The following is a 115,343-nucleotide window of genomic DNA, read 5'->3' on the forward strand; positions in this document are numbered from 1 at the left end:
AGTTATTGTAACATTTCTCTCGTGTACGAAAGAAGGCATTCATGTAAAATCAAAAAGAGACCGAACCGTTCGGTCTCTAAAATCGAACAAAGGGTTGTGTGGCAGGATGAACCGTATCAAACCGTATTCGATTGTCATTTTCGTCGCATGTATGGCGATCACGTATGCACTCGTGCAAAACTTTATCATCGATCCAGAAGCGCAAGGCTTTCTCAGTCACAAATCTGATTACAACAAAGAGCGAATGAACACATCAATCTGGCTTACGGTCATGTATGTCCATTTGTTTTTCGCCTTGATTGCCCTCGTCTGTGGAGTGGCTAATTTTTCGGACAAGCTGCTCGCACAGAACCGCAAGCTACATAAAGTAACAGGCTATGTCTATCTTTTTAGTGTGTTGGTTGTCGTAGTTACATCCGGATATATGGCCCCTTATGTAACGGGCGGAAAAGTGGCAAGTTGGCCCTTCCATTTATTGAACATCATCTGGCCTGCTATCACCATTACGGCGCTTGTCAAAATCAAAAAGCGTCAAGTCATGAAGCATAAGGAATGGATGGTCAGGAGCTTCGTCTTCTTGTTCACTAACATGCTGATTCATCTGGTGAAGCTGATTGTAGAGAAGGTGGTAGGTTTGCCGTATGAGCTCAGCTACACAATCGCTGTATATGTCGCCATGATTGGACTTGTCGTGACCGCAGAGATGATCATTCGTACGAAACTGCGTGCACCCAAAAAAGGATGAGAGAGACGCAGCGCTTCCTTGTTTCAGGGGATGCAGGAGATTGGGTTCAACTGCGTAGGCTTGTTATATTTAATTTGATTTACGAATTGTTTTCAATTATTATATCTAGAATAATAGATGAACGGATCAACGATGTTGATGAAGAGCAAGTACGTATCAGATAATGAGGTTCAGAGAGTCGGTGGTGCTGTGAACCGATCCTCACCTGATACCGAATGGGCTTCTGAATCGCTCCGCTGAACAATGAGTAGGCGCTGCCGGGATTCTCTCCCCGTTACCAAGAGAGGAGTATCGTAATGATGTTCGACATCTTACCGTACTTTAGAGTGAATCGCTTTTTGCGATTAAAAAAGGTGGTACCACGATAACCTCGTCCTTTATTGGGCGGGGTTTTTTGTATTACTTGAAAGGAGTGATGTCCATGGATGATGGTTGGTGGATCTCAAGATTACATGACAGAAACAAAAGTATGAGGAGGATCCTACGTGAAAGAACGTATTTTAACAGGCGATCGGATTACAGGAAAACTTCACCTTGGACATTACGTTGGTAGCTTGAAAAATCGAGTGGAGTTGCAAACCCAATACGAAACTTACTTAATACTAGCAGACGTTCAAGCCCTAACTACTCATTTTGAAAAACCAGAGTTGATTAAACAAAATTTGCGTAATGTGGCATTGGATTATTTGTCAGCAGGTATTCATCCTGATCATGCAACAATATTTATTCAGTCCATGATCCCAGAGATTGCGGAGTTAACCACTTATTTTTCTATGTTTGTTACGGTCAATTCTTTACGTCACAATCCTACAATAAAAGCGGAAGCCACGGAACGCGGGTTTCAAGATATGTATTACGGATTTCTCGGATACCCCGTAAGTCAGGCGGCTGATATTACCTTTTGCAAAGCGACGCTGATTCCCGTAGGAGAAGACCAGGTTCCTCATATCGAACAAACAAGGAAAATTGTCCGTCGATTTAACCAACTTTATAAACCTGTGTTATTGGAACCCAAGCCACTCGTTGGTGATGTCCCACGACTTGTCGGATTAGACGGAAATAATAAAATGAGCAAAAGTCTTGGCAACGCCATTGATTTGGACTCCACCCAAGAAGAGGTTAGTGAGAAGATAAAGAAAGCGACGACTGATCCTGCGCGAATCCATAAAACGGATGTCGGCCATCCTGAAATTTGTCCAGTCTATGCTTATCATCAAGCATTTCGGAAAGAGGGCTCCGATGAGATTTATGAAAGTTGTAAAAAGGGGCAAATAGGATGTATGGAATGCAAACGAAAAATTTCTCAAAGTATTAACGATTTGCTTGAACCCATGAGGGAACGGAGAAGAGTGTATCAAAACGATCCCAAAAAGGTCGATGAAATTCTTATGTCGGGTACTGAAAAAGCCCGCCTTGTAGCAAAAGAAACAATGCAAGAGATACGTGAAGCAATGAGTATGAACTATTTCTAATCGATTGTTTTCTTTATACAGGGAATATCCTGGATTAATAAAAAAGCCGATATTCTCTACTACTGTAATGAATATCGGCTTTTTTCCATCCCATTCACCTCCAGGAGGACCAGCATTTTTGATGGTTTCTGCGCAGGTGTCTTAAAGGGCATCCTTCGTTTTCGCCTTACTGCTGCAAAGCTTTGCTCTGCATCAAAAAGTCGATAAACGTACGCATAATCCCGTGAACAGGTGTATCCTTGAGGTAAATCAGCTCGAAGTTCCGGTTGATTTGCGGCAGATTCAGGACGTCTACTTCCTGCAACTCGCCTTCGCACAAGTCTTTGGAGATGGCAAAGCGAGGCAAAAAGGCGATGCCCAGCCGTTGTTTCACCATACGCTTCACGACCTCGATGTTGTCAGCCTCCATGACGACATTGTTTTGTAGCTGAAAATGGCTGAACGCATTGTTGATCAGCTTCCAGTCGAGCGAACCCCGATTGAACAAGATCAGTCGTTCACGTGCGACTTCTTCAATGGAAACCTGATGGCGGAATCCAAACGGATGATCCGGATAAATCGCTAAGACCATGTCATCCGGCATCAGTTGAATCCGGTTAATCTGTGGATGGGTAACGGCACGAGCAATTCCGAATGACACCTCGTGGTTCAGAACCATATCGAGCACCTGATGGGAATGCCCGGTAAGGATCGTCAGTTTGATTTTAGGGTACAACTGCTGGAATTGCTGGACGAGGTCAGGCAAAATGTAAAAGGCGGAGACAAAAACGGTGGAGATGGTCAATTCTCCCTCTACATCGCCTTGCGATCGCTGAATCGCTTGCTGTCCCTCTTGCAGCATATGCATGATGTTTTTCGCATAAGGAAGGAACAGATCGCCTTCTTTTGTAAGAGAAATCGTATGACCCGTACGCTGAAACAGCTTACAACCCATAGTCGTCTCGAGTGCTTTGATCCGCATGCTGACCGTGGGCTGTGACAGATAGAGTAAATCAGCCGTTTTGCTGAAGCTCCCGGTCAGGGCGACAAAGATGAATGCTTCCATTTGCTCCATGTTCATGAGTAGTGGCTCCGTTGTGTGAATTTTTAAACTTTCCGCAAAAAGGCGGTCGCGCCTCCTCGAATAAGCCTCGATAATGTTTTCTTAAGTGACTTATAGCAATAATTTATTGGATTCGCTCTCCAAAATACATTACCTTAACATTAACAGAATAGGTAGTGTTCTCAAAGGAAATTAGCACAAGGGATGGATACAGATGACCAAGATGCCGATTATCGATTTGCACTGTGATGCACTGCTGAAAATTTGGGAGAAAAATGGGGCTCTGTCCTTTGCGGATGCGGACGAGCTGGATGTCAACAGGAAACGGCTACACGATGGCGGGGTAAAGCTACAGTGCTATGCCATCTGGACATCACCTGAATTGTCCACGGAGCAACGTTTTCAAAAAGCTTTGGATCAAATTCATTACTTTTATTCAGAGGTGCTCGGGAAACATCCAGAAATGAAACAAATCCGTGATTGGAGCGATCTCGACCATTTGCAAGAGGGAGAGATCGGAGCGTTGCTGACGTTGGAAGGTGTTGAGCCAATCGGCAACGATTTGAAGAAGCTGCACATTTTGTATCAGTTAGGGGTTCGCTCTGTGGGCCTCACCTGGAACTTCGCGAATCTCGCTGCGGATGGTGCGCTGGAACCGAGGAATGCCGGACTGACGACTTTTGGTAAAGAAATCATTCAGTTCCACAATGAGCATAAAATGTTGACGGACGTCTCGCATCTAGGGGAGGGTAGCTTCTGGGATACGATTGAGCTCGCTACATACCCGATCGCGAGTCATTCGAATGCACGGACGATCTGCGACCATCCACGCAATCTGAGGGATGAACAGGCAAAAGCGTTATTTACCAAAGGCGCGAATGTACACGTCGTCTACTGCACTCAGTTTATCAATGAAACGACACCAACCACGATAGATGATCTGATCAAGCATATCGATCATTTTTGTTCACTCGGTGGCGTGCGTCATATCGGGCTCGGCTCAGACTTCGACGGCATTACCGCAAAGGTCGTGGACTTGGAGCATGCGGGTCAGAGCCAAAACCTGATCAACGAGCTGCTCAAGCATTATAAGGAAGAAGAGGTGCGCGGGTTTGCCTATGAGAACTTTCTGCGCAATCGTCCCGTGTAAGCGATCGGCATAGCCTTACGAAAGGAGTGAAATGCATGACGAAAAAAATTCGGCAGCTCGGTGCGACAATCGGGAGGCTGCCGGTCGGTGAGAAAAATGACATTACGGATGTAGCCGGAGTCCGAGTGGGACATGTGACGATCCAGCATGAGCTGGACAACGAGGACTATGCCTGCACCGGTGTAACAGCCATTTTGCCACATAGCGGTAGCTTGTTTCGCGAAAAGGTAACAGCAGCCAGCTATGTGATCAATGGCTTCGGCAAAACGACGGGACTCGTGCAAGTAAATGAGCTAGGGGTATTGGAATCGCCGATCATGCTCACGAATACGTTTTCCGTTCCCGCAGTTACACAAGGGACTCTGCAATACATGCTGGATACGAACGAAGAGATCGGGGACACGACCGGAACGATCAACATTGTGGTGGGCGAATGCAACGATGGTCATCTCAATTCTATTCGCCGCTGTGTCGTGCGTCCGGAAGATGCTAGAGAAGCGATTCTGAACGCAACGGATCAGGCCGTAGAAGAAGGCGCTGTCGGGGCAGGGACGGGAATGATTGCCTTTGGCTATAAAGGTGGTATCGGCTCGTCTTCTCGTATCGTGGTGGCTGAGGAGCAGGTCTATACATTGGGGGCTTTGGTACTCAGCAACTTTGGCAACAAGAATGATTTCTTGGGAGCGAATCTGTTCACAAGCTGCAAAAGTAATGAAAACGCAGTAGAGAAGTCCGAGGATGGCTCCATCATCATCGTACTGGCGACAGATGCGCCGCTCAGTGATCGACAACTGCTTCGGGTAGCAAAGCGCGCAGGAATCGGTTTGGGACGCACGGGGAGCCATTTTGGGCACGGAAGCGGCGACATCGTTATCGCTTTTTCCACAGCGCAAAAAATTCCACATCAGACAACAGCCATTACGGAAACGCGCGTGCAACTACGTGAGGATCACCCGATCATGAACGAACTGTTTGCTGCTGCGGCAGAAGCGACAGAGGAAGCCATCTACCATTCTCTTGCGCAAGCAGTCACGACTATGGGAAGAAAAGGACGCATCGTTCATGCGTATCCGAGTCAGGACATAGGAGAGTAGTAACATAACCCTACAACTGGTGACATACCTTGAGTGTAAAGAGGTGCATGGTGTGAAACAGGAGGTAGGGTTATGTATATTGAAGTCGAAAAGGGTGTCACGGTTTTTGTTGAAGACCTCAATCCTGGCCCGAATAGCAAAACGATTTTTTTCGTTCACGGCTGGCCGCTCAACCATAACATGTTTTCCTACCAATTCAACGTACTTCCCCAGCACGGGTTCCGCTGTGTTGCCATGGACATCCGCGGCAACGGCCAATCAGACAAACCGTGGAGCGGCTATACGTATGATCGCTTAGCAGATGACATCTATGTCGTTTTGGAAGCATTACAGATAAGAGATGCCGTCTTGCTAGGTTTTTCAGTGGGTGGAGCCATTTCGATTCGGTATATGTCTCGTTATGAGGGGCGTCATATTTCGAAATTAGCGTTAGTGGATGCGGTTTCTCCTTCCTTTGTGAAAATGCCGGGTTCTCCATACGGCGTCTCGAAGGAGCAAGCAGAGGGGCTGATTAGTCAAATGTACGCCAATATGCCTGAGTTATTAAACACGGTTTCTTTGCAGTTTTTCAATCGAAATTTAGGGACTGCTACACTCCAGTGGTTTGTCAAAATGGGGCTGGACTCGGCTTCTTATGCGCTCATCAAAATCATGCAAGCAGCATCGAGAGAGAATGTAATCAATGACTTGAGTCAAATCCGTGTGCCAACCGGAATCTTTCATGGGATTCACGATCAATTGATTCCATTCAAAAGCGCCGAGCTCACCCAGCAGCAAATCAAAGGGTCGAAGCTGTTTCCGTTTGATAACAGTGGACACGGCTTGCCGATTTGTCAGGCGGATGATTTTAATAAGAAGCTGATGGAGTTTATTCAATCATAATTCGTAAGGGAACTGACAGCCGATATTTCTGCCTAATGTGCAGGATATCGGCTATTTCTTTTAGAACTTACCAAAATATAGTTTTCAATAGCACATGAAAAATCAACGATTAAGGATGGGGAAATTGAAGAAAAAACTATCGATCTCTATACTACTTATAGCAATATTGGTGGGAGGTTTTTATTTCCTTGTAAAAGGTAATCCGCCATTGGATATTGGTACTCTTGCTTCAAGCAAAGATCGTAAATCTGTTGTTGTGGGAATTGGCAATAAAGGCTTTGGTGAAGTGAAAATAATAGATGTTTCGGTTAATAACAATGAAAAACCATCAAAAACAAAAGTTCAGGTTAGTAATGCTTTACAAGGATTCATCATAACTGACGATTATGATAATAAGGAATCAATACCCTATGGATTTCAGAAGATAGAGGATACATCGATGAAAGCTGGCACATCTGAGGGTACTGCTACGAAAAACGATGAAATTTATGGACTTAGTGTTATTCATCATGAAGCGATAAACAGAGTCAATATAAAGTACAGCTATCTGGGAATTACATTTGATGAAATGGTGTTCTTTCAAGCGGAGGTAAATCGATGAGCCAAATGAAAGTTGTACCTGTCGAAGTTCCCTGGATGATCAGCCCCTCACATGATTTCGTCGGTTTTACTGGTTATGAGGAGCGGGAAGTAAGCGTGGAAGTGATGTGTGGATATAATCAAAAGCGCTACGATAAAGTCTTGTCTAGGCTGCAAGAGCAGTATGGGGAGGACATCCCGGACGACGAATACAATAAAGCGGGGAACGCTATCATTAAAATTACTTTCCAGCCGATTTGTCTTTTTACGATGTACGGTAAAATGGAGGGCTACGAGCGATATGATTTCAGCATGCTCGATCAGTACTATAATGGGAGACTGTCTTTTCGTAACGAATGGGACAAAACCGATGTTTGCCCAAACCCAGGATTTTACGAAGTAGTTGAGTCAAAAGTAAAAGAAGCATTTGGCTTTACGTCCCCTAAAGTAAAGCATTGGGTATTATGCGCGCATGACTCATGTATCGATGTGTTGGCCTATTCATTTGAATGGGAAGAGGTTGAATGGGGGAAGGCCAAATAACGGCCTCTCCCAGCTAGAAATACCGAGAAAAAATCAAAAGGCATTGCCCGTTCTTGCAAACAAGAGGGCGATGTCTTTGTTTTTTGTCCTGAATTGAACAATTTGTTCAATGCGAGCCAGACAATTTGTTCAAATCGTTCAAAGGCAATCGAACAATGTACACGTAGAAGAAGTACGGATAGAGTCCAGATTTCGTTTATTTTCAGACGAAAATATGTTTGGCATGAAAATTGCTAATAAAATAATCCTCGGAGAAGAGAAACGATTACGTTACTCTCGACGCACGACACTCGATTGGATTTTTCTTCATTTCCTACAGCAAGGTGTTATATTCATGTGTTTTTACGAAATCATAAATGAATCTGGTAGGTTAATCTTCGAAAAATGATCGAGTGGTGCGAAGAAATCACCGGAGGGATATTTTATGCAAATGAAAGCTGCTGTTACTCACTCAAAAGGTGAAGAATTTCGTATTCAAACAATTCAACTCGATGAACCTAAGAATGGAGAAGTTCTGATTCGCGTCGTAGCTTCTGGAATTTGCCACACAGATATGATTGCGCGTGATCAAGAATATCCAGTTCCACTCCCAGCCGTTTTGGGCCATGAAGGTGCGGGTGTAGTTGAAAAGGTAGGCGAGGGTGTTACTTATGTAGAGCCTGGCGATCATGTGGTGCTCGGTTTTGCCCATTGCGGAAAATGCCACTATTGCTTGAGCGGACGTCCGTATGTATGTGAAAGATTTTTCGAGCTGAACTTCCTTGGCAATATGGAAGATGGGACAAAAAGACATCACTGCGAAGAGAAAGGGTTGTCCAACTTTTTCGGTCAGTCCTCTTTTGGAACGTACACGATTGTAAACGAGCGCAATCTGGTGAAAGTAGACAAAGATGTAGATTTGGCTCTTTTGGGACCGCTTGGCTGCGGAATTCAAACAGGTAGTGGCACGGTCATAAACAGGCTGAAGCCAGAGGCAGGATCAAGCATTGCCGTGTTTGGTGCAGGAGCGGTGGGGCTTAGCGCGATCATGGCTGCGAATGCAATTGGCTGCGGTACGATCATTGCGGTCGATGTGCATGATAACCGTCTTGAACTGGCAAAAGAACTGGGTGCGACCCATGTCATTCATGCGCGAAATGTTGATCCGGTAGAAGAGATCAAGAAGATTACCAATGGCGGCGTAAACTATGCAGCAGAAACTGCTGGTAGACCAGGCGTATTGCGTCAAGCTGTCGATGCACTCACGTTCTGCGGAGTCGTAGCGCAAATCGGGGCACCACCACTCGGAACCGATGAGAAAATCGATACGAACGACTTGCTCTTGCTCAACAAAACCATTACTGGCGTAGTAGAAGGGGCTTGCGTACCGCGCATTTTCATTCCGCAGTTGATCAATTTGTACAAGCAAGGGAAATTCCCGATGGACAAGCTGGTAAAATTCTATCGTTTCGATGAAATCAATCAAGCGGTGGCCGATTCTCATAGCGGTAAAACAATCAAAGCAATCATCAAGATGGACTAGCTAGGAGGACACTTCATATGAGCAACATTTTCAATGAGTACACAAAACAATACATTAATGGCGAATGGCGAGAAGGCAAGAGCCAGAATAGCTATACCAACCGCAACCCATACGATCAATCCGAGCTGGTGAGCATCAAGCTGGCTACGGTTGAAGATGTAGAGCAGGCGTACGAATCTGCAAAAGCAGCACAAAAAGAGTGGGCAAAAACGAATGCGTACGTTCGCTCTGGCATCATTCACAAAATCGCAGAAGCGGTAGAAAAAAATCGTGAGCTGCTCGTGAATATTTTAGTCTCCGAGACAGGCAGCACATTTGCAAAAGCAAACGCGGAAGTTGATTTTGTGGTCGGCGATATTAAGGAATACGCGTCTTTGCCATTACGGATGAAAGGTGAAATCCTGCCTTCTTTCATTCCGGGCAAAGAAAACCGCGTCTACCATCTGCCTGTTGGGGTAGTAGGGGTAATCAGCCCGTTTAACTTCCCGCTGTACTTGTCTATCCGCGCTATCATCCCTGCTTTGGCTACTGGTAACGGCGTTGTGGTCAAGCCGGATCTGCAAACGTACATCTCCGGTGGATTAGTCATCGCGAAGCTGCTCGAAGAAGTGGGATTGCCAAAAGGCTTGTTTAACGTAGTCGTTGCAGATATTGCGGAAATCGGCGATGCCATGATTGAAAATCCGATTCCAAAAGTCATTTCCTTCACAGGCTCTTCCGCTGCTGGTCGTCGAATCGGCGAAATCTGCGGCAGAAACCTGAAAAAAGCTTCTCTGGAACTAGGCGGAAACAACGTGATGATCGTCCTGGAGGATGCAGATGTCGAGCAAGCGGCAAGTGCGGCTGTCTTCGGGAAGTTCCTCCACCAAGGACAAGTTTGTATGGCGTTGAACCGCATTATCGTCCATCGCAAAATCTATGATCAATTTATTGACGCTTTCGCGAAAAAAGCTTCCGTCATCCAAGCGGGCAATCCAGCAGACCCGAATACCTTTGTCGGTCCGCTTATTAACGAAAGACAAGTAGATAAAATTCAAGGCTTGGTCGATCAAGCAATCGCGGAAGGTGCGCGTGTTATCAAACGCGGTGAAGTGAAAGGCACACTGATGGAGCCAGTGATTCTGGCAGATGTCACAAATGATATGGCGACAGCTAAGAATGAAGTATTCGGTCCCGTTGCCAATATTTTGCCGGTGGATAGCGAAGAGGAAGCAATCCGCATCGCAAACGAAACTGATTTTGGCTTGAGCGGATCATTGTTTACACGCGATTTGGAGCATGGCGTAGAAGTCGCTCTGCAAATCGAAACAGGTATGATGCATATCAACGATCAAAGCATCAACACCGAGCCGAACGTACCATTTGGCGGAGAAAAATCATCCGGCTTGGGACGCCATGGTAGCGATTGGTCTCTGCATGAATTTACGTCTCCACGCTGGGTATCCGTTCAGAAGGAAGCTCGTCCGTTTCCGTTTTAATCACGAAATGTCAAATCCCCTCGGTTCAAAAGGCCGGAGGGATTTGTTGTTTTTTGTTTGAGTTGCTGTAGTGGGGGAAGAAGCGCATTTCCAGTCTACGCTTCGGCCTACGCCCCGCTGTGGGTTGGACTGTCCGCTTCGGAATAAATGGCGGGAGCGCTTCAAACGTAGAAGTTTTCGATGAAGTATTCCATAAGTGAAGCTGAAAACCCCCGCCATTTATTCCTACGCTGGGACGGGCTCCAGAGGCGCTTTGACTGGAAATGCGCTTCTTCTACGCAGCTTTTGTCAAAGTCTTTGTTCGTTTATTCATGAGGGGATGCAATGATCTCGCAAGCTTTGCATCGAAGTATCTTCGTAAGCTTAACCTAAGCAGTAATCTTTTAAGCGAGTACAACCACCGAAGGTAGGGATGACCCCGTAGCAGGTAGCCCAAGAACTTGAGCGTTTTCTTCTTTTTTCTCCCCACCACTATAGCCCGACATAGAGTTATAATAAAAGAAGGAGAGATAACTAGATGGGAGGGTAGGCTATGTACAAAAATCGGATAAAGGCCAGAGATTCGTTTCTCTCAGCCGGACAGGTAAAAGCTGATGTTCCCGTCAGTATTTCTGAATCGTGGAGCAGGAGCCTGTCCTATAAAATCGATCCGAATTTGCGAAAAACGCCTGAAGTACTCAACCAAATGGATGTCCACATGCTACAGGAATCCAGCTTGTTATACCATGCATATCAATCGATTATTCCAAAGATCCAATCTTTCATCCATACAAAATATTCCATGATACTAGCGGATCACAAAGCGAGATTACTCCATGTCAATGCCGACCACCAATTGAGGGAGTTGTTAACCAGCTTCAATGCGGTTCCAGGCGGAGTGTGGAGCGAGGAGCTATGCGGAACGACTGCGTTCGGCACCACCCTCGTGGCGGGACAGCCAGTCGTCATCCACGATGCACAACACTTTTGTGAGAGCTGGCAAAACATTTCCTGCGCGGGTGTGCCGATTTTTCATCCGATCACGAAACAGGTGATTGGCGTATTGGATTTGACGAGCTTTGCACAAGATTTTCCTGCCCATGCCTTAGTCTTAACGCAAACGGTCGCGAAAAGCATGGAGATGGAGATTTTCAATCAGCTTCAAATTCATCGACTGTATCTCGAAAATACGTTTTTAGAAAAAGAGTTGTCCATTTCCAATGATTTACTGGTGGCCATTGATTTGGAAGGGCAGATCGTACGGAGCAATGATCCGGCTACAAGCGACCAGCAAGAGTGGTACAACAGATTCGACTGGCAGCACTTCTTCCAATCCTGTCAGGAGCAATCGGACCTTTCCTTGTTATCCACTATCGTTCCGGTTGAGCGGCCTTTGCCTTTTTCGCCTGATCCTGCTGCGGGCAGACTTCAGCTCGTGTTTTACAAAAATCGGTTGATCGGTGCGCTTATTCAAATGCGTCGTCAACCTGCGCGTTCTGCGAAAATCGTTGGAATTGCCGATCGTCCATCCCAAAATCGTGGACTGCCGAGTAAGGGAACTGCGAAAGAAATGGTGGGGGAATCACCTCAGTGGCTTGGGTTGCTGCAAAAGTTGGACAAGGTCGCTGGGCGTGATATGTCTGTGCTCTTGATCGGGGAAAGCGGAACGGGAAAAGAAGTGCTATCCCAGTACATTCACGAACATAGCTTGCGAAGACATAAGCCTTTTGTGGCGGTAAACTGTGCAGCCTTTGCCCATGATCTGGTTGCGAGCGAGTTGTTTGGCTATGCACCGGGGACGTTTACGGGCGGCTTGAAGGAAGGAAAAGTGGGGCTGTTTGAAGCTGCGGACGGGGGCACCTTGTTCCTGGATGAAATCGCGGAGCTCCCATTACCCATTCAGGCCATGCTCCTGCGGGTATTGCAGGAGAAGCAGGTGACCCGCATCGGAGAATACAAAGCTCGTCCTTTGGACATTCGGATCGTCGCTGCCAGCAATAAGGATCTGAAAAAAATGGCAGACGCCGGAGAATTCCGTTTGGATCTCTACTTCCGGTTGAATTCGATAGAACTAAAAGTCCCGCCACTGCGCGAGCGAACAGAAGACATCGTCCCAATGGCCGAACGCTTTTTGGGCGCGCATAGGCACGGTTCGTTTGCATACCGCTTGATGCCCGACACAATAGACGCACTACGACTGTACGATTGGCCGGGAAATGTCCGAGAGCTGAAAAATGCGATCGAGCATGCTGTCGTCTTTGCGGAGGATGACCGAATCTTCCCATGGCATATACCGGATATGATCCAGGAGTCAACAGGGACAACGGATGACAGCAAACGGCTTTTGCAGCCCACGCTGCTAGATGATGAACGTACGCAAATCGTGGAAGCATTGAACGACAGCCGCTACAACTACACAAAGGCAGCGAAGCTACTGGGGATTTCCCGGGGCACGCTGTACAATAAAATGAGAAAATATGAGATTACGTAGAAAAGGAGTGTTCCGAAGGCATGTTGAAAGGCTTTTGGAACACTCTTTTTGCTAACTAGAATCTAATAGCCGAAGGCAGGGGAATAGGAATGGACCACGCGAGCGTTTCAGCTTTGGAAGCATTTGTGCAGCAGTTCATGGAGAAGGAAAAGGTGCCGGGGCTCTCTATTGGCATCTCCCGGGATGGTGAGACCATCTATCAAAAAGGCTTTGGTGTGACCGATCTGGGGACGAATCAGCCAGTAACACCCGAGACTATTTTCGGCATTGCTTCGGTTACCAAATCGTTTACGGCTGCAGCCATCATGCAGCTTGTGGCAGAAGGCAAGCTGTCTGTTGACGACTCAATTCGCAGCTATTTGCCTGATTTGCAAGTAAAGGGGGATATACATACTGACAAAATCACGATTCACCATTTGCTCTCCCACACTTCAGGTGTTCCACCGCTGCTGCGGCGTGAAGAACTGACGAGACTGCCCGAGCATATTGCCTATTTGAGCGAAGTCCAATTTGACCCCCTTGGTGTGCCAGGTGAGTATATCAGTTACAGTAACGACATGTTTCTCCTGCTGGGAGCCATTATCGAGCGTGTCACTGGGAAGCGCTACCGTACCTATGTAACAGAACGCCTGCTAGCGCCGCTCGAAATGAATCGCTCGACGTATAACCTGGAAGAAGTCGCTCGCTTTTCCGATGTCTCCGTCCCTTATGTCAAAGGGGAGGAGCAGCAACTAAAAAAAGTGCCGTGGCCCACGCTCGGCAACTATGAAGTGGGGGGAGGCATCCGCTCCTGCGTCGTTGACTTGCTAAAATACGGTCAGCTCTATATTAATGCCGGGCGTTATAAAGAGAAGCAGGTCGCAGATGGAGCCTCGCTTAGAGCCATGTGGCAGCCGGTTCATCGACTGACAAAAGACGCCTGGTATGGCTATGCGCTCAAAACAACCCCCAATTATGCAGAAATAACGCTAGTTGAGCATGGGGGCGGTCAGCCTGGGGTATCGTCGAACTTCGGGTTTGTACCGGAAAAAGGGCTGGTCGTCACCGTTCTTTCCAACCTGGAAAACGTGCCAATTCGCAACGTCTGGCTGGCTGCTGTGAATGCTGCCCTTGGTTTGCCGCTTGTACACAAAGAAGACGAAGCTCCGCTCTATACGCCAACGAGAGAAGAGCTAGAGAAGCTCGTCGGGACGTACACGTCAGGGGAAGGCGGAAGATTGCGACTCTTCCTTCGAGATGATGCTCCTGTTGCAGAGGTAGCTGGTGTTGAGTACGAATTACGGGCCAGCAGCCACGATACGCTGATCGATGTACAAAACGGACAACCTCTGCGCTTCTTTTTCAAAAAGCAGCAGCAAGCATGGGCGGTCCTCATGGGGCTGAGGATGCTTTGTAGGAGTGAAGACAAGTTCTAGACTGACTCCATAAATGAAACAGCGGCGACCCAAGGCATGATCATAAAGTCTTGGACTCGCCGCTGTTATGACTAATTATGACTAATAATGATACATCGAGATGAAAAAGGACAGAAAGCAAAGAACGAGCGCCGGTAATGCTTTCGGAAAAGGATCTCTAGCAATCACAAGTAGGATGAAAGCAGCTACCAACATGGTCACGCCTAAAAGCAATCCTGATAGGAATGCAGCGATCGAAAACCATATTCCAATAATCAAGCCAATGGAACTGATGATCTCAATAAAGCCCGTTAAGAAGTTAAAGATGGGAGGGAGTCCAAAGCGGTCAAATTCATTCGCCATTTTACCGGAAATAATTTTTGTACCTGTAAACATAAAGAAGATCGCAACGATGACTTGCAAAACGATTAGGGTCATGACAGCTTCCTCACTTTCGTTATTCAGTATCAATCAAATGTATGCTATAGCATGTATTTGCTAGAAAAAGTATCTGCATCTCCATTTATTCATCTTTTACTACTTGATAGAGCTTGTCGAGCAATGCATGTAATTCCGCAATCTCTACATCGGTAAGGTTTTGCGTTACATGGCTATGCGCTTCGGTAACGACGGGTAGTAGCTTTGATTTGAGCTCCATCCCTTTGTCACTCAGCAACAAGTTATGAGAGCGTTTATCCGCGTCATTTAACGTGCGAATGACGATTCCCTTTTTTTCAAGCGAGTAGATCATTCTGACGACGGTGGTTTGATCGCGGTCAATCGCATCCGAAAGATCCTTTTGTGTGATCGCTCTTTCTCCATCCATGACACTAAGAATGCCCCATTGCTCTGGCGTGATCTCAAATTGTTTTAACCTCTTCTTAAAATAGTTCGTCATTTTCATATCTGTTCGGTGAAGAAGAAATCCGGTCAGATTGAATAATTCCATTGAAAATCCAACCCCCTTCATTTACATGCTGTAGCATATAAGATGCTAACGTATTTATTCCAGTTAGTCAAATAAATAGTATCGAGAAAGCCTCACTGAAAAAAGAGTAAAGAAAACGAAAAAACTGGTAAAGATATTAAAACTTATAATTCAGAATATTTAATATAATACGAACTGTCTTACAAAAAGATCATGAGGGGGTTCGTGTATGGGATTTCGTTCCTGGATTTCTGTGGCGCTCCAATTAACGATGGCGACAGCATTGCTTGTAGGCTGTAGTCAGCCAGCGGCCACTCCTGACTCAGCATCGCCGTCAGGTGCGAATGGCGTCACGCTAAAAATGGTAGAGAGCATTACTAGCCCACAACGAACTGCGCTTTTAAAAGAAATGCTAGCCCAGTTTGAAGCGAAGAATCCGGGGATCAAAGTCGATCTGATTTCACCGCCATTTGAAGGAGCGGATCAGAAGATCACACAGATGCTGATGGCAAAAGAAGAGCTGGACGTGCTAGAGGTTCGCGAATTCAATGCCAAGCAGTTTTCGATGAACGGCTTTATTGAAAATTTGAAGCCCTACACAGAGAAATGGAAAAATTACGATCAGCTAACTGACGTCGCCAAACGTCGAGCCACTTGGGTGGACAAAGCTCCTTATTACATTCCGAATGGACTGTACCAGCGCGTCTTGTATTATCGGACGGACTGGTTTAAGGAAGCAGGGATCGAGGTGCCGAAAACGTGGGATGAGCTCTTGGTAGCAGCCAAAAAGCTGACGGACCCAACCAAAAACCGCTACGGGTACAGCTTCCGGGGAGGTGCGACCGGGTGGGATTACGCACTGATCACCATGTGGGCCTACAACGGGACAGAGGTCGACGCTGACTCCGCCTTTTTCATGAAGGATGGACGCACACTCTTTTCCACGCCGCAATCACTGGAAGCGATGCAGTATTACAAACAGCTTTACAAAGAAGGTTCTCCAAAAGATTCTGTGAGCTGGGGCTTTCAGGAGATGGTACAGGGCTTTGTAGCCGGTTCGACTGCCATGCTGATTCAAGACCCTGACGTCATCGATGGAGCCAAGGAGAAGATGCAGGAAGGGACGTGGGCGACCGCTCCGATTCCGATTGGCCCTTCAGGTGTCGCCCAACAAGTAGTCGGTGGGCCGGGCTGGGGGATGACTTCGTACTCGAAGCACAAGGAAGAGGCGTGGAAGCTGATTGAATTCCTGTCTGATCCTGAACAGAGCACTCATTTTGCGAAAAAGACTTCCACGATTCCTGTCGTGAAAAGCGCGGCAGAAGATGAATTTTACAAGACAGGTTACTTCCAGCCGTTTATTGAGATGAGCCAGCAGCCGACGAAGTTCCTCGATGTTTCACGTCCTGTGGACTACAAAGGCTGGGGAGCTTGGCAAAGCACGGCGGATAAAGATATTCAGAGCTTTTTGCTCGATCAGCTCACCGCAGAGGACCTGTTGAAAAAATGGGATCAATACTGGACGAAAGAAAAAGCCGAGCGAAAGTAGACGTGGGGGGATGGTAGCTTGGACACACAAAAACCCATCGTCATGACGACGAAGCAGGTTGTGCCGGAAGGGAAGAAATCGTTCCGAATCTCCAAAGAAGGTCGCTTTATCTTTTTGTGCCTTTTGCCCGCCATCTTGTTTGTTTCGGTCTTTACGTATTATCCACTCGTGCGTGGAATCATCATGTCTTTTCAGAACTACACGCTCTTTGACTTGATGAATATTCAGTTCATTGGGCTGGACAACTTTGTGAACGTACTGACAAGCCCAGACTTCCCTCGTGTTGCCATGAACAGCTTTTACTGGGTGTTTTTCTCGCTTGTTTTTCAATTGCTGTTTGGATTCATGCTGGCCCTCTTGATGCGTAAAAAATTTCGCGGGAGAGGAATTTACCAGGCATTTGTCTTTTTCCCGTGGGCGATGTCGGGCTTTTTGATTGGGCTGATTTGGCGGTGGATGTTCAATGCCCAATTTGGCGTCATTAACGATTTGCTTCTGAAAACAGGTCTGATCGATGCGCCGATCTCCTTTTTGGCGGATGGCACTTGGGCGATGGCTGCGGTCATTATCGCGAATATTTGGTATGGCGTCGCGTTTTTTGCCATTATGATTCTGGCTGCCCTGCAATCGATCCCAGAGGAGCTGTACGAAGCGGCGGCGATGGATGGAGCGGGGCGGATTCAGCAGTTTTGGAGGGTAACACTGCCGTATATCATGCCAACGATGCTGGTGACGATCCTGTTGCGGGTCATTTGGATTCTCAACTTCCCGGATATTATTTACGCGATGACGAATGGAGCTCCTGCAGGCTCCACGCATATATTCGCTACCTACATGATCGATAAAGTCATCTTTGGACAAGACTACGGGCAAGCCTCGGCTGTGGGTGTCATCATCGTGCTGATTTTGATGTTATTCACGATCTTTTACGTGAAAGCGACCAAAGTAGAGAAGGGAGGGGACTTCTGATGCACCGTGAACATCTAGGGTGGAGGACTGCCAGAGCGATTGTATTGACCTTGTTTCTTGCGTTCGCGATTTTCCCGCTGTATTGGATTATCATTACGTCGCTCAAAGGTCAAAAGGAAATCTTTTCGCTCCCGATTCAATATTGGCCGGAACAGGTGACACTGATCAACTACTTGGAGATCTTTCAGATTTCTCACTTTCAGGTGTACATCTGGAACAGCTTTCTCGTTTCCTTGGTCGCTTCGGCTATGGTCGTGTTCATCGCGGTGCTCGGCGGTTACGTGTTGGCCCGCTTTTCGTTTAAAGGAAAGCGGCAGGTGATGTTCGGGTTTCTCGTCACCCAAATGATCCCGATGTTCATTGGCATGGCGCCGTTGTACATGATGATGTCCAAGATGCACATCTTAAACAGCCTGTTTTCGTTGATGCTCATCTACACGGTCATGCTAATACCGTTTTGTACGATCATCATGTCCGGCTTTTTTCAACGGATACCCAACGCATTGGAGGAAGCGGCGATGATGGACGGCTGTTCGCGGCTGAGCGCCCTGTTTCGCGTCATCGTGCCGATCATGCTCCCCGGAATTGCGGCCACGTTTATTTTCGCCTTCGTTCAATGCTGGAACGAGCTGATTATGGCCGTTCTGTTCATTGATGAAGAGTCAGTCAAAACGATTCCGGTCGCGATGAATGCCTTCATCAAAAAGTACGATATCGAGTGGGGAGCGATGTCGGCAGCTACGGTGTTGTCAGTCATCCCGACGATGCTGTTGTTTGCCTTTTGCCAAAAGTATTTGGTGGAAGGGCTCACACAGGGTGCTGTAAAGGGCTAGATGTAATCCCGCATGCCAGCCTGGTACGCTGTCTCATCGTCGTTTTCCAGACCAAACAGCGCTTCTTCCAAGGCAAATGTACTGCGGTAAAATCTCATCCTTGTCATCACCTGCTCAAGCTGGGGGTACACCGGAGTGAAATGCTGCAAAAAAGGTTCGCCGTAGCTCGCACAGAGTCCAGCGAGGTCGTATGCCGGATCGCCCACACCGGAACCGCCAAAGTCGATGATGCCTGTGATGCGTTGTTTTGCCGGGGAGTACAAGATATTCCCTGTGCCAAAATCTCCATGAGTCAAGCAAGGCTGAAAATCAAAATGGGCAGGGTCTGCCAGGTATGCTTCAAACCGCTCTGCCACATCCTTTTTCGCTTGCTCACGCATCGCTGGGAACAATTGCGAAACAATCTGTTCATACAGCTCAGTCAACTGCTTGACCATGTCAAAATCGCCAGGGATAAGCTCCGGGAGCAAGGAGGAGACGGGAAGCTGGTGCAGTTCATGAAGAAATTGTGCAAGCTGGGCAGCGATAGTCGGTACCGAGTTTTGACGAGAGGCTGCTTGAAAAGCTTCCAGGGTAAAAGGCTCACCTTCGAGTAGCGGATATCCGACAAACACCCGCCCAGGTAGTTCCTCGGCAAAGGACAAATAGAGCGGAGCCGGAATCGGCAGGGAGAGATATGGTTTTACCGTGCGTAAAATGTTCGTTTCGATCTTCAGTTGCTCGATTCCGGCCGTATATTTCGGAAAGCGAAACACGTATGCGTCATTAACGATGAGCACATCATTGTTTTGACCCATTTCGTTCAAGTAGGCGGAAGTAATGGTCAATTCCGGATATGTTGCTTGAATGTGTTGGATATACGCTTGCGTTGTCATCATGATTCTCCTTCCAATACCCGCATTTTGCAAAAAGAGCACTCTCCCCTAAGGAAAGTGCTCTTTCGTATTTACGATGCTGCCAGTTCAAATCTGACGAGCGTTTCTTTGGTGTCCGCGAGCTTTTCTAGTTCAACAATTCGCCAGTTATGGGAGATTGTCCTGCGCATCCACGCCAAGGCATCGTCTGGCAAGCGAACGTGGTGCAACGCTGTTTCCTCAACTTGATAATCGCGCTCCGCTTGGATGTTGTAGCGTTTGTTCAGCAAAAACTTGATCCCGTTAAAAGTGGTGAACTTGATCTGATAGCCTTCGCGAATCGCAGCTTCCAGCGTAGAGGGATCATTTTTGGACAGTTCAAAGAGATGGGTGTAATCGTACTTACCGCCCTCCACGTCCGAAAAAGGCGCAGGGTCACCTGTTCTCAGCTTGTGGATGATTTCTTCATCGACGAATCCATGGGAACGGGCTGCCTCTAACAGCATCGTTTCCCATTGGGATAGTTTTACGGTAGACATGGACTGTCCCTCCTCTTATCACTATATAAACAGATATCGCCAGCCCTACTTCTAGTATAAAGCAATGAAATTGTACTTCTCAACTACAATTCCGACTGTTTTAGTATGAAAAGTGCGGCGAACTGCTTTACTCAGGATGAAAGCGAGGAAAGCTTCTTCTTTTCACGCGGCTCCTTGGAAGTTGTGGTCAAGGTCACACCCGCGATGATGAGAATCGCTCCGAAAAACTGTACGGCTGTTACAGGCTTTGCCAGCAATAATAATCCAAAAAGCATGGCAATAAACGGTTCCAGATTCGCAAACATCGCGGCTTTGGCGGCACCTACCTTCTGAAGTTGACTGTTCCAGATTAGGGTCACAATGCCGTGCATGACGACAGCAGTGACAAACAAGAGAAGCCAGGATGAGAGGCTGGTGCTTACCGTGGCCGTAGGGATGCTGATCAGGACAAAAGGCAGCATCGATCCGAAGCCGATCAGATTGGATACGAGTGTCGTCACGAGTGGAGGGAGTCGATGTCCCAACAACCTGACGAGTATGATCGAGGTAGCGAACGTCAGCATCGTCAATACAATCCAGAGGATACCGACATCAAAATGCAGCTCTGCCCCTGTATAAATGACGAATAAAACACCTGATGTACCGATCACCGAACCGATTGCCATGCGACCAGTCAGCGATTCTTTCAAGAACAAGGCAGCCAAGAGAGCCGTTGTAATCGGCGTCAGCGCCAGGATGAGGGCAGAGGTGGTCGGATCAGCAGTAACGAGCCCTTTGTAAAAGGACCACTGGTTGATGAATACGCCGACCACTCCCAGTACCGCGAGCAAGAGCCAGTCCGTACGAGAGAGCTTTGGCATTTTCAGACGCCCTCTGGACCAGATGAGCAGAAACAACACGATAAACAAGAGACGCATAGCCGACAAAAAGAGCGGAGAAAACTCGGCGACAAGCATTTTCCCGAAGACGAAATTGCTGCCCCAAGCGGTTACGCAAAAAATGAGCAGCAAGTAGGAGCGTAGCATAGGATTCGTTCCTTCCTGTGGGTCAGCGAGTGTGATCCGGCGTTCGGATGTACCGTTTCCATAGCCAGGTCATGCACAAGTAGGCCGTTAAGACCAGAGCTGTACATAAGGAGGCAATCCAGATTGCCATCATCGGATCGACGTACATCCGGCTGCTATAGCCTGCGACGAATCCCATTACTGCGCTGATCAATATGAAAGTAGGTGCCTTCCCCTTCGTCAACACGATGACGACGATAGGCAAAAACAGCGAGGCATACATAATGCCAAAGAAGAACAGCAAATCCAGCAAGGTCGGCTGGAAGTAGATCGTCAAACCATACGAAAGCGCACCGATGGCAATGGCAAGGATGTAGCCCAAACGGATTTTTTGCCGTTCAGAAGCGTCTGGGCGGAAGAGCTGGTAGACGTTGTTGACCATCAGACTGATCATGGAATGAAGACCTGCACCAAAAGCGGACATGATCGCACCAAAGGCACAGAGGACAAATAATACAAGCAATATCATCGTGTCAATCTTGCGTACGAGATCAAACAACAGCGAGTAAATATCATCAAAGCCGCCCGTAAAAAGGACGATGATGATCAGCGAGGAAAACGCCAGTGGTACGGTTGCAAAAATGAGTCCGGACACCAGAAAGGTAGGGACGATCTTTTTCTCTTCCATCATATAGAGCCGCTGCCACGATGCCTGATCGACAAAGACTTGACCAAACCCAATCAACAGCCCGGTAATGATAAAAAATAGACCCTCGTTGTTGTTGAGCACCAGAAGGTAAGGATGGTAAAGGCGCAGTCCGTTATAGACGTGCTCGACCCCTTTTCCGACGAAAAAGTAGACGGGAATCAGGATGATGGCTGCAAACGTAATGACTATTTGCACGATGGCAAAACGATGGATCGAGCGGATACCTCCGATGCCTGCAAACAGCACACAAAATCCAAAAAAGCAAAGCAAGCCGAGCGGGATCGGTAAACCAAACAAGATGTTCAACAATACGCCCCCAGCCATTCCCTGGACGAACATCGCTTCAATCGTGGTAATCAAAAGGATGATGATCATCAGCCAGTAACCAAACGGATGCAGCTTGTCTCGCATGTAATCCCCGATGGTCATCCCTTCTGATAACTCACGGCGGACCTTACGCCCAAGCAGGCCAAACATACTGAGGGCAAATGCTCCCATCAAAGCGAAGCCGATCCCGCCAAATATCCCGTATTTGACGAGTGCTTCCGGTGAACCGAAGATCGTGTTTCCGGTCACCCAGCGGGCGAGGATCGAGACGACTCCAAGCCCAATGCCGATCTTTGCTGCACCTACCACGTATTCGCGAAACGATAAGTAGGTCAAGATGCATTCCCCTTGTCCCGGTATTCTTTCGGGGTTTTCCCCACTACCTTGCGAAAAATGGTGCTGAAATAGTGTTGGCTGTTGAAGCCAGTCCGCTCGGCAACCGTCGATATGCTCCAATCAGGATGAGCGATCAGGAACTTCTTCGACATTTGAATGCGGTACTGCATTAAATACTCAGAGAATGAGACGCCTACTTCTTCATGAAAACGGCGGCTCAAATATGTCGGATTGATATGGACCTCTGCGGCAAGATCAGCCAAATTCAGCTTTTCCGCGAATTTTTGATGAATGATGTTCATCGCGTCGGAAATAATTCGTGTGTAAGCAGAGAGGGCAGGGCTCTTCTGATATTTTTTCAGAATGTCGACCAGCTCGCTCTCAATGACGGGCTTCGTGATGTAATCCACGACACCGAGACGGATCGATTGCTTGGCATAATGAAAATCTTGATAAGCCGTTACAATGATGAGCTCGATATCTTTGTGCTGGGCTCTCAGCTCTTCGCCAAGCACCAGCCCGGATTTCCCCGGAAGATTAATGTCCAGAAAGGCGAGATGAAGAGGAACCTTCTGGCTGATCGCCATGGCTTGACTGCCATCTGCGGCCTTGTAGAATTTCCACAAGGGGAACATGGGCTGAATCAAATACTCGAGTTGGTCCAGCTCCAACGGTTCGTCATCCACGAGTAGTACGTTCATCTTCTCACCTCAGATCGATTTGTTCATACGTACAGGGCCACCTGACAGACACAAGAGTTCCTCCCTCAGCTATCGGAGCTAGCTCCAGATGTGCATGATCACCAAAACAAAGGTGGAGCCGCCTGCGGATGTTGTCCAACCCGTGACCGCTCTTCTCATGTGGCTGTTCAGTTTCGATCTCACTTTCATTTTCATTCTGGATTGCTGTGAGTCCGGAAGAACCGTTGTCGATGACCGTAAGCAGGACATCGTCATCTTTTCGGCTTATGCGGATGTCTAAGGTAGCTTCGCCCATTTTTCGTTCCAATCCATGCTTAAATGCGTTTTCCACGAGCGTTTGCAAGACGAATGGCGGAATGGATGCTTGCAAGAGATCATCTGCACAATCCAGTTGAATCCGGAGCCGATCGCCGAAACGCAGCTTTTGAATCTCCAAATATTGCTCCGTGTACGTAATCTCCCGCGCCAATGAAATCAACGGCTCCGTGGATTTGTATTTGAATTTGAGAAACTGGGAGAGGACTTCGAGCGCTCTCACCAGTTCCTTCGTTCGGTTCAATCGCGCCAGACTCAGAATGACATTTAGCGTATTAAACAAGAAGTGAGGCTGAATTTGTTGATTCAACTGATTGTAGAGCGCTTGCTGAAGCTCTTTTTCCAGCTCGATCTTCAGATTTTTGTTCTCTAAGAGATCAATCCGTTTCTCGAAAATGAACAGAAACAATAAAGCAATAGCTCCTATGATAGGAGCCAAAATAAACAGCAGAATGAGTAATGTGAAACCTTCGAAGCTTATCATGAGATCCCTTCTGTATGGATAGATTTTGCAGTTACCATCATATCATGCTGCTTCGTGATCTCTTGCGTTTTTAGAAAATTTTAATCTCTCTATGATTAGACTTGGGCAAGGTGGCAGGCGACTTGATGTGTATCGTGCAGACTTGTCAGTCCTGGTACTTCTGTTTTGCAGCGATCAATCGCATACGGGCAACGCGTATGGAAGCGGCAGCCCTGCGGAGGATTGATGGGTGAAGGTACATCTCCGCGCAGAATGATTCGCTCCTGCTTTTTGTTTACGTCCGGCACCGGGATCGCAGACAAGAGTGCCTGCGTGTAAGGGTGCTGCGGGTTGTCGAACAGCGACTTCTTATCCGCGATCTCTACCACTTTCCCGAGGTACATCACCATGACGCGATCGGAGATGTGACGAACGACGCCGAGGTCATGGGAGATGAACAAATACGTCAGCTTGAACTGCTTTTGCAACGATTTCAGGAGATTCAGCACTTGAGCCTGAATGGATACGTCGAGTGCCGATACGGCTTCGTCACAAATGATCAGCTTCGGCTGCATCGCGAGGGCACGGGCAATCCCGATTCGTTGGCGTTGTCCGCCGCTGAACTCATGCGGGAAACGGTCAATTTGATCCGGACGCAAGCCTACATAGCCGAGCAGCTCGATAATGCGCTCGCGGCGTTGATGCGCAGGTACGATATTTTGGATGGCCAAGGCTTCACCGAGAATAGCGGATACAGATTGGCGCGGGTTGAGTGAAGCAAATGGGTCCTGGAAAATGACCTGCAAATGCTTGCGCATGTCGCGCATTTGCTTCTTGGACATCGCCAGCAAATCTTGTCCCTCGAATAGTACCGTTCCGCTCGTCGGTTCATCCAGACGGAGGATGGCACGACCGGTAGTGGATTTTCCACATCCGGATTCGCCTACAATACTCAGTGTTTCTCCTTCATGGATCGTGAAGCTGATGTCATCCACAGCTTTTACATGGTTGACGGTACGGCCTAAAATGCCGCCTTTGATCGGGAAGTGCTGCTTGAGATTTTTTACTTCGAGCAGTGGTTTTTTCGTTGGATTCGCTTGTGTCGTCATCATGGTCATACCCCCACTTCCGTAGCAGTCTTGGTGTCGCCGTCCCACTCAGACGTATACATCCAGCAGCGTACTTTGCTTCCGTCTGCATACTCCAGGAGCTCAGGAAGCTTCGTATTGCACAGCTCTGTTGCATGCGGGCAACGTGGAGCGAATCGGCATCCAACTGGCATGTTGAACGGACTTGGAACGTTTCCTTTAATCGCTTGCAGCTCTTCCACGTCCTCATCCAGACGCGGGAGGGAGTTCATTAGGCCTACTGTATAGGGATGGCGTGGATTCGCGAACAGGTTTTGTGCAGTTGTGTACTCGACGACTTTTCCTGCGTACATGACCGCAACGCGATCACATGTTTCCGCAACGACGCCAAGATCGTGGGTAATCATGATAATGCTCATGCCCATTTCGACTTGCAGCTTTTTCATCAGCTCGAGAATCTGAGCCTGAATGGTAACGTCCAAAGCTGTCGTCGGTTCATCCGCGATCAAAATTTCCGGGCGGCAGGCGAGAGCCATCGCGATCATAACACGCTGGCGCATACCACCAGACAATTCATGAGGCTCTTGGGTCGCGCGTTTTTCCGGGGAAGGAATACCGACCAGACGCAGCATGTCTACTGCTTTGTCCCACGCTTCCTTACGTCCCATGTTTTGGTGCAGGCGCAATACCTCTGCAATTTGCTCCCCAACCGAATAAACCGGATTTAGCGAGGTCATTGGCTCTTGGAAAATCATCGAAATCTCGTTGCCGCGGATTGCGCGCATGTCTGCTTCTGATTTTTTCGTCAGATCTTGCCCTTTGAAAAGGATTTCTCCTCCTACAATTTTTCCCGGAGGACTGGCAATCAAACGCAGGATCGAGAGGGAAGTGATACTTTTTCCACAGCCCGATTCTCCTACCAGCCCTAGTGTCTCTCCTCTATTTAGAGAGAAATCAACGCCGTCCACTGCTTTACTGACGCCATCTTCTGTGAAAAAATGCGTTTGCAGATTGCGAACGTCCAGGATGATATCTTGTTGTTCCGGCATGGTGATCCCTCCTTAGTTCAGATCAATTCGTTTATTGAAGTAGCGATACAATACATCGACGAGCAGGTTCACGAACACGAAGATAATGGAAGCAATCAGTACACCGCCTTGTACGACAGGCAAATCACGCATGCGGATCGCATCGACGATCAGACGTCCCAAGCCGTTGATGGCAAATACAGATTCTACGAGTACCGTACCACCCAAAAGGAAACCGAACTGCAAGCCAACGACCGTAATAATCGGGATCAACGCGTTTTTCAAAGCATGCTTGTAAATGATGACTGTTTCACGCAAGCCTTTTGCTTTCGCTGTGCGGATGTAGTCTTGACGCACGACGTCGAGCATACTGGAGCGAGTCATACGAGCAACGATGGCAGCCCCGGCGGTACCGAGTGTGATCGCTGGCAAAATCATGTGCTTCCAGGTGCCCCAGCCAGCAACAGGGAAGAGCTGCAGCTTGACAGAGAACGTGTAGATCAAGCTCAAGCCGAGCCAAAAGCTTGGCAAGGATACACCGAGCAAGGCAATAACCATGATCGTAATATCAGCAGCAGAGTATTGCTTGGTAGCAGAGATGATCCCCGCGATCATCCCGAGGACAACCGTTACAAAAATACTGGCAACGGCGAGCTCGATGGTAGCAGGCAGGCGCGCCATGATCTCATCCCACACGGGAAGATTGGAGCGAAGTGATGTACCTAGATCGCCTTGGAACACGTTGGCGACATATTGTGCGTATTGAACCATGATCGGCTGATCCAAGCCGAGCTGTGTACGCATTTTTGCAATTGTTTCTTCAGAAGCGCCTTCACCAGCAAGCAATACCGCCGGGTCGCCAGGAACCATTTGCATGATCAAAAAAACGACCAGAATGACACCGAGCAGGACGGGAATCATTTGCAGCAGGCGACGGATAATGTAAACAAACATGTAGCATTCCCTCCTATTGTTTCATTCGTGGATCGAGAGCGTCCCTGAGGCCGTCCCCAAAGATGTTGAAGCCGAGAACAAGAGTGGCAATAGCGAAACCAGGGAACATGGCCAGATGCGGAGCGGTAAACAAGAAGTCGCGTCCGTTACTGAGCATGGCGCCCCACTCCGGCAGAGGAGGCTGTGCTCCCAGTCCGAGGAACGAAAGGCCAGCAGCGGATAAAATCGCGGTAGCTAGGCGCATCGTTGCCTGTACGATAATAGGAGACAAAATGTTTGGAAAAATGTGTTTAAAGATAATCGTGAAGTCATTGGCACCGAGTGAGCGGATCGCATCGATGTACTCCAGTTTTTTCACGGTCAAAGTAGAGCCGCGGACGATCCGGGCAAATACAGGAATCGAGAAGATACCAACGGCGATCATAACGTTAAAGAGACTTGGCCCTAAGGCACTGACGATGGCCAGAGAAAGCAGGATTCCCGGGAAGGCGAGCAGGACATCGATGATACGGGAGATAACTGTATCTACCCAGCCTCCGTAGTAACCGGATAATAAGCCGAGAATAATTCCGAAAAATGCACCAATAAAGACGGCGACAAATCCGACGGACATCGAGAGCTGTGTTCCGTATAAAAGACGGCTCATTACATCCCGACCTTTGTCATCGGTACCCATCCAGTGTTCAGCAGATGGTGGTTTTAACTTGTTAACCAAGTCAATCTCATAGGGATCGTAGGGAGCGATGAATGGTGCCAACAGGGCAATCGCGATGTAAAAAATCACGATACAGCCGCCTACCATGGCGAGTTTGTTTTTTCGTAGTTTCCTGTAAAAAGTCCGCCATCTGCTAGGGCGTGCAGCCGCTGCTTTCGGCGGAAGAGCTTGATTGGTTGGCGCGATCTCAACCTTCATGGTGTAACCCCTCCTTTGCTTACGTCAAAGTTATCAGAAAAATGTACGAAGTAAAGGCAATTTGAACAAGTCGTAAAAATAGTGAAAATAGACGTAAAGATTGTGCAAATCAAGTCTTCCGGCTTCCTAGATAATGGGGGAGAAAGGAATGGAGAGAGACAAAGAGAGGGTGGATAATGGATGGGCGTTACCTATTGGTTGACCAATGTTCGTTTGGAGACGGGCTACCGTCGGGAAAACGGTGTCGTCACGGGGACAGAGGCATCCTTGTTTCACATTTTGGTAAAAGACGGAAAATTCGCGCGTATTGTACCAGCGACAGAGAAGCTTACAGATGGTATTTTGCAAAAGGATGCAAAAGGCTTATTGGCACTCCCATCTCTCGTAGAGAAGCATGTTCATTTGGACAAGACGCTTCAGGGAGAACCATGGCGGGCTGTCATCCCTGTGTCCAATATCATTGAACGCTGCGAAATTGAAAAGCGCACACTGCCGGGATTGCCGACAACTACACAAGAGCGTGCGGAGAATCTGTTGGAGATCCTCTTGTCCTATGGCTCGACACACGTGCGCACACATGTGGATATTTACCCGGAAGTGGGAATCTCCAATTTGGAATCAGTAAAAGCAGCATTAGCAACCTACGCGGATCGAGTCACCCACGAGATCGTGGCGTTTCCGCAGCATGGCTTATTGCGTACAGATGCAAAAGCACTCTTGCGTGAAGCATTGCGCCAAGGTGCGACTCATGTCGGGGGCGTAGACCCAGCTAATGTGGATGGCGATATAGAAGAATCCTTGCACCAAATGATGGAGCTGGCTGTAGAAGCAAACGCAGGTGTCGACTTGCATTTGCATGACCCAGGGCATTTGGGAACCTACACGATGAAGCGACTGGCAGCCATGACCGTAGACGCTGGCTGGCAAGGCCGCGTAGCAATCAGTCATGCGTTTGCGCTCGGAGACATCCCTGTGCAGGAAGCAGAAGAGATGGCGACGATCCTGCGGGAAGCAGGCATTACGATCATCACCAGCGTGCCATTTAGCCGCGTCATTCCACCCGTACAGCTATTGAACCAAAATGGTGTAGACGTTGCGGTCGGCTGCGACAACATTTTTGACACGTGGCAGCCATACGGGAATGGTGATGTGTTGGAGCGCCTTTGGCGACTGGCTGAACGCAATCGTTGGCTGGACGAGTTGTCCCTGTCTCAATCGCTGCGTTTTATCACAGGTGGCAAAACGACGCTGGATGCCAACGGAACTCAGTTGTGGCCTGCACAAGGCGAAGACGCTAGCCTGATCCTGGTGGATGCGACCTGCTCGGCAGAAGCGATCGCGCGCCGTGCAGATCGACACGCTGTATTCTTCAAAGGCAATCTCGCTTCTGGTCAAGTGGAAGAAGTGAACGTTTAAGAGGGGTGAAAAGCCGGTGAAATCTTCTCCTTATTGGATCGTCAACGCTCGATTGGAAAGCGGGTATGAGTGGGAAGAAGGCGTGATCAGTGGAACGCGGACAGAGCTGTGCGATTTGCTCATTGAGAATGGAAAAATCACACGCATTGTCCCTTCCAGTGAAATTTTGGAGGATGGACTGCCAAAAAAGGACGCGAAGGGCTTACTGATCTTGCCGTCTATGGCCGAGAAGCACATTCATCTGGAAAAAACGTATTTCGGCGGCCCATGGAAGGCAACAACTCCCGTAAAAAGCTTGTTCGAACGCCACGCTGAGGACAGAGGGCTGTTGCCGATGTATCTCAAGCAGGCTCAGACAGGGGCAGAAAATATTCTCTCGCTGCTGGTGGAAACAGGGGTTACGCATGTAAGAACGCATTGTCATGTGGACCCGCAGGTTGGTCTTGGGTTTTTGGAAGGAATGAAGAGCGCATTTGAGACGTATGCAGATCGTGTCTCCCACGAAATCGTTGCTTTCCCGCATTATGGCATGCTGCGTACTCAAGCGCGAGACATGGTACGTGAGGCGCTGCGTCAAGGCGCCACTCATGTGGGCGGCGTCGATCCAGGTGGAGTAGACGGCGATATCGAGCGTTCCCTGCAAACGATGCTAGAGCTGGCAGTCGAAGCGGATGCCGACATTGACATGCATTTGCATGATCCGGGGCATCTCGGCGTGTTTACGATGAAGCGCCTCGCTGCTCTGACGGAAGAAGCAGGCTGGCAAGGACGTGTCACGATTAGTCACGCGATGGGATTAGGCGATGTTTCGCAGGAGGAAGCCAGAGAGCTGGCGCAACGCCTCGCCTCTCTTGGTATCTCTATTGCATCGACCGTGCCGATTAATCGCCCGACCATTCCGATTCCGTTGCTGCATCAAGAAGGTGTAGCGGTCATGCTTGGCAACGATAGCTTGACAGACAACTGGACACCCTTTGGCAGCGGAGACTTGTTGGAAAAAGCAGGACGACTGGCTGAACGCTTCCGCTTGACGGATGAAAGATCGTTAGGCGTAGCACTCGGGTTTGTAACAGAAGGGCGAATCACTCTCGATGAAAGCGGGAATCGCCTGTGGCCATTGGCTGGAGATGAGGCGAGCCTGATGGCGGTCGAAGCGACATGTTCAGCAGAAGCTGTTGCGAGACGTGCCAAGCGCAAGGTCGTTCTTTTCCAAGGCAACCGGGTAGCGGGTGAGTGGTAGAACTACTTTTAAATAGAAAGGATGTCATGGATAGATGTCTACAGCCTATTGGATTACCAACGTCCGCTTGGAGAGCGGATACCGCAAAGAAAATGACAAGGTGGTTGCTACAGATACTGAAGTGGCGCATCTATTAATAGAAGACGGACGAATTGCACAGATCGTGAGTGGAGCTGCTCCACAAACCGAGCTGCCAACGAAGGATGCCAGTGGTCTGTTGGCACTGCCGTCATTTAGGGATATGCACATCCACATCGATAAAACGTACTATGGCGGTCCTTGGAAAGCCGTGACACCAGTGAAAAACATCTTGGGTCGACTGGAAGAAGAGAGCCAGCTCATGCCGAAGCTGTTGCCAACCGCACAGGAGCGCGCAGAAAAAATGCTGGAATTGCTGCTGTCCGCAGGCTCCACCCATATTCGCTCCCATTGCAATATCGATCCGTACATCGGACTTAAAAACCTGGAAGCGACCATGGCAGCTCTGGAAACCTTTAGCGGCAGATTGCAGTGCGAGGTTGTAGCCTTCCCGCAGCAAGGTCTCCTGCGAAGCAACCAAGTGGAGAATATCCGCCAAGCCTTGAAGATGGGCGCGACCTATGTTGGTGGTGTAGACCCGGCGACAGTGGATCAAAACATCGAGAAATCGCTCGCAACTATTTTTGAGCTGGCAGTCGAAGCGAATGCACCAATCGACGTTCACTTGCATGACCCGGATCATCTCGGAGTGTTTACATTCAAGCGTCTGGCTAAAATGACCGAAGAAGCAGGGTGGCAAGGTCGCGTTACCATCAGCCATGCGAACTCCCTTGCTGACATCAGCCTGGAAGAAGCAGGTGACGTAGCTGAAATGCTCGCTGGCTTGGGCATTTCGATCACTTCCACTGTACCAGTGAATAGAGGAACAATCCCAATCCCATTGCTGCATGAAAAAGGTGTCTCTGTCTCGCTAGGAGACGACAGTATTACCGATCACTGGTCGCCATTTGGACAAGGTGACAGCTTGGAAAAAGCAGGCCGCTTGGCAGAGCGCTTCCGCATGCAGGACGAGCGTTCCTTGTCCCAAGCACTGGGCTTCATTACAGGTGGGAAGACGCCGTTGGATAAAGAGGGCAACCGCCTATGGCCGAATGTTGGCGACGAAGCGGATATCGTATTCGTTCATGCATCCTCGGCAGCAGAAGCAGTTGCACGTCGTGCGAAGCGCCAAGCTGTGATGTTCCGTGGGAATGTCGTTTCTGGGGCTTTGTAAAATCGAAATGGAAATAAGAAAAAGGCAGAACCACAGGGTTTTGCCTTTTTTCTTTTTGTAATTTATTTTCGTTTATAATAATTTATCTCAATTTATTACAATTTTATTAAACAATAGTTTCCAATTAAGTTACTATTGATAAATATTGTATTTTTCAGATATTTATTCGGGGGTGTCATTTTGTCGTTCATTGCAGAGACAAAAAACGTAGAACGCACGTTTGGTAGAGGGGCAACTGCCGTCAGAGCGCTTGCGGGCGTAAAAATGCGCGTAGAATCAGGAAGATTGCTCGTACTAAAAGGTAGATCAGGATCAGGAAAAACGACTCTATTAAACCTTTTGGGTGGTCTCGATCGTCCGACGGTAGGAAGCGTGTACTTTCAGGGACGAGAAATCGGCCAGCTATCAGATCATGAGCGAACGAGGATCAGGCGAAAGAACATGGCCTTTATCTTCCAGTCGTTTGGCCTGCTTCCGCTGATGTCAGCCGCGGAAAACGTCGAGTTTGGACTTCGCCTGTCAGGGGTGCCTGCTGCCGAATGGAGGGAGCGTGTTCGCGAATCGCTCGATATCGTTGGACTGTCCAAACGGGCGCATCATCGGCCGTTTGAGATGTCCGGTGGAGAACAGCAACGCTGTGCGATTGCCAGAGCTGTTGCGAACAGACCGACACTACTATTGGCGGATGAGCCGACAGCTGAGCTGGATAGTAAAACGGGTCTGCAAATTAGCCGTTTGTTTCGCCAACTGGTCGATGAAGGTGCGATGAGCATTGTCATGACGACACATGATCCTGGTGTAATGGAGGTGGCGGACGATGTCTATGAATTGGAGGACGGTCGTATCAAGGAATAGCAAAATAAAATGGGCGTACTTGAGCTTTTTCGTTTTGTTGACGGGCTGTTCCCTATTCCCTAAGGAAGAGGAGGTTCTGGCTCCGCCATTAGTGGAGCCATCGCCTATCAAATACGAGGTGGCAGAGGTTTTACAAGGGACGATCGTAAAAAGTGTGAAAGGAAACGCCTCCTTCACGACCGTGAAAACGGCGGAGCTCTCTTTCCCGGAGACGAAGGGACTGCGGCTAAAGTCGTTCTCGGTCCAAGGCGGCGATCAGGTGAAAAAAGGACAGGTACTTGCTGAATTGGATGCGGCTGAAATGGAGAGGGCGATCGAGTCGGCCCAGTATGAAGTGGAGAAGGCAAAGCTGGAGCTGCTTGAAGCCCAGCAGGATAATCACTACGAAGTCGAATCCGCCAAGCTGGACGTTTTGAAGGCAGAAATGAACGCTAAGGTAAACGAGACCAAGCTAGCCAAGATCGAATTGGAAAAGGTTAAGCTAGACTTGGCGAAATTGCAGGATCCCAAGAAGCGGCAGTACGCGGTGGAGCGTGCCAGGCTGAACGTGAAGCAAAAAGAGATGGACTTGAAGAACCTGCAACAGCGTTGGAACGAGACCAAGCTGATCGCGCCCTTTGACGGCATCGTGCTGTTTACAAGCAACGAGCAGGTGGGAGATGAGGTGGAAGCACATCAAAAGCTCGTAACGATAGGCGATCCGAATGAGCTGTTCGTTATGTATATTGCTCACGAGAAAGAGGCGCTGCAAGATGTTAAGGAAGGGATGAAAGTGATTCTCTCGGGCAAAGACGGCGAAAAAGGTGAGGGGACAGTTGTTCAGACGCCCCTACATGTCCCTTCCAATTTACCAGAGGATTTGACGAAGCTGTATCAGAGAAGTCTACTCATTGCACCGAAAATCCCTCCAAAGGGCTTGGAGATCGGGACAGGAGTCAGTATTGAAGTGATTGTGGACAAGCAGGATCAGACGCTTATTATCCCGAGAAAAGCACTTCATGATTTATCGGGCAGGAAGTACGTTCGGGTGCTCGACGGGAATAGCAAGAAGGAAGTGGACGTGGAAACCGGTATCATGACACAGACGGAGGTTGAGATTCGCAAAGGTCTTTCGGCAGGCCAACTGGTTATTTTGGAATAGGGGGACAATGTCGTGGCGATGCTGCAAATGATCTTGCGGAAAATGATGAATAACCGATGGCTGGTCGGTAGTCTGTTGATCGGGCTGATCGTCGCTGTCGGATTGGTATCGAGTATACCCGCATTCACGTCAGGGGTACTCCAACGCATGTTGACCAAGGATATGGAGGAATACCAGAAGAATGTGAAGCGCTTCCCCGGCGGCTTGCTGATCACGGTCAATCAAAACAAGCTGGGAAAGAATGGGGCGGTTCTTGTAGACGAGATGACCGCTCATTTGCAAAACGAAGTAATCGCTCAACTGGATGTCCCGGTGTATGCAGAAGTGACAGTATTGCGGACCATTCCGTTTGCTGCCATTCAGGAAAACATACAGCCGAAGAGCCCGATCAGTTCCGACAGTTCGCGGATTTATTCGCTGAGCGGACTGGAGACGCATATGACGCTTGTCGACGGTCGCTTGCCTGCTGCAACCCCCGTTGATGGCGTGTACGAAGCGCTGGTAACGGAAAAAGCGTTAAAGGACCGCCGGATGGTGCTAGGCAGCTTGTATGAGCTGACCACGAACCAGGTAGAAGGACTCAAGGTGCGTATCAAGCCGGTTGGTGTTTTCAAGGAAAAAGAGGGGAACGATCCTTATTGGTTCGCTTCCACCAGTGAATACTCCAGTGGCTTCGTATTGGATGAACGGCTTTTTCGGAGTGTGTTTTTGGAAGAGAAAAATCTGGTCATTTCAACCCAGATGTATACGGCCCTTCACTATCAATCATTTCGGATCAGCGATACAGAGAAGCTGAATTCATTGGTGGCCGGAATCGAAGGGAAGCTGCAACAGCATGGATTGAAAAAAGCGGAGATCAACGTTCAGTTTCCGGCGGCTGGTCTCGTGGGCAAATACAATGAGCAAGAGAAGCAATTCAAAACCATTCTCTGGTCACTCTACATCCCCATTTTCATTATGCTGGGCCTTTATCTCGTGATGGTTTCGGGATTAATTGTGGAAAGGCAACGAACGGAAATCGCGGTGCTGGGCAGCAGGGGAGCCAGCAGAATGCAGATTTTTTCCATTTATTTCATGGAGATCTCCATTCTCGGGTTATGCGCCTTCTTGATCGGTCCATTTGTGGGGATACAGCTTAGCAAGATACTCGGCATCTCGAATGGATTTCTCGAATTCGTCGATCGCAAAGGTTTGGATGTTACCATTAGCTGCGAAGTTTTCGTGTATGCGGCGTGGATGGTGCTTGCCTGTATCACTCTCGTTTTGATTTCTGTGTTTCTGGCAACCAGGCAAAATATCGTCACACACAAGCAAAACATGGCGAGAATGAGTGGACCTGCCATTTGGCATCGGCTGTTTTTCGACGTATTGCTGCTTGCGGTTTCGTGGTATGGATGGTATTCCTATCAAAACGCCGCTGAAACCGCTGCAAAAACGAGCGAAGGGGCTTCGGCCATCTCGATCGATTTCCTTCTCTTTTTTGTGCCCGTTCTGTTTTCGCTCGGTTTTGGCCTGCTGCTTCTCCGTTTGTATCCGTGGCTCCTACGTCTGATGTCTTGGGCAGGACGCTCCTTCTTCCCGCTTTCTCTGCATACGACGCTGGTTCAGGTAGGGAGAGCTCCACGACAGTATCATTTTCTTATGCTGTTTGTGACGATTACGGTCGCAGTAGGAATGTTCAGTGCAAGCATGGCACGGACGATCAATCAAAATGCAGAGGAGAGAATCCGTTACCTTATCGGCGCGGATATTCGTTTGAAGGCAGAGTGGCAGAGCGATAAACCAGAAGTAACGGTCTATCGGGGAGAAAAGAATGCGGAAGAAGGTGAGGGTGCAGAAGTGGAACAAGCGCCAGCAGCTCCTCCCGTTCAGTATGTAGAGCCGGATTTCGAAGTGTACAGTCGACTGCCTGAGGTTGAGCATGCAACAAAAGTCTTTGTGAACGGTCTGGCGGAGGCTTCTTTTCAGGGCGATCCTGTGAAGGACATCACCTTGATGGGGATCGACCCCAAGGAGTTTGCAAAGACCGCTTGGATGAAGTCAGACTTGCTGCCGCATCACTTCCACGATTATTTGAATCTGATAGCAAAAGAACCACGTGCCTTATTGCTGTCTCGCAGCCTCGCTGACAAGCTGCACGTGGTGGAGGGACAAACTATCCTGATCGGTTGGGGGGATTCTCGCAGGGTAGAAATGATTGTGTATGCCATCGTGGATTACTGGCCGGGATGGAATCCTACGCCTGCAAAAAGCACATACGGCAGCAGAATGGAAGAACAGTATTTGGTAGTCGCTAATCTCCCGTTCGTACAAGACAAGATTCGCCTGGAGCCGTATGAGGTTTGGATCAAAATGAAAGAGGGATCGTCTTCTGAATCGCTTTACAAGGGTTTGTCTCAAGAGGGAGTCAAGCTCGCCATGCTGAATAACGCCAAACAGCAAGTCATCCAGATGAAAAACAACGCATTTTATTTGGGGCTGAACGGATCGCTGACGCTCGGATTCCTGCTTTCCATGCTGGTCACCTTTATTGGCTACGTGATGTACTGGGTGCTTACACTGGGAGCCAGAAAATTGCAATACGGCGTGTTCCGTGCGATGGGAATGCCATTCAGACAGCTTCTTGCCATACTCGCGTGGGAGCAGCTCTTGACGTTTGGCGTCGCTTTTGCGATTGGAATGACAGCGGGCAAGCTGGCAAATAGCCTGTTTTTACCTGCACTCAGTCTCTATTTGCATGCCGATAAGCAAGTTCCTCCCTTTACCGTCATTTCGATGCCGCAAGACGAACAAATCATTTATACGTTCATGGCAGTGACACTTGTTATCGGAATCGGGATCGTCGGTATCCTGCTGTCACGGATGCAGATCCATCAAGCCGTAAAGCTAGGGGAGGACTAAGCAGATGATCGTATGCGAAAATTTGGTGAAAATCTACAAGGCAAATGATCTGGAAGTGGTGGCGCTGCAAGGGCTTGATTTGCGTGTAGAGGCTGGAGAGCTGATGGGGATCATCGGGAATAGTGGCAGCGGCAAATCAACACTTCTGAACATGCTGGGAGGGCTGGACCGTCCCTCGGCAGGAAAACTTTCTGTCGCGGGAGCTGATTTATTTCGATTGACAACTTCCGAGCTGGTTTTGTATCGTTTGCAGACTGTAGGCTTTGTCTGGCAGAACAACGCCCGCAATCTGATCCCTTATCTATCTGCGCTGCAAAATGTGGAGATGCCAATGCTTTTGCGGGGTAAGCGAAAAAGGGAGCGGGCCCACGAGTTGTTGGAACTGGTGGGGCTGGGCCACCGAAAAAAGAACAAGCTGAGCGAACTTTCCGGCGGGGAGCAACAACGGGTAGCCATCGCGATCGCGTTGGCGAACGAGCCCAAACTACTTTTGGCAGATGAGCCTACTGGCAGTGTAGATACTCGAACGGCAGCTATCATTCTCGATTTGTTTCAAGAGCTGAACCGTTCGTTCGGGCTAACGGTGGTCATCGTGACTCATGACTTGGAGCTGGCGCGTAAAGTGGATCGCGTCGTAGCAATCAGGGATGGGAAAACGTCCAGCGAGTTGTTGCGGCGAAAAGGAACGGAAGAAAACACTTCCGAGACTCGAGATGAGGAAGCTAACGAGGACACTCATGAGGAATTAGCGGTGCTTGATCAAGTAGGGAGGCTGCAGATCCCAATGGAGTACCTCCAGGCGATCCAGGCAGACGGCAAGCTGCGAATCGAGCTGGAAGAAGATCGAATTATTCTGAAGGCGCCTGTAGCCTCCACAAAAACAGACACGTGAATGTGACGTGTCTGTTTTTTGTGTTCATTTGCCTGCACCTAAAATGCATGGCACCAGCATAAAGGATCATCTCCCCCACAATGAGGGCAACAACCTCCTGTATAGCGAAGGCGAATTTGATCGGAATGTAGCACACCATAGTCGGTAATCGGTTCGACGCCCGGGATTGGTTCGTCTGGAATCTCGCGCACTTTCATGTCCGACCACTTTCCGCTCCAGGAACATATACGGCACGTTAATCTCTCTGCTGTAGGGTGCAATGCATTCTCGATGACGATCATACATTCTTGACTGTTGGTATTACAAGTTGGACAATCGTGAAATTTCATGATTCATCACCTCTCAAGTTTGCAAACATCCCCAAAATAATCGAGAACAACGTCACGGAATTCTTGGGCAGCTCGCGAAATGTACCGACTCTTGTGCCATAATAAAGCGATTTCCCGTACCAATTCGTGATTTTCGACTGGAAGATACCTGACTTGTTCGCGAGAATCTCTTGCTGTGCTTGGTATGAAGGCTATGCCAATTTCTGCTTCCACCAGATGAATCAGCCTTGCAGGTTCATCTCCCTCATACACATAGGTAGGTGTAAATCCAACCGACTTGCATATAGCGTCTACGAAATCGCGTGTACCGTATCCTCTCTTTACACCGACAAACGATTCATCCTTCAGCTCTGTCAAAGATACCATGCTCCGGTCTGCCAGTCGATGTCCCCTTGGAACCGCTACGAGAATAGGGTCAATGAAGACGATTTGACATTCAATGTCATCGTCTTGTAAAGGAGGGGAGGACAAGCAAAAATCGACCTCTCCTCTATGAAGAAGCGTAATCATTTCCTTTGTGGAGAGCATTTGTACATGGAATTGGATATCGGGCCGCTTTTTCCGAAACGCTCGAAGGATATTGGGCAGCGTGCTTGCAGTAGTCACCGCTAATTCAAGCGTGCCATGCTCCGGGTTGGACAAATCGCGAAGCTCCAGCTTCCCTTGTTCCAATTCAAACAAAGCTCTTTCCACCCGGCTGAGGAATTTGCTTCCGAACTCATTCAGTCGTAGCTTTCTCCCTGTACGATCAAAGAGAGGTACTCCCAGATCCTCCTCCAATCGTTGGATCGTTTTGCTTAGGGACGATTGGGTTACATGCAGACTTCGTGCAGCTTCGGTCATATGCTCCATACGAGCAACGGTAAGAAAGTATTGCAGTTGAAGAAGTTCCATTTCGCTCCTCCATTCATTCCTTTCAATCCATGAAATCATAACATGAAATGCGTTGGAGTAAATGTTTGGTTTCCAGTACGATATCATCAATACGCTTTAAGGAGGGCTGAAAATGGGGGCTCACAACAGGTGGTTGATGATTTCCGTTGGACTAGGGATATTGTTGAACCCATTAAATTCTTCGATGATTTCTGTTGCGATTGCAAGGCTGCAAAATGTGTACCGTCTTGACTTCACGGTTGTTTCGTGGATGATTTTCTCGTTCTACATTGCGAGTGCGATCGCTCAACCTGTCATGGGAAAGGCAAGTGATTTGTTCGGCCGCAAGAAGATATTTCTTACCGGACTTGTGGTATCTTTCGTAGCTTCCTTATTGGCTCCATTATCACCAAGCTTTGGGTGGCTCATTGTATTCCGAATTGTGCAATCGATCGGAACAAGCATGATGGTTGCGGTTGGAATGGCCATTGTACGAATTCATATTACGGAGAAACAAGCAACGGCGCTTTCCGTACTGTCCATATTCCTATCCGGAGCAGCAGCCATTGGACCTTTTATTGGCGGGGTATTGATTCATTATTGGGATTGGTCTGCGATCTTTCTCATCAATATTCCGTTCGTGGTGGCGAGCTTGCTGTTAGCCTGGAGGATGATTCCAAAGGATGAATCGACAGCATCTGTTGCACATAACATGTCCTTTCGAAAATGGTTGGAGTTGATTGATGCAACAGGGATCGTGCTCTTCGCAGTGGGACTGGTTGCACTGCTCGTGGGATTGCTTTCAGCAAAATCATCGGGACATGTCACATGGTGGCATATCATGGTTGGAGGGATCGGCCTTGTTACACTGGGGGGGTTCGTACGACATGAGTTAAAAACGACTTCTCCGTTTATTCCTCTACGGACATTCGCCAAATATCCTGCAATGACGTGGGTCAATATCGAATTCATGCTCGTTAATGTCCTTTTTTATTCGCTTTTTTTCGGGCTTCCGTCCTACTTGCAAATGGCTCGTCATCTCAGCGAGTTCCATACAGGAATTCTCATGCTCAGCTTAGGTTTATGCTCACTCGTTGTGTCTCCACTAGCAGGACGATGGATTGATCGATCAGGCCCTCGACCGGCATTGTTCGTATCCGCCATGCTGATGACATTTGGGTCATTGTGGCTCGTGACGTTAAAGCAAGATTCACCTGTGATCAGTGTGTGTGTAGCGTTAGTTGCATTCGGTATTAGCAACGGGTTAAACAATGTCGGAATGCAAGCAGCCTTGTTCAAAAGTTCTCCAAAAGAAATCATCGGAGTAGCATCCGGATTATTTAATACATCCAGATACCTGGGAACCATTCTCTCTTCATTATTGATCAACATTGTAATGGGAGATACGTTTAGCGCCGGGGGGTTGCAAGTGCTTGGCATGATCCTCACGACAATCGCATTGTCTTTGGTATTCATGAGTTGGCGACGGGAATCAAGGCAAGTGGAGGAGTCATAGGTGCATCCATCCCTATTCAAAATCGCAGGCGTGGTTCATAACAAATTGTTTAAATTTTTCAGTGGCAGGGGATAAATATCTCCCTTCTACCCAAGCAATTCCAATTGTCCGTTGGCACCTCGGGCTTTTGACAGGGATTTGTGTAATCTTACTCTGGTCCGTTCCCTTTAAATTGGGCAAAAGGGAGATTCCCAGTCCAGCAGCGACCAGGCCTGCAACGGTATCTGCTTCCTCACCTTCAAATGTAATGGGAGGTGTAATTCCTGCTTCTTGAAACAACTGCTCGACAGTGATACGCAGGGAGTAGCCTTCTTTTAAATGGATAAAGGATTCATTTGCAATCTCTTCCAACGTAATCGAGGTACGATTTGCATATTTATGGTCTTTCGGGACAATCACAAAAAGCTCTTCATTCCAAAGTGGCTTCCATACAAAGGGAGATTTCATATCCATGGGAGCAAGTAGACAAAGGTCAAATTCTCCTTCTTGCAACTGATTCATAAGCATATGGGAGGGACCTTGTCCGAGTCGAAAATGAACGTTTGGGTAGTGGGAGCGAAAAGAAGCCAGTAAATCAGGGATACGACTGGTACTTAACGTATGCAGAAACCCCAGAGACACTTCTCCCTTATCTGGATCAAGTAAATCCATGATCTCTTGTTTTCCTTCATGAAATTCCTTCATCATAGTTTCGACTCGCTTTAAAAAGAGATGACCATATTTATTGAGCCGAATCGAACGTCCCTGACGGTCAAACAGGGGTACGCCTATTTCATCCTCAAATCGGGCAATCGAACGACTTAGGGCAGACTGGGAAATCGAGAGAGCTTCGGCAGCATGTGTCACGTGTTGGATTCTTGCCAGAGTTTGAAAATATTCGAACTGTTGCCATTCCATTCGAAAGCACCACTTTCCGTCCGGATTTTTCATTACATAAATGCATGGAAAACATGATTATAATGAATTATACATCATAGATAAATGGTGATACCATAAAACCATAATCATCCTGAAATGATATGGTGATCACATGATACAACAAGGCACGCCACTCTTCCGCAAAACCAGCTTTGCTTTCTTTGCCGCTGGTTTCAATACGTTTGCTATTCTTTACTGCGTACAGCCATTGATGCCGGAATTTTCAAGAGAATTTGCGGTTAGTCCAACGACAGCAAGCTTTTCCCTCTCTATTACAACCATGGTTCTTGCCGCCAGTATGCTCATTTTTGGTTCGCTGTCTGAAGTATGGGGACGCAAGCCGATCATGATCGTTTCCATGCTCGCTTCATCTGTGTTTTGTATTCTCACAGCATTCAGTTCGAATTTTCATGTTCTCCTGGTATTGCGAACGATTGAAGGAATTTCATTGGCGGGTTTACCCTCCATAGCAATGGCCTATCTTGGAGAAGAAATCGAATCCAAAAGTTTGGGAGCTGCTATGGGTCTCTATATATGTGGCAATTCCATTGGGGCTGTGTTTGGCAGAGTTTTCTCAGGAATGATAAGTGACTACTTCGGCTGGCAGATCGCAATAGGGGGGATAGGTCTCATCAGCTTGGCTGCCACACTGATTTTTTGGAACACCTTACCACCCTCACAAAATTTCAAGGCACGCCCATTCGTAATGAGTAAGTTAGGTTTGTCTTTAATGGACCATCTAAAGGCTCCAAGTCTCATTTGTTTATTTGTCATCGGCTTTATCCTTTTAGGAAGTAATGTAGCGTTGTTCAATTACATCGCTTATGTATTGATTGAAAAGCCATATTCACTCAGCCAAACATTGATAAGTTGGACATTTTTAATTATGATCATCGGAATGTTCAGCTCTGTCTGGACAGGAAAGTTAATCGATCGTCATGGTAAGCAAAAGCTGTTATTCATTAGCTTATTCCTTGCGTTGATCGGCGTCTGCTTGACGTGGGAAGCGAATCTCATTCTAAAAATTGGAGGACTTGGATTTTTTACTTTTGGATTTTTTGGAGCGCATGCGGTTGCGAGCAGCTGGGTAGGACAGCTTGCTTTACAGAACAAAGCACAGGCCTCTTCTTTGTATTTATTTTTCTACTATACGGGTTCTAGTGTAGGAGGGACACTCGGCGGATTGTTTTGGTCCGCATACGGATGGGGAGGCGTCATCAGCATGAATGTCGGCTTCCTTCTAATTGGCTTTATACTTTGGGCGTGCGTCTCAAAAATGGTTCAGAATGCGAAGAAAATGACGAAAATAGCCTAGACTTGTGTCCCAAAATAAAGAAACGGAAAAACTCAGTATCGTTTGGTGATACGAAGTCTTTCCGTTTTTTTATAGGTCAAACGATAAGCCGAATGCCAGCGCCAAAAAGACGGCGAAAGCACCACCTGCAAGCGAGCCTGCGACATTGACGGCATCGTTGTTCCAACCAGCGCGACCGCGGATTCGCACGGCTGGTATGCCGCAGTGACGAGCCTGCTCGATTTCACGACCGCAAACGCTGCAACGGTACATTTGCTGCCATGTCGCACCGATCCATGAATCAACCAGTGACCCTACCATGCCCGCCAGTCCTGCTATGCCAATCCAGGCTGCCAGTCTGAGGGCAGGTATGAGCCCATCCGGCGCGGGTTGACCGGGTACCGCCAGCAGCAGCCACGCTGCACCGCCGATAAATAGTCCCCCAGCCAGCGAAGCACCCATGCCCAGGCCAGAAATGCCGCCAGAAGTGCCGGGCGGTACACGCTGACCCGTCTTAATCGATCTCGGGGGCTTCCGGCTCAAGCCGCCGATTTCTGTCGCCCATGTATCGGCTGTGACCGCCGCCATCACGCCAAGGAACGCGTACCACCAAAGCGGATGCGGCCACGCCCAATTTGCTACACATATCAGGAGCCCGAGTCCGCCGTTTGCGAGCACCTGCCCGGCATCGCGTCTCCCCGTTTTCTCATAACCGCTCTCGGCCTCTTGCTTTTTATGCTTTTTCCACTTGGACAGTAAGGTGGACGAGACAAAAAAAGCGATGAGGGAGCCGAACCAGATAGGGCTTCCGAGTGCATACATCACAGTGCCCAGCATCACCGCCGCCAAAAAGCCGGAACCGGACAGCGACCGTTTTACATAAGCCGCTCCCGCAATCCCAGCGCTGCAGGCCAGACCGATTAACCACTCCACAGTCTCCCGCCCCCTTTGCTTTGAACTATTATACCTCAACGCGGCGGGCAAGATGAGCGGTTTCCTATTTTCGCGCAAGTCGTTTACCACAAAAACAAGTGGATTTCGCAAGCGATGAAGGAGTATATTACGAGAACGTTAAAACATGCAAAAAGTTGGGCATAGATAGACGTGTTGTACGAACGGGTATCATAATAAAGAAAGGATGATCTGTGATGAAGACTTCTCTCAAAGAGAATGCGGTCTCGTTTTTGCAACTGGTAGCGTCGGGAAATGTGCGAGAAGCATACCAAAGATACACTAGTCCGAATTTCCGCCACCATAATCCCTTTTTCCGTGGGGATGCTCATTCTCTCATGCTCGCAATGGAAGAGAACGCCGCAAAGAATCCTCATAAGATTCTCGAAGTGAAACGTGCCATCGAAGAGGGAGATATCGTTGCCGTTCATTCTCATGTGAAGCAAAACCAAGAGGATCTTGGGGGAGCTGTGGTCCATATCTTCCGTTTTCATAACGACCAAATCGTCGAATTGTGGGATGTAGGCCAGCCCATACCGGATGATTCTCCCAATGAGAATGGAATGTTCTAACGTCAGGATATGGTTGTTGAGCGAACGGGAATCGAGTGTTTTATAAACACAAGCAAAGGCAGCCAGTGCATTTGGCTGCCGTTTGTTTAACCAAAGATGGTCATTTCCTTATGATTGATAGCTAGCACTTCCATCTTCACCATTCCACCAAGATGATGTGGCACGAAATCAGACAATTCTTTTAGCGCCAGATGGAATTCATCGCTTCTTGTTTCATCTACCAATTCCATACAGAGGAATGCATTTTTCGTATTTTCTGTTAGCATCGTCCTCTGAGCTTCACGCCAATTCCAGCATCTGCATATGGCACCGACATCATCCTTATAAACAATTTCGCCTTCATAGGGCGAAGCATTTTCATCCTGTCCCAATGGGAGAAACGGTTCGTTGCCATTTGCCTGCGTCAGGCGAATATCGCCTACAAAAGTATCGATATCTTCTCCACCACACGGAAGTCCATAACGCAAGGAAATGGAATTATAGATGTCAACGAGCGGGTTTATTGTTCCGATCGGATTGCCATTTTTCACTCTTTTTAATAAAGCTTCAATGGAACACCTTGCCCCTTTCTTAGTCTTGAATTTCTGAAAAGCTTCTCGCCAAACAGAAATGACAGGATTACTGCTGAATTCCTCTAGACGTAAGAATTTATGCGCTTCTTTCTCTGCCTCTTGCAGAAGCTTCTCGTATTTTTCAACGTCCCTAATTGAATTATCAATTCCCTCGCAAATCACGATGCCTATTTTTGCATGCGGAAATAACGACCAAAAATCATCTTCAATGATAAATCTAGTCATAACCTATCTCTCCGTTTCATTTCACTTATTATGTTTTGGAGGGGCTCGCAAAGGCGGAGAAAATTCCTAGAGCAATATAGAAATAACCAGTTATCCGATTCACTACCTTTGAACTCCCCGTACTACCGACAATCCGCTTTCTCATGCTTGCTGCGAGAATGGCATACAGACCATCGCTAACAAAAGCTAGGATCATAAATATCGTTCCTAAAAGCAAAAATTGAACCGTGACTGACCCAGCAGTAGGTGTTATGAATTGCGGAAAGAAGGCTAAAAAGAAGAGGGCTGTCTTAGGATTCATTACCTCGACAAGCGCTGATTCGTAAAAAATCTTTCGTAATTTTTTGCGAGGGGCTTTTGGAATTTCGGAAGCCGTTTTATCCGCTTTAGAAAATAAGGTCTTACACCCCAAATAGATCAGATAAGCAGCACCCAAGTATTTCACGATATGAAAGGCTGTTGCTGATGTCATAAGAATCGCAGAAACTCCGATTGCTCCAGCTAAAACGTGAACAGAACCACCAAGAGACACACCAAGAACAGATACCAGACCCGCTTTCTTCCCTTGATCGATACTTCTAGCCATAATATAGAACACAGCTGGTCCAGGTATGATTAACAATGTAGAAGCGGCAATGACAAATAGCCAAATAGTTGAAAACTCCATAAGAAGCAACTCCTTGTGGTATCTATAGGCTGATCACTTAAATAACTCTTTCCGTTGCTCACGCATCCACTGAGCAACCTGAATTTCCTCTTGATCATTAGATTTTTCAAGCTCTGTCACAATCGATTGATAATCGGTGTTGTTGCGATTTTGGCTCATTTTGGCTGCCCCTTGAATCGAGGTAATTTCAATCTCAAAACCAACGATTCCTGTCATTTCTCTCTCAAGCAATTCAGGATCAAATGTATCCCAGAGTCGACCATTTTCGCGGTGAGATTCATAGTGGGTAAGCATCGTATCCAAAGCCGACTTGAGTTCATCCTTCGTGAGGATACGTGCTGACCCATACGCATGTACAGCGAGATAGTCCCATGTGGGAACCTGTTCACTCTCATACCAGCTTGACGAAATGTAAGCGTGCGGTCCTTGAAAAATCAGCAAAACATCTCTATTAGTATCCAACGTTTTCTTCTGCATGTTACCGTATGCGATGTGCCCAGTCGCATAGATTTTCCCTTCCTCTTCACGAATTTCCAACGGGATATGCGTAGCCAACGGGCGATGTTCATCAACTGTAATCAATAGGGCAAACGGGTTAGACTTCATCATTTGAACTGCCTCATCATGTTCCATCCGATATTGCTTAGGAATGTACATAAAAACCACCCTTTCAACTTGTACTTGAAACAAGAGTATGATACAAACTGACATAAAAAAAGATACAATAATAAACAAATATACATGTCAGAAGGAGTGCAAATGAAAAATACCATTTTTACTTTCAAGGATAATTCTCCTAAATACAAACAAATCTACGAGAAATTTAAATCATTTATAGAACAAGGCGACATAAAGGCGGATGAGCCATTGCCCTCCATACGTCAACTTGCCGATTCCTTACATGTCAGCCGTAATACAACATTAATGGCGTATGAACAACTTGTTGCTGAAGGGTATATTCGTGGAGAAGGCCGAAAAGGTTATTTTGTAAATGAGTTAGAGCCCGTTTTATTTCAAGAGGCTCGCAGCTCTGCTACTCACAAGCAAAACGAGCCAGTACCATCTGTTCGCATTGATTTTCGCGCAGACGTCGTCGATCAAGCGCATTTCCCTTTAAAAACGTGGAGGAGGATATCGAATCAAGTATTAACGGAAAAGGACAGCTTTCGGTACGGGGAGCCTTTTGGTGAATGGAGCCTACGTGAGCAAATCGCAGCCTATTTACTCCAGTCTCGTGGGGTGAGAACTGAACCAGATGCCATCATTATCGGAAGTAGTACCCAACAAATGCTTGTCTATCTCGGTCTTGTCCTGAAACATGATTTTTCTAGCATCATTGTAGAGGACCCTGGTTATGATGGTGCCAGGAAAGCTTTTCAATTAAATCGTTTTACACTGGAAACGTTACCCGTTTATGAGACAGGTGCGGATTTTTCACACTTGGAACATATGAAATCACGATTGATATATGTGGCGCCGTCCCATCACAGTCCATATGGGGTAAGTATGCCCATTCAACAAAGGCATGCACTCATCCATTGGGCCAAAAACAGGCAAGGATATATTATCGAAGACGATTATGATAGTGAATATCGCTATACCCAACAACCATTTCCGGCTCTCGCTTCCATCGATGCAACGAGAGTGATTTATCTCGGAAATTTCTCGAAATGCTTTCTGCCAGGAATTCGTTTAAGTTATATGGTGTTGCCACAGCCGCTTATCAACTGTTATAAAAATCAATTCGCCCATTTCGAGAGCACGACTTCACTCCTTAGCCAATTCGCCATGGCGAAATTTATGGAGGAAGGGGAATGGAATCGCCATATTAAACGCATGCGTCTGGTTTATAAAAGAAAAATGCAGCACTTCGCTAGTGAATTAAGGAAGCATTTCAAACAACATATTTCTATCATTGGCGAGCAGTCTGGTTTGTACGTATTAGTCAAAGTACACGTGGAGCGTTCAGAAGAATGGCTCATTCAACAAGCTTCCCTTCAGGGAGTAAAAGTCTATCCGACTTCACTCTATTTCATTAAAAACAAAACCGATCACCCAATCGTCAAACTTGGTTTCAGTAATTTATCAACTGATGAAATCCAACTTGGTGTAAAGCTCTTAAAAAAGGCTTGGTTATAAAAAAGCTTTTAAGCGGGGATAAACACCCAAGCTGGTAAGAGAAAAAAGAAGAAATAAGCGAAAGTCTTTGGGATACCAACCGAAGCGCAATGGAAAAAAAGAAACCTGCCTTTAGCGTCCACCTCTGAAATACTTCGCAGAGGCGCGACTTTGGACGCGGGTTTATTTTTTTTCATGGAGCTGGGCAGGGATGACCCCTTAGGAGGTAGCCCAAGAACTTGAGCGTTTTCTTCTTTTTTCTCCCCACCACCAAAGGCTCGATTTAGACCAAAAAAATAAAGGCTTCACTGAAAAATCAGCGAAGCCTTCGTATCCACATGACTACTTTGTTTCTTCCATTTTCTCCAAAGCACCATGCACAATTTTCCCTTTAAACATGACAGCAGCCCGACGAGATTTTCTCGCAATCGCTTCCGCAGAGCAGGAGCTTTCTGCAAACACGATGCTTGCCTCGTCGCCAACCTTTGGCCATGCGCGGTTGCCATCTTTATCGAGCGTTGTTTTTCCTCCGGTGATGAAGTACAAGGATTGCACCAATGATTTCTCATCGACCCAACGGTAGCGCTCGACCAGACGGTTTAGCTTATCCAGCATATCGCCTGTGCCATATGGCGACCACGAATCGTAGAAACCATCGTAACCAAGCGCGACATGTACGCCTTTGGCATGAAGCATCGGAACAGGTGGCATCGCCCGATTAATCGGGACTGTCGTCATGATCATCGTTCCCAGTTGGGACAATCGGTCTGCCATGTCCGAGCTTTCCTCCATCGACACATCTCCGAGCGCAAAGGCATGACTGATCGCCATACGGTTCTGCCAGCCAGCTTCCTCGGTCAGATCGAGCAGTCTTTTGATCGTATAGAAGCCGAGTGTCCCCGGATCATGCAGGTGAATATCGACATCCGCATCTGCTTCTACCGCAATGTCCATCATTTCACGCAAGGAGCCTTCCAATTCATTATCAATCCCAGCCGGGTCCAAGCCCCCAACCAGTGTAGCGCCTTCCTTCATCGCTTGTCTCATCAAGGAGCTTGCTTGTGTGCGCAGGAGCCCCTGCTGCGGGAAAGCAACGATTTCATACGTCAGGCGATCGCTGTACTCTTCCAGGGCTGTACGCACACCCTCCAGGTTTTTCAGGCCGATGTAAGGATCGATGTTGACGTGTGTACGCACATGTGTGGCACCGCCTTTGATATGGAGCTGGAGCATTGCTTGTGCACGTTCTTTGGTCGTCCCTGTCATCAGCGGCATTTCTTTTGCTTCGAACTCCAAGCGATCGATCAGTTTTTTCGGAGGAAGGCAGGATTTCCAGGTTGCGCCCGCATACGTTTTGTCCAGATGATTATGCTTTTCAACAAAAGAGGGGAGGGCCAATAAACCTTTTGCATCTTCTTGCGGTAAAGTGGTGTCGAGTGGTTCGTTCGCCGAAACGATCTCTGCGATTTTGCCGTCTTCGATTTTCAAATGACAGATTTCTGAGATTGTGTGAAAGACGCCGTCTTCCCCCGTTTCAAATCCTTTATCGAGACGTACGTTGGTTAACCAAAAAGCTTGCATCACTAGAAATCAGCCCTTTCTCTATCTTGCAAGTAGTGGATGAGAGTCCAGTCTAGCTGTCTCTATTAATTGTAGTGAATATTTCGAACAAGGTTGTTCATCTTTTTTACTAGTTTTTGCATGATCTTTACGTATTGCTTGGAATCTTGCCTGTTTTCGAAAAGGAGTAAAGATTGTGCAAATACACGTAAAGGTTTTGAAACAAATTTTACAGAATATTTCCTATAATGACAAAGGATACAATGGAGTGGAGAGGCCGGAACGAGAAGAAGAGTAGGGAGGGTCATCATGAAAAAGAAAATAACCGCAAAATATGTCATCGGTTTTGACGGCGAAGATCATGTGATTATCAAAGATGGGGAAGTCGTTTACGAGAATGACACCATTGTGTATGTGGGGCACCATTTTGATGGCGAGGTAGATGAAGTGATCGATGCTGGCAATGCAGTAGTCAGCCCAGGCTTCATTGACCTGAATGCGTTGGGTGACATTGATCACGACATCGTACATCTGGAGCAAGCTTCTGCGAGAAACAAAAATATGCTCTGGTCGGAAGACTACTACCGCAAAGGCTACCATGAGGTAATGACACCTGAGGAAGAGGCGTTCAAATCCCTTTTCGCCTACAGCCAACTGATTCTAAATGGGGTAACGACAGCCATGCCGATTACATCCGTCTTCTACAAGCGCTGGGCGGAAACGTATGAGGAGCTGGCAGCAGCAGCCGATCATGCAGGACGCTTGGGATTGCGTATGTACATGGGGCCGAGCTATCAGTCCGGTATGCGCGTCGTGAAGGCAAACGGAGAAATCGAGGTACTGTGGAACGAAGCAGAAGGACAAGCAGGTTTGGAGCGGGCTGTCCAATTTGTCAAAGATTTCGATGGGGCTCACAACGGACTCATCCGTGGAATGCTGGCGCCAGAGCGAATCGAGTCACAGTCTGTAGAGAACCTGATCAACACAAAGCGCTACAGTGAGGAGCTCGGATGTCCCATCCGTCTGCATGCCGCACAAGGTCTCTATGAATATACGGAAATCCATCGTCGTCACAACAAATCACCGATTCAGTTCCTGAATGAGATTGGCTTCCTCGGAAAGAAAACGGCAATTCCGCACGCACATTTCATTCCAGGCTTTAGTAAAGCAAAATTCGGAGAGGGAGACGATTTGGCGATCCTCCAAGAGACAGGTACGACCGTGATTCACTGCCCGCTCGTAGTTGGTCGCCACGGTGAGGCACTCGAATCGTTTGCCCGTTACAAACGCCGGGGCGTCAATATCGCGATTGGAACCGATACGTTCCCGCCTGACTTCATCCAAAACATTCGCACAGCCAGCATGCTGTCCCGTTTGGTGGAAGGCGATGTCGCGGATTCCAGCTACGCGGATATTTACCGCGCAGCAACATTGGGCGGCGCACGTTTCCTTGGCAGAGATGATCTGGGACGATTGGCGCCGGGGGCAAAAGCAGATATCATTGCCATCGATCTGGACGGTTTCCACATGGGTGCGGTTGATGATCCAATCCGTACAATCATTACGTGTGGCTCAGGTCGTGATGTGAAGCTCTCAATCATAGCTGGACGCACCGTAATGAAAGACCGCCTCCTGCCAGGAGTTGATCTGGAAGAGATCAAAGCAAAGGGACAGCGTTACTTTGACAAGATGCGTCTGGGCTACGTAGAGCGCGACTATCAACAACTGGGCGAAAAAGAGCTGTTCAAGCCTTCTTTCCCAATCGTGAGCAAACCATAGATTGAACAAAAAGAAGAAGCACAATCTGCTAGAAGCGGCGGATTGTGCTTTTTTACTTACCGGATGAACCCGCCTTCGGAATGCATAATCTGTCCAGTGATCCACTCCGCTTCGTCACTTGCTAGAAAAGCGACAAGACGTGCTGCATCCTCGGGCTGTCCGATCCGTCCCAAAGGAAATCGCTGCAACATGTTTTGTCTGATCTCTTCGTTTATCCAGCCTGAATCGGTGGGCCCAGGATTTACAGCATTGACGGTAATCCCTCGTGTAGCCACTTCGGCAGCCAGTGTCGTCGTAAGAGCATCTACGGCTCCTTTTGTTGCGGCATACGCGATCTCGCCGACCATCGGGCCTTTGGACTGACCAGATGTCATGTTGATGATTCGGCCTCCGCGCTGTTGAGTGAAGCGACGTGCAAATTCCACACTGAGCATGGTGGTTGCCCGCACATTGATGGCATAATGTGCGTCCAAACTGGCCATATCCAGTGCTTCATAGCCGTCATTTGTCGAGTAGCAAGCGTTGTTGACGAGGATGCTTGGTTCGCCCAGTTGTGCTGTAGCTGCGTCGAGCACCTCCTTGTAGGCATCAGGCTGTGACAGGTCGATCTCGATCCCGGCACATCTGACTCCGTAGCGTCTGATCTCTTCCTGCAAGATTGCGGGTTCATCCTTTTGCATCCCATACGCCATGGAGTGGTCATAGGCGGTCCAATACGTATGGAAAATATCGGCACCGTGTGAGGCCAGCATTTGACAGATAGCAGCCCCAATCCCTTGAAGGCGGCTGGCACCTGTTACAATGGCAATCTTTCCGTGCAAACGAAGGTGCGTGGTCACACATATCCCTCCTCATTCTGTCCCTATACATTCTTTTCGGGATACCTATTCCTTTCATCCTGCATACGAAGTAAAAAATCAGTCACGAAAATTTTACGAAGTTTTCGCTAAATAACCATAAATTGTAGAGGGAGGAGAAACTTACGCTGGAAATCATGCAAAATTGTTGCTATTTTGTATATATAGGAAGTTGTTCAAATCGTGGATTTAATACTAAGGGAGATGTAGAAGATGGAGTGTCAGTTAACAATTACCCGGACAGAACAGAAAAAAGAGAAACCAGCATCTGACAAGCTGGGGTTCGGTGTTCATTTTACCGATCATATGTTCACCATGGATTATACAGAAGGTAAAGGATGGCATGATCCACAAATCGTTCCTTACTCTCCGCTGACATTGGACCCGGCAGCAATGGTGTTCCATTACGGGCAAGCTGTATTTGAGGGCTTGAAAGCTTATCGCAATCAAGAGGGCAAGGTTCGCTTGTTCCGTCCTGATCAAAATTTCAAGCGTATGAACCGTTCATTGGAGCGTATGAGCATGCCGTTGATCGACGAGGAATTCATGGTCGAGGCATTGAAACAGCTGGTGGCCGTAGATAAAGAATGGATTCCAACAGAAAGCGGACAGTCTCTCTACATTCGTCCCTTCGTAATCGCGACAGAGCCATGCTTTGGTGTCCGCGCTTCGCATACGTACAAATTGGTGATTGTGCTCTCCCCAGTTGGAGCGTACTATGCGGGTGGCATGAAGCCCGTAAAAATTTACGTAGAAAACAACTATGTGCGTGCGGTAAGAGGCGGAACAGGAAACGCTAAAGTGGCAGGTAACTACGCAGGCAGTCTGAAAGCACAAGTGGAAGCAAAAGAAAAAGGCTATGAGCAAGTGCTGTGGCTCGATGGCGTTGAGAATAAATATATTGAAGAAGTAGGCAGCATGAACGTGTTCTTCAAGGTAAAAGGGGAAGTGTGGACCCCAGCATTGAACGGTAGCATCCTGGAGGGGATCACGAGAGATTCGACCATCCAATTGCTTAAGGACTGGGGAATTCCAGTCGTAGAGAAGCGGATTTCCATGGAAGACCTGCATACTGCTTACGTCAACGGTGAGCTGGAAGAAGCATTCGGTACCGGAACAGCGGCTGTTATTTCCCCAGTAGGTGATCTGAACTGGAACGGACATCAGATGATCATTAACGGTGAAAAAACAGGGGAATTGACCACGAGACTGTACGACGAGATGACAGGAATCCAGTACGGTGATCGTGAAGACAAGTTTGGGTGGTCGGTAGAAGTAACAGAATAATCACGCCAGTGAAACAAGAGGCATAGTCTTCTCTTTTTCGAAAGAGGGCTATGCCTTTTTTGATTCGGTATTTCTCACTTATTCATTATCGTGGTCTCGGGGATATATAGCCTCCCAATGATTCTTATGCCTAATCATTGGCGCACCCCTTTGTTCATTAGTCAATTTACTTTACTACATTTCGACGCCATCGGGTCAACCTGTCGAGCTTGCTACAAGCCGGAGAAGGAACACTCAATTTCGTGCAGGTACTGGCAAGTCGCAGTATTTTACCTATTGACAGCGTTTGTGTAAAATATTACCTTTTGTGGTAATACCACAAAAATTTGTTGTAGGACCAAGGGCCAGCAGCGTAGGGAGGCGACAATGACATTGGAGAAAAAAGGGGGAAAGAAAGAACGGTCGTCGGATCAAATTGAGATGAAGTTAATCAAGGCCATTTTGACTCGAGAGTACCCTACAGGAAGTACGCTGCGGCCAGAACGGGAGTTGGCAGAGTACTACGGGGTAGGTCGGCCAACCGTTAGAGAAGCATTGCAACGTTTGGAAAGGGATGGCTGGATCACTGTGCGAAAAGGACATCCGGCAATTGTCAACGATTATTGGCATCAAGGCAATGTAATGACCCTTGTCCATATCATTCAAAACCACGAAGATGTTACGGATGAGTTTATTTCGTACTTGCTGGAACTGCGGATATCGTTGGCGCCTGCTTACATTCGTAACGCGGTTGCTGCTCATCAGCCGAAGGTAGTCGCATTGCTTGCCAATCTCGATCAACTGAAACCTGATGCTGATGGTTACGCAGCGTTTGACTGGGAGCTCCAGAAAAATCTGACGAGGCTTTCCCCAAATCCTATCTATTTACTGATTGTAAACAGTTTTGATTCCTTTTACTTAAAAATGGCGAGAAAGTATTTTTCCATCCCGGAACACCGCGAGGCATCTTGGCATTATTATCATGAATTGTTGAATGTCGCTTTACAGGGAGATTACATCGAAGCAGAGCGTGTAGCCAGAAAGGCAATGGAAAACAGTTTGGAGCTGTGGAGAAACCGAACCAAGTTGGAACAAGACAAGTGAAGGAGCACAAGAGGAGGGCGGTTCTGTTGAAGGCAAAGTTTCTGAAGGAATTCTTTACGTTTCCGGATATCCTCATCATGAGCATTCTATTCCTGATTAGCTTGTCTTTCACTCTTTCTGGATGGTACCTATTGGAAACCTGGGTGGCACTCGTTGCGGGGATGATTGGGTATGCGGCAAGCGAATACTTGATTCATCGATTTCTCTTTCACCTCAAACCGCCTCGAAATCCATTTTTTCTCCATTTGTTAAAACGCTTACATTACGATCATCACGCCGATCCGAACAACTTGCATCTGTTGTTCTTGCCCGTGTGGTACAGCTTGCCGCTCATTGCAGGAACCGGAGCCGTTTGTTATCTGTTTACTTCCGACGTGATTGTGACCAATGCCTTTGTTACAGGCGTGATAGGATTTTTGCTATTTTATGAATGGACGCATTATATCGCCCATCGTCCGGTTCAGCCCATATCTCCATGGGGGCGCTGGATGAAAAAGCTCCATCTATGGCATCATTTCAAAAATGAACATTACTGGTACGGTGTTACCAGCCCTGTTTTTGACGTCATGCTGGGAACTTACAAGAACGAACAGGATGTTGAGAAAAGTTCAACCGTGAGGGATCTGGAAAGACGGTGGGACAAAGATGTTGAACTGTAAATGGCATATTTCGAAATTTTTTGCACGGCCATCCCTTTTTTGAGGGATGTTTTTTTTCTTCTCCTCCACTATGTAAGATGTAGGCACCTTCAATAGAGTTATTTTGAACATTCAAAAACCACATGGTAAAGAAAATGAAAAGAAAGGTAAAGATAATGAAAAGATTAATAGTGAGAAAATTAGTAATATTTAGTCATGTCATATTCTTTTCATTCTATCATCCAGAATAAGGGGGCATTCACAGTGAAGAAGAAGCACATGCTAGGTTCTATTCTTGCCCTGTCTGTCTTGCTTTCCACAGTCTTGGCAGGCTGTGGTGGCAGTCAGACATCCAGTGGGACGAATTCCGCGTCCAACTCCAATCAAGCTTCGACTAGCCCCGCGTCTTCATCGGCCGCAGCGGGTGGAGGCGGTACCTTGATTATTGCGCGCTTGTCCGATGCGAATAATTTGGACCCGCATTTCAGTACCCAGATTAATTCCATGGCAGTGACGCAGCACAAGCTCTATGAAGGTCTGGTCATGATGGATCGGAATAGTGAGTACAAACCTCTTTTGGCAAAGGAATGGAAACAAAAAGACGATGTCACCTGGGAGTTCACACTGCGTGACGGTGTAACCTTCCATGACGGGGAACCCTTCAATGCTGAGGCTGTGAAGAAGACAATCGACCGTATCTTGGACAAAGATAATCCGACTCCCAAAGCAAACATGTTTGGCATGATTAAAGAAGTAAAGGTCGTAGATCCACTGAAGGTAGAAATTATTTTACATTATCCGTTTGCAGGACTCCTGTCCGTACTGGCGAGTGCCGAGGGTGGCATCATCAGTCCGAAGGCGATTAAGGAATTCGGCAAAGAGTTGTCCAAGAAACCAGTAGGTACGGGGCCGTTTATCTTTGAATCATGGACGCCTGGACAAGAAATCGTCATGGTGAAAAACGAGAAGTATTGGGGCACCCAACCGAAGCTGGAAAAAGTTGTTTTCAAGACTATTCCTGAGGATGCGACACGCGTAGCCATGGTGGAAACGGGCGAAGCCCATGTCGCAGAACAGCTTCCGGTCACTGAACTGGAAAGGGTACAGAACTCGCAGAGCATGTCTTTGGGACGGTTCGAATCATTCGCAGTTGACCACATCGGGATGAACGTCAAACAGAAGCCTTTTGACGATGTTCGTGTCCGTCAGGCCATCGCCCATGCGATCGATAAGGAAGCGATTATTAAAGGGGTATATAACAATGTCGGTAAAGTGGCCATCTCGTCGTTAGGACCAAAAGTCATCGGCTACAGCCCGAATATTAAAACGCCGGAATACGATTTGAACAAAGCGAAGCAATTACTCACCGAAGCAGGCTACGCCAACGGATTCAAGGCAACCATCTATCTTAATGACAACAAGGCACGGATCAATGTGGCCGAAGTGCTGCAATCCCAACTGAAGGGAATCGGCATCGACTTGCAGATTCAAGTGATGGAGTTCGGCGCATATCTGGAGTTGGCGGCAAAAGGTGAAGCACAAATGTTCATTAGTGGCTGGGGCAATGCGACCGGGGATGCAGATTACAACCAGTACAACCTCTTCCATAGCACGTCAGCAGGTGTGCCAGGCAACCATTCCTTCTATAATAATCCGAAAGTGGATGCGCTGATTGAAGCAGGTCGTAAGGAAAAAGATCCAGAGAAGCGCAAGGAAATCTACGCGGAGGCCCAGCAAATCGAGATGGAGGAGGTGCCGTTGCTGCCATTCCGCAGCAGTGAAAACCTCGCAGCCATTGCAAAAAATGTACAGGGTGTGTACATCAGTCCATCCGGGTACATTGACGTGAGCCAAGTAACGATTCAATAGCAGGAGCATGAGACCTTCTCTAACAAATGGAGAGGGTCTTTTTTTAGTAGATAAGAATCTATAAAAACTCATATCGACATGGAAGACTTTTGCCCTTTGGGTACGAAGGCTTCACCAAAAATCTTGGCGAAGCCAGTATTGTGGCTGCGGTAGGGAGAAGAATATTTCCAGTCTAGGCTCCAGGCGCCGTCCTGCTAGGGGCTAAGACTGTCCGCTCCGAAGGGATTCGCGGAAAACGCAAAAGTGGTAGCCGCTTCGTAGCGCGAGCACGTTGCGTTTCTTTTGCCCGCTCATCCCTTCTCTGCTTGGTAGGACTCCACTAGTCGCTACGTCTGGAAATATTCTTCTCTGGCGTAACTGATGTCTTTCTTCATTCTTTCAAGTCTTAAAAGCTCGACGTTCTTAAGCGTCCACCTCTGAAACACATCCTGAGAGGACCACTTTGGACGCGGTTTCGCTTTATGCATGGAGTCGTACAGTGAATCCCCCAGCGGGTGGGACAAGAAGCTGAGCGTTTTCTCCTGTTTCCTCCACACCACTACAGCAATATTTACTCCAAGTCTATTTTTATTGCATTATTCGCACAAAAGTAGAAATACTGAAAAAAAGAGTAAAGAAAGTGAAAATACAAGTAAAGAGAGTGAAAATACAATGCCAGAATAGTGGGTAAAATGAAATATGCGCGAATGGTCAAAATATTCAAGTACATCTGGCGCAAAAAACGGTCACGACCGTTTTTTTGACCGCAAGCGGTCACATCAACATTTATGAAAAACGTTGAGACGCTTTTCACAAAAGAGGGGGATCACTACATGAAAAAGACGCGCTTTTTCCAGACGCTGCTTGCCATGACCGTTGCGGTTTCTACAGCGTTGGCAGGCTGCTCACAAGCACCTGAAGCAGGAGGGAGTACCAATTCTTCAGGGCAAACCAATGCTTCATCACCAGCTGGCAAAGAAGGCGGGACACTCGTCATTGCCCGTTTGTCTGATGCGAACAACCTTGACCCACATTTTCTAACGCAAATCAACTCCGCTGCCATCATTCATCACAAGGTATACGAGGGTCTTGTTCGGATGGACAAAGAAAGCAAATATGTAGGCTCACTCGCTTCTGAATGGAAGCAGCTCGATGACGTGACATGGGAATTCAAGCTTCGCTCCGGTGTGACGTTCCACGATGGCACGCCATTCAATGCGGAAGCTGTGAAAAAGACGATTGCTCGTGTCCAAGACCCGGCAGTAGGCTCTAACCGTGCCAATTTGTTTGAAGCCATCAAAGAGGTAAAGGTCGTGGATGATACAACGGTTCAATTCATCCTGAACTATCCATACGCACCACTCCTGTCCGTGCTCGCCAGTGCAGAGGGTGGAATTTTGTCACCAAAAGCGATCGAACAGTATGGGAAAGACTTGACCAAGCATCCAACGGGAACAGGGCCTTACAAATTCGAATCATGGACACCAGGTCAAGAAGTCGTCCTGGTGAAAAACGATAACTATTGGGGCGAAAAACCGAAGCTGGACAAAGTCGTCTTCAAGACCGTTCCAGAGGATACGACCAGACTCGCGATGGTCGAGACAGGCGAAGCGCATGTGGCTGAGCAATTGCCAGTGACAGAAGTCGATCGGGTGAAAAATTCTCCGAGTATGACACTTGGTCGTTATCCTGCTTTCGCTAGCGATCATATCGGGATTAACAACTCGAAGAAGCCATTCGATGATGTGCGCGTTCGTCAAGCGATTGCACATGCGATCGATAAGAAAACCATCATTCAAGGGGTTTACAACGATGTCGGGACGGTTGCTCATTCTTCTATCACCCCGTCCATGGTTGGTTACAGCCCGAATGTAAAAGACTTGCCTTACGATCTGGAAAAATCCAAAAAGCTATTGGCGGAAGCTGGATACGCGAACGGCTTCAAAGCAACCATTTACTTAAACGATAACAAGGCACGAGTTAGCTTGGCAGAGGTACTGCAGCAACAACTGAAACAAATCAATATCGATTTGGAAGTGAAAGTGCTAGAGTTCGGTGCTTATATTGAAGCAGCCAACAAAGGCGAAACAGAATTGTTCCTCAGCGGTTGGGGCAATGCCACAGGTGATGCAGACTACAACCAATACAATCTGTTCCACACGAAATCGCAAGGGGCAGCCGGCAACCATGCTTTCTACAGCAATCCGGAAGTGGACAAGCTGATCGATGAGGGCCGCAAAGAGAAAGACGAAGAAAAACGGAAGCAAATCTACGAAAAAGCACAGCAAATCGAAATGGACGAAGCGGCAATGGTACCGTACCGCTTCTCAGAAAACCTTGCAGCGATTCAAAAAGGTGTAGAGGGAGTTTGGATCAGCCCGGCGGGACACATTGAGATCGACGATGTAACGTTGCCATAACTTTTAGCAAAAAATGCTTCATGATCAGCATAGCTTCGCCCATTGGGAACGAGCTATGCTGATTGATTATACAAAGAAGAATAAAATGGGGGCGAGTCTATGAAAAAACAGAAGATGCTAGGTTCAATGCTGGCAGGTATCCTGAGCGTTGGCCTCGTGCTTACAGGCTGTTCAACAGGTACAGAGCAAGGTGCGGCAGGGACTCCGACTGCGAAGGAAGCTCCGGCAACAGATCAGACGCTGGTGATTGCACGGCAGTCAGACGCAAACAATCTAGACCCGCACTTTATTTCAGCGATCAATGCAGCGAGTGTGGTCCATCACAAAGTGTACGAAGGCCTCATCCAGCGAGATGATAACATGGCGTTCAAACCGATGCTCGCCACGGAATGGAAGCAGTTGGACGATGTCACCTGGGAGTTCAAGCTGCGTCAGGGAGTCAACTTCCACGATGGTACGCCGTTTAACGCCGAGGCGGTGAAAGCAACATTCGCACGCGTCCTCGATGAAAAGGTCGCCTCTCCACGTGCGTCACAGTTCAAGATGGTATCGGAAGTCAAGGTAGTGGATGATTACACCGTTCATTTCAAGCTAGCCTACCCGTATTCTCCATTACTATCGATCCTCGCCAATCACGAAGGCAGCATCATTAGTCCAAAAGCAATTGAGCAATACGGCAAGGAGCTGAGCAAGCATCCCGTTGGTACAGGGCCGTTCGTATTCGAATCGTGGACACCTGGCCAAGAGATCGTGCTCGTGAAAAATGACAACTACTGGGGAGAAAAGGTAAAATTCAAGAAGGCTGTCTTCAAAGTCGTACCAGAGGACACGACACGCGTAGCCATGGTAGAGACGGGAGAAGCGCATATTGCTGAACCATTGCCGGTGACAGAAATTGACCGCGTCAGTAATTCCCCTCATATGAGCTTGTACCGCACAGAGGGCTTGGGGACAGATTTCATCGGGTTCAATACGAAGAAAAAACCGTTTGACGACGCTCGTGTTCGCCAGGCGATCAACTATGCGATTGAGACCGATGCGATCATCAAAGGTGTGTACAACGATGTCGGAACAAAAGCGAACTCTGCAATGAGTCAGAAGGTTCTTGGATACGATGAGGCGTTAAAAGGATACGAGTTTGATCCGAACAAGGCGAAGGCTCTGTTAAAAGAAGCAGGCTATCCGGAAGGCTTCAAGACAACCTTGTGGACAGGCGATCGCAAGGAACGGATTAATGCTGCGGAAGTGATCCAGTCCCAGTTAAAGGGGATTGGCATTGAAGTAGAGGTAAAAGTGCTAGAGTATGGAGCCTATTTAGATGCAGAAGACAACGGTGAAACAGAGCTGTTCATCAGCGGCTGGGGCAATGCCACTGGTGACGCTGACTACAACCAGTACAATCTGTTCCACTCCAGCTCTTTGGGCAAAGGCGGAAACACAACGTTCTACGTGAATAAAGAGGTGGACAAGCTGATCGAAGAGGGGCGCCGCGAGCAGGATACGGAAAAGCGCAAGCAAATCTATGCAAAGGCGCTGGAGATTGAAAAGCAAGAAGCACCAATCGTCCCAATCCGCAATCTTGAGCATGTCGCCGCAGTCGCCAAAAACATCAAAGGCTTCTGGATCAGCCCATCTGGGTACATGATGATCAATGGCATTACGATTGAATAACGCAATATTTAGAGAGAAAAGGATGGAGACGGAGCATGAAAGAAAGCTTGTGGATCAAAAATGCGAGTCTGGAATGTGGTTATACAGAGGCGAATGGCATCGTGACGGGAACAAAGACGGAGTGTTTTCATGTCTTGCTCACGGACGGCCGCGTGGAGAACGTCGTACCTGCTACTTCTGATATACCCGATGGGGTATCTGCGTGGGATGCACAAGGCCTATTGATGCTTCCTTCTTTCCGGGAAATGCACATTCATCTGGACAAAACATTTTATGGAGGCCCGTGGCAAGCCGTTCTTCCTGCTCCCAATCGTTTTTTTCGAATCGAACAAGAGCAGGAACTGCTGCCCCGCCAACTACCCGTCGCTCGTGAGCGTGCAGAAAAGCTGCTGGAGTTAGTGCAATCACACGGTGCTACTCACGTGCGAACCCACTGCAACATTGACCCGGTCATTGGGCTGAAAAACCTGGAAGCTACATGGGAGGCACTGGCAACTTATCGTGAAAAACTTTCCTGGGAAATTGTCGCGTTTCCCCAACATGGCTTGCTACGAAGTGATTCTGTTTCCCTCGTTCGCGAGGCGATGAAGCATGGAGCTGGCCTCGTCGGTGGTGTCGATCCCGCCACGTTTGACGATGATATTGAGAAATCACTTGATACAATGATGGACATAGCAGTGGAAGCAAATGCGGATGTTGACTTGCACTTGCACGAGCCTGGACATTTGGGTGTTTATATTATGAAAAAACTGGCTGCTATGACGAAGGATGCGGGGTGGCAAGGTCGAGTCACTGTCAGTCATGCTTACGGGCTAGGAGAGGTTCCGACTGCTGTGGCAGAAGAGGTCGCGGAGCTTTTTGCCGAGCAGCAAATCGCTGTCATGTCAGCTGTGCCCATTGATATGCCGACCATCCCGATTCCGTTGCTTCATGCCAAGGGCGTCCATGTTGGTTTGGGCAATGACAACATCACCGATCATTGGGACCCATTTGGAACTGGAGATATGCTGCAAAAAGCTAACCGTCTGGCTGAACGGTTCCGATGGATCGATGAGCGATCTCTATCACGTGCACTGGGATTCGTTACAGGTGGCTTGACTCCACTGGACCAAGCTGGGAATCAGGTTTGGCCGAAAGTAGGAGACGAGGCAAATGCGGTTTTCGTTCGTGCCAAATGCTCCGCCGAGGCTGTGGCTAGACTATCTCCGAAGGAAGCAGTGGTTTTCTCGGGCAAGATGGTTTGGCAGAAACAATAAAGAGTAGGAAACGTAATCCGATCTTCTTCAGGAGGTCGGATTTTTGTTTATAAAAGTTGCTGTAGTGGAGGAAGAAGTGCATTTCCAGTCTACGCTTCGGCCTCCGCCCCGCAAGGGGGATTGACTGCTCGCTTCGGAATAAATGGCGGGAGCGCTTCAAACATAGAAGTTTCGAGGAGGTAGTTCATAAGTGAAGCTTAAATTCCCCGCCATTTATTCCTACGCTGAGATGGGCTCCAGAGGCGCTTGGACTGGAAATGCACTTCTTCCGGCGTAGCTTTGGTAACATCTTGAAAGTAGATTCAAGGCGACAATTGATTACGTAACTAACTATAAAATGATTTTCATAGCAAATCCATACATTAGAATGCTACAGAAGAACAATCATGAAGAACCTTCAAACATTTTCTTCTTGTTGCTTTTCATACATAGATCGAAAAATAGACACAAGCAACGTCAAAGAAGCGTGTTTCCAGTCATAGCGCCTCTGGAGCCCGACCAAGCGGAGGGATGAATGGCGGGAGCGTTTTTAGCTTCAACGTGCGAATACATCATCGAGGCTACCACTTTTGAAGCGGCTCCCGTCATTCATGCCGGAGCGGACAGTCTTCACCCCCAGCGGGGCGTAGGCCGAAGCGTAGACTGGAAACACGCTTCTCCACCGAAGCTACGAATCCAAGTATCTTTCCATCTGCACGAAATTAAATAAAAGTAAAAATATTATAAATTGATGTAAAGATGCTGAAAGGTTCGGTTGAAAATCTACCGTATAATGCAAATAAGAAATACATTCAGAATTTTCGACGGTATTCTACAGGGGGTAGACACAAATGAAGAAAACGCGCATGGTCGGTTCCTTGTTGGCTCTGACATTGACGGTTAGTGTTGCGCTGACTGGATGTGGTGGTGCGAGCTCGGAGCAATCCAGTTCGACGAATACAACTGCTACAGAAGCTCCGAAAGAAGGGGGAACCCTGATTGTAGCCCGCAAGGCAGACGCCAACAATTTGGACCCGCATTTCATCTCTAATATTCCTTCGGCAAACTATGTGTATGGAAAAGTGTATGAGAGCTTGGTTTCTCGCGATAAAAACGGCGAGTACAAGCCTACACTCGCTACTGAATGGAAACAGCTCGACGACCTGACATGGGAGTTTAAGCTCCGCGAGGGCGTTACGTTCCATGATGGTACACCCTTTACAGCAGACGCTGTGAAAAAGACGTTCGAACGTGTACGCGATCCAAAGGTTGCATCACCGCGTGCATCTAACTTCTCTATGATCAAAGAAATCAAGATCGTGGATGACAAGACTGTACATTTCGTGCTGGAGTATCCTTTTGCACCGCTGCTCTCCATCTTGGCTAGCTCGGAAGGAAGCATTATCAGCCCGAAAGCAATCGCCGAGCATTCCGATACATTGGCGAAGCAGCCTGTGGGAACCGGACCTTTCAAATTTACAGCGTGGGCACCGGGTCAAGATATGAAACTTTCGAAAAATGATACCTACTGGGGTGAAAAACCAAAGGTAGATGAAGTAGTGTATAAGGTCGTTCCAGAAGATACGACACGTGTAGCGATGATCGAAGCAGGCGAAGCGCACATCGGCGATCAGCTTCCTGTGACAGAAGTAGAGCGCGCACAGGCATCTCCTGGCATGAACATGGTACGTGCAGAAGGCTTGGGTGTGGATTATATCGGCTTTAACGTGCAGAAGAAGCCATTTGATGATGTACGCGTACGTCAAGCTGTCGCACATGCTATCGAAAAACAAGCCATTGTGCAAGGGGTATACAACAATGTGGGAACACAAGCTGTTTCCTCGATGTCGCCAAAAGTAATCGGCTATAACCCGAATCTCCAGGATTACTCGTATGACGTCAATGCAGCAAAAGCACTGCTTGCAGAGGCAGGTTACCCGAACGGCTTCAAGACGTCCATCGTGACAGACGACCGTAAAGAGCGCATGAACGTAGCAGAAGTCATCCAGTCACAGTTGAAAGGCATCGGCATTGATTTGGAGATCAAAGTAATGGAATACGGTGCGTATCTGGAGCACACAGACAATGGTGAGCATGCGATGTTCATCGGGGGCTGGGGCAATGCAACAGGGGATGGCGACTACAACCAGTACAACGTCTTCCACAGCACTTCGAAAGGCAGCGCAGGTAACATGGCGTTCTACAACAATCCAGAGGTAGACAAGCTGATTGAAGAAGGTCGTCGCGAAAAAGATGCGCAAAAACGCAATGAAATTTACGCAAAGCTGCAAGAAATCGAGTTAAAGGAAGTACCGATTCTTCCAATCCGCACGATTGACCATGTGGCAGTTACATCCAAGAATGTAAATGGCTTCTGGCTGAGCCCTGTTGGCTACTTGATGCTGGATGAAGTATCGATCAACTAATGGTGATAGAAGGGATGGCGTTTGTCGCTGTCCCTTCTTTCGTCACGTCAATAGAGAGGAATTTACGCTCTGGACCGGGAATCTAACTTGGGGAAAAGAAATGCGCAAGAGACAAGTCATGGGGTGGAAAACATGCAGGAAGAGCAGCTAGACATTTTTGACGAAGCAGGACAGCACATCGGGGTAGAAGCGCGTAGCGAAGTACACCGCTTGGGGCTGTGGCACCAAACCTTTCACTGCTGGATTTATCGCGTAGTAGATGACCAGATCGAATTGTTGTTCCAAAAAAGACATCCACAAAAGGATACTTGTCCGAACTTGCTCGACATTACCTCTGCCGGTCATCTTCTCGCTTCGGAACAGCCATGTGACGGCGTTCGGGAGTTGGAGGAGGAGCTGGGCTTGTCCGTGAGCTTTGAGGAATTGGATAAGGTAGGCGTCTTTCGTGATGTAATGGTTGCCCCCTCCATCATGGATAAGGAAATGTGCCATATATTTTTGTACGAATGCGATCAACCCTTACACGAGTACCGAGTACAGGAAGAAGAAGTCACGGGGCTATTTTGGGTCAGTCTGCATGAGCTAGAGCGGTTGTTTGCGGGCCAGATCGAGCAGATGACGGTGAATGGATTTTTGCTAACGGAAAATGGCGAGCAAAAAGATACAGCGATGATCACGGACAAAGCTGACTTTGTTCCACATGAGGTGCATTATTACCAGCAGGTGTTTGCAGCAGTGAAGCTACGCGCAGCCAATCGATAACCCTGATCGGAAAAACAATGCCTCGCTTGTCATCGACAAGACGAGGTTTTTCGTTGGTTGAGAAAGATTGGCGAAAACATGTTCCCTAATGTGGTATACTAGACAATGCTTTTTCGCTGCTCGCGATCATGCGTAGTTAGAGAGAGGAGATCGAGATGAGATTACAGATTATGATTGCCCTAATGCTCTCGACATTCCTTGCTGCGATGGAAGGAACGATTGTGAGTACAGCCGTACCACGTATTACGAGTGATTTGGCAGGTTTTGAACAGGTGAGCTGGGTATACGCCATCTACATGCTTGCCACTGCCGTATCTGCTCCCATTTACGGCAAGCTGGCTGATTTATTTGGCCGAAAGAACGTTTTATTAATCGGGATCGGCATCTTTTTGTTAGGTTCCACGCTCTGTGGAGTGGCGACGTCGATGTGGCAGCTCATTGTATTCCGTGCCATTCAAGGCTTGGGTGCAGGTTCAGTCATGCCGATTACGATGACCATTATCGGAGATTTGTACACCGAGCAGACTGCCCGAGCGAAAGCGCAGGGCTGGATTAGCGCTGTATGGGGACTTTCCGGTGTGGCAGGTCCGCTGGTCGGAGGATTTTTGGTCGATACACTGACGTGGCGTTATATCTTTTTTCTTAATTTGCCTTTTGGCCTCGTATCGTTTTTCATGCTCGTCTTTTTGTACAAGGAAAAGCTTGCCGTCAAAGAAAAGCGCCATATCGATTATCCGGGAGCGCTTATTTTTTCGGTCGGGACCATCGCCTTGTTGTATGCCTTACTAACAGGTAGTCAGAATCAATCCTGGGCCAGTCCAGTGACGATTTCCTTGATCGTATTTGCTTTGGTGACCTATCTGGTGTTTGTATCGGTGGAAAAGAAATCACCTGAGCCACTAATTCCGCTTTCGCTTTTTACCAATCGAAACGTGGCCATGACCAATCTGCTGACACTCTTGACCAATGGAATTGTAATCAGCATGGTGGTGTACTTGCCGATCTGGAGCCAGGGAGTCTTGGGAGAAAGTGCGACAATGGCTGGCTTTGTCCTGACGCCGATGCCAGTTTGCTGGACGATCGGCTCTATCCTTGCCGGGAACTTGTTAGGCAAGCTGCGAGCTGAACAATTGTTTATCGCAGGGACAGCTGTTCTGACGGTAGCGACAACATTGTTGAGCTTCTTGTCCGCTCAGTCAGCGGGATATCTCATTTATGTGGCTGTAGGCTTAATTGGTTTGGGAATGGGACTCATTTCTCCGATCATCATGGTAAAAATTCAATCATCCGTTGCAGTCGACAAGAGGGGGACAGCGGTTGCCCTCAATACGTTCACGGGTACATTTAGCCAAACCTTCGGGGCAGCCGTATTCGGAATGTTGTTCAACATGGTGACTGTAGCAAGTGGTCATGCGAATTTAGGGGCCTCGTTTGAACACGGATCGATTCCAGTGGCACAGCTGGCACAGATCCGAGACTTATTGGCTAGCGGTGTTCATGTGGTCTTCACAGGTACCTTAGTGCTTGCGATAGGCAGCTTTGTTCTGGCGCTTGTGATCGCAAAAGGAAGCCGAGTCAAACAGACACACTAATTCGAAGACGTCCGCCGAGTGCGGGCGTTTTTTCAATAATTGGTTACAGTTTTCCAAAAAATACAAACTTCATATTGCCAGTTGCTACATTCATCGTTACTATTTTCCTAGATGCCCAAATTCTTGCGGACAGGAGTGCATGAGACGATGGAGGAGATTCGACCGGTTTCAATTGACGATATCGATGAGGTCGTTAGGATTGCAGCGATGAGTTACCCTGGAAGCAATCTACTGGGTGCAGAGAGCAGGCAGCGATTTGCCGAACGCGTAAGGGAGACGATCGAAAACGACCCGCACGTCAGCTACCACGGATGCTACCGTGATGGACGACTGGTCGGGATTATGAAATGGTACGATTTTCCCATGAATGTTCACGGTACACCGCTTTTGACTGGCGGGATTGGGTTGGTCGCCGTGGACCTTTTGCATAAAAAGGAAAAAGTGGCCATGTCGATGCTGCAAGGTTTTCTTTCCAGCTATCGGGAGCGGGGAATCTCGTTGGTCTCTCTCTATCCGTTTCGTGTTGATTTTTACAAGCAAATGGGGTTTGGAATAGGGACTAAGGTTCATCAATACAAGTTCAAGCCGTCCAGCCTGCCGTTTGTAGGTAAGGATAAAATCGTTTATATAGGAAAAGAGGACAAAGAAGAACTGTCTGCGTGCTATCATCGTATCGCCCGTCAAACACATGGCATGATCAAGCGAACAGATCGAGAGTGGGACAGAATCCTCGATAGTCCCGAAATGATTACCGTCGGCTACCAAAAGGAAGGGAGACTAGGCGGCTATCTCGCTTTTCAGTTTCAGAGCGCCCATGAAAAAAACAAACTCTTCAACAACATAGAAATAAGAGAGCTTCTGTATGAGAGCCGCGAAGCACTTGCACAACTGCTCTCTTTCCTGCGCAGCCAGGCCGATCAGATTCAACGGATCGAGTTTACGACGCCGGACGAAGATTTTCACTTGTTGCTATCTGATCCGGGCAATGGAACGGATTCGATCTTGTGGAGCATTTATCATGAGAGCCATGTATCCGGAGTCGGTCTGATGTATCGGATCATTGATGTGCCTGGATTTTTCCGTCAGCTCTCCCACCACCGTTTTGGTTCGGAAACGGTAAATGTAAAGCTGACGATCCGCGATTCGTTCCTGCCTGAGAATGAAGGAACATGGCTCATCAAGTTTGTCGATGGACGTCCGGAATTAGGAGAGGCAGTAGAGCCTGACGTTACGGTGCAGCTAGATATTTCGGATTTTTCTTCGCTCGTGATGGGGGTAGTAACTGCCCGAAAGCTGCATCAATACGGCCAGTTGGAACTGGATGCCCCAGAAAAGCTACCCATTTTGGATAGACTGTTTGCTGTTTCCGAGAAGCCGCGAAGTGTGACAACCTTCTAGAAAAGGAGGATTGTCACGTTTTTGACACATTTGGTTATCTTATGATGCTTCCTCCCATATGTTGTTAGTAAATGGGAGGAGGCAGGTTTTATGATCTTTCTTACACTGGTTATCTTTTTTGCGTTTCTTTTGATTGTTTGGGTGGTCGTTAGACTCCTCTTCCGGCTGGAAAAGCATGATTCCATCACACATGATGAGAGAGAATTATGGAATCGCTTTCAGGTGAAAGAGCAGGAGATCAAATACCGAAAGCCCAAAAAATAAAAAGAAAGGCGCCAAGGTGACAGGCGCTCTTTCTTTTGCGTCTTACCCACTATGAGAAGAGAAAGAAGGAGAAGAAAATGCCAGGTAGATCAGAGGGGCATCAACGTGAATTTTTTCGCTTACGTCTAGAATACGCCCTCTGTGCAGACATGACTATTGTGCTGATCAAAGGGAAAACCATGGAGATTGGGAGCACGCAGGTATTGATCGAGGATATCGGGGCAGGTGGACTTCGTTTTCTTTCTCATCTCAAAATGCCGGCAAATGATCAGCTCGTTCTGCAGTTTGCGACGGAATTGTGCGGACAGGCTCTGAAAATGTACGGCCATGTAGTCCGCACGATTCCGTGGGAAACGGACTATTACGAATACGCTGTACGGTTTACGATGGAAGAGGAACAACATCTGGAGATTAATCGCATGGTAAACCGATTGGCGATCCGCTATCGGCAGAAGCGGACAGCAACAGAAGGACGTTTCTATAAAGGTGACCGCCTGGCATTTTTAAAAGAGTTGGCTCAAGCAAGTCTTGCGATGCGAGCCAGTGAAGCATAAACAAAAAGGCTTTCTGTTGTGCGAATAGACAACAGGGGGCTTTTTTGTTTGACACAAAACAAACGTAATGATAAGTTATCTATAATAAATTAAACGAATAAAGGTTGTGTTTATATATGAGTCTTCATGAAGCATTTTGGAGCGCTTCCCTTCAAGAGTGGAAGCAAGGTTACATCGAACAAGGTGAACATTTTATGTGTTTGCTCTGTGGGGAACAGGTGGAGAAAGGAATTATTTATCCAGTGGATGGTGTCCTGTACGAAGCGTCCCGGTTTATGCGCCATCATATCGAGGCAGCGCACGGTTCTGTCTTTACTCACCTGAGCCAGTTGGATAAACGATTGACGGGCTTGTCTGATCATCAGGTGAATTTGCTTCGCCTCTTTTATCAGGGCAAGACAGACGCCGAGGTTCAAAATGAAATGGGGATCGGCAGTGCATCGACGATCCGTAACCACCGCTTTGCACTCAAGGAAAAAGAACGTCAGGCCAAGGTGTTCCTGGTCATGATGGAGTTATTACATGAAGCGGATAAAAATCAATCGTCCAACGATGCCAAATCAAGCAAGCAAAAGAATACCTCGAAAGATGGCGATGCCGCAGAGTATGCCGCGATCGTAAAGAGGCTCTTGCCGAATGGACTATCAGGTCGATTGGAGCGTTTCCCGCGTAAGCAAAAGCATAAACTGATCCTCCTCGAAGAGATTTCCAAAAAATTTGAGCTCGACCGTTTCTACACTGAGCGAGAAGTGAATGAGATTTTGGAAGGTCTCTACGACGATTATGTGACCTTGCGGAGATATTTAGTCGATGTTGGTCTGATGGATAGACAGGCGGATGGCAGTCAATATTGGCGGATCGCAGTGGAAAATGAAGGAGAGGAACGGGGGCCGCAACAGATGAATCGCAAACAAGAGCTCAAGCAGATGTACAAGGAAGTAGAAACCGATGCAGGCGTGTATCAAATTAAGAACAAGCAAAATGAAAAAGTGTTCATCGCCAGCACGAATAACCTAAAAACGATCAACGGCAGAAAGTTCATGCTTCAGCATGGTTCACATCCTAATCGTGAGCTGCAAAAAGACTGGGATAAATACGGTCCGGACGCTTTTGAAATCGAAGTTCTAGAAAAGGTGGAGAAGAAAGACCATCCGTATTTTGATGGGAAGGATGCCCTGGAAAAGCTCGAAGATAAATGGATGAAAAAGCTGGCGCCATATGGTGATCGAGGCTATCACGTGCAAAAAGATCCATCCTAGTCTCGTCTATCATCCAGCATGCGGAAGCGCTCCAAGTGATCCCACAGGCCTTCCTTTTGCAAGACCTGGATTTGTTTTTCGCCCAGTAAATCAAAATGTGGGAAGGGTGCGCGGTTATGAATGTAGACAGGATCGAGTCCGTTGGCTAGGCACCAGTCTGTCAGTAGCGAATAATTGGCACAGCCTACTTTTGTAACGGTTTTGATTCCGGGAAACCGGGGGTCCAGCCAATAGTGGGTGAGAAATGCCAATTCGCCTCGACTAACGGCTTGCTTCCAACGGTTCAGTTCGTCTCGTGTAATCCCAAATGCCACTCTTCCTCATCCTTTGCAAAGCAGTCGTGTTTCTCACTCATTAATAGCATGGAATGGTAGAAACGTCAAAAAGACAGTTCTCCCCGGGCATAGCCGACGGAAACTGTCTTTTTGTGCTTGGTTGCTTACCGAACTCCTGTTGGAAGCTGAGGCGGGACGTAATTCAACTCTTCGTCCGCAGTGATGTAATCGGTGTTGACCATGAGGAGCAAATAGCGCTTGCCGGTTTGCGGATCGCTGATAATAATGTGGTCGCGGCCAGCCGTTTCGAGGACGCCACGAAAAATTTTGGCGTTCCATTGGCTGTTGTTTTCAAATGTTTGGTACACCGTAATGACCTTGCCTCGATTCAACCGAAGGATGTTTTCGATGTACGATTCTTCCAGCACTTGCCCAGGAGTAATGGGCATTCCAGGAATCAAGGCTCCGCTTGGCTGCATCGGAACTAGTTGAGGTTGCTGCTGCTGAATCATCTGCTGCTGTTGCTGAGGCATGCCGTATGGATACTGTGCGGATGGGTACATGTCGTAACCGTATTGTTGTTGAGGGTAACCAGTGTAAGGCATTTGTTGACTCATGATGAACTCGCTCCTTTATCTATCTAATTCTTTTAATAGACGCGTGGACAATCTGCTGGTGTTGGAACGAAGAAGCAGTGTGCCTTATAGCGACCGGAGTTTTGCTGATCCCACCAGGTAGGAGGGCAGTTTCCAGCAGGACGGTAGAACCACAATGCGTTGCTCGCAGGGCGGGTTTTCTCTCCATTGACTGCCCGCTGTGCCAGTCTTCTGTCTTTTTCCCTGGCCCGTTGATAGAAATACGGCTTCTGGACCGCTTCGAATCCTCCCGGAGATTGATAGACCATGTCACGCATGCTGCGAATGTTTTTGAAGTCAAGGCAGTTACCTAAAATCCGATTTACTCCAACGTTGCCAACCATCAACATGCCCAACTCACCTTCACCCTCAGCCTCGGCCCGAATCAGTCTGGCAAGCATATCTACATCACTGGAGTTCGCTTTGATGACGGCCATTGCTTCACCTCCTTCCACAAAAATCACAATAACAATATATGGGCGAATAATAGATTGGTGATTGGCCCGATAAATTTTTCATCAAGTTGACGTTTACGTAAACGGCAGTTACAATCGCTTTATTCGGTAAATTTCGAATTTTATAAATGTAAGTAAGGGGCGCTGGACATGAGCAGAGAAGGAATACAGAAGGAAGAATCGTGGACCATCTCTGATCTTGCTCAACAATTAGATGTCAGCACCAGAACGATTCGGTACTACGAAGAGCTCGGTTTGATTTTCCCCAGTCGAACAGAGAAGGGAAGCAGGCATTATAACCGCAAGGATCGTGCCCGGCTGCGACTCATTCTGCGAGGGAAGCGCTTCGGATTTTCGTTGGATCAGATTCGCGAGATGATTGAGCTGTTCGACGAGGATCGTACAGGTCGTGCGCAGCTTATGCGAACGATTGAGTACGGCAACCAAAAGCTGGCTGAGATCGACGAGAAAATCATGGAACTCCGACAACTGAGAGAAGACATTCTCGTCTACAAGCAAAACTTTGAACAAAAATTGCTTGAAGAAAATGAGGAGGAGAAACGATGAACGTATCAGCTCTGCTCGCAGTAAACGGAAGGAAATATCCGGACAAGTCCGCGCTGATTGCAGGAGATGTAGAGGTCAGCTTTTCCCAGTGGGACACACGCTCTACTCAGTGGGCTTGCCATTTGCAAGAGCTTGGCATCGAGCAAGGGGATCGGGTTGTCATGCTGATGCCCAATTGCCCGGAGTTTGCCATTTTTTACGTCGCCATCATTCGCAGTGGTGCCCTCGTTGTACCGATTAATGCACGCTCAACTCAAGAAGAAGTACGACATATATGTGAACATGCCGGAGCAAAGGCACTTCTTGTTCATGATGCCCTCGTGCCTATCGTGAATGAGTGGGTCCTTCAAACGCCACAGCTTGTGGCAATCAAAACAGGTCCGAGCCAAGGGAATTGGTTTGGAATCGCTGACTGGGATGCCAATAACGTGTCTTTTGATAAAATGAATGCGCTTTCTTCACAGCCGTATTTGGCGAACATGAACGAAGATAGCGAGGTCAGCATCCTGTATACTTCTGGTACGACTGGACGCCCTAAAGGGGTGCTTTATACACATAGAAACTTATTGACGGTCGCGAAAATGATGTCGATTGAACTGACGATGACACATCATTCACGAATTTTACATTTGATGCCGCTGAGTCATTCGGCTCCCCTCCATCTCTTTTTCATCGCAGGGCTCATGCTTGGCGCCACTCAGGTAATGGCCTTGACCTTCTCGCCGCAGCTTCTTTTGGATTTGGTGCAGCAGCATCGGATTACGCATTTCTTCGGAGCGCCAGTGGCGTATTTGCTGACGATGAAGCATCCCGAGTTTGCGGCGTACGATTTGTCTTCCATCGAACATTGGATGTATGGCGGGGCTCCGCTGTCCAAAGAGATGGCTTCGGTTATGGAAGAAGCATATGGACGCGATAAACTGGCGTGCGTCTACGGCTTGACGGAGGCAGGGCCGACTGGAATGTGCCTCTTGCACCGCGAGCATCCGGATAAAATCGGCAGTCTAGGCAATCGTGGTGTATTGTTCGTCGAAATGGAGGTTGTAAACGAGCGAGGAGAGCGATGTGCCAGTGGCGAAGCGGGTGAAATTCGCTTGCGCGGAGAAGGGACAATGAAAGGATATTACAACAATCCAGAGGCGACAGCAGAGACCATACGCGATGGGTGGGTGTACACTGGCGATATGGCACGCGTAGATGAGGATGGGTTTCTGTGGATGATTGATCGCAAAAAAGACGTAATGATTACGGGAGGGGTAAACGTCTACCCACAGGAAATCGAGCAGTTGTTGGAGCGTCATCCGTCGATTGGCGAGGTAGCTGTTGTTGGTTTGCCGCATCCTGAGTGGGGTGAGACGGTTACGGCTTATGTGGTACTGAAGCCAGGAGTCGATACCAATCGTGAGTGGCTAGAGGAAATCCAAGGCTCTTTGCGTGGTCATCTCGCCGATTACAAGCTCCCTCGACAGGTGAATATCGTTCCTGCACTGCCGCGGAACACGAGCGGAAAAGTCCTGAAGCATGTATTGCGTGATGTCAGTTCCCAAAAGGAAGTGGAGCTGCGATGAGTGATTTGCAAACGAGCATCGATCAGCGAGCATACAGCGACAATATCCCGCATCCGCGTACGCCACAGGGGCAAAATTTTTTCAAAGCAGATCCCAACCTCGATTACTTACTGGAACGTTATCTCCCTGCTTCTATGCATGAATGGGCCAGACAGCAGTTGAGCTGGCTAGGTGCGCAAGTGGCAGGACCCATCGATGAACGTGCTGCTTACACAGACAGAGAAGGAAAGCCGAGATTGCGCAAGTACAATCGGCTGGGCGAGGACATTTCCGAGATCATTACCAATGAAGGTTACAAGGAAACCGTAGCAGAAGTGTACGGAGCAGGCATCGTCAGCTACTTGTATCAAGACATACCTGAGTTGGGGAGAAAAGCGCCGTACAGCTATTCCTTTTTCATGGGCTATCTCGTGAGTCAGTCTGAACCGGGCTTCTATTGTCCTGTCACCTTGTCGATGTCAGCCGCTTATTTAATTGATCGCTATGGCAGCGAAGGACAAAAGGAGCAGTACCTGACAGGGCTGACCTCTCGCGATCGCACTCGCTTGTATGAGGGGGCTACTTGGCTGACGGAGAGACAGGGCGGTTCGGATGTCGGTGCGAATTTGACTGTAGCAGAGCCAGTAGCAGGTCGGCCGGGTGTGTACCGATTGACAGGAGAAAAGTTTTTTGCGAGCAATGCGGGAGCATTTGTTGCGACTGTATTGGCGAGAATCGATGAGGAGAAACCGGGGACAAAAGGGCTTGGACTGTTTTTGGTGCCTTGGATAAAGCCTGACAATGAACGCAATCATATCCAGGTCCGCCGTCTGAAAGATAAGCTGGGCGTCAACGCTGTACCATCTGCGGAGATCCTGTTAAACGGGGCAGAGGGCTATTTGATCGGGGAGCCGGAGAACGGCTTCAAGTACATGGCAGAAGCCCTGAATCTCTCTCGCATTTGCAACGCGATTGCTTCGATTGGGATCATGCGTCGAGCTTTTTACGAAGCGAGGTATTATGCGGAGCAACGTCGTGCATTCGGGAAACCAATCGATCAGTACCCGATGGTAAAAGAAATGCTGGTCAGCCTCTTATTGGATACGGAGGTAAGCACGGGTGCGGTGTTTGATATGATTGCTGTTTATGATCGCTTGCAGTCTCATTCCGCCAGCAAAGAGGATAACGCGCTTGCTCGCTTGCTGATTCCTTTGCTGAAATACCGTACAGGGGAAGAGGCTGTCGAATCGACCCATACCGCAATAGAAATTCATGGTGGTAACGGTTATATCGAGGAATACGTGACGCCGCGTCTGTTACGTGATGCGCAAGTTTTGACCGTATGGGAAGGCACCTCGAATATACTCGCACTCGATATTTTGCGTGTGATGCAAAAAGAAAACAGCCACGAGGTGTTTAGCAGATTGCTTCGGGAGCGCATAGCTGGCTGGAAGCATGCCTTCTCACTGCCGCACGCCGAGTTGATTCGGACAGAACTGGCTATCATGGAGGAAAATATCGCCTATCTCATGCAGCAGACCCACGATTATGTAACGTACAAATTAAAAACGCTCGCAGACCATATGGTAGATTTGTACACCTTAACTTGCATCGTCAGTGAGGCCGAGGATCAGGTGACACGAAAGGGAAATGCGCGCAAATACATTTTGGCAAAGCTGTATGCCGATAAGCATTTCCATTCACAAGAAAAGCGGGGGGTCCAAGCTGATTCTTTGCTGGATGTTCAGTTCTTCACTCAACTGGTGGAGTATCAATTTGTCAGCGTAGAAGAGTGGGCCAAACAGTCCACTATTGTTCCGACCCGATAATCAAAAAGCGCCTTTAGACCACTTGTTGAGGTGGCTTGGGCGCTTTTGATTTTTACGCATACCGCTTGCGGCGCATACTCCAAATAAACCAGATCGCAGCAACCACTGTTGCGACCGCCAGCAGCGTGATCTCAAAGTATTCATCGATCAGAACCTTTGCGTGTTTTCCGTATAAATAAAACAAGGTGCCAATCAAATAAAACTTCAATCCCCGCCCGATGATCGCATAAAACATGAGTTTGGTCAGCGAGTAATTGAATACGCCAGAGAGCACAGTGAAAACCTTGAAAGGAATGGGGGTAAAAGCTCCGATTAGTACGGCAGCATCCCCGTTTTTTGCGAATTTTTCCGTCGCTACAATAACCCATTTTTCAGGGAGAATCTTGTGCAAAAGTGGTTTTCCCAGCCATCTTCCCAAGAAAAATCCGATAGGGGCGCCGAGGACGGAAGCAGTAAAGGCTACTGTCGCAAACTGAATCGCTGAGTCTGGATCGAGCAGACTCATCGCAATTTGCATAAAAAACGGAGGAATCGGACTAATAAATGAGTCCAAAAATGCCATGGCAACAAGTCCCCACATCCCATACTGCATGAATAGCTGTGTGATATGTTCGAGCATGAGCATCTCCTTAGAAGGTTTTTTCTATTGTAGCTATCCTATGCCAGTTTGTCCAAAGAAAGACCACAACGGAAGTTGGATGTCGAGGGCCAAATTTCATCGGAACAATAATCAAGTTACGCAGACGGTTTCAAAATAAGTGGATCAATGAGCTTATCCTAGGTCGGATATTGGTAATGAAGTCCTTGTTTTTCATTGACGCTAGGAAAGATTATCCACTAAAATGAAGGGAAACAGGACAAACATCATGGGAGGAACCAATGAAAACATTGGGTTCGGGAAAAGTCGTTTTCTATGCGCCAAACGGGACTAACTTGCAATTGTCAGGGGAAATTGACGTTCGTGGTGACCGGGTATCCATAACAGAAATCATCTATTTTAATGGTCAACCAAATGGAGCACGCGAAACGAATTTGCCACTCGCGCAAACCGTGATTTACTGGGAGCCAGAAGTATACGAACAGATCGGATATGAAGAACAATAAGAATCATTGCGATTCCATGCCCTGTCTCTAGCAGGGTTTTTTCGCGTACGGCAGCGAATCTGCCAGCACCTCGGGCTATAGCCGATGTCCCGGTATTGTGTTATGATGTGGGATGGAATTTACGTATGGTACAAGGAGTGATCCTTATGATCGATTCTATATTGGAACGTGCACTCGCAGGTGAACGACTGGGTCTCGAAGACGGTCTGGCTTTGTTTGCGAGCAATGAAATCGAAAAGATCGGACATTACGCTAATCTGGTCATGCAAAAGCATCATCCAGAACCGATTGCGACTTTTGTCATCAGTCGCAACGTCAATTACACGAACGTATGTGACACGTATTGCCGTTTTTGTGCCTTTTACCGTCGCCCGGGCTCTTCTGAAGGATACGTTCTCCCCAAAGAAACGATTTTCCAAAAAATTCAGGAGACCGTGGACGTTGGCGGTACAGAAATCTTGATGCAAGGCGGTACCAATCCGGATCTGAAACTGGATTATTATACGGACCTCTTGCGTGAGATCAAGCAACGCTTCCCGCAGATTACGATGCACTCTTTGTCTGTAGCGGAAGTGATGAAAATCGCGGAAGTTTCCAACATGTCTGTCGAGGAAGTACTGAAAGAGCTGAAGGCAGCAGGTCTCGATTCCTTGCCGGGAGCGGGCGGCGAAATCCTCGATGATCGTACACGTCGGAAGATTTCCCGTTTGAAGGGTTCTTGGACAGAATGGATCGACACACAAAAAGCTGCACACCGTGCAGGTTTGCCTGGCACTGCTACGATGGTCATTGGTTTTGGGGAAGAGATGGAGGAGCGCGTACTGTCCCTTCTGCGCATTCGTGATGCTCAAGATGAGACAGGCGGCTTCAAAGCGTTCATCGTCTGGACCTTCCAACCGGACAACACCAACATGAAGGCAGTCAACAACACGCCAGAGGAGTACTTGAAAACACTGGCAATCAGCCGCCTCATGCTGGATAATATCGAAAACTTCCAATCCTCCTGGGTGACGATGGGCCCGCATTACGGTCAGCTTTCTCTCTCTTATGGGGCGAACGATTTCGGTCAAACCATGATGGAAGAAAACGTTGTTTCCGCAGCGGCATGTACGTACAAGGTCAACACGAACCAAATTTTGGAGCTCATTCGCGGCGCAGGCAAAATTCCTGCACAGCGCAACACACAGTATGACATTCTGCGCGTTTTCAAAGACGGCGAGATGGCAGAACGTGATTTTGTCATGCAAAACTAAATAACCTACAGACGCTTCTCTGCCCCCTTCTAACAAAGGGAAACTGGCAGGGGAGCGTTTTTTGGTTTTTGAATCAGGAACTTTTTACCTGCAACCTTCCCTGAGTTTCCAACCGTTTAAAAGTATATCGCTCCTGACGGGACATATACTGTAACTACAATGGCGGTTGGGGGGATGGTTATGCAGACGTTTCGCGTATTGCTGGAGAATGTCCCTGAGCATTGTGACACGTATCGGGCTATCGTAAATGAGATGACGGAGCGGGTCAACACTGCACCGGTGCGCATTACATACAGGGAGCAAGAAGAGAATGGATACCTCTTGTTCTACTTTCAAAGCTGGTGTGAGACTGAGTATGACGCGCAGACCATCGAGTGGGCGAGAGCCTTCGTTGCTCTTACATTAGCCGAATGGGTCATTCAGGTGAAAGAACCGAAAATTATGGAAGAAATGGCCGCTGACTTACTTGCTGCCGAACAGATGGAAACCGAGTGGGCAGAGATTTTTCCTTATATTCAACGCATGTGCCAAGAAGTCGAGCTAGATGGCAGGGACCTGCTAACAGCTACAACTCGCAAGGCAAACGTATATCGCAACGTTTTCACCTATCTGGAGGGAGAGCGAACGATCAACGTCTTGGGCTTCGTCCGGTTTCGATTGCAGGAGCATTGGAACGAGCTGTTCGAACTCGTGGAAACTGGCATTGATGAATATCTGGAAGACAAGCAATACCAAGAGTTCGTCGAGCTGTTGCGGTATTTCATTGCTGTACAGGAAACGAAGCAGGAAGTCGTTCATGTCGTTCCTAGTGTGGACAAACCTTTCCATCTTTATGATAAAAAAGGGGATCGACTTTGGCTTGAACAGTTGGATACCGTTCTGAACATGGACGAACAAAAATGCAGGGACGAGGATTATTTGGTCAGTGCTTTGGTTACACTGGCTCCTGAGAGTATCGTGCTCCATATGGCTTCGGAAAAGCCTGGGCTTGCACAGACGATCCGCAGTATTTTTGACAGTCGGCTCGTTACTTGCCACTCTTGTTCGCTTTGCCTATCCGAGCGACGCGTACTTGACGGGAATAATCCCTCTAAACTATAATAGCAACAACAACTTTACATCGCTTATAAATACGATGAGAAGGACAAGGACAATAGTAAGGGCGCTCTAGAGAGGCGGGCCACAGGCTGGAAGCTCGCTGCGAACTGTTATTGATCTACCACCTTCGAGTAGCTGCCGGGAACGAAGCGTAGGCTTTTACTATCGGTATGCCGGTTAAATACCGTTACATGGAATGAGGAGTCTGTTTTTGTGAACAGACTTGAAGTAGGGTGGTACCGCGAGAACACACTCGTCCCTTTTTGGGGATGAGTGTTTTTTTATTTTCTCAACAAAACAAGATACAGGAAGGAAGAATCCGCAGTGGCACAAATTCATGTTACTTTCCCAGATGGAGCCGTTCGTCAATACGACGCTGGGATTACTATCGAAGACATCGCAGGCTCCATTAGCTCTAGCCTGAAGAAAAAGGCAGTAGCTGGTAAAAAAGACGGCAAGGTTGTCGATCTGTACACAGAACTCACAGATGATGCAGCGATTGAAATCGTTACCCTCGATTCTGCTGACGGCTTGGAAGTATACCGCCACAGTACGGCTCACTTGCTCGCTCAAGCGGTAAAACGCATTTACGGCGCTGAAGTGAAGTTCGGAATCGGTCCTGTGATCGAAGACGGCTTCTACTACGACATGGATATCCCGGTTTCCCTTTCCCCAGAGGATTTGGGCAAAATCGAAGCAGAAATGGAAAAAATCGTGAAGGAAGACCTGCCGATTCGCCGCAAAGTCGTAAGCCGCGAAGAAGCAACTGCGATTTTCCAAGAACTGAACGATCACCTGAAGCTGGAGCTGATTCGCGACCTGCCAGAGGATGCGACTATCACGCTGTATGAGCAAGGCGAATTTTTCGACCTCTGTCGTGGTCCGCACTTGCCGTCCACTGGCTTCATCAAAGCGTTCAAGCTGATGAGCGTGGCAGGTGCATACTGGCGCGGAAAAGCAGAAAACCAAGTTTTGCAACGCGTATACGGTACAGCTTGGCCGAAAAAAGCAGACATGGATGAATATCTGCACTTCATCGAAGAAGCGAAAAAGCGCGATCACCGCAAATTGGGTAAAGAACTGGGACTGTTCATGTTCTCCGAGGAAGCACCAGGAATGCCGTTCTACCTGCCAAAAGGCTTCACTGTTCGCAACGAGCTGGAGCAATTCTCCCGCCGTCTGCAACAACTGGCACAATACACTGAAGTGCGCTCTCCGTTCCTCATGAACGAACGTCTCTGGAAAGAATCCGGTCACTGGGATCACTACAAAGAGAACATGTACTTCTCTGAAGTAGACAACGCGACTTACGCCCTTAAGCCAATGAACTGCCCAGGTCACATGCTGATTTATAAAAACGAGATGCATTCTTACCGCGACCTGCCAATTCGTTACTCCGAGTTCGGGCAAGTTCACCGCCATGAGTACTCCGGGGCATTGAATGGAATGCTGCGGGTGCGTACCTTCTGCCAGGATGACGCGCACGTATTCGTCCGTCCTGATCAGATCGCGAGCGAAATCAAAGGCATGATCACTTTGATTGATAGCATCTACAAGGTATTTGGCTTCGAATACAGTGTGGCTCTGTCCACTCGTCCGGAAGATTCCATGGGATCTGATGAGCTGTGGGAAGCAGCAGAAAGCTCTCTGAAAACAGTGTTGGAAGAGCTCGGTATGGCCTATGAAATCAAAGAAGGAGACGGTGCATTCTACGGACCGAAGATCGACTTCCAAATTACCGACGCGCTGAAACGCCGTCACCAATGCGGAACGATCCAGTTGGACTTCCAAATGCCTGAGAAATTCGACCTGACTTATGTTGGTCAAGACAACGAGAAGCATCGTCCAGTTGTCTTGCACCGTGCGATGTACGGCTCCATGGAGCGCTTTATTGGTATCCTGATCGAGCACTACGCAGGTGCATTCCCGATTTGGTTGACACCAATCCAAGCACGCATCATGAACATCAGCGAAGTGCACATGCCATATGCAGAACAAGTAAGAGAAAAGCTGCAACAAGCTGGCATTCGTGTAGAGCTGGATGGCCGCAATGAGAAAATCGGCTACAAAATCCGAGAAGCACAAGTTGAAAAAATCCCGTACATGCTGGTCATCGGTGAAAAAGAGGTGGCTGACGGTACGCTGTCCGTCCGCAAACGCGGAGTGGGCGATGAAGGCGCGATGACAGTGGATGCGTTTGTAGAGAAAATCCGCGCTGAAATCAATGAAATGAAGTAAAAGCGTATAGAAGTAGAGCCGCCCTGAATTTTCGGGCGGCTTTTTTTATTATACGTTTACTTGGAAAAAAGAATGGGAATAGGATGTAGGGTAATGGTGCTCATGGACATCAAGAAGAACTGCGGGGGATACGTATGCGGGTAAGCATCAAGCAAAGACTGATAGCAGCATTTCTTGCCATTATTTTAATCCCGATTGGAGTGATTAGCTCATTTGTATATGTCAGTATGGAGGAGCGAATCCAGACTTATTTTATTGAATCCTCGACAAAAGAAGTGGCTCAAGTAGACAACGCGATTAACTTGTATTTCGACTCGATTCGTGAAAACGTAAACCTGATAGCAGGCAGTCCCTTATTAAAAAGTGCAGATAACACCATCACGACGTATATGGACAAACCAACCAAAACCAAGCATACGCCACTGCAAAATGGCGGGGTAGAGGCGGCCATTTTTCAAGATTTCCTGCGATTTGTCGATTCTCATCCGAATACTGCATTTATCTATTTAGCGACAAAATACGGAGGATACATACAGTGGCCGACAGATGATGTCATTCCGAATTACGATCCGCGTACAAGGGATTGGTACAAAACCCCAATGGAGAATCCCGGTAAAGTGATCACGACAGATCCGTATCTCTATTTGGGCGACAACAGTATCGTGATCAGTAACGTGACGATGCTAAAGGATGACAAGGGTGAACCGCTTGGCGTTGTTGGACTGGACGTGAATTTAAAAGGACTAACCGACATTCTGAAAGAAATTAAGATCGGGAAAACGGGTTATCTCATGCTGGTTGGCAAAGACGGAACGATTTTGGCTAATCCCAAGAACCCCGAGCTCAATTCGAAAAACCTGAAAGATACGCAAATTCCTGAATTGGCTGCGATCGCAGAGAATACCTCCAGCAGCTTTGCGGTCACGATGAACGATACCGAGTATATGGCTAACGTCTTTACTTCAGACAAAACCGGTTGGAAATATATTTCGTTTATTGAAAGAGCTGAGCTCTCTGCTGAAGCCAATCAAATCGGTTTCATCATCGGGGCATTGAGCGTTTTGTTTGCTTTACTAGCGATTGTCGCTTCCATTCTTTTCTCGCACAAATTCACCAAGCCATTGCTTGCTATCGTTGACCAGATTGCGCAGATCGGACGTGGTGACTTTACAGGTGAATTGCCCAAAAACCTTTTGGAAAGAAAAGACGAAATCGGCATGCTTGGTCAGAGTATTCAGGTGATGCAAGTATCCATCCAAGGACTCATTCGGGAAGTCCAAAAAGCGGTTAATACACTCTCTACTTCGTCAGACAACATATCGGTTCGCTTGGCGGACAATGTAGATGCTACGAACAAGATATCTACTACCATACAGGAAGTTGCAAGCGGGGCCCAAAATCAGCTCAGAGGTACCGAAGAATCCGCAAGAGCAATGGAAGAGATGTCGATCGGCATCCAACGTGTGGCGGAGACAACCTCCATCATTTCGGAAGCATCTACATGTACGGCGGATGAAGCGCAGTTAGGAAATCAGTCCATCCAAAAAGCGATCCAGCAAATGGACTCCGTCCGTGGCTCTGTGGAACATTCTGTATCCGTAGTCAAGCAATTGGGTGAGCGATCCAAAGAAATTGTGCAAATCATTGATGTGATTACGGGAATTGCTTCCCAAACCAATCTGCTTGCTCTCAATGCAGCCATCGAAGCTGCCCGTGCGGGAGAGCATGGACGAGGTTTTGCTGTCGTAGCAGATGAAGTGAGAAAACTCGCTGAACAATCTGATGAGTCTGCTCGGCAAATCGCCAATCTCATTCAGGAGATCCAAGAAGATACGACCATGGCGGTCAACTCGATGGATTCAGTCAATCAAGATGTTCAGGATGGATTGTCTACCGTACTGGAGTCAGGAGAGGCCTTCCAACGCATCTTACAAGAAATTCAACAGATGACCGATCAAATTCAGGAGGTATCTGCTGTCTCTGAACAAATGTCGGCTGGATCAGAACAAGTAGCAGCATCTGTGGACGAGACTGCTCAAATTGCAAGGATTTCAGCGAGCAATGCTGAAAATCTGGCTGCTTCCTCCAAAGGACAATTGGCTACTATGGAAGAGTTTGCCGTTTCATTTGAATCCTTGAATCAGATGGCTCGCGAACTGGAAAGAATGATTAGCAAATTTAAGATATAAGAATGCATAACGAAAAGAGTACGAATGTCGGGAGGTATTCGTACTCTTTTTTTTGCAAAGTGGTCCCATTTATGACAAAATGTGCGGTTTGCGTTTGAAAATTTGGCTATTTCGATTTATGATAATAGACTGGTACTAAGTCGAAATGCGATATTATAGTAATGATGAAGAGAAAAAGTTGCCATATATAGATAAAAAGGAGAGTGAACACCTATGCCAGATAAAGTGCTTGATTTACGGAACCGTCCTCTCCGAGATTTACGAATATCTGTCACCGATAAATGTAATTTTCGTTGCCGTTATTGCATGCCTGCCGAAATTTTTGGACCGGATTTTGAGTTTTTGCCGCAAAGCAAGTTGCTGACCTTTGAGGAGATCACCCGTTTGACCCAGATCTTTACTTCGCTTGGGGTCGGGAAAATCCGTATTACCGGCGGAGAGCCATTGATGCGAAGAAATTTGCCTGAATTGATTCGAATGATACGTGAAGTGGAAGGCGTTCAAGATATTGCGATGACGACCAACGGTTCTCTCTTGTCCCGCCATGCTCATGCACTAAAAGAAGCAGGTCTGGATCGGGTCACGGTCAGCCTGGACAGCTTGGATAATGAGCGTTTTGGGATGTTGAATGGAAGAGGCTATCAGGTCGATGCCGTGCTGGAAGGGATTCGTGTTGCAGCAGATGCCGGGCTGCTGGTTAAGATTAACATGGTAGTACAGCGCGGAGTCAATGATCAAGATATTTTGCCGATGGCACGGTACTTCCGTGAGCAAGGGCATACCCTGCGATTTATTGAATTCATGGATGTGGGAAACAGCAACGGTTGGCGACTGGATCAAGTCGTACCTTCCCGTGAAATTGTGCGCATGATCCATGAAGAGATGCCGTTGGTGGCGACTGAAGCGAACTACTACGGAGAGGTGGCTTCTCGCTATCGCTATGAGGGATCGGACCAGGAGATAGGATTGATTTCATCAGTGACCCAAGCTTTTTGCTCCACTTGTACGCGAGCTCGCCTGTCGGCAGAAGGGAAATTGTACAACTGTCTCTTCGCTTCATCCGGAGATGATTTGCGCGAGCCAGTCCGCGATGGACGCACGGATGAGGAGATTCGCGAGCTGATACGTGCGATCTGGGAGCGTCGTGACGTGCGCTACTCGGAGGAACGACTAAGTGAAACGCCTGGTCTCGCCAAGCGTGAAAAGGTCGAAATGTCCCATATCGGGGGATAATTAGGTATGAGCCTTGACAAAACCCAAGCTACCTAGTAATATAAATTGCGTGTATAAACACTTCATACTTCGAGAACAAGCAGAGGCGCCCAGCTTCTCACCTGGGTCGACGTCGTATACGACTGTTGACAGGTAACTCTTACGCAAAGATCCTCGGATCTGATGAAATTGCTTAGGTGAGATATGTGCGGGCGCAGAATGCGTTCGCACATTTTTGTTCCTTCTCGAAATTGACGGGGGTGGCAAGTATTAGCAAGGATCAAATGTTAATTAACGAAGCGATCCGTGCCCGTGAGGTCCGTTTAATCGGTGCAGACGGGAGCCAATTGGGAGTCGTACCTTTTAGGGAAGCGTTGCGCATTGCCCAGGAAGCTGAATTGGATCTGGTAAACGTTGCTCCTACAGCCAAGCCGCCTGTATGCCGTATCATGGACTATGGAAAGTTCAAATACGAGCAGGCGAAAAAGGAAAAAGAAGCGCGTAAAAACCAGAAGATCATCGAGCTGAAAGAAGTGCGTTTTTCTTCTAACATCGAGGAACACGATTTTCAAACAAAGCTTCGCAACGTCCGCAAGTTCTTGGAGGATCAACACAAGGTGAAGTGTACGATCCGTTTCCGTGGACGTGAAATCACCCACTCCGAAATTGGACTAGGCGTTATGGAACGTGTTGCTGCCCAGTGTGAAGATCTCGCTACGCCTGAGCGCAAGCCGAAGATCGAGGGTCGCAGCATGATCATGATTCTGGCTCCGAAAGCGGAAAAGTAAGATAGTAGTTTAGACAGGAGGATTTTTCAGATGCCTAAAATGAAAACCAACAAGGCTGCTGCGAAACGTTTCAAAAAGACTGGAAGCGGCCAATTGAAGCGCGACCGCGCATTTGGTAGCCACTTGTTCGCTAACAAAACGACAAAAGCAAAACGCCACCTGCGTAAAGCTGCACTCGTTTCCAAAGGCGATCAAAAACGTATGGAGCAAATGCTCACTTACCTGTAAGTTTTTCTTTATTACACACCATTACGCAGCATGAGCTCCCTAAGCGCCTAGTAGTAGGCCGCCATGCTGGAAAGACCAGGAGGAGTTTAGTATGCCAAGAGTAAAAGGTGGCATTGTTACACGCCGTCGTCATAAGAAAATCCTGAAGCTGGCGAAAGGATACTTCGGTTCCAAACATCGCCTGTTTAAATCCGCTAATGCGCAGGTAATGAAATCCCTGCTGTATGCATACCGTGACCGTCGTCAAAAGAAACGTGATTTCCGCAAACTGTGGATCACTCGTATCAACGCGCAAGCTCGCATGAACGGTCTGTCCTACAGCCGTTTGATGCACGGCCTGAAAGTTGCTGGCATCGAAGTTAACCGCAAAATGCTGGCTGACTTGGCTGTTAACGACAAAGCTGCGTTCAACGAACTGGCAACAGTTGCAAAAAGCAAACTGAACGCTTAATTTTTTTATAGAAGAGCCGATCTTCCCGTTTGAGGGCAAGGTCGGCTTTTTTGTTTGAGTCAAAGAAAAAACAACCGGGATCACATTCGGTTGTTTTTTTCTATTTCTATTCAACATATGATTCGCTGGCGAATAGCGTCTGCCACACCTTGTGCGCGATTTTGCACACCGAGCTTTTTTAAGGCGGATTTGATGTAATCCTGCACGGTAAACTCACTAATTCCCATCCAGTCCGCCATCTCCCTAACGCTTTCTCCCCATGACATCCGCTGCATGACTTCGACTTCTCGGCGTGAGAGCTTGACGGTTTTAGGGCGAAGGGAGTCGGTTGCCAATACTTTGCCCAGCATCATACAGTACGTGCTCAAAGATTGCACCAATTGATGGTTGATGCCAGAACAACCGTCCTGATGCCAGGAAATACCGGCGTAGCCGAGTACGTTAGGCCCATAGCTGATGGGGAGAATGAGCGCATAGGGGGCGCCGTAAACTAAATTGGGCGGGAACTGACGAATCGCCTCAGAATCTAGCAAGACGGCCTTCTGTTCACGGATCGCATGCTGAATGAGGGGCATGTTGCGCATGTCCACCCGTATATCGCGGATGGAGCATAATTCTTGGTCAAGGATCGACCATAGTCCCTCACCCATTTGACTGAGCGTCGAGTAATTGCACAGAATGGCCCCCATGAAAGGAAAGAGATCTACGAAGCCACGTACAGCAAGCACCAGTTTCTCCTCGTAAAATGTCGTTTCTTCGATTCGATCGATGTACATGTTCAGCTCTGGACTGACCATGGAGTGATTGCCACCTCCATTTGAGTGATGAGCACCCCCTGATTTTTGGGGATATGAACGATCGTTCAGCCTGACCTATAATCAACCTATAGCGCCTTCATTTTATCAAACCGCTGATCGGAGCGTAAAGAACCGAATTGGTATAAATTTACAATTTTATGACTTCTTTCATTCGCTCGGAATAGAAGGCGTATGAGAAAAAAGAAAGGTTGGATGGGGATGAGGAATGGTTTTGTTTCGACCAGCCAAAAAGGATTGAATCAGGAGCTACTGCCGTACCAGTTGTATCAAAAAGCGAAGAGATACGGCATTTGGAACCCGCAGGACATTGATTTTACGCAAGACCGCGAAGATTACGCGAATATGAATCCGGAACAGAAGGAAGAAACTTTGGGGCGAATTGCTGGTTTTCTTGGTGGGGAAGAGGCAGTCACCCTCGATCTTTTGCCTTTGATCATGGTCATTGCAGAGGAAGGGCGATTGGAGGAAGAAATGTATTTGACGACCTTCCTCTTTGAAGAGGCCAAGCATACGGAGTTTTTTCGATTGGTTCTAGACAGCATCGGTGAGTCAGGAGACTTGCATCATTTTCACGATGATAGGTACAAGCGAATTTTCCATGAGATCTTGCCGAATGCACTCAATCGTCTGCTGACGGATAAATCCCCCGAAGCCATCGCAGAAGCTTCTACTGTCTACAACATGTTTGTGGAAGGCGTGCTTGCAGAGACAGGCTACTTTGCGTTTTACGAAGCACTCAGCAAAACAGGGCTCATGCCTGGTTTAATGCAAGGAATTGGGTATTTGAAGACAGATGAATCGCGGCACATCAGCTACGGAACATTCCTGCTGCAGCGATTGATCTGTGAGCATCCCCATATTTACGATGTCATTGCCAAAAAGATGGATGAGCTAGCCCCAATGGCAAGTCATCTGTACGACTGGATGGATGACCCACAAGGGGTGAGTGCGTTCGGAGTGAAGGTCGCTGATTTGCAGCAGTTTGCGAAAAAGCAACTAAGCGTGCGCATGGAGGTACTTGCCCGAGCAAAAGGGCAAACGATTGAAGAGCTGTATAAGCATACAAGAACAACGATCGATGTGTAAGAAAAAAAGCGATCTCCGCTTACAGAACTGGGCTCTGGTCCTAAAGCAGAATCCGCCCAAGGTCTGAGCAAAAAACAACCTCTCGTCCGTGTTGAACAGCCTGGCTGACCCCTTAAAATAAAGACATCAAAGGAAAACATTGGATAGGGAGAGAGACCAAAATGAGAAAACAAAAGTGGATGATGATGGGAATTACAGCGGTTGTTTGTTCAGCGATGTTCGTGCCAGGGGCGTTTGCCAAAGACAAGGATGACTCATATTCCGTGACGCCGTCTATCTTCGCGCCTGGTCCGTCCTCGGCTGCGGTAGTCCAGAAAACAGATGCGGTAGCGGGCACGCAATCAGCAGGAAATGCGTTTACTTTCGCTCCAATTGTAAACGAAAAAGAAGAAAACTAATGGGCTGAAGCATCCGTACAGGATGCTTTTTCTTTGGAACGAAACGGATGTAAGCCTCAAGTCTGACAAAAAAACAATCTTTCGTCCGTGTCAAGCAGACTCCCCAATGCCATACAATAAAAAGCGTTACAGGAAAACATTGGATAGGGAGAGAAACATAGATGAGAAAACAAAAATGGATGATGATGGGTGTAACAGCAGTAGTTTGTTCAGCGTTGTTCGTGCCAGGAGCGTTTGCCAAAGACAAGGATGATTCTTACTCGGTGCCGCCTTCCTTCGTAAGCCCTGGTTCATACGCGATACCGACCGTTCAAACGGTTCCAGTAGCCGATACTAAAAAGACGCAACAAATCGGCCCTTCGTTTATATTCGCCCCGGCTGTAAACGAAAAAGATGAAAAATAAAGCAGCAGAAAGCTGTCAGACCTTGTCTGGCGGCTTTTTTTCTATAAAAAACGGATGCGACCGCTTGCGGTCAACCAAACGGTCATGAACATTTGGTTTGGGCGAGTTGGATATAGGTGGACGATGCGCCACTTCCAGTCACTAGGCATATGATGGTGGGTGAATCCTAGCAAGAGAGGAGCTTCGCTGATGAGCAATCGCCAAAAAATGGCGGATGAGGAAATACAGGAATGGGCAAGCCGACTGGAAGGGCAGGCGCCGCAGGACGTGCTTGTGAACGCCGTCGATAATTATGCAGCCAGTCTAATCCTAGCTGCCAGCTTTGGCGCTGAAGATGTCGTTTTAATCGACATGCTGCACAAATTGGCTCCCACCATTCCTGTATTTTACCTCGATACCAACATTCATTTTGCTGAAACGTATGATACGCGTGACAAGCTGCAAGCCAGATACGGCACGACATTTATTCAAGTGCAGCCACAACTGACGCTAACCGAGCAGGCAGAAAAACACGGTGACAAACTGTGGGAGAGAGAACCGAATCTTTGTTGCGAGATTCGGAAGGTAGAGCCGTTAAAGCGCGTCCTGTCCAACTATCAGGCGTGGATTACAGGCATTCGCCGCGAGCAATCACCTACCCGAGTGAATACCAAAAAAGTGGAGTGGGACGAAAAATTCAACCTGGTTAAATTCAATCCGCTAGCAGATTGGACGGAGGCCCAGGTGTGGGAATATATCCATGCACATGATGTCCCTTACAACCCATTGCACGACAGGAACTATCCAAGCATTGGCTGTCGAGTATGCACGCGCGCTGTCATGCCTGGCCAAGATTCTCGATCCGGACGGTGGGCTGGCTTCGAAAAGACCGAATGCGGTCTGCATAAATGAACAGCGCAGGAGGGAAAGACGTGAAGCAAATGATCTTGCCGCACGAGATCAAAAAAGCCATTATCGTGGACAAATGGACCCTGTCGGACATCGAATGTCTTGCTATCGGAGCATTTTCGCCGCTGACTGGATTCATGGAAGAGGCGGATTACCACACTGTCGTGGAAACGATGCGTCTCGCCAATGGAACGGTGTGGCCATTGCCAGTGACATTGGCTATCGATGCAGATGAGCACAACGATGTTGTCCCTGGTGACAGTATTCTGTTACGTGGGGAAGATGGCGTGGACTATGCGATTTTGCAGGTGAAAAGCTGCTTTGTGCCCGATAAAATGCGTGAGGCCGAGCTCGTTTTTCGCACGCTGGATCTCGCTCACCCCGGTGTGAAAAAGCTGTTTGAAAAGCCAAATCTATACGTAGGTGGGCCTGTAGAAATACTGCAAAAGCCACAGCCTGAGCGCTTCTCCGATTTTTATTTGACGCCGGCAGAAACGAGAGAAAGATTTCGAGAAAATGGCTGGAAAACGGTGGTTGGTTTCCAAACGCGCAATCCTGTTCACCGGGCGCATGAATATATTCAAAAGGCGGCATTGGAGATTGTTGATGGCCTTTTTCTCAACCCATTGATGGGGGAAACGAAATCAGACGATGTTCCTGCACAAGTACGAATGAAAAGCTATCTCGCCCTTCTGGAAAATTACTATCCGCGCAACCGTGTACTGCTCGGTGCTTTTCCGGCTGCTATGCGATATGCGGGTCCGCGTGAGGCGGTCTTCCATGCATTGGTACGGAAAAATTACGGTTGTACACACTTTATCGTCGGCCGCGATCACGCAGGGGTAGGCGATTACTACGGCACGTATGATGCACAACACATCTTTTCCGAGTTTGCGCCAGGTGAGCTCGGTATCCAGCTACTCTTTTTTGAGCACAGCTTTTACTGCAAGGCATGCCAAGGGATGGCAACGACCAAGACGTGCCCGCATGACAAAGAATCTCATATGACCTTATCGGGAACAAAAGTGAGGGAAATGTTGAGAAACGGAATCACGCCACCTCCGGAATTTACACGTCCGGAAGTCGCAGCGATTTTGATAGAGGGATTGAAATCCCCGCACTAAAACGGAACTGAAAAAGCGGGAGAGGGACGGCAATGCTGTCCTTTTTCCGTTGCGAAAAACCGGACAAGTTTTCCTGTTTCCAGTGAAAAACGTCTCGCCGTTTTTCATAAAAGGATACGCGAACGCTTGCGGTCAACAAAACGGCTTTGACCGTTTTTTGTATCCGCTTTCACGCAAAAACCGCGCTGTAAAGCCATTTCCTACTGAGCATTCGTTCGGACGAAAGTCCAGTAAAATCTTTTTGTTTTCGTTGACACCCCCTAGGTGCCTAGCTATAATCAGACGTAACACTTTATTCTGACAACAACAATATTGAAAATATTGTTTTAATAGTAGGCCAAGACGAGGATGGTGCACGTTACCCCTTTTACAGAGAGCCCTGATGCTGAGAAACGGGTATAGGGTACGTCGCATTGCTCACCTCCGAGCCGTTTAGCTGAAACTTGCTTTGCAGGTAGTAGGCCAAACCGCTTAACACCCGTTAACGTGTTACAGTCCACATTTGCTGTGACTGGCTGAGATCGGCTGACCGTGAGGCGCCGATAAAGTTGGGTGGTACCGCGAACCCTTTCGCCCCAAAAGACATGGAAATAAAACCGTGTCGGGGCGAAAGGGTTTTTCTATGTGTCTATAGTTATTTTCAATACCTGTTGAGAATTGGGAGGAGGAGAGGTCAATGAGTGTTGAAATGGCCGAATTGCAGAAAAAGAACGGCATTCCACCGATTCAGTTCGGGGAAGAAGTGTCAGGAGCAGAAACGCTGCTGCGCTGTTTAATCCTGGAGCAGGTCGAATACATTTTCGGCTATCCAGGCGGTGCGGTGCTCCCCATTTATGACTCCCTGTACGGGAGCTACTTCAAGCACATTTTGACTCGCCACGAGCAAGGCGCTATCCACGCTGCTGACGGATATGCCCGAGCGACAGGCAAACCGGGTGTTTGTATCGCTACTTCCGGTCCGGGAGCAACAAACCTCGTAACGGGGATTGCAACTGCTCAGATGGACTCGGTTCCACTGGTCTGCATCACGGGTAACGTAGCACAGTCGCTGATTGGTACTGACGCGTTCCAAGAGGCGAATATTACGGGAATTACCATCCCGATTACGAAGCACAGTTACTTCGTTCGCGACATTCGCGATCTTCCACGGATTGTGAAGGAAGCTTTTCACATCGCAACAACCGGTCGTCCGGGCCCAGTATTGATCGACATTCCCAAAGACGTCGCCAATGCGAAGGCACCATTTACCTATCCGGATAAAGTGGAGATTCGCGGCTACCGCGCTTCCCTCGTACCAAGCGACGAAGAAGTACAAGGGTTTGTAAAAGCCGTTAGCGAAGCGAAGCGTCCAGTCATTTTGGCGGGCGGGGGAATCATTGCAGCTCAAGCAGAGAAAGAATTGCGCGACTTTGCTGAAAAAACACGCATCCCTGTGATCAACACCTTCATGGGATTGGGCGGTTTTTCTGGAACACACGAGTTGTCGCTGGCAATGCCAGGGATGCACGGAAATTACACAGCGAACCAAGCGCTCTTGAATGCGGATTGTGTAATTGGTCTCGGAGCACGCTTTGATGACCGGATCACGATGGGACGCACGAAAGAGTTCGCACCAAAAGCCCGCATCGTACACGTCGACATCGATCCAGCAGAGCTGGGGAAAAACGTAGAGACTGCCGTAACAGTAGCGGGCGATGTGAAGAGTACGCTGGCAAAAGCAATTCCGCTCGCAAAGGCTTGTGATTCGGAAGCGTGGATCAGCCAGTTGAAAGAGTGGCAAGAACAATATCCGTACAAGTACAAAAAAGATGGCGACGTATTGAAGCCGCAAGCAGTCATTGAACTCTTGTACAACTCCACAGATGGGGAAGCGATCGTCACAACAGACGTTGGACAACACCAGATGTGGACAGCTCAATACTATAAGTTCAAGCACCCGCGCTCCTTTATCTCTTCCGGTGGTCTCGGCACGATGGGCTTTGGCTTCCCGGCAGCAATTGGCGCACAGATCGCTCACCCGGATCGCACGGTAATCTCCGTCGTTGGGGATGGCGGATTCCAGATGACCAACCAGGAGCTGGCAATCGTCTCCCAATACAACATTCCGGTCAAAGTAGCGATTGTGAACAACCAGTGCTTGGGAATGGTACGTCAATGGCAGGAGCTCTTCTACGATAATCGCTACAGCCAAATCGATCTGACATGCAGCCCGGATTTTGTCAAGCTGGCGGAAGCCTATGGCGTAAAAGGCTTGCGAGCAAGCACGCCGGAAGAAGCCGAAGCAGTTTGGGCCGAGGCGCTTGCGCATGATGGACCAGTCGTGGTGGACTTCCGCGTGGCACAGGAAGAAAACGTATATCCGATGGTTGCATCAGGCAACACACTAGATCAGATGGAATTGGGGGACGATTAGGATGCAGCAACATACCATTTCCGTACTCGTCAACGACCAACCAGGCGTTTTGACCAGAGTGGCGACACTGTTCGGCCAACGCGGCTTCAACATCGACAGCATTACGGTGGGAGGCACGGAAGAACAGGGGCTGTCCCGGATGATCATTTCAACCGGGGGAGATGACCGCCAAATCAATCAGCTCATGAAGCAATTGCACAAGCTGATCGATGTCATCTCAGTCACGAATCTCAGTGAGAACCCTTTTGTTTCAAGGGAACTGGCACTGATTAAAGTGACGGCATCGCCTAGCCAGCTGGCAGAGTTAAACGGAATTGTCGAGCCGTTCCGTGCCGCGATCGTCGATGTGGGGCCTAGCTCACTGATCGTGCAAGTCACGGGTGACACCGAAAAGATTGATGCGCTGCTCGTACTATTACAAAGCTACGGCGTTATTGAACTGACAAGAACAGGTGCAGTAGCGATGGCGCGCAGTATTGTTCCAGCAACAGCCGCAGCAACGGTTTAAAATGCAAAATTTCAGAATAAAAATTCAAACTAAACATTTTTAGGGAGGCTATACAAATGGTAAAAATGTATTATGAAGCGGACGTAAAACAAGAGGTACTGCGTGGGAAAACAATCGCAATCATCGGTTACGGTAGCCAAGGTCATGCACAAGCACAAAACCTGCGCGACAGCGGTTATAAAGTAGTTGTGGGTCTGCGCCCAGGGAAATCCTGGGATGTAGCAGCAAAAGACGGCTTTGAAGTTTTGACAGTAGCAGAGGCAACCAAACGCGCTGATGTAGTACAAATCCTGATGCCAGATGAGCGTCAAGCACAAGTATACCGCGATGAGATCGCTCCAAACCTGAAATCCGGTGCTGCACTGTGCTTCTCTCACGGCTTCAACATCCACTACGCGCAAATCGTGCCACCAGCGGATGTAGACGTAATCATGGCAGCGCCAAAAAGCCCGGGTCACCTGGTTCGCCGCGTATACCAAGAAGGCTTCGGCGTACCTGGTTTGATCGCAATTTACCAAGATGCAACTGGCAACGCGAAAGATCTCGCACTTGCCTACTCCAGCGGTATCGGTTGCACAAAAGCTGGCGTAATCGAAACTTCTTTCCGTGAAGAGACAGAAACAGACCTGTTCGGTGAGCAAGCAGTATTGTGCGGTGGCGCAAGCGAGCTGGTAAAAGCAGGCTTCGATACATTGGTGGAAGCAGGTTATGCTCCTGAGATCGCCTACTTCGAGTGCTTGCATGAGCTGAAGCTGATCGTTGACCTGATGTACGAGGGTGGCTTGGCTCGTATGCGCTACTCCATCAGTGACACTGCTGAGTACGGTGACTACAGCACAGGTCGTCGCATCATCACAGATGAGACTCGCAAAGAAATGAAAAAAGTATTGGCTGAAATCCAAGACGGTACATTCGCTCGCAATTGGATCTTGGAAAACCAAGCAAACCGTCCTGGCTTCACTTCCCGTCGCCGTCTGGAATCCGAGCATGGCATTGAGGTAGTAGGGGAGCAACTGCGCGGCATGATGTCTTGGATCAACAAAGATACGAAAAAAGAAGAAGCGAAAATCGGTCAATAAATAGGCGTGAAAAAAACGCATATATAATGTAGGGAAAAATGTGGAGGTGAAAAGTTCATGCGGACCATTGAGATTTTTGATACGACACTGCGCGATGGGGAGCAGTCTCCGGGCGTCAATATTAGCACGAACGAAAAGGTGGAGATCGCCCTTCAACTCGAGAAGCTGGGCGTAAACAGAATTGAGGCGGGCTTCGCTGCTGCCTCCCCAGGTGACCAAAAGTCTGTGGCCGAAGTTGCAAAACGGGTGAAGAATGCAACAGTCGTCAGTCTGGCTCGTGCCGTAAAAGACGACATGGATAAGGCATACGAAGCGCTTCGCAACGCACAAAACGCTTCCCTCCACGTCTTTCTCGCAACATCTCCGATTCACCGTCAGTTCAAGCTGAACATGAGCAAGGAAGAAGTCCTTGCTCGGGCGGTGGAAGCAGTTACTTATGCGAAAAAGTACTTTACGGAAGTCCAGTTTTCCGCAGAGGATGCGGCGCGTACCGAGATCGACTTTTTGGCAGAGGTTGTAGAGGCGGTCATCAAGGCAGGGGCTACTACGGTAAATATTCCAGATACGGTTGGCTACATGACGCCGTATCAATACGGAAACATTTTCCGTGAGCTAAAAACACGGGTACCTTCTACTGATCTGATTCGTCTGAGCTGCCATTGCCACGATGACCTCGGAATGGCAGTCGCCAACAGTCTCGCTGCTGTCGAGGGTGGAGCTACGCAGGTCGAGGGCACCATCAATGGAATTGGAGAGCGCGCTGGAAATGCTGCTCTGGAAGAAGTAGCACTTGCATTGGAGACGCGCAAGGATTACTACCAGGCAACGACCAAGCTGAATTTGAAAGAAATCGCACGGACCAGCCAGTTGGTGAGCCGTTTGACAGGGATGATCGTGCCAGGGAATAAAGCAGTCGTGGGGGCAAATGCTTTTGCACATGAATCCGGTATTCATCAGGATGGCGTGTTAAAAGAAGTCACCACGTACGAAATTATCCGTCCGGAATCGGTTGGCTTCAAGTCAAACAAACTGGTTCTCGGCAAGCACTCTGGCCGCCATGCTTTCAAGGAAAAGTTGGTTGATCTGGGCTATCACTTGGAGCAGGAAGAAGTAAATGCGGCGTTTGCAGCATTCAAAGTGCTGTGCGACAAGAAAAAAGAAATCACGGATGACGACATCCTCGCATTGGTCGACTCCAAGATGGTTCGTGGACCAGAAGCGTTCCAGTTGGAATCCGTACAGCTTGCTTACGGCAACATTTCCGTTCCGACAGCGAGTGTGCGACTGGTTCGTGCCGACGGATCGGTATGCGAAGAAGCCGCATGTGGAAATGGATCGGTTGATTCCATCTACAAAGCGATTGACCGCGCTACCGGAGAAGAAGTTACCCTCGTCGATTACAAAATCCTTTCCGTTACTCACGGGCAAGATGCGCTGGGTGAAGTGTTTGTTCGTCTGCAGCAGGGCGATCTGATCGTTACCGGCCGCGGCGTGAGCACAGATGTGCTGGAAGCGAGCGCGATTGCCTATGTACGGGCAGTGAACAAGATCATGGAGCGGCGTGGCGAGCCTATGCCCGTCAGTGCAACGATATAAAGATAGGTCAAATATGGATAGGATCATAGGAACCAGCAGCGTTCGGAAACCATTACGTATAGAAAAGCGGGATAAACGATGAAGAAAAACTATCGCATCGCCGTTCTTCCTGGAGACGGTATTGGACCAGAAATCATGCAGGAAGCGGTCAAAGTCCTTACACTCGTAGGGGAACTTGAAGGTGTCACTTTTACATGTGAAGAAGGCCGAATCGGTGGTATCGCAATCGATACGGATGGAACACCATTGCCAGAAGAAACGGTAACGCTGACAAAGCAAGCGGATGCTGTGCTCTTGGGTGCCGTTGGCGGACCGAAGTGGGATCAGAATCCTGGGCATCTTCGTCCAGAAACAGGGCTGCTCGGCATTCGCAAAGCGCTCGGGTTGTTTGCGAACATTCGCCCAGCTACCATGCACAGCTCTCTGGTCGATGCTTCTTCCCTCAAGCCAGAAGTCGTTTCTGGCGTTGACTTGATCGTTGTACGTGAACTGACCGGGGGGATTTATTTCGGTGAGAAAAAACGCTATGACGGTCCAAACGGTGAAGTCGCAGAAGATCAATGCATCTATCATGAAGCGGAAGTCGAGCGAATCATTCGAGTCGGTTTCGACATTGCGCGCAAACGCCAAAAGCGTCTCGTATCTGTAGATAAGGCAAACGTCCTCGAAAGCTCCCGCCTCTGGCGCAAGGTAGCCGAGCGAGTAGCGGCGGACTATCCAGATGTAGAGCTGTCTCATCAGTTGGTAGACTCCTGCGCGATGCAGCTCGTGCGAGAACCAAAGCAGTTTGACGTCATCGTGACGGAAAACATGTTTGGCGACATCTTGAGCGATCAGGCAGCGATGCTGACTGGTTCGATTGGGATGCTGTCCTCGGCGAGTCTGGCAGCAGGCAGCTTTGGCCTGTATGAACCGGTTCATGGTTCTGCCCCTGACATTGCTGGAAAAGGCATTGCCAATCCGCTGGCAACCATTCTGTCTGTAGCGATGATGCTTCGTCTCTCGCTTGGTATGGATGAAGCGGCAGCAGCAGTGGAAAACGCTGTTTGGTCCGTACTGGAAGCAGGACATCGCACTGGCGATATCGCGGCTGACAGAAGCAAAGCGATTGGTACAATCGAGATGGGCCAACTGGTTCGCGACGAGCTGTCCAAACAGTGGCAAAAACAATAAATTATACACAAAACGAAACCCTGCCAAAGTCCTTCGGTGATTTGGCAGGGTTTTCTCCATTTTTATACGGTTATCCGATCGTGATCTTCCCTTTTGGATAACGGAAGTATTCCTTTTGCTTGCGTTGTGCGAGGGCAAAGGCAATCGTGAGAGGTCCCAAGCGACCAGCAAACATCGTCAAAACGATTAATGCTTTACCGATTGGCGTAAGGTTTGGAGTCAGCCCCATAGATAGTCCAGTCGTAGCAAATGCAGAAGTGACCTCGAACAGGATCATCTCGAATCGGGCACTTGTCTCTGTAATGGAAAGCACCATCGTCATGACAAGGACAATGAACAAGGCGATCATCGTCAATGTCAGCGATTTGTAGACCATGTGAGGCAGAATGCGTTGCCGAAAGAAGATGACATCTTCCTTCCCTTTAATTTGGGCGATAACAGCACCAACCAGTGTAGCAAAGGTCGTCGTTTTGATTCCGCCTCCAGTTGAACCAGGTGACGCACCAATGAACATCAGAATAATAATGAGGAAGAGGGACGACTGATACATATCCCCGATATTCAATGTGTTCGAACCTGCCGTACGAGGTGTAACCGACTGATAAAAGGAGCCAAGCACCTTGCCCATCATGGATAGAGGCTGTAACGTTTTTGGATTGTTATATTCCAAAATGAAGATAAGCACGGTCCCTGCCGTAATCAAGAGACCAGTTGTTGCCAGTACCACTTTCGTATGTAAAGACAGGCGGCGGGTTTGACGATAATCGTATAACTCACTCACAACAATGAAACCAATACCGCCTAGAATGATCATCAGACAGACGACGAAATTGACGAGCGGATCATCTACATAAGCAGTTAAGCTGGCGAAATCCCCCATAAGATCAAACCCAGCATTATTAAAATTAGAAATCGCATGGAAAAAGCCAAAGTAAATCGCTTTTTGCAGAGGAAAGTCAAAGGCAAAACGAATAGAGAGAAGCACTCCGCCTATAAACTCAGTGAGTGCAGTAAAAATCAAAATCATTTTGGCTAAACGTACGACACCTTCTATCGATACCTGATTGAGCGACTCTTGCAGGATGAGTCGTTCACGCAATGAGATTTTTTTACGCATGATCAGTGCGAAGAAGGTAGCAAACGTCATAAATCCGAGACCGCCAATTTGAATGAGAGACAAAATAACAAGCTGACCAAAGATCGTAAAGGTCGTACCGGTATCGACGACAACCAAGCCGGTTACACACGTAGCAGAGGTGGCCGTAAACAGAGCATCAAGCCAATGCAGACCAAGTCCATCAACTGTAGCGACCGGGAGTGTCAAAAGCAGCGCTCCCAGGAAGATAATCAAGGCAAACCCAAGAACAAGCGTTTTTGGTGGATCAAGGTGAAGCTTTTCTACGATTTTTTTAATCATAGCAGGTTATACCTCGGCTTTTTTAAAGTCTAGTGTAAAGGTAAGAGGGAAATCCATCTCTTAGTATGGCATTTCCCTTAGAAATCTTACCGAAGAAGAGCAGCACCCAATCGGTGAAGCCAATGTTTCAACTCTCGTTCTTCCAGTGGAGCAAGCGGGAAACGGACAGCCGGGCAGCGCAGAATATCCGCAGGCTCATCCGCTACGCGAAAAGCATGGCCACCAGTCAGCTCGAGACCCTCCTCCCGCAGAATAGCGACGACTCTCTCTTCCTGTTCGGTTGCTCTTGCGGTTGGCGTTCCCCATTTGATCCACGTATTTAACCCCCCTGCAATGGGGTACATTCGTGCGTGCTCAGGGAGTGCCTGGCGTCGTTCCTGCCACAGTCGCAGGAAGCGGGTCTGGAACAGGGCGCGACGATCCGTCAGAAACTCTTCATAAAACCACGGATCATCGAGGAGTCGAACGGCAGATTCCACGACGAGTAAGGATGGCTCTGCTCCTGTCATGGAGACGAGCTGACTGTAGCGCTCCAACTCGTCATCTGATAAATCAGAAGGAAGCATTAGCACGCCCAATTGCAGATCGCGAGCCAATGTTTTGGATAACGAATGAAGATAGTAGACCTCCACAGGGCTTTTTGCCTGCGCAGCCATCTGGTATAGCGGAACACTCGGTTCTTCAAACCAGAGATCGCCATAATGGTCGTTTTCCACAAGACGGACGTTATGGCTCTGCGCCCATTCGAGCAAATCTTCCTTTCGTTTCAACGAATAGCTAATACCGGTAGGAAAGTGATAATGTGGGTTAATCAAAAGCCAATTCGCCGGGTAATGCTCCTGCTCTTCCGTGAGAGCTTGAATACAAACGCCTTCTTCATCCATGCGAATCGGGCGAACGGTAATCCCGCACTGGCTCAACAGGCGAAGAAATACGGGATAACTATACTCCTCTACATAGACGACATCACGTGAATTCATGACACGCTGCGCAAGAAAAGCGAAGCCGCTTGTGCTTCTATTAAATAGCAGGAGTCGCTCAGGCGAGTGAGGGAGCCCTCTGCGGCCGAGGTGATCGGCAAAAACTTTGGCAGCTTGTGTTCGCCTGATTTTCTTTTGCGCGGACGGTTCATCCAAGACGGTCAGGCTCTCATAAAAAGCACCACGCAAACGCTTCACCAGCTCTTCGCTTGGACGAGGGGAGGAATCAGCGAGGGAAGCGATCGGAATATCTGTGAGCGGGAGGCGATTTTCCAAACGAGCTTCTTTGGCAAGCTGCGTCAAGTAATAGCCTTTGCCGTGTACAGCTTCCAGCCAGCCTTCCAACGCAAGATGATCGTATGCTTTTTTGACTGTCTCCAGCGAGCAGCCGCTAATTGTTTTCATATCTCGCAGTGATATTAATTGTTGTCCATCTACAAGAAAGGCACCACGCAGAATCGCTGTTTTTAATTGCTCAGCGAGTTGTACATAGATCGGTGTGTGCGATTGTTTGTGGAAATGAAAAGAAAAATACGGTCGCTCTGGCATTCGCGCACGCCTCCTTGTCTGTCGAAAAAATAGCAGTCATCAGCATTATATAGGAAAGCGAAGCATCTCGGGTATAGGGAGTGAAGAAAATGTTGCCGGAACGACGAGGGTATTGGAAACCCGAACATGGTATCATAAGAAATAGGTATATATTGAAGAAATGAGGAAATTACGGATGAGTACGCAGGAACACAAGGCGTTATCGCCCAAGCAAGTCACATGCATGGTCATTACCGTTTCCGATACCCGGACAGAGGATACAGATAAAAGCGGACAGTTAATGAAAGAGCTTTTGACGGAAGCGGGTCACAGCGTTGCCCTGTATCAAATAGTAAAGGACGAGCCTGTACAGGTCATTGCAGCGATCGAAGCGGGAATCGCACATGAAGACGTTCAAGTCATTCTTCTTAATGGCGGTACTGGCATTTCGCCAAGGGACAATACCTTTGAGGCTGTTTCTGGCTTACTTGACAAAGAAATGCCGGGGTTTGGCGAGCTGTTTCGGATGTTGAGCTTTACAGAAGACATCGGTTCGGCAGCGATGCTCAGTCGTGCGATTGCAGGGACGCGGAAAGGGAAAATGATTTTTTCCACGCCAGGCTCGACAGGTGCGGTGCGACTGGCGATGAATCGGTTGATCGTGCCAGAGCTGGGGCATGTGGTGCGCGAATTAAACCGTTAACGATTTGCCGTTAGTAGTCTCGTATGGTACTGTTACGAAAGGAAAAAGATCGGTCAGACCATGAACCATCGATTGCAGATGGTTTTTTGATGCCGAATTTTGCAAGGAGAGTAGACCCATCCATGAAGATTTTACTATCGACCTTAAACGCCAAGTTTATTCACTCCTCACTCGCTTTGCGTTATTTGCGAAGCTATGCCCAGGAAGCATTTCCTTCGATTGAGCTGGTGGAGTATACCATCAACGATGTGACGTTAAATATAGTAGCAGATATACACAAGCGCAAGCCCGATGTCGTTGCATTTTCCTGTTATATCTGGAACATTCGCGAGACGCTCAGTGTCATGCGCACGCTGAAAAAGATTTGCCCGGATGTTCCGATTATCCTCGGCGGACCAGAAGTGACCTACGATGCGGACGAATGGATGAAGAAGCATCCTGAAATCGATGTCATCTGCATTGGTGAAGGGGAGCAGACCTTCTTGGAGCTTTTGCAGGTGTATCAGGAATCAATGCAAACGAATCAGCCTCCACGCCTGCGTGATGTAGCTGGAATCGCTTATCGCGAAGAGGAGTACGTGCGTTTTTCCATGCCGCGTGCGCAGGTTGAAGAGATGGACAGCATTCCTTCCCCATACGCGGACCATCTGGACGAGCTGAACAACCGCGTCGTCTATTTTGAGGCATCCCGTGGGTGTCCGTTCAAATGCCAATACTGTCTGTCTTCGATTGAGGACGGCGTACGCTATTTCAGTCTGGAACGAGTAAAAGAGGATCTCATGCGCTTGATCAATCACGGCGTCAAAACGATCAAGTTCGTGGATCGCACGTTTAACATCAATAAAAAATATGCGTTGGAAATCTTTCAGTTTTTGATTGATAACCACAATGGCACGATCTTTCAATTCGAGATCACGGCAGACATTTTGCGGGCGGACGTTCTCGACTTCTTGACCGAGAACGCACCGCCAGGCATTTTCCGCTTCGAAATTGGGGTTCAATCCACGAATGATGAGACCAATCGCCTTGTTCAACGGATTCAGCGCTTCGATCGCCTTGCGCGTACAGTGACACAGATCAAGGATTCGAAAAAAATCGATCAGCATTTGGATTTGATCGCTGGTTTGCCTGAGGAAGATTATGCGTCTTTCCGCAAAACCTTTAACGACGTATTTGGCCTGCGCCCGGAAGAGCTCCAGCTCGGCTTTTTGAAAATGCTCCGCGGGACCGGTGTTCGCGCTCGTGCGGCTAATCACGGCTATGTTTTTATGGATGAGGCTCCTTACGAAATTTTGGGGAACAACGTCCTTTCCTTTGATGACATGCAAAAAATCAAGCGTGTAGAAGACATTCTGGAAAAGTACTGGAATGCGCACCGGATGGACTATACAGTGGAGTGGCTGTTGGCAAATCAATTCGAAACAGCTTTTGACTTCTTCCAGACATTTGGTGACTATTGGGAAAATCAAGGCTGGAGCCGAATCGGTCATCAATTAGAGGATTTGTTCGTGCGCTTGCAGAAGTTTTTGCAATTCCAGCAAGTGGACGGTATGGGGCATGTGCTCAGCATGATGAAATTCGATTTCCTGCGCAACCAGAAGCATCGCCCGCGCAAGCTGTGGTGGGAGGATGTCATGGACAAGGAAGAGATGCAGCAGACGTTTGCTGTCCTAACCGAGCAGCGTGAGCGACTCCGCGATGATTTTGCCGCACATGCTGCATTGGAAAAAGATTACTTCAAGCACACGCTGACTGCCAAGGTGACCTTTGACATTGAAAAATGGATGGAGACTGGTGAGTTTGTCGAGGGAGATTTTACCCTTGTCGTGTATTATCCGTACAAAGACGAAGCGCAAAATGCTTTTGCTGTCGTCAAGCAGGACGTCCAAGTAGCAGGTTAAACCACCGGAATATCAGATGAGTTGGGTGGAGGAGACGCAGATGAACGCAAGCGAGTATACGAAGGCTGTCGAGGAACGGTTGCGTGCCTATGGTGATTCGATTGTGGCTGGTCCAATGGAACAGTACATGAAAAATCATTTTCCCTTTCTGGGGATCAAATCACCACAGCGCAAAGAACTGACCAAACAAATCTTTCGTGATTATGGTGTACCCGAAAATTGGGAGCAGGTCGTTGGTTCCTTGTGGGCTTTGCCAGCGCGAGAGTACCAGTATGTAGCGCTTGACGTACTCGAGAAGTCCAAAAAGCGTCTCACCCCTGACCATCTCCCGTTCGTTGTCGAACTTATCACGACAAAATCGTGGTGGGATACCGTGGATTATTTGGCTTCTCATACAACGGGCAAATTGTTTGTCTTGCATCCTGAACTGATCGGACCGAATACGACAGTCTGGATGAATGGAACGAACATGTGGCTGCAACGAACGGCGATTTTATTTCAGTTGTCATACAAAGACAAGACAGATCAGCGGCTGCTCTTTTCCTTGGTGGAAAGATGCGCGGATTCCAAAGAGTTTTTTATTCAGAAGGCAATCGGCTGGGCGTTGAGAGAGTATGCGAAAACAAATCCCGACGCTGTACGTGAATTTGTAGAAGCTACGCCACTCGCGAGTTTGTCCAGACGTGAAGCGCTCAAACATCTATCATGATAGAGTCGTCTGGCGTATCTGTGCTTGATAAAATACGTAAATCTATTGCAAAATAAACAAGTACCTTTTTGGAGGTTCATTCGTAATACATAGAGTCAGATATCGTGCGATGCCATAGCTGCTAGTATGTCAAGAAATGACCGCACTGTGGCAAGGATAGGGGATTTTGCCTCATGGAAGTCGACCTGCTGATGTCAATCATAGAGCAATACGGCTACGTAGCGATTTTTTTCCTGCTTTGGCTGGGGATTGTAGGTTTGCCGATTCCTGATGAGCTGGTTGTTGCTACAGGAGGATTTCTTGCCTCCATCGGCGTGCTAAACCCATGGTATTCTTTTTTGGCGGGATATTTAGGGGTTGCCTCCGGATTGACGATTGGCTTTTTACTTGGAAAGTACTTTGGGAAACCGATATTGCAATGGCTGTGCAAAACCGAGAAAATGAGGAACGCCGTGAATCGATCAACGGGCTTGCTGGAGAAGTATGGTACTACTGCTCTTTGCATCAGCTACTTATTTCCGGTTGTCCGTCATGTCGTACCTTATTTGGTTGGGCTTGGCGGTATGACGTTCCGTCGTTATGCGATGCTGTCTTATCCGATCGGGTTGGTTTGGACCATCGCCTTTTACTTTCTCGGCCATGTATTCGGTAATAATGTGGAAGCAATTATCGAAGTCATCCGTAAATACGGTTTCTACGCTTTGCTGGTGATCGTGGTTGTTTTGGGTGTGGTATTCTTCGTACGCAAGCAGTTCATGGGAAATCGGGCATATCGGGCAAAAGGAGATTAAGAAATGTACCATCAACAATTAGCTGCCCATCGCCGCAATTTCGTGCTGGTGCTCATCATAAGCTGGGTACTCCTCTTGGCAGGATACTTCAATTCGAATGTCTGGGTGCTGGCGGCAGGAGCTTTGCTGGTGAATGGCTATGCTTATTACCTGATGCAGACAGACAAGCGTCTGGCGAAAGAAAAAGGTTTCCGGGTTCCGGAATTGAGCCTTTTGCTGGTCGCATTTTTAGGAGGAGGGATTGGTGCGCTTGAGGGTATGCTCATTCAACGGCATAAGACCAAGCATATCTCTTTTCTCATCCTGCTCCCGCTCTTTTGCATCGCACAAATCTTGCTAGTCATTTGGTTAACGCAACTATACTTGGATAAAAATCTCGTGTCGTAGGTGACACGGGATTTTCTTTTTTCGAATGGGATTCTCTTGCTTGAAAATTCAGCCTATAATAGAGGTAACGATAGCACAAGCCGAGGAGGTAGCTATGTCTCAATCAAGCCCCCTAACGAAAACGTACGCTGAGCAATTGGATGCACAGGACGAACTCGCGAGCTATCGCGAAGAGTTTTATTTGCTTCCGAGCCTCTATTTGGATGGAAACTCGCTTGGCCTCATGTCAAAAAGAGCGGAAAAGAGCGTCATGGATATGATGCAGTCTTGGAAGGAGCTGGGTGTGGAAGGCTGGACAACGGGTAACCATCCGTGGTTTTTCTTTTCGGAGAAATTGGGAGAAATGAGCGCAGCACTTGTAGGGGCAAGCCCCGAGGAAGTGATCGTAACGGGTTCTACGACGATCAACCTCCACCAGTTGGCAGCTACCTTCTATCGTCCGGTTGGGAAGAGGACAAAGGTGATTGCTACCGAGCTGGATTTCCCTACCGATATTTATGCACTCCAGAGTCAAATGAAGCTCCATGGGCTAGACCCGGAAGAGCATTTGGTCCGGGTAGCGTCAAGAGATGGCCGCCTGATCGAGGAAGAGGACATTATCGATGCGATGACGGATGAAGTAGCACTGGTAATCCTTCCAACGGTTCTGTATCGCAGCGGTCAACTGCTCGATATCGAACGATTGACAGCAGCCGCACATGAGAGAGGGATTCTGATTGGTTTTGACGGATGTCACTCTGTAGGCGCGATCCCGCATTCCTTCAGCGAATGGGGAGTGGACTTTGCCTACTGGTGCAACTACAAATACGTAAATGCAGGGCCCGGAAGCGTGGGCAGCCTATATGTCAACCGCAAGCATTTTGGCAGGGCTCCGGGATTGGCAGGATGGTTCAGTTCGAAAAAGAGTAAGCAATTTGACATGGAACATACGCTGGATGCATGCGAAAATGCGGGCGCTTACCAGATTGGTACCCCACATATGCTGAGTCTCGCCCCGCTGCTTGGTTCCTTGGAAATGTTCCAGGAGGTGTCCGTGGAAAAGCTTCGTACCAAGTCGCTCGGCTTAACGCGGTTCATGATGGATTTGATCGAGGGGGAGCTGGCAGACATGGGTTTTACGATTGCGAACCCACAGCAGGATGACCGCCGAGGTGGGCATGTCAGCCTTGAACACGACGAGGCCATACGTATATGCAAGGCTTTGAAGGAAGCGGGCATTATTCCTGACTTCCGTGCACCAAACATCATCCGGTTAGCCCCCGTTGCTTTCTATACGACTTATACAGAGGTTTGGGAAAGTGTCCAGATCTTAAAAAAGATTATGCTGGAGAAGAGCTACGAGAAATTTGAAAACAAGCGAGAGGTAGTTGCTTAGCAGGTCCGACTTAGGTTGGACCTGTTTTTCTTATGGAATAAGCCTTTTACGGGATTTCCTTTCCATTATTGGGCACACTATCCGTACCTGTCGGCAGACTACATTCCATGGATAAGGGTGAGCAGCTTGAGCCAGTTTTTTCAAGCATGGAAGAAAAGAAAAGAAGCCCTCCAGTCAAAAACGTTGGAACAGCACTCTGACAAGAGCATGGAAAGCGTATTGGATGTTGCGCTCACGACAAATGTGGAAGAAAACATCCAATTGATTCAAGCGCAATTTGGAAAGTGTGACGATCTCGTTGTTCGTCGTTTTCAAACAAAGTCAAAGGCACAAGCCGCTATCGTTTTTATAGATGGCATGGTGGATCGCAATGTCATCAGTGATTTTATTATTCGCTATATGACGACTCCCGATATCACCTATCAAGATCCGGCGACAAATGAGCTGGATTTGACAGACAAACTGAGGCAGATCGTCCGAAATATTTTGTCTGGATGTGCGGTACTGATCATCGATGGGTGTCAAAATGCTTATTTGAATAACACGAGAGGTTGGGACAGGCGTTCAGTGGAAGAGCCTCAGACGGAATCAGTCGTACGAGGGCCACGCGATGGCTTTTGTGAGACGTTGTGCGTGAATTCAGCACTGATCCGCTTCCGCTTGAAAGACCCCAATCTCAGAGTGCGTCATATGGTTGTCGGTGAACGAACACAGACTGACATTTACGTCATGTACATCGACGGTATTGCGTATCCCCCAATGGTGGAGGAAGTAATTGCGCGAATAGAGAGTAATGTTCGTGTGGATGCTGTGTTGGAGAGCGGGTACATCGAACAAATGATTCAGGATCGGAGATGGTCTCCCTTCCCGCAGATTCAAAATACGGAGCGCCCTGACAAAGTAGTGGCCAATCTTTTGGAAGGGAAGGTAGGCATTCTGATAGACGGGACTCCGTTCGGATTGATTGCTCCGGCTGTATTTTCGCAGTTTTATCAGAGTCCCGAGGATTATTACGAGCGATTTTATATCGCGACCTTGATTCGTTTCATTCGGATTATTAGTATCAGTATCGCCTTGCTGTTGCCGTCTCTTTATATCGCTTTTAGTGCGTTCCATCCAGAGATGATCCCTTCTCGGTTGGTCATTGCGATGGCGGCAGGACGATCTACCGTTCCATTCCCTTCTTTAATCGAAGCCCTGTTTATGGAGTTGGCCATTGAGATATTGAGGGAAGCGAGTGTGAGGCTGCCGGGGCCAATTGGTCCTACGATCGGGATTGTTGGAGCGCTGGTGGTCGGAGAAGCGGCGGTAACGGCCGGGCTTGTCAGTCCTGTCATGGTAATCATCGTGGCTGTGACGACAATCGGCTCGTTCGCATCCCCGAGTTATAGCGCAGCGATTGCCATTCGCATGCTCCGTTTCCCGGTTATGATCTTGGCAGGGATGTTTGGTCTTTACGGTATTATGCTGTTTTTGATCGTCATCCTCATTCACTTGTCTTCACTGAAATCGTTTGGAGTACCCTATATGAGCCCGCTCAGTCCGCTCAACCTGAATGGAATGAAGGACTTGTTCATACGGGCCCCGCATCATCTATTGAAAACAAGACCGATGATGTTTCATGTTCAAGATAAAATCCGGATCAGAGAGGAGGAGAACCCGAAATGAGCAGGAGGGAGGGGCACGGCTGGCACCAGACTCTATCGATGTGGCAGCAAATTTGTCTCATGACAAGTACCTTAATCGGTGTCGGCGTATTGACCCTTCCTCGCACAACTAGCTCGAGATTATTCGAGGCAGGCTGGATCGCCCCTCTGATTGGCTCAGCAGGTGCGTATGTCTCCTTATGGTTAATTGTCAAATTAAGCAGGCGTTACCCGGGAGAAACCTTCATTGAATACAGTCACAAGGTGTGGGGATCTGTCAGACGGCCTTGGGTGGGCAAAGTGTTCAGCCTTCCCTGGATTTGTATCTATCTGGTATACCTGTATTTTTCCACGGCAGTCGTCTCGCGTGTGTTTGGCGAAGTGGTTGTGACTTCCGTTCTTTTGCAAACTCCGTTGGAAGTTATGCTTATCACGATGTTTTTACTGGTGCTGTTTTTGTGCATGCATGAGGTGGAAGTAGTAGCGCGAGTGAACGAGCTGCTGTTTCCTTTAATTATCTTGCCGCTTCTTTTTATCGCGCTTGCGTCGTTCCAAAAAGCGGAGTTTGGAAATCTCCTCCCGATTAATCATGTGTCGATCCGTTCAATGATACAGGGGGTATACGAAGGAATTTATTCCTATTCCGGTTTTGAAATTATGTTCGTCTTTTTTGCCTATGCACAACAAAACACGAACAGGGAAAAGGCGGGATTTTACAGTCTGTTAATTGCAGCATTACTTTACATGTTAATTGTGGTGGCGGGCATTTCGGTATTTGGGTACGAAGAGCTCCAGAGGGTGACGTGGCCGACACTTGAATTGGTCAAGACGACGCAGGTGCCAGGATTGATCTTGGAACGTTTGGAGTCCGCTTTTTTGGCAGTGTGGGTTGCGGCTGTTTTTACTACGGTAGCCAATGCGTATTACGCGGTTGTTTATTCGCTGAGACAGTTGTTTCGCAAGGGAATCTGGTTTCAAAGAATCGTGGCTTCTATTCTCCTCGTCCCCTTATACTTCTTTGCGCTCATTCCTCAAAACATCACGGAAGTATTTAAGTTAGCGTCGTTGTTGGGGTTGTCTAGCCTGGTCATTAATTTGCTTATCCCCGTCGTTTACTGGATAGCAATCCTCATCCGCGACATGGTGACGCGACGAGAGGGGCGGAATATCGATGGGTAAGTCTCTTAGATACTTCGCTTTACTGATCATCTGTACAATCTTGCTGACAGGGTGCTGGGACAGACGTGAATTGGAGGAACGCGCATCCGTATTGGCCATTGCGATTGATCAGGATGAAAAGGATGAAAAGCTGTACAAAATGACCGTCCAAATCCCGATTCCCATCAAAATCGCGGGGAGCAGTGGGAAGGGGGGAGGAAGTGGTGCGGATGCCGTGAAGATCATGAGCGTGACAGGAAGAACGGTAACAGATGCTTCTAATAACTTGCAAATGCGGATGAACCAGCGATTGTTTCTTGGACATACGCGTATTCTTGCCATAAGTGAGGAGGTGGCTCGAAAGGGAATCCAGGACATCATGGACAGTTTTCGGCGCGAACCGCAAATACGGCGACTTCTGTGGCCGATCGTCGTGAAGGGTAAAGCGTCTACCTTGCTGGAAATCAAACCGAGAATCGAGCCGATTCCAGTCGTCTATATGATGGGGCTGATCGAAAATGGCATGAAATTAGGAAGAATTCCAGACCAAACGTTGGGCGACTATTTCAATCAGACCTCTAATCTAACCATGGAGCCGTTTTTGAATTATGTAGAGGCACGAATGAATGAGGTGAGCTGGAAAGGGGTTGCTGTTTTTCGCGGACACAAGATGGTGGGGAAATTGGATCACTTACAAACATGGATATTGCTCCAGTTGCGAAATGAAAAACCGGGTGGAGACATTGTGCTTCCGTTGCCAAAAACCAAGAACGGATATGTGAGTTTTCGTCCGCATTTTGTAAAAAAAAAGGTGATCATTCACCAATCCTCTTCCGCTACTTATCATTGCGAGCTCCAAGGAGATATTGTCGAACTCACAGAAGACCTGAAAATTCCGCCAGAGCAATTCGTCCTGCAAATGCAAGCGCTTATCAAAAAAGAGATGGAAAACCGCGCAAAGAAGCTACTACAGCAATTACAAAAGCAGTACAATAGTGACATTTTGAAGCTGGGCCTTACACTGCGTGCGAAGCATTACCAAGACTACTGGAAAACTCACAATTGGAAGCAAGATTTCAGGGATTTTCCGGTTCGCGTTACATACACAATCAAGCTTCGCCGTCTTGGTATGGAAATGCAATAGGAGAGCGATCACTGTGGAGAATCAGCAACGTAATTTTGGTGCCTGGCAACTGACAAGCATTATGATCAGTTCGATGATCGGGGTGGGTATTCTCATCATCCCGAGAACGGCAACCGAGCTTCTTCGTCAAATGGGGTGGTTAGGACCCGTTGCAGGTGCTATCGTAGCATCCGTGGCTGTGGCGGCTATCGTTTATTTAGGCAACCAGTTTCCTGGCCTTACCTTTGTCGAATTTATGCCGAAGATATTTGGTGTTGCCATCGGTAACCTGTGTGTGTTTCTTTTCATTCTCTACCAGTTCCTCAATGCGGGAATCACAGCCAGATTGTTCGGGGAAGTCGTCGTAACCTCCGTATTGCCGCAAACGCCACTAGAAGTAATTATCATCACGTTGCTATTGTTGGTCATGTTTCTTTGTTGTCATGAGATTGAAGTTGTGGCAAGGGTAAATGAGCTGTTGATTCCTTTCCTTATGTTGCCGTCTCTCTTGGTTCCGCTCGTATCCTTCTTGAACGCAGATTGGTACAATTTATTGCCATTCCAACTGGAGTCATGGACAGATGTCATAAAAACGGGTCTGGAAACGTATACGCTCTACACCGGGTATGAGCTGTTAATGGTTTACTTTGCCTTTGCTATTCCCGGGGCAAGGCTAGGGGTGGCAAGCATGACAGGTATGAGCTTTGCTCTTGTCGTTTATGTGATCACAGTTGTCGCAGGAATTACTGTATTTGGCTATGAAGAATTGCAGAGGCTTGTTTGGCCTACACTTGAACTGATCAAGGTAACGCAGAAAACCGGCTGGTTTTTGGAGCGTTTTGAGTCCGCCTTTCTTGCGATTTGGGTTGCTTCTGTATTTACAACGATCGGGAATATGCTTTACGCGACGATTTTTTCCTTGCGACGCTTGTTTCACAAAGGCATTCATTTTCAGCGAATCACCGCGATTGTGATCATGGTGCCACTCTTTTTCCTAACATTAGTGCCGCAAAATATAGTGGAGTTGTTTTCTTTTACAAAGTATTTGACGGCCGTAGGATTTTTGATAACCATCATCATTCCCCTCTTGCTGGCAATCACCCAATTCATGCGCAATCAGTTCAACAAAGGTCGGGAAGTAAACAATGAAAAGGGAGGGACATAGCAGTCCCTCCCTTTGTAGCTTTATTTGCTTGATGAAGACGTGGTTAGATCGGTTTTTCGGCTTGCTCAGGCAAGTGTTCTGCGATAGTTGCAATCATGGATTGGCGTGAGGAAGCATCGCTGTTTTGCCACAGCACTTCAAACAAAACACCTAAACCCGGCAGTGTCTTCTCCTGACCACTTGCGATAGCATCACTGATGGTTTCTTCCACTGCGTTTGGATCTGAGCCTTGCATTTTGTACATGATCGCTTGACGTAAGTTGAGTGAGGCAATATTCATGACCGTGCTTGCACCTCTCTTGTGAGAATGAATTCATGAAATAGTATTTGTAAACGCTGATTTGTGCATACCATGCTTTTCGTACAAAACGTTCATGAGCATTTTGTGGCGGATGTTTTGGTTGTGCTATAATGCTTGATATTGGTAAGTTCCGTAAAGGAGAAGATTAACATGTCCAAGCAATTTGCCATTATCGGGATGGGACGTTTTGGTTCTAGCGTGGCGAGAACGTTATACGAGATGGATTATGAAGTCATGGGAATAGATGAGAACGAGGAGCGTATTAACGAAAATATTCAGTACGTAACGCATGCGGTAGCAGCTGATTCTACGGATGAACGCGCTTTGAAGGAAATCGGCATCCGCAATTTTGACGTTGTCGTCGTGGCCATTGGGGTCGATATTCAGGCGAGCATCCTGACGGTATTGACACTGAAAGACTTGGGCGTCAAAAAGATCGTGGCAAAAGCACAGAATGAGCGTCATGGACAAGTATTGTACAAGGTAGGAGCTGACCGTGTAGTATTCCCTGAGCGTGACATGGGGGTGCGAGTCGCTCACAATCTGATCTCCTCTAACGTTCTTGACTTTATTGAGCTGGCAGAGGACTACAGTGTGGCGGAGGTAGTCGTGTCGTCCAAGCTGATCGGTCAAAACTTGCGGCAACTGGATATTCGGAAAAAATACGAAGTCAACGTTATTGCCATCAAAAGCGGAGATAAATTCAACATCGCTCCTAGCCCGGATGAAGTCATCCAATACGGCGACGTGCTTGTGGTGATCGGGAACAACAAAGACTTACGCGAATTTGAGGAGCGGGCATAGGTTTATGACAAATGAAATCATTACTTCGATACAAAACCCTCTGGTCAAGCGATTGCACCAGTTGCTGTCTCGCAAAGGTCGGGAGGAGCAACAGCGTTTTCTCGTGGAAGGGGCGCATCTGGTAGAGGAGGCGTTAAAAAGCGGGGCGGAGGTAGTCACGGTTATCTACGATCAGCAGCGTGACATGGACCCTGCTTGCCAACGTGCATTGGCTAATCATCCGGATGCTGTTCAGGTCATTGCGGCATCAGAGGCAGTGCTGGCGAAGCTGTCCGAAACCAAGTCTCCACAAGGAATTGTAGCCGAAGTGAAAAAAACAGCAGCAGATTGGGCCGAATGGGTAGATAAGAAGAGACAGGAACAACATAGCTTGTTGCTTCTCTTTTTGGACGAAATACAAGACCCGGGCAACCTCGGTACGATCTTGCGTACAGCAGAAGCCGCAGCAGTTGATGGTGTCGTACTTGGAAGTGGCAGTGTCGATATTTACAATGGAAAAGTGGTACGGGCCACAATGGGAGCACTGTTCCGTATCCCGGTCTTTACACAGTCGTTAGTCGAGACGGCAGATGAATGGAAGGCAAAGGGAGGGCGAGTACTGATCTCTTCCTTGGAGCAAAACAGTGTATCCTATGACGAGGCTGATTATGCTGGTCTGACGGCAATGGTCATCGGCAATGAAGGAAGAGGCGTCTCTAAAGAGATGTTTGCCAGGGCAGATCAATTCGTTCACATCCCGCTTTATGGCGGCGCAGAGTCGTTGAATGCAGCAGTTGCGGCTGGAATTTTTGTCTATGAGGCACAGCGCAAAAGAAAAGATCGGCATGTCTAGCCGATCTTTTGCTCGTTCTTTTTCTCTTTATACTCCTCGCGCGCGAGTTGCCATTGATCTTGCGCCATCCGGATAATGCCGCTCTCAATGGTGTGATTGCGAAAGGCGAGTGCCTTGCCGAAATACTTGATGGCTAAGTCAAACTTTTCGAGTCTGCGGTAGAGCTCACCAATCAAGTACAGCAAGCGGACTTCGGTCATTTCCTTGTCGCCGCGTGTATAGTCGGAATGAATATACGATTGTTCATATTCTTCCACGGCCATATCGATAAAGCGCATTTCTTCCACGACATTTTTCTGGAATCGATAAAGCCATGCGAGGCGCAAATACAGACCCGCTTTTACGGAATGGGGCTGATCCGTTAGTTCAGCCGCGTAAATGGCCAGTTTGTAGCTGACAATGGCTTCTGGTACATGACGAACATTGCCAAAATCTTTTGGCGTCCATTTCGAGGTGATTTGTTCATCCACAATCTGCTTTTGCCAAGGGGCGAGCTTATCCCGGAATTGATCCGTAAAGGCGAAGCCGCATTCAGGGCAGACATTGACGGTATATATAATGGGATTTAAAGATTGCTCTTTAAAAGTGGTATAAAAATCGCTGTCGCGATGAAGCATCGTCAACGTGCCGCTTCTGATCCTTTTGGTCGAAAAGGTCGCTTGGCAATGGCGGCAGTTGCTTGTCTTATCGTAAAGGGCGGAAACATTATCAATCATGTCAAAATCCCCTTTCGAATGGGTAACATACACATGAAAGCACTCTTTTGATATGTAACATTTGTAGAATTGAAAGTTCTCTCTTGTTGCGCTATAATTTTCCTTACGTCACAATTATAACGTAAAGCGATGACGGAGACTAGTACGCAGGACCTATCTGTTTTTTCAGGGAGAAGATGTCACAGACTGCGAGCATCTTTAACATGATAGCTGCCGAATTCACTCCAAAGCCGCACTCTGAACCGCTTTTCGCGCAGTAGGAGCAGCCGGGTCATACCCGTTACCAATGATCTGAAGTGAGACAAATGTCTCTTTCCACTAGTGATATTGTCATGTATTTGTCACAGGCTGGAAGCGAATTGTCTAACAAGGGTGGTACCGCGAGAAAAAAGTAACTCGTCCCTTTTCTGGGGCGGGTTTTTCTTTTTTTTTACAAACGAAAAAAGGAGCGATTCGAAGTGCAAACTCGGTTGCAAGAAATGAAAGAGTCCGCACTGGGCCAAATCAGCCAAGTGACAGAAGCCGCACAACTTCAGGATTTGCGCGTCAAATACCTGGGGAAAAAGGGTGAGTTGACAGAACTGCTACGCGGTATGGGCGGCCTTTCGCCAGAAGAGCGTCCAGTTGTCGGTCAATTGGTAAATGAAGTAAGGGAAGCACTGGAGGCAGCGTTCTCCGGCAAACAACAAGCATTTGAAGAAGCGGCTCTCTTTGCCAAGCTTTCTTCTCAAACGATCGATGTGACACTGCCAGGGCGTCCAGTACCAGCAGGCACCATGCACCCGCTCTCTCGGATCATTGAAGAGATCGAAGACATTTTCATCGGCCTGGGCTTCGAGGTGGCAGAAGGTCCTGAGGTCGAAATGGACCACTTCAACTTCGAGATGCTAAACCTGCCGAAAGATCACCCGGCGCGCGATATGCAAGACACGTTCTACGTCACAGAAGAGCTACTGCTCCGTACGCAGACATCTCCTGTGCAAGCACGTACGATGCTGAAAAAAGAAGGCAAGACCCCACTGAAAATGATTTGTCCGGGTAAAGTGTATCGCCGCGATGATGACGATGCGACACACTCCCACCAATTCACGCAGATCGAGGGTCTCGTGATTGATAAAAAAATCGGGATGAGTGACTTGAAAGGGACGCTGTTAACGTTTGCCCGTCAAATGTTCGGGGAAAACCAGCAAATTCGTCTGCGCCCA

The 115,343-nt window shown here is 48.1% G+C and carries 106 protein-coding genes and 4 other annotated features (1 of these 110 running past the window's edge); of the genes, 76 read left to right on the plus strand and 30 right to left on the minus strand.

Translation table 11 applies throughout. From position 1 onward, the window contains the following. The first annotated feature begins 106 nt into the window (after window positions 1–106). Together AB432_RS08195 and trpS are read left to right on the plus strand one after the other, a co-directional pair. Window positions 107–745 (plus strand): DUF2306 domain-containing protein, encoded by a 639-nt coding sequence (locus tag AB432_RS08195; RefSeq protein WP_048031851.1) that lies wholly within the window; start codon window positions 107–109, stop codon window positions 743–745. A gap of 126 nt (window positions 746–871) precedes the next feature. Next, window positions 872–1,126 (plus strand) — a binding site (T-box leader). A gap of 104 nt (window positions 1,127–1,230) precedes the next feature. Continuing rightward, window positions 1,231–2,217, plus strand: a complete 987-nt coding sequence (gene trpS, locus AB432_RS08200) for a tryptophan--tRNA ligase (protein ID WP_048031852.1) — start codon at window positions 1,231–1,233, stop codon at window positions 2,215–2,217. A gap of 166 nt (window positions 2,218–2,383) precedes the next feature. On the opposite strand, the gene AB432_RS08205 is transcribed toward trpS, so the two are convergent. Beyond that, window positions 2,384–3,277, minus strand: coding sequence for a LysR family transcriptional regulator (locus AB432_RS08205; protein ID WP_048031853.1), 894 nt, complete (start codon window positions 3,275–3,277; stop codon window positions 2,384–2,386). 196 nt (window positions 3,278–3,473) lie between these two features. Here AB432_RS08205 and AB432_RS08210 point away from each other — a divergent pair, with 196 nt between their 5' ends. The 9 genes from AB432_RS08210 to AB432_RS08250 all read left to right on the plus strand — a co-directional run bounded on the left by AB432_RS08210 (window position 3,474) and on the right by AB432_RS08250 (window position 14,392). Then, entirely contained in the window at window positions 3,474–4,409 is a 936-nt protein-coding gene (locus tag AB432_RS08210) for a dipeptidase (protein ID WP_048031854.1), read from the plus strand. 35 nt (window positions 4,410–4,444) lie between these two features. Further along, window positions 4,445–5,503, plus strand: a complete 1,059-nt coding sequence (locus tag AB432_RS08215; RefSeq protein WP_048031855.1) for a DmpA family aminopeptidase — start codon at window positions 4,445–4,447, stop codon at window positions 5,501–5,503. A 72-nt stretch (window positions 5,504–5,575) separates the two neighbouring features. Beyond that, on the plus strand, window positions 5,576–6,385 hold the full coding sequence (locus AB432_RS08220; protein ID WP_048031856.1) for an alpha/beta fold hydrolase: 810 nt from the start codon (window positions 5,576–5,578) through the stop codon (window positions 6,383–6,385). Window positions 6,386–6,479: 94 nt separating this feature from the next. Continuing rightward, window positions 6,480–6,986 (plus strand): hypothetical protein, encoded by a 507-nt coding sequence (locus tag AB432_RS08225; protein WP_235617641.1) that lies wholly within the window; start codon window positions 6,480–6,482, stop codon window positions 6,984–6,986. After that, on the plus strand, window positions 6,983–7,507 hold the full coding sequence (locus AB432_RS08230) for a hypothetical protein (RefSeq protein WP_048031858.1): 525 nt from the start codon (window positions 6,983–6,985) through the stop codon (window positions 7,505–7,507). Before AB432_RS08225 ends, AB432_RS08230 begins: the two co-directional genes overlap by 4 nt. 424 nt (window positions 7,508–7,931) lie before the next feature. Continuing rightward, the gene (locus AB432_RS08235) at window positions 7,932–9,029 is read left to right on the plus strand and encodes an NAD(P)-dependent alcohol dehydrogenase (RefSeq protein WP_048031859.1); all 1,098 of its coding nucleotides are present in this window, start codon (window positions 7,932–7,934) and stop codon (window positions 9,027–9,029) included. Window positions 9,030–9,046: 17 nt separating this feature from the next. After that, complete coding sequence (locus AB432_RS08240; RefSeq protein ID WP_048031860.1) at window positions 9,047–10,507, plus strand: aldehyde dehydrogenase family protein; 1,461 nt, start codon at window positions 9,047–9,049, stop codon at window positions 10,505–10,507. Window positions 10,508–11,039: 532 nt separating this feature from the next. Next, a complete protein-coding gene (locus tag AB432_RS08245; RefSeq protein WP_048031861.1) occupies window positions 11,040–12,977 on the plus strand; it encodes a sigma-54-dependent Fis family transcriptional regulator in 1,938 nt (645 codons plus the stop codon). A gap of 89 nt (window positions 12,978–13,066) precedes the next feature. Further along, window positions 13,067–14,392, plus strand: a complete 1,326-nt coding sequence (locus tag AB432_RS08250; RefSeq protein WP_048031862.1) for a serine hydrolase domain-containing protein — start codon at window positions 13,067–13,069, stop codon at window positions 14,390–14,392. A gap of 81 nt (window positions 14,393–14,473) precedes the next feature. Here AB432_RS08250 and AB432_RS08255 read toward each other — a convergent pair whose 3' ends face one another. Further along, window positions 14,474–14,809, minus strand: a complete 336-nt coding sequence (locus tag AB432_RS08255) for a DoxX family protein (protein WP_048031863.1) — start codon at window positions 14,807–14,809, stop codon at window positions 14,474–14,476. An 85-nt stretch (window positions 14,810–14,894) separates the two neighbouring features. Continuing rightward, on the minus strand, window positions 14,895–15,320 hold the full coding sequence (locus AB432_RS08260; protein WP_048031864.1) for a MarR family winged helix-turn-helix transcriptional regulator: 426 nt from the start codon (window positions 15,318–15,320) through the stop codon (window positions 14,895–14,897). 208 nt (window positions 15,321–15,528) lie between these two features. Between AB432_RS08260 and AB432_RS08265 the strand changes: the two genes are divergently transcribed. Genes AB432_RS08265 through AB432_RS08275 form a run of 3 tightly spaced genes read left to right on the plus strand, consistent with a single transcriptional unit; the run spans window position 15,529 to window position 18,650 of the window. After that, the gene (locus AB432_RS08265; protein WP_048031865.1) at window positions 15,529–16,848 is read left to right on the plus strand and encodes an ABC transporter substrate-binding protein; all 1,320 of its coding nucleotides are present in this window, start codon (window positions 15,529–15,531) and stop codon (window positions 16,846–16,848) included. An 18-nt stretch (window positions 16,849–16,866) separates the two neighbouring features. Beyond that, a complete protein-coding gene (locus AB432_RS08270; RefSeq protein WP_048031866.1) occupies window positions 16,867–17,817 on the plus strand; it encodes a carbohydrate ABC transporter permease in 951 nt (316 codons plus the stop codon). Next, window positions 17,817–18,650 (plus strand): carbohydrate ABC transporter permease, encoded by an 834-nt coding sequence (locus tag AB432_RS08275; RefSeq protein WP_048031867.1) that lies wholly within the window; start codon window positions 17,817–17,819, stop codon window positions 18,648–18,650. The genes AB432_RS08270 and AB432_RS08275 overlap by 1 nt, the downstream gene beginning before the upstream one ends. Here AB432_RS08275 and AB432_RS08280 read toward each other — a convergent pair. The 10 genes from AB432_RS08280 to nikC all read right to left on the minus strand — a co-directional run bounded on the left by AB432_RS08280 (window position 18,647) and on the right by nikC (window position 27,881). Further along, on the minus strand, window positions 18,647–19,525 hold the full coding sequence (locus AB432_RS08280; protein ID WP_082195889.1) for a phosphotransferase family protein: 879 nt from the start codon (window positions 19,523–19,525) through the stop codon (window positions 18,647–18,649). The two genes, AB432_RS08275 and AB432_RS08280, sit on opposite strands and share 4 nt — an antisense overlap. 71 nt (window positions 19,526–19,596) lie before the next feature. Then, window positions 19,597–20,043 carry a hypothetical protein gene (locus AB432_RS08285; RefSeq protein ID WP_048031869.1) on the minus strand — a complete coding sequence of 149 codons (447 nt, stop codon included), beginning with the start codon at window positions 20,041–20,043 and terminating at the stop codon, window positions 19,597–19,599. A 131-nt stretch (window positions 20,044–20,174) separates the two neighbouring features. After that, window positions 20,175–21,068 (minus strand): DMT family transporter, encoded by an 894-nt coding sequence (locus AB432_RS08290; protein ID WP_048031870.1) that lies wholly within the window; start codon window positions 21,066–21,068, stop codon window positions 20,175–20,177. 22 nt (window positions 21,069–21,090) lie between these two features. Beyond that, a complete protein-coding gene (locus AB432_RS08295) occupies window positions 21,091–22,419 on the minus strand; it encodes a sodium:solute symporter family transporter (protein WP_048031871.1) in 1,329 nt (442 codons plus the stop codon). Continuing rightward, entirely contained in the window at window positions 22,416–23,120 is a 705-nt protein-coding gene (locus AB432_RS08300; RefSeq protein ID WP_017250974.1) for a response regulator transcription factor, read from the minus strand. The genes AB432_RS08295 and AB432_RS08300 overlap by 4 nt, the downstream gene beginning before the upstream one ends. A 4-nt stretch (window positions 23,121–23,124) precedes the next feature. Continuing rightward, a complete protein-coding gene (locus AB432_RS08305) occupies window positions 23,125–23,919 on the minus strand; it encodes a sensor histidine kinase (RefSeq protein WP_048031872.1) in 795 nt (264 codons plus the stop codon). A 95-nt stretch (window positions 23,920–24,014) separates the two neighbouring features. Next, entirely contained in the window at window positions 24,015–25,010 is a 996-nt protein-coding gene (locus tag AB432_RS08310; protein ID WP_048031873.1) for an ABC transporter ATP-binding protein, read from the minus strand. A 2-nt stretch (window positions 25,011–25,012) separates the two neighbouring features. Further along, window positions 25,013–26,035 carry an ABC transporter ATP-binding protein gene (locus tag AB432_RS08315; RefSeq protein ID WP_048031874.1) on the minus strand — a complete coding sequence of 341 codons (1,023 nt, stop codon included), beginning with the start codon at window positions 26,033–26,035 and terminating at the stop codon, window positions 25,013–25,015. A gap of 12 nt (window positions 26,036–26,047) precedes the next feature. Beyond that, window positions 26,048–26,968: a nickel ABC transporter permease gene (gene nikB, locus AB432_RS08320; protein WP_048031875.1), complete on the minus strand. Its 921-nt coding sequence runs from the start codon at window positions 26,966–26,968 to the stop codon at window positions 26,048–26,050. A gap of 13 nt (window positions 26,969–26,981) precedes the next feature. Beyond that, window positions 26,982–27,881 carry a nickel transporter permease gene (nikC, locus tag AB432_RS08325; protein WP_048031876.1) on the minus strand — a complete coding sequence of 300 codons (900 nt, stop codon included), beginning with the start codon at window positions 27,879–27,881 and terminating at the stop codon, window positions 26,982–26,984. A gap of 180 nt (window positions 27,882–28,061) precedes the next feature. On the opposite strand from nikC, the gene AB432_RS08330 reads away from it, so the two are divergent. The 7 genes from AB432_RS08330 (at window position 28,062) to AB432_RS08360 (ending at window position 37,578) form a co-directional block, all read left to right on the plus strand. Continuing rightward, window positions 28,062–29,297 carry an amidohydrolase gene (locus tag AB432_RS08330; RefSeq protein WP_048031877.1) on the plus strand — a complete coding sequence of 412 codons (1,236 nt, stop codon included), beginning with the start codon at window positions 28,062–28,064 and terminating at the stop codon, window positions 29,295–29,297. 16 nt (window positions 29,298–29,313) lie between these two features. Further along, window positions 29,314–30,537: an amidohydrolase gene (locus AB432_RS08335; RefSeq protein ID WP_048031878.1), complete on the plus strand. Its 1,224-nt coding sequence runs from the start codon at window positions 29,314–29,316 to the stop codon at window positions 30,535–30,537. 34 nt (window positions 30,538–30,571) lie between these two features. Next, window positions 30,572–31,789: an amidohydrolase family protein gene (locus AB432_RS08340; RefSeq protein ID WP_048031879.1), complete on the plus strand. Its 1,218-nt coding sequence runs from the start codon at window positions 30,572–30,574 to the stop codon at window positions 31,787–31,789. A gap of 180 nt (window positions 31,790–31,969) precedes the next feature. Further along, a complete protein-coding gene (locus AB432_RS08345) occupies window positions 31,970–32,644 on the plus strand; it encodes an ABC transporter ATP-binding protein (RefSeq protein ID WP_048031880.1) in 675 nt (224 codons plus the stop codon). Beyond that, window positions 32,607–33,785 carry an efflux RND transporter periplasmic adaptor subunit gene (locus tag AB432_RS08350; protein WP_048031881.1) on the plus strand — a complete coding sequence of 393 codons (1,179 nt, stop codon included), beginning with the start codon at window positions 32,607–32,609 and terminating at the stop codon, window positions 33,783–33,785. Before AB432_RS08345 ends, AB432_RS08350 begins: the two co-directional genes overlap by 38 nt. An 18-nt stretch (window positions 33,786–33,803) precedes the next feature. Then, entirely contained in the window at window positions 33,804–36,686 is a 2,883-nt protein-coding gene (locus tag AB432_RS08355; protein ID WP_235617726.1) for an ABC transporter permease, read from the plus strand. A gap of 4 nt (window positions 36,687–36,690) precedes the next feature. Further along, window positions 36,691–37,578, plus strand: coding sequence for an ABC transporter ATP-binding protein (locus AB432_RS08360; protein WP_048031883.1), 888 nt, complete (start codon window positions 36,691–36,693; stop codon window positions 37,576–37,578). Window positions 37,579–37,913: 335 nt separating this feature from the next. Here the strand turns inward: AB432_RS08360 and AB432_RS08365 are convergent, their stop codons facing one another. Then, window positions 37,914–38,801 carry a LysR family transcriptional regulator gene (locus AB432_RS08365; RefSeq protein ID WP_048031884.1) on the minus strand — a complete coding sequence of 296 codons (888 nt, stop codon included), beginning with the start codon at window positions 38,799–38,801 and terminating at the stop codon, window positions 37,914–37,916. A gap of 112 nt (window positions 38,802–38,913) precedes the next feature. On the opposite strand from AB432_RS08365, the gene AB432_RS08370 reads away from it, so the two are divergent. Further along, window positions 38,914–40,296, plus strand: coding sequence for an MFS transporter (locus AB432_RS08370; protein ID WP_048031885.1), 1,383 nt, complete (start codon window positions 38,914–38,916; stop codon window positions 40,294–40,296). A gap of 12 nt (window positions 40,297–40,308) precedes the next feature. On the opposite strand, the gene AB432_RS08375 is transcribed toward AB432_RS08370, so the two are convergent. Beyond that, entirely contained in the window at window positions 40,309–41,193 is an 885-nt protein-coding gene (locus tag AB432_RS08375; protein WP_048031886.1) for a LysR family transcriptional regulator, read from the minus strand. A 133-nt stretch (window positions 41,194–41,326) separates the two neighbouring features. Here AB432_RS08375 and AB432_RS08380 point away from each other — a divergent pair, with 133 nt between their 5' ends. Continuing rightward, window positions 41,327–42,529 carry an MFS transporter gene (locus AB432_RS08380; protein WP_048031887.1) on the plus strand — a complete coding sequence of 401 codons (1,203 nt, stop codon included), beginning with the start codon at window positions 41,327–41,329 and terminating at the stop codon, window positions 42,527–42,529. Window positions 42,530–42,598: 69 nt separating this feature from the next. On the opposite strand, the gene AB432_RS08385 is transcribed toward AB432_RS08380, so the two are convergent. Then, window positions 42,599–43,441, minus strand: a complete 843-nt coding sequence (locus AB432_RS08385; RefSeq protein WP_048031888.1) for a DUF92 domain-containing protein — start codon at window positions 43,439–43,441, stop codon at window positions 42,599–42,601. Window positions 43,442–43,656: 215 nt separating this feature from the next. Here AB432_RS08385 and AB432_RS08390 point away from each other — a divergent pair, with 215 nt between their 5' ends. Beyond that, window positions 43,657–44,031, plus strand: a complete 375-nt coding sequence (locus AB432_RS08390; RefSeq protein ID WP_048031889.1) for a nuclear transport factor 2 family protein — start codon at window positions 43,657–43,659, stop codon at window positions 44,029–44,031. An 86-nt stretch (window positions 44,032–44,117) separates the two neighbouring features. Here the strand turns inward: AB432_RS08390 and AB432_RS08395 are convergent, their stop codons facing one another. Genes AB432_RS08395 through AB432_RS08405 form a run of 3 tightly spaced genes read right to left on the minus strand, consistent with a single transcriptional unit; the run spans window position 44,118 to window position 46,152 of the window. After that, a complete protein-coding gene (locus AB432_RS08395; RefSeq protein ID WP_048031890.1) occupies window positions 44,118–44,828 on the minus strand; it encodes a B3/B4 domain-containing protein in 711 nt (236 codons plus the stop codon). 28 nt (window positions 44,829–44,856) lie between these two features. Then, window positions 44,857–45,495: a LysE family translocator gene (locus AB432_RS08400; protein WP_048031891.1), complete on the minus strand. Its 639-nt coding sequence runs from the start codon at window positions 45,493–45,495 to the stop codon at window positions 44,857–44,859. 33 nt (window positions 45,496–45,528) lie between these two features. Then, complete coding sequence (locus tag AB432_RS08405; RefSeq protein WP_048031892.1) at window positions 45,529–46,152, minus strand: FMN-binding negative transcriptional regulator; 624 nt, start codon at window positions 46,150–46,152, stop codon at window positions 45,529–45,531. Between the two features lie 102 nt (window positions 46,153–46,254). Between AB432_RS08405 and AB432_RS08410 the strand changes: the two genes are divergently transcribed. Further along, window positions 46,255–47,634, plus strand: coding sequence for a MocR-like pyridoxine biosynthesis transcription factor PdxR (locus AB432_RS08410; protein WP_048031893.1), 1,380 nt, complete (start codon window positions 46,255–46,257; stop codon window positions 47,632–47,634). A gap of 321 nt (window positions 47,635–47,955) precedes the next feature. On the opposite strand, the gene AB432_RS08415 is transcribed toward AB432_RS08410, so the two are convergent. Further along, window positions 47,956–49,197 carry an amidohydrolase family protein gene (locus tag AB432_RS08415; RefSeq protein WP_048031894.1) on the minus strand — a complete coding sequence of 414 codons (1,242 nt, stop codon included), beginning with the start codon at window positions 49,195–49,197 and terminating at the stop codon, window positions 47,956–47,958. Window positions 49,198–49,482: 285 nt separating this feature from the next. On the opposite strand from AB432_RS08415, the gene AB432_RS08420 reads away from it, so the two are divergent. Continuing rightward, complete coding sequence (locus tag AB432_RS08420; RefSeq protein WP_048031895.1) at window positions 49,483–50,952, plus strand: amidohydrolase family protein; 1,470 nt, start codon at window positions 49,483–49,485, stop codon at window positions 50,950–50,952. A gap of 56 nt (window positions 50,953–51,008) precedes the next feature. On the opposite strand, the gene AB432_RS08425 is transcribed toward AB432_RS08420, so the two are convergent. After that, window positions 51,009–51,791: an SDR family oxidoreductase gene (locus AB432_RS08425; RefSeq protein WP_048031896.1), complete on the minus strand. Its 783-nt coding sequence runs from the start codon at window positions 51,789–51,791 to the stop codon at window positions 51,009–51,011. Between the two features lie 231 nt (window positions 51,792–52,022). Between AB432_RS08425 and AB432_RS08430 the strand changes: the two genes are divergently transcribed. The 15 genes from AB432_RS08430 to AB432_RS08505 all read left to right on the plus strand — a co-directional run bounded on the left by AB432_RS08430 (window position 52,023) and on the right by AB432_RS08505 (window position 70,246). After that, on the plus strand, window positions 52,023–53,096 hold the full coding sequence (locus AB432_RS08430; RefSeq protein WP_048031897.1) for a branched-chain amino acid aminotransferase: 1,074 nt from the start codon (window positions 52,023–52,025) through the stop codon (window positions 53,094–53,096). 366 nt (window positions 53,097–53,462) lie between these two features. Then, entirely contained in the window at window positions 53,463–54,179 is a 717-nt protein-coding gene (locus AB432_RS08435; RefSeq protein ID WP_048031898.1) for a GntR family transcriptional regulator, read from the plus strand. 26 nt (window positions 54,180–54,205) lie between these two features. Further along, window positions 54,206–54,838, plus strand: coding sequence for a sterol desaturase family protein (locus AB432_RS08440; protein ID WP_048031899.1), 633 nt, complete (start codon window positions 54,206–54,208; stop codon window positions 54,836–54,838). Between the two features lie 243 nt (window positions 54,839–55,081). Next, window positions 55,082–56,686 carry a glutathione ABC transporter substrate-binding protein gene (locus AB432_RS08450; protein WP_048031900.1) on the plus strand — a complete coding sequence of 535 codons (1,605 nt, stop codon included), beginning with the start codon at window positions 55,082–55,084 and terminating at the stop codon, window positions 56,684–56,686. Window positions 56,687–57,498: 812 nt separating this feature from the next. Continuing rightward, window positions 57,499–59,085: a glutathione ABC transporter substrate-binding protein gene (locus AB432_RS08460; RefSeq protein WP_048031902.1), complete on the plus strand. Its 1,587-nt coding sequence runs from the start codon at window positions 57,499–57,501 to the stop codon at window positions 59,083–59,085. 99 nt (window positions 59,086–59,184) lie between these two features. Beyond that, the gene (locus AB432_RS08465) at window positions 59,185–60,756 is read left to right on the plus strand and encodes a glutathione ABC transporter substrate-binding protein (RefSeq protein ID WP_048031903.1); all 1,572 of its coding nucleotides are present in this window, start codon (window positions 59,185–59,187) and stop codon (window positions 60,754–60,756) included. 35 nt (window positions 60,757–60,791) lie between these two features. Further along, window positions 60,792–62,012: an amidohydrolase family protein gene (locus tag AB432_RS08470; RefSeq protein ID WP_048031904.1), complete on the plus strand. Its 1,221-nt coding sequence runs from the start codon at window positions 60,792–60,794 to the stop codon at window positions 62,010–62,012. Window positions 62,013–62,526: 514 nt separating this feature from the next. Next, window positions 62,527–62,721, plus strand: a complete 195-nt coding sequence (locus AB432_RS08475) for a hypothetical protein (protein WP_048031905.1) — start codon at window positions 62,527–62,529, stop codon at window positions 62,719–62,721. Window positions 62,722–62,842: 121 nt separating this feature from the next. Beyond that, complete coding sequence (locus AB432_RS08480) at window positions 62,843–64,417, plus strand: glutathione ABC transporter substrate-binding protein (protein WP_048031906.1); 1,575 nt, start codon at window positions 62,843–62,845, stop codon at window positions 64,415–64,417. Window positions 64,418–64,549: 132 nt separating this feature from the next. Continuing rightward, window positions 64,550–65,179 (plus strand): NUDIX hydrolase, encoded by a 630-nt coding sequence (locus AB432_RS08485; protein ID WP_048035736.1) that lies wholly within the window; start codon window positions 64,550–64,552, stop codon window positions 65,177–65,179. A gap of 155 nt (window positions 65,180–65,334) precedes the next feature. Continuing rightward, the gene (locus AB432_RS08490; RefSeq protein WP_048031907.1) at window positions 65,335–66,771 is read left to right on the plus strand and encodes an MDR family MFS transporter; all 1,437 of its coding nucleotides are present in this window, start codon (window positions 65,335–65,337) and stop codon (window positions 66,769–66,771) included. Window positions 66,772–66,918: 147 nt separating this feature from the next. After that, a complete protein-coding gene (locus AB432_RS08495; protein WP_048031908.1) occupies window positions 66,919–68,169 on the plus strand; it encodes a GNAT family N-acetyltransferase in 1,251 nt (416 codons plus the stop codon). 90 nt (window positions 68,170–68,259) lie between these two features. Beyond that, a complete protein-coding gene (locus AB432_RS30680; RefSeq protein WP_007728597.1) occupies window positions 68,260–68,433 on the plus strand; it encodes a hypothetical protein in 174 nt (57 codons plus the stop codon). Window positions 68,434–68,510: 77 nt separating this feature from the next. Then, entirely contained in the window at window positions 68,511–68,987 is a 477-nt protein-coding gene (locus tag AB432_RS08500; protein WP_048031909.1) for a PilZ domain-containing protein, read from the plus strand. Between the two features lie 116 nt (window positions 68,988–69,103). Beyond that, window positions 69,104–70,246, plus strand: a complete 1,143-nt coding sequence (locus AB432_RS08505) for a DUF2087 domain-containing protein (RefSeq protein ID WP_048031910.1) — start codon at window positions 69,104–69,106, stop codon at window positions 70,244–70,246. On the opposite strand, the gene AB432_RS08510 is transcribed toward AB432_RS08505, so the two are convergent. From AB432_RS08510 to AB432_RS08520, 3 genes are all read right to left on the minus strand, one after another. Continuing rightward, a complete protein-coding gene (locus tag AB432_RS08510) occupies window positions 70,243–70,560 on the minus strand; it encodes a hypothetical protein (protein WP_048031911.1) in 318 nt (105 codons plus the stop codon). The genes AB432_RS08505 and AB432_RS08510 overlap by 4 nt on opposite strands. A gap of 125 nt (window positions 70,561–70,685) precedes the next feature. Next, window positions 70,686–71,138: a spore coat protein GerQ gene (gene gerQ / locus AB432_RS08515; RefSeq protein ID WP_048031912.1), complete on the minus strand. Its 453-nt coding sequence runs from the start codon at window positions 71,136–71,138 to the stop codon at window positions 70,686–70,688. A gap of 32 nt (window positions 71,139–71,170) precedes the next feature. Continuing rightward, window positions 71,171–71,593: a cell wall hydrolase gene (locus AB432_RS08520; RefSeq protein WP_048031913.1), complete on the minus strand. Its 423-nt coding sequence runs from the start codon at window positions 71,591–71,593 to the stop codon at window positions 71,171–71,173. A 168-nt stretch (window positions 71,594–71,761) separates the two neighbouring features. On the opposite strand from AB432_RS08520, the gene AB432_RS08525 reads away from it, so the two are divergent. Genes AB432_RS08525 through AB432_RS08535 form a run of 3 tightly spaced genes read left to right on the plus strand, consistent with a single transcriptional unit; the run spans window position 71,762 to window position 75,554 of the window. Continuing rightward, window positions 71,762–72,178, plus strand: coding sequence for a MerR family transcriptional regulator (locus AB432_RS08525; RefSeq protein WP_007728588.1), 417 nt, complete (start codon window positions 71,762–71,764; stop codon window positions 72,176–72,178). Continuing rightward, a complete protein-coding gene (locus AB432_RS08530; protein ID WP_048031914.1) occupies window positions 72,175–73,746 on the plus strand; it encodes a class I adenylate-forming enzyme family protein in 1,572 nt (523 codons plus the stop codon). Before AB432_RS08525 ends, AB432_RS08530 begins: the two co-directional genes overlap by 4 nt. After that, a complete protein-coding gene (locus AB432_RS08535; RefSeq protein ID WP_048031915.1) occupies window positions 73,743–75,554 on the plus strand; it encodes an acyl-CoA dehydrogenase family protein in 1,812 nt (603 codons plus the stop codon). The genes AB432_RS08530 and AB432_RS08535 overlap by 4 nt, the downstream gene beginning before the upstream one ends. Window positions 75,555–75,606: 52 nt before the next feature. Here AB432_RS08535 and AB432_RS08540 read toward each other — a convergent pair whose 3' ends face one another. Beyond that, window positions 75,607–76,173, minus strand: a complete 567-nt coding sequence (locus AB432_RS08540) for a YqaA family protein (RefSeq protein ID WP_048031916.1) — start codon at window positions 76,171–76,173, stop codon at window positions 75,607–75,609. 260 nt (window positions 76,174–76,433) lie between these two features. On the opposite strand from AB432_RS08540, the gene AB432_RS08545 reads away from it, so the two are divergent. From AB432_RS08545 to rplT, 9 genes are all read left to right on the plus strand, one after another. Then, window positions 76,434–76,658 (plus strand): hypothetical protein, encoded by a 225-nt coding sequence (locus AB432_RS08545; protein ID WP_007728577.1) that lies wholly within the window; start codon window positions 76,434–76,436, stop codon window positions 76,656–76,658. A 146-nt stretch (window positions 76,659–76,804) separates the two neighbouring features. Beyond that, window positions 76,805–77,911: a cyclic dehypoxanthinyl futalosine synthase gene (gene mqnC, locus AB432_RS08550; protein WP_048031917.1), complete on the plus strand. Its 1,107-nt coding sequence runs from the start codon at window positions 76,805–76,807 to the stop codon at window positions 77,909–77,911. Window positions 77,912–78,091: 180 nt separating this feature from the next. Then, window positions 78,092–79,012, plus strand: coding sequence for a putative sporulation protein YtxC (gene ytxC, locus AB432_RS08555; protein ID WP_048031918.1), 921 nt, complete (start codon window positions 78,092–78,094; stop codon window positions 79,010–79,012). 25 nt (window positions 79,013–79,037) lie between these two features. Then, window positions 79,038–79,273, plus strand: a binding site (T-box leader). Window positions 79,274–79,333: 60 nt separating this feature from the next. Next, a complete protein-coding gene (gene thrS / locus AB432_RS08560; protein ID WP_048031919.1) occupies window positions 79,334–81,247 on the plus strand; it encodes a threonine--tRNA ligase in 1,914 nt (637 codons plus the stop codon). A 134-nt stretch (window positions 81,248–81,381) separates the two neighbouring features. Further along, window positions 81,382–83,436: a methyl-accepting chemotaxis protein gene (locus AB432_RS08565; RefSeq protein ID WP_048031920.1), complete on the plus strand. Its 2,055-nt coding sequence runs from the start codon at window positions 81,382–81,384 to the stop codon at window positions 83,434–83,436. A 213-nt stretch (window positions 83,437–83,649) separates the two neighbouring features. Further along, complete coding sequence (moaA, locus tag AB432_RS08570; RefSeq protein ID WP_048031921.1) at window positions 83,650–84,669, plus strand: GTP 3',8-cyclase MoaA; 1,020 nt, start codon at window positions 83,650–83,652, stop codon at window positions 84,667–84,669. Between the two features lie 71 nt (window positions 84,670–84,740). Further along, window positions 84,741–84,891: a sequence feature (ribosomal protein L20 leader region), on the plus strand. Window positions 84,892–84,932: 41 nt separating this feature from the next. Then, window positions 84,933–85,436 carry a translation initiation factor IF-3 gene (gene infC, locus AB432_RS08575; RefSeq protein WP_035291699.1) on the plus strand — a complete coding sequence of 168 codons (504 nt, stop codon included), beginning with the start codon at window positions 84,933–84,935 and terminating at the stop codon, window positions 85,434–85,436. 30 nt (window positions 85,437–85,466) lie between these two features. Then, complete coding sequence (gene rpmI / locus AB432_RS08580; protein ID WP_048031922.1) at window positions 85,467–85,664, plus strand: 50S ribosomal protein L35; 198 nt, start codon at window positions 85,467–85,469, stop codon at window positions 85,662–85,664. Between the two features lie 91 nt (window positions 85,665–85,755). After that, window positions 85,756–86,115: a 50S ribosomal protein L20 gene (rplT, locus tag AB432_RS08585; protein ID WP_007728568.1), complete on the plus strand. Its 360-nt coding sequence runs from the start codon at window positions 85,756–85,758 to the stop codon at window positions 86,113–86,115. Window positions 86,116–86,225: 110 nt separating this feature from the next. Here rplT and AB432_RS08590 read toward each other — a convergent pair whose 3' ends face one another. Continuing rightward, window positions 86,226–86,912, minus strand: coding sequence for a helix-turn-helix transcriptional regulator (locus tag AB432_RS08590; protein WP_048031923.1), 687 nt, complete (start codon window positions 86,910–86,912; stop codon window positions 86,226–86,228). Between the two features lie 192 nt (window positions 86,913–87,104). On the opposite strand from AB432_RS08590, the gene AB432_RS08595 reads away from it, so the two are divergent. From AB432_RS08595 to leuB, 10 genes are all read left to right on the plus strand, one after another. Then, on the plus strand, window positions 87,105–88,019 hold the full coding sequence (locus AB432_RS08595) for a R2-like ligand-binding oxidase (RefSeq protein WP_268811849.1): 915 nt from the start codon (window positions 87,105–87,107) through the stop codon (window positions 88,017–88,019). Window positions 88,020–88,180: 161 nt separating this feature from the next. Further along, window positions 88,181–88,417 (plus strand): hypothetical protein, encoded by a 237-nt coding sequence (locus AB432_RS08600; RefSeq protein WP_048031924.1) that lies wholly within the window; start codon window positions 88,181–88,183, stop codon window positions 88,415–88,417. A 161-nt stretch (window positions 88,418–88,578) separates the two neighbouring features. Beyond that, the gene (locus AB432_RS08605; RefSeq protein ID WP_048031925.1) at window positions 88,579–88,821 is read left to right on the plus strand and encodes a hypothetical protein; all 243 of its coding nucleotides are present in this window, start codon (window positions 88,579–88,581) and stop codon (window positions 88,819–88,821) included. A gap of 189 nt (window positions 88,822–89,010) precedes the next feature. Continuing rightward, on the plus strand, window positions 89,011–89,712 hold the full coding sequence (locus AB432_RS08610; protein ID WP_048031926.1) for a phosphoadenylyl-sulfate reductase: 702 nt from the start codon (window positions 89,011–89,013) through the stop codon (window positions 89,710–89,712). Window positions 89,713–89,741: 29 nt separating this feature from the next. Next, a complete protein-coding gene (sat, locus tag AB432_RS08615; protein ID WP_235617727.1) occupies window positions 89,742–90,833 on the plus strand; it encodes a sulfate adenylyltransferase in 1,092 nt (363 codons plus the stop codon). A gap of 676 nt (window positions 90,834–91,509) precedes the next feature. Beyond that, on the plus strand, window positions 91,510–93,246 hold the full coding sequence (ilvB, locus tag AB432_RS08625) for a biosynthetic-type acetolactate synthase large subunit (protein WP_048031928.1): 1,737 nt from the start codon (window positions 91,510–91,512) through the stop codon (window positions 93,244–93,246). Window position 93,247: 1 nt separating this feature from the next. Next, a complete protein-coding gene (gene ilvN / locus AB432_RS08630; RefSeq protein WP_048031929.1) occupies window positions 93,248–93,754 on the plus strand; it encodes an acetolactate synthase small subunit in 507 nt (168 codons plus the stop codon). A 56-nt stretch (window positions 93,755–93,810) separates the two neighbouring features. Beyond that, window positions 93,811–94,833, plus strand: coding sequence for a ketol-acid reductoisomerase (gene ilvC, locus AB432_RS08635; protein ID WP_007728552.1), 1,023 nt, complete (start codon window positions 93,811–93,813; stop codon window positions 94,831–94,833). Between the two features lie 57 nt (window positions 94,834–94,890). Continuing rightward, the gene (locus AB432_RS08640) at window positions 94,891–96,429 is read left to right on the plus strand and encodes a 2-isopropylmalate synthase (protein ID WP_048031930.1); all 1,539 of its coding nucleotides are present in this window, start codon (window positions 94,891–94,893) and stop codon (window positions 96,427–96,429) included. Window positions 96,430–96,507: 78 nt separating this feature from the next. Further along, window positions 96,508–97,602, plus strand: a complete 1,095-nt coding sequence (gene leuB / locus AB432_RS08645) for a 3-isopropylmalate dehydrogenase (RefSeq protein WP_048031931.1) — start codon at window positions 96,508–96,510, stop codon at window positions 97,600–97,602. Between the two features lie 70 nt (window positions 97,603–97,672). Here leuB and AB432_RS08650 read toward each other — a convergent pair whose 3' ends face one another. Together AB432_RS08650 and AB432_RS08655 are read right to left on the minus strand one after the other, a co-directional pair. Next, complete coding sequence (locus AB432_RS08650; protein WP_048031932.1) at window positions 97,673–99,019, minus strand: TrkH family potassium uptake protein; 1,347 nt, start codon at window positions 99,017–99,019, stop codon at window positions 97,673–97,675. 86 nt (window positions 99,020–99,105) lie between these two features. After that, window positions 99,106–100,548, minus strand: coding sequence for an aminotransferase-like domain-containing protein (locus tag AB432_RS08655; RefSeq protein ID WP_048031933.1), 1,443 nt, complete (start codon window positions 100,546–100,548; stop codon window positions 99,106–99,108). A 175-nt stretch (window positions 100,549–100,723) separates the two neighbouring features. Between AB432_RS08655 and AB432_RS08660 the strand changes: the two genes are divergently transcribed. The 10 genes from AB432_RS08660 to AB432_RS08705 all read left to right on the plus strand — a co-directional run bounded on the left by AB432_RS08660 (window position 100,724) and on the right by AB432_RS08705 (window position 111,485). Next, window positions 100,724–101,230 (plus strand): MogA/MoaB family molybdenum cofactor biosynthesis protein, encoded by a 507-nt coding sequence (locus tag AB432_RS08660; RefSeq protein WP_048031934.1) that lies wholly within the window; start codon window positions 100,724–100,726, stop codon window positions 101,228–101,230. 122 nt (window positions 101,231–101,352) lie between these two features. After that, entirely contained in the window at window positions 101,353–103,131 is a 1,779-nt protein-coding gene (locus AB432_RS08665) for a B12-binding domain-containing radical SAM protein (RefSeq protein WP_048031935.1), read from the plus strand. Window positions 103,132–103,171: 40 nt separating this feature from the next. After that, complete coding sequence (locus tag AB432_RS08670) at window positions 103,172–103,840, plus strand: DNA alkylation repair protein (protein WP_048031936.1); 669 nt, start codon at window positions 103,172–103,174, stop codon at window positions 103,838–103,840. Window positions 103,841–104,013: 173 nt separating this feature from the next. Next, on the plus strand, window positions 104,014–104,631 hold the full coding sequence (locus tag AB432_RS08675; protein WP_048031937.1) for a DedA family protein: 618 nt from the start codon (window positions 104,014–104,016) through the stop codon (window positions 104,629–104,631). A gap of 3 nt (window positions 104,632–104,634) precedes the next feature. Then, entirely contained in the window at window positions 104,635–105,018 is a 384-nt protein-coding gene (locus AB432_RS08680; RefSeq protein WP_048031938.1) for a DUF1294 domain-containing protein, read from the plus strand. 94 nt (window positions 105,019–105,112) lie between these two features. Further along, window positions 105,113–106,393, plus strand: coding sequence for a kynureninase (gene kynU / locus AB432_RS08685; protein ID WP_048031939.1), 1,281 nt, complete (start codon window positions 105,113–105,115; stop codon window positions 106,391–106,393). A 126-nt stretch (window positions 106,394–106,519) separates the two neighbouring features. Beyond that, a complete protein-coding gene (locus tag AB432_RS08690; protein ID WP_048035738.1) occupies window positions 106,520–108,061 on the plus strand; it encodes a spore germination protein in 1,542 nt (513 codons plus the stop codon). After that, a complete protein-coding gene (locus AB432_RS08695) occupies window positions 108,058–109,218 on the plus strand; it encodes a GerAB/ArcD/ProY family transporter (RefSeq protein ID WP_048031940.1) in 1,161 nt (386 codons plus the stop codon). Before AB432_RS08690 ends, AB432_RS08695 begins: the two co-directional genes overlap by 4 nt. Continuing rightward, window positions 109,211–110,341, plus strand: coding sequence for a Ger(x)C family spore germination protein (locus AB432_RS08700; protein WP_048031941.1), 1,131 nt, complete (start codon window positions 109,211–109,213; stop codon window positions 110,339–110,341). The genes AB432_RS08695 and AB432_RS08700 overlap by 8 nt, the downstream gene beginning before the upstream one ends. Window positions 110,342–110,354: 13 nt before the next feature. Continuing rightward, window positions 110,355–111,485, plus strand: a complete 1,131-nt coding sequence (locus AB432_RS08705; RefSeq protein ID WP_048031942.1) for a GerAB/ArcD/ProY family transporter — start codon at window positions 110,355–110,357, stop codon at window positions 111,483–111,485. A 43-nt stretch (window positions 111,486–111,528) separates the two neighbouring features. Here the strand turns inward: AB432_RS08705 and sspI are convergent, their stop codons facing one another. Further along, entirely contained in the window at window positions 111,529–111,765 is a 237-nt protein-coding gene (gene sspI / locus AB432_RS08710) for a small acid-soluble spore protein SspI (protein ID WP_048031943.1), read from the minus strand. A gap of 171 nt (window positions 111,766–111,936) precedes the next feature. Here sspI and AB432_RS08715 point away from each other — a divergent pair, with 171 nt between their 5' ends. Beyond that, window positions 111,937–112,590 (plus strand): potassium channel family protein, encoded by a 654-nt coding sequence (locus AB432_RS08715; protein WP_048031944.1) that lies wholly within the window; start codon window positions 111,937–111,939, stop codon window positions 112,588–112,590. A gap of 4 nt (window positions 112,591–112,594) precedes the next feature. Beyond that, a complete protein-coding gene (locus AB432_RS08720) occupies window positions 112,595–113,422 on the plus strand; it encodes a TrmH family RNA methyltransferase (RefSeq protein WP_048031945.1) in 828 nt (275 codons plus the stop codon). Here AB432_RS08720 and AB432_RS08725 read toward each other — a convergent pair. Continuing rightward, window positions 113,419–114,138, minus strand: coding sequence for a DUF2225 domain-containing protein (locus tag AB432_RS08725; RefSeq protein WP_048031946.1), 720 nt, complete (start codon window positions 114,136–114,138; stop codon window positions 113,419–113,421). The two genes, AB432_RS08720 and AB432_RS08725, sit on opposite strands and share 4 nt — an antisense overlap. A gap of 120 nt (window positions 114,139–114,258) precedes the next feature. Then, window positions 114,259–114,545, plus strand: a binding site (T-box leader). A 51-nt stretch (window positions 114,546–114,596) separates the two neighbouring features. Here AB432_RS08725 and pheS point away from each other — a divergent pair. Then, a protein-coding gene (pheS, locus tag AB432_RS08730; RefSeq protein ID WP_007728518.1) for a phenylalanine--tRNA ligase subunit alpha crosses the window boundary here: on the plus strand, window positions 114,597–115,343 show its 5' portion. 288 nt of this gene lie beyond the right edge of the window; 747 of the gene's 1,035 nt are visible here — the first part of the coding sequence; it begins with the start codon at window positions 114,597–114,599; its stop codon lies beyond the right edge, outside the window.

The sequence above is a fragment of the Brevibacillus brevis genome (assembly GCF_001039275.2).
In the GTDB taxonomy this organism is placed as follows: domain Bacteria; phylum Bacillota; class Bacilli; order Brevibacillales; family Brevibacillaceae; genus Brevibacillus; species Brevibacillus brevis_C.

Excerpts from the sequence above, each read along its gene's own strand:
- AB432_RS08505 (WP_048031910.1), top strand. The coding sequence starts at position 69,104 with ATGAGTCTTCATGAAGCATTTTGGAGCGCTTCCCTTCAAGAGTGGAAG.
- AB432_RS08350 (WP_048031881.1), top strand. The coding sequence starts at position 32,607 with ATGTCTATGAATTGGAGGACGGTCGTATCAAGGAATAGCAAAATAAAA.
- AB432_RS08380 (WP_048031887.1), top strand. The coding sequence starts at position 41,327 with ATGATACAACAAGGCACGCCACTCTTCCGCAAAACCAGCTTTGCTTTC.
- AB432_RS08395 (WP_048031890.1), bottom strand. The coding sequence starts at position 44,828 with ATGACTAGATTTATCATTGAAGATGATTTTTGGTCGTTATTTCCGCAT.
- AB432_RS08660 (WP_048031934.1), top strand. The coding sequence starts at position 100,724 with ATGAGTACGCAGGAACACAAGGCGTTATCGCCCAAGCAAGTCACATGC.
- AB432_RS08595 (WP_268811849.1), top strand. The coding sequence starts at position 87,105 with ATGAGAAAAAAGAAAGGTTGGATGGGGATGAGGAATGGTTTTGTTTCG.
- AB432_RS08265 (WP_048031865.1), top strand. The coding sequence starts at position 15,529 with ATGGGATTTCGTTCCTGGATTTCTGTGGCGCTCCAATTAACGATGGCG.
- AB432_RS08460 (WP_048031902.1), top strand. The coding sequence starts at position 57,499 with ATGAAAAAGACGCGCTTTTTCCAGACGCTGCTTGCCATGACCGTTGCG.
- AB432_RS08340 (WP_048031879.1), top strand. The coding sequence starts at position 30,572 with ATGTCTACAGCCTATTGGATTACCAACGTCCGCTTGGAGAGCGGATAC.
- AB432_RS08695 (WP_048031940.1), top strand. The coding sequence starts at position 108,058 with ATGAGCAGGAGGGAGGGGCACGGCTGGCACCAGACTCTATCGATGTGG.
- AB432_RS08530 (WP_048031914.1), top strand. The coding sequence starts at position 72,175 with ATGAACGTATCAGCTCTGCTCGCAGTAAACGGAAGGAAATATCCGGAC.
- AB432_RS08195 (WP_048031851.1), top strand. The coding sequence starts at position 107 with ATGAACCGTATCAAACCGTATTCGATTGTCATTTTCGTCGCATGTATG.
- AB432_RS08260 (WP_048031864.1), bottom strand. The coding sequence starts at position 15,320 with ATGGAATTATTCAATCTGACCGGATTTCTTCTTCACCGAACAGATATG.
- AB432_RS08535 (WP_048031915.1), top strand. The coding sequence starts at position 73,743 with ATGAGTGATTTGCAAACGAGCATCGATCAGCGAGCATACAGCGACAAT.
- AB432_RS08500 (WP_048031909.1), top strand. The coding sequence starts at position 68,511 with ATGCCAGGTAGATCAGAGGGGCATCAACGTGAATTTTTTCGCTTACGT.
- ilvB (WP_048031928.1), top strand. The coding sequence starts at position 91,510 with ATGAGTGTTGAAATGGCCGAATTGCAGAAAAAGAACGGCATTCCACCG.
- AB432_RS30680 (WP_007728597.1), top strand. The coding sequence starts at position 68,260 with ATGATCTTTCTTACACTGGTTATCTTTTTTGCGTTTCTTTTGATTGTT.
- AB432_RS08365 (WP_048031884.1), bottom strand. The coding sequence starts at position 38,801 with ATGGAACTTCTTCAACTGCAATACTTTCTTACCGTTGCTCGTATGGAG.
- AB432_RS08360 (WP_048031883.1), top strand. The coding sequence starts at position 36,691 with ATGATCGTATGCGAAAATTTGGTGAAAATCTACAAGGCAAATGATCTG.
- AB432_RS08280 (WP_082195889.1), bottom strand. The coding sequence starts at position 19,525 with ATGACAACGCAAGCGTATATCCAACACATTCAAGCAACATATCCGGAA.
- AB432_RS08275 (WP_048031867.1), top strand. The coding sequence starts at position 17,817 with ATGCACCGTGAACATCTAGGGTGGAGGACTGCCAGAGCGATTGTATTG.
- AB432_RS08410 (WP_048031893.1), top strand. The coding sequence starts at position 46,255 with ATGAAAAATACCATTTTTACTTTCAAGGATAATTCTCCTAAATACAAA.
- AB432_RS08315 (WP_048031874.1), bottom strand. The coding sequence starts at position 26,035 with ATGCCGGAACAACAAGATATCATCCTGGACGTTCGCAATCTGCAAACG.
- AB432_RS08495 (WP_048031908.1), top strand. The coding sequence starts at position 66,919 with ATGGAGGAGATTCGACCGGTTTCAATTGACGATATCGATGAGGTCGTT.
- AB432_RS08480 (WP_048031906.1), top strand. The coding sequence starts at position 62,843 with ATGAAGAAAACGCGCATGGTCGGTTCCTTGTTGGCTCTGACATTGACG.
- ytxC (WP_048031918.1), top strand. The coding sequence starts at position 78,092 with ATGCAGACGTTTCGCGTATTGCTGGAGAATGTCCCTGAGCATTGTGAC.
- AB432_RS08285 (WP_048031869.1), bottom strand. The coding sequence starts at position 20,043 with ATGTCTACCGTAAAACTATCCCAATGGGAAACGATGCTGTTAGAGGCA.
- AB432_RS08225 (WP_235617641.1), top strand. The coding sequence starts at position 6,480 with ATGAAAAATCAACGATTAAGGATGGGGAAATTGAAGAAAAAACTATCG.
- moaA (WP_048031921.1), top strand. The coding sequence starts at position 83,650 with ATGCCAGATAAAGTGCTTGATTTACGGAACCGTCCTCTCCGAGATTTA.
- AB432_RS08310 (WP_048031873.1), bottom strand. The coding sequence starts at position 25,010 with ATGATGACGACACAAGCGAATCCAACGAAAAAACCACTGCTCGAAGTA.
- AB432_RS08405 (WP_048031892.1), bottom strand. The coding sequence starts at position 46,152 with ATGTACATTCCTAAGCAATATCGGATGGAACATGATGAGGCAGTTCAA.
- AB432_RS08540 (WP_048031916.1), bottom strand. The coding sequence starts at position 76,173 with ATGCTCGAACATATCACACAGCTATTCATGCAGTATGGGATGTGGGGA.
- AB432_RS08605 (WP_048031925.1), top strand. The coding sequence starts at position 88,579 with ATGAGAAAACAAAAATGGATGATGATGGGTGTAACAGCAGTAGTTTGT.
- AB432_RS08680 (WP_048031938.1), top strand. The coding sequence starts at position 104,635 with ATGTACCATCAACAATTAGCTGCCCATCGCCGCAATTTCGTGCTGGTG.
- AB432_RS08210 (WP_048031854.1), top strand. The coding sequence starts at position 3,474 with ATGACCAAGATGCCGATTATCGATTTGCACTGTGATGCACTGCTGAAA.
- AB432_RS08725 (WP_048031946.1), bottom strand. The coding sequence starts at position 114,138 with ATGATTGATAATGTTTCCGCCCTTTACGATAAGACAAGCAACTGCCGC.
- AB432_RS08675 (WP_048031937.1), top strand. The coding sequence starts at position 104,014 with ATGGAAGTCGACCTGCTGATGTCAATCATAGAGCAATACGGCTACGTA.
- AB432_RS08610 (WP_048031926.1), top strand. The coding sequence starts at position 89,011 with ATGAGCAATCGCCAAAAAATGGCGGATGAGGAAATACAGGAATGGGCA.
- sspI (WP_048031943.1), bottom strand. The coding sequence starts at position 111,765 with ATGAATATTGCCTCACTCAACTTACGTCAAGCGATCATGTACAAAATG.
- nikC (WP_048031876.1), bottom strand. The coding sequence starts at position 27,881 with ATGAAGGTTGAGATCGCGCCAACCAATCAAGCTCTTCCGCCGAAAGCA.
- AB432_RS08205 (WP_048031853.1), bottom strand. The coding sequence starts at position 3,277 with ATGAACATGGAGCAAATGGAAGCATTCATCTTTGTCGCCCTGACCGGG.
- AB432_RS08720 (WP_048031945.1), top strand. The coding sequence starts at position 112,595 with ATGACAAATGAAATCATTACTTCGATACAAAACCCTCTGGTCAAGCGA.
- AB432_RS08255 (WP_048031863.1), bottom strand. The coding sequence starts at position 14,809 with ATGACCCTAATCGTTTTGCAAGTCATCGTTGCGATCTTCTTTATGTTT.
- AB432_RS08655 (WP_048031933.1), bottom strand. The coding sequence starts at position 100,548 with ATGCCAGAGCGACCGTATTTTTCTTTTCATTTCCACAAACAATCGCAC.
- AB432_RS08220 (WP_048031856.1), top strand. The coding sequence starts at position 5,576 with ATGTATATTGAAGTCGAAAAGGGTGTCACGGTTTTTGTTGAAGACCTC.
- AB432_RS08485 (WP_048035736.1), top strand. The coding sequence starts at position 64,550 with ATGCAGGAAGAGCAGCTAGACATTTTTGACGAAGCAGGACAGCACATC.
- AB432_RS08305 (WP_048031872.1), bottom strand. The coding sequence starts at position 23,919 with ATGATAAGCTTCGAAGGTTTCACATTACTCATTCTGCTGTTTATTTTG.
- AB432_RS08430 (WP_048031897.1), top strand. The coding sequence starts at position 52,023 with ATGGAGTGTCAGTTAACAATTACCCGGACAGAACAGAAAAAAGAGAAA.
- AB432_RS08400 (WP_048031891.1), bottom strand. The coding sequence starts at position 45,495 with ATGGAGTTTTCAACTATTTGGCTATTTGTCATTGCCGCTTCTACATTG.
- AB432_RS08355 (WP_235617726.1), top strand. The coding sequence starts at position 33,804 with ATGCTGCAAATGATCTTGCGGAAAATGATGAATAACCGATGGCTGGTC.
- AB432_RS08665 (WP_048031935.1), top strand. The coding sequence starts at position 101,353 with ATGAAGATTTTACTATCGACCTTAAACGCCAAGTTTATTCACTCCTCA.
- AB432_RS08245 (WP_048031861.1), top strand. The coding sequence starts at position 11,040 with ATGTACAAAAATCGGATAAAGGCCAGAGATTCGTTTCTCTCAGCCGGA.
- rplT (WP_007728568.1), top strand. The coding sequence starts at position 85,756 with ATGCCAAGAGTAAAAGGTGGCATTGTTACACGCCGTCGTCATAAGAAA.
- AB432_RS08520 (WP_048031913.1), bottom strand. The coding sequence starts at position 71,593 with ATGGCCGTCATCAAAGCGAACTCCAGTGATGTAGATATGCTTGCCAGA.
- AB432_RS08470 (WP_048031904.1), top strand. The coding sequence starts at position 60,792 with ATGAAAGAAAGCTTGTGGATCAAAAATGCGAGTCTGGAATGTGGTTAT.
- nikB (WP_048031875.1), bottom strand. The coding sequence starts at position 26,968 with ATGTTTGTTTACATTATCCGTCGCCTGCTGCAAATGATTCCCGTCCTG.
- AB432_RS08300 (WP_017250974.1), bottom strand. The coding sequence starts at position 23,120 with ATGAACGTACTACTCGTGGATGACGAACCGTTGGAGCTGGACCAACTC.
- AB432_RS08375 (WP_048031886.1), bottom strand. The coding sequence starts at position 41,193 with ATGGAATGGCAACAGTTCGAATATTTTCAAACTCTGGCAAGAATCCAA.
- AB432_RS08390 (WP_048031889.1), top strand. The coding sequence starts at position 43,657 with ATGAAGACTTCTCTCAAAGAGAATGCGGTCTCGTTTTTGCAACTGGTA.
- AB432_RS08525 (WP_007728588.1), top strand. The coding sequence starts at position 71,762 with ATGAGCAGAGAAGGAATACAGAAGGAAGAATCGTGGACCATCTCTGAT.
- AB432_RS08330 (WP_048031877.1), top strand. The coding sequence starts at position 28,062 with ATGGGCGTTACCTATTGGTTGACCAATGTTCGTTTGGAGACGGGCTAC.
- AB432_RS08420 (WP_048031895.1), top strand. The coding sequence starts at position 49,483 with ATGAAAAAGAAAATAACCGCAAAATATGTCATCGGTTTTGACGGCGAA.
- AB432_RS08650 (WP_048031932.1), bottom strand. The coding sequence starts at position 99,019 with ATGATTAAAAAAATCGTAGAAAAGCTTCACCTTGATCCACCAAAAACG.
- AB432_RS08475 (WP_048031905.1), top strand. The coding sequence starts at position 62,527 with ATGGCGGGAGCGTTTTTAGCTTCAACGTGCGAATACATCATCGAGGCT.
- rpmI (WP_048031922.1), top strand. The coding sequence starts at position 85,467 with ATGCCTAAAATGAAAACCAACAAGGCTGCTGCGAAACGTTTCAAAAAG.
- AB432_RS08600 (WP_048031924.1), top strand. The coding sequence starts at position 88,181 with ATGAGAAAACAAAAGTGGATGATGATGGGAATTACAGCGGTTGTTTGT.
- AB432_RS08545 (WP_007728577.1), top strand. The coding sequence starts at position 76,434 with ATGAAAACATTGGGTTCGGGAAAAGTCGTTTTCTATGCGCCAAACGGG.
- AB432_RS08435 (WP_048031898.1), top strand. The coding sequence starts at position 53,463 with ATGACATTGGAGAAAAAAGGGGGAAAGAAAGAACGGTCGTCGGATCAA.
- AB432_RS08715 (WP_048031944.1), top strand. The coding sequence starts at position 111,937 with ATGTCCAAGCAATTTGCCATTATCGGGATGGGACGTTTTGGTTCTAGC.
- mqnC (WP_048031917.1), top strand. The coding sequence starts at position 76,805 with ATGATCGATTCTATATTGGAACGTGCACTCGCAGGTGAACGACTGGGT.
- AB432_RS08235 (WP_048031859.1), top strand. The coding sequence starts at position 7,932 with ATGCAAATGAAAGCTGCTGTTACTCACTCAAAAGGTGAAGAATTTCGT.
- AB432_RS08230 (WP_048031858.1), top strand. The coding sequence starts at position 6,983 with ATGAGCCAAATGAAAGTTGTACCTGTCGAAGTTCCCTGGATGATCAGC.
- infC (WP_035291699.1), top strand. The coding sequence starts at position 84,933 with ATGTTAATTAACGAAGCGATCCGTGCCCGTGAGGTCCGTTTAATCGGT.
- AB432_RS08290 (WP_048031870.1), bottom strand. The coding sequence starts at position 21,068 with ATGCTACGCTCCTACTTGCTGCTCATTTTTTGCGTAACCGCTTGGGGC.
- AB432_RS08490 (WP_048031907.1), top strand. The coding sequence starts at position 65,335 with ATGAGATTACAGATTATGATTGCCCTAATGCTCTCGACATTCCTTGCT.
- AB432_RS08590 (WP_048031923.1), bottom strand. The coding sequence starts at position 86,912 with ATGGTCAGTCCAGAGCTGAACATGTACATCGATCGAATCGAAGAAACG.
- sat (WP_235617727.1), top strand. The coding sequence starts at position 89,742 with ATGATCTTGCCGCACGAGATCAAAAAAGCCATTATCGTGGACAAATGG.
- leuB (WP_048031931.1), top strand. The coding sequence starts at position 96,508 with ATGAAGAAAAACTATCGCATCGCCGTTCTTCCTGGAGACGGTATTGGA.
- AB432_RS08640 (WP_048031930.1), top strand. The coding sequence starts at position 94,891 with ATGCGGACCATTGAGATTTTTGATACGACACTGCGCGATGGGGAGCAG.
- AB432_RS08465 (WP_048031903.1), top strand. The coding sequence starts at position 59,185 with ATGAAAAAACAGAAGATGCTAGGTTCAATGCTGGCAGGTATCCTGAGC.
- ilvC (WP_007728552.1), top strand. The coding sequence starts at position 93,811 with ATGGTAAAAATGTATTATGAAGCGGACGTAAAACAAGAGGTACTGCGT.
- AB432_RS08240 (WP_048031860.1), top strand. The coding sequence starts at position 9,047 with ATGAGCAACATTTTCAATGAGTACACAAAACAATACATTAATGGCGAA.
- kynU (WP_048031939.1), top strand. The coding sequence starts at position 105,113 with ATGTCTCAATCAAGCCCCCTAACGAAAACGTACGCTGAGCAATTGGAT.
- AB432_RS08700 (WP_048031941.1), top strand. The coding sequence starts at position 109,211 with ATGGGTAAGTCTCTTAGATACTTCGCTTTACTGATCATCTGTACAATC.
- AB432_RS08250 (WP_048031862.1), top strand. The coding sequence starts at position 13,067 with ATGGACCACGCGAGCGTTTCAGCTTTGGAAGCATTTGTGCAGCAGTTC.
- AB432_RS08565 (WP_048031920.1), top strand. The coding sequence starts at position 81,382 with ATGCGGGTAAGCATCAAGCAAAGACTGATAGCAGCATTTCTTGCCATT.
- AB432_RS08370 (WP_048031885.1), top strand. The coding sequence starts at position 38,914 with ATGGGGGCTCACAACAGGTGGTTGATGATTTCCGTTGGACTAGGGATA.
- ilvN (WP_048031929.1), top strand. The coding sequence starts at position 93,248 with ATGCAGCAACATACCATTTCCGTACTCGTCAACGACCAACCAGGCGTT.
- AB432_RS08215 (WP_048031855.1), top strand. The coding sequence starts at position 4,445 with ATGACGAAAAAAATTCGGCAGCTCGGTGCGACAATCGGGAGGCTGCCG.
- gerQ (WP_048031912.1), bottom strand. The coding sequence starts at position 71,138 with ATGAGTCAACAAATGCCTTACACTGGTTACCCTCAACAACAATACGGT.
- AB432_RS08670 (WP_048031936.1), top strand. The coding sequence starts at position 103,172 with ATGAACGCAAGCGAGTATACGAAGGCTGTCGAGGAACGGTTGCGTGCC.